The following is a 115,343-nucleotide window of genomic DNA, read 5'->3' on the forward strand; positions in this document are numbered from 1 at the left end:
CAATCTCAGCTTGTAAGCCTAGTCTGTGCCAGAATCAGCATTTATTTTTAAATCCGTATTAGTAAAAGTAACTAGGACTTATTGCTATACCCATTTAAAACTATATTTATCAATTATTTATTTTTTTTGGTATGACTAGTATGGCGTTAATTAAACTGTACTATTCAGTTAGGTCGTTAATCAACCTTGCCCCCAAAGCTGAACGTATAGCCAAAATAGGATCTTATTTTGTGATTAAAGATGATTTAAATTGATTTTTATTGTATAAGGTATAACTATCAGTAACATTTTTGCTCATAAATTTACATTTTGGCTTAATTTTAAATTGTTTAATCGTATACGACGGAATTCATCATGGTCATTACAAAACAAAACAAAAACAGACTAGCGGCATTTGGACTTTTCTCTGTACTCTCTAGTGGTTTAATTGGCTGCGGGGTTCAGTCAAATACGTCAGAAGTTTCAGTGCAAGCGACTGCTTCAGTCCAGCAATCAGCCTTGAATATAGGCAAACAAGCTGCCAATTGGCAGGTTAATCATTTAGATAATCTAGATTACATTGCGAAGCGTTATCATAACGCAACAAAAGATCCTAAAAACTGGATCCAAGCAGCATTCTATATCGGCTTGTCTGAATGGACTAAAACAGTAAATGATGGTGAATTGATTTCTCATATAGACCAAGTAGCTAAAGCTGAGAATTATGGTTTGAGAATGCATCGTAAAACACACGCAGATGATCATGCAATCGGTCAAACCTACTTATGGTTAACTGAGCAAACGGGCAACCATGAAGCATATAAGCCAATCCAGCAGTTATTTGATGATATTTTAGCAAACCCACCTCAAGTGGGACTAAAGATGGAAGAGGAAAAGAAAACTCGTTTCGCATTTGAAGGGCCATGTCAGGATCGATGGTGTTGGTCTGATGCTTTATTTATGGCGCCACGCACTTGGTTAAAACTATCGAATGTGACTGGGAACCCTAAATATTTTGAGTATGCAGACAAAGAGTTTTGGGCGACGGTAGACTACCTTTTTTCTGAGGAATACGGTTTATTTTACCGCGATAGCCGGTATTTTGAGTTGAAAAGTGACAATGGCAAGCCGGTTTTTTGGAGTAGAGGAAACGGCTGGGTTTTTGCTGCATTACCTCTGATTATTAATGATTTGCCACAGGATCACCCATCCCGTGATCGGTATATTGAATTATATAAAAAGAATGCTGCGGGTTTATTGAGAGCTCAAAATCCGAACGGTTATTGGCCTGCATCATTGCTAGATCCTAATAAAGTTAAAACACCAGAAGTTAGTGGCACTGGCTTTATTACCTATGGGTTAGCATGGGGTGTAAATAACGGGATTTTAACTGAAGCAAAATATAAATCTGCTGTTTTAAATGGTTGGCGTGCAATTGAACAAGCTATTGAGCCAGATGGCAGGGTAAACTGGGTTCAACAAGTGGGTAAGTCCCCGGATCCAGTCAAAAAATCAGATACCCAATTATATGGTGTGGGTGCTGTTTTACTTGCAGCCGCTGAAATGAGTAAATGGCAAGGATAGATTAAGTAAAACTACATCACTGTCAGATCTATACTTTAATGTATGGAACTACACGCATTGAACAGTTAACTAGTTTCCTGCTGATTTCACTTTTGTTACAGGCAAACATTTAGGTGCCAGTTAAATTTTACGATGCTGGCTTTATGTTACTACAATGTCCATCCAAGCATTTAATCAATCAGTTGAGATTAAGAGATAACTTTTTTGCTTATTTTGCCAGCTAAGTAATAGCTTATTTAGTTGGCAAAATTTGTAGCCGTATTTAGCCTCTATGAATTGAGCTTTTCTAGAATACAACACAGATGACTATATAAATGCTATTTTAATGTAAATTGTATACAATTGGTTGTTGTTTAATTTTGCGGTGTAGTTATGAAAGGCTCAATGCTCGTCTCCTCAATCATTTTGTGTTGCATAGTTTGTTTTTTGACTTTCTTCTATAGAAATGCAGCTAACACACCTGAATCGACCGAACCTCAAGCCAATGTTTTAAACACAGAACAAATATTTGAGTCGCATAGTCAACAAATCACCTTACAACAAGCTAAGCTCCAATCCTCAAATGTAGATGATTGCAAAAATGAAAGATCTAAGCTTGATAGTCCAGAGCAAATTAAAATTTGCATAGACTTATTATTAGTTGAAAGACCGCTGTTAATTGATGAACTGCTGAGACTATATAGCGCTTGGGCGGTATTCGATTTGGCAAAAGCTTTAGAACAATTAGTTTTGTTACCACCTGAGGTATCAAACTATTTAATTTATGACGTTATTCGTGGTGCAAGCGGTAACAATTTACATTTAATATTATCTTGGCTCGAATCTCAATCATTTGAATATAATGTTAAATCAGATTTAATTGTTTCTGCGTATGTTGGTGCAAGTATAGATAATCCAATATCTATATTATCCTTAGCAGAAAACGTAACCAATCCACAATTAAAGAATCAGGTAATTGACAGCATTTTAACTAATTGGGCAGAACAAGATTATGCTGCAGTATTAGCTTGGGTGGAGAGTCGAGAGCGTCCTGAAATGTATCACTATGTGAAAAAAAAATTGCTGTTAAACATGATAGAGGAGAAGCCTTCTGAGGCCTTGTACTATTTAGAATTAATGCCACAAAATCCAGATAAAACACAACTTATTGAGCGCTACGCTCATGTCAGCGCTGAAGTTGATTTAAGCTCAACTTTAGAATGGGCAAGAACATTAGAAGTTCAAACAGAACGAGTAACTGCGTTAAGCGCTATTTTAGATTTGGCTGTTTCACAATCCCAAGATTATCAATTTGCTTGGGAGCTTGCCTTAACTGAAAATAATTCAAGTGCTCAACAACAAATCTTAACGCATGTAGCTCAAAATATAGTAAACCAAGATATAGCATGGATTGTTGAAAGGTTTGATAGTATCCCTGAAAGTACTCAAGCTGATATAGCAAAGATAATTATGCAAAAGTGGCTTGAATTAGATGAAGAAGCGGCAATTGAATGGGCTAATTCATTATCCAGCCCTGAAAGTCGTAATGGAATCAAACAAAATCTTTTTTGAAACCTGTATTAGTTATTACATTGTTAACTTTCGCTAACTGGCAGAGGTATCAGGAACCCGATTTCAATGAAGCTCCAGATTAATGTATTCGGGTAGGAAGTAACAGGCCGTATATGATAGAAAAATAAGGTGTTAATTATTAAAATTTAGCATTGCCACATTTAATAGTTATTTTGAAATTTTTGATAAATAGATATAACCGCAATCAATCAACTTGATTGCGGTTAAAATGAGTCAGATTATTGGAACTTCCATTGCTGGTTGTTGCCATTGCCACAAGCCCACTGCTGCAAGTTTGCACCATTGGTGGTTGCAGAGTTGGCAATTTCTAAACATTTGCCACTGTGTTTGGCTTGTAGTTGGAACCAACCATTACCTTTATCAAGCAATTTAAACTGTTGGTTTGTACCATTGTAACAATTCCACTGTACGAGGTTTGCACCATTTGTGGTGGCTTTACCCGCAACATCAATACATTTGTTGTGTTTGGTTTTCATTTCATAATAACCACCACCTTTCGCAACAAAAGTAATATCTTGGTTAGTATTGGTTGCATTACAACCCCACTGTTGCATATTAGTACCATTGGCTGAATTGCCCGCGGATAAATCTATACATCTACTGCTATGTCTGGCTTCAAGAGATGTTGCACCTGCAGGTGGTGTTGGTGCTGAAGTACCTGAATCAGCGGGCTTGTAGACCCTGATCCAATCCACATAGAAAATGCTTTTTGCTGGATCAGCTAGCTCAGCAGAAGTTGGCTTAACATCTCGCCAATCTTGGTGCTCCATATCAATAATAATATGCAACGGCTTATTAACGCCAGTGCCGTTGGTGTAGTTGTGCGGATCAATCATTTGCTGACCTGAAACGCTTCTGACTAAGACGCCATCAATGTAATAATCAACATTCCAAGGATCTTTCCAGTGCATACCATAGTTATGATAAGCAACGCGCCATGGTTCTTCGTCATTATATACCCATGATCCAGCATCTTTGGGCTGATAATCTTGAAATGGCTCTCGAACAAACACGTGATGGCTTACATGCATTCGGCGGTCATACCATTCTTGGCCTGGCCTATCACTACCGTATGCCTCCATTGCATCTAGCTCTTGCGTTGAATCTGCACTTAACATCCACACAGCATTCGCCATAGTGTTGTTAGTTGATTTTGCACGCGCTTCAATATAAAGCGGATAAGTAAATGTTTGTTTTGAAGAAATTATACCAGCGTAAACTTTGTCCGTACCTGGTTTTTCAGCTGCTTGCAGGGCTAAGTTACCTGAGTTTGTATACGAGTGGCCTGCGCTAAACTCTGTATCTCCAGGGCCCAACCAAGCATTAATGTAACTATCGTTCCAACGGCTAGTGAAAGCGGTTGGTTTATTATTCGGTGAGGCTGTGTAGTTAAAATCATCAGAAATGGATTGTAATTGCCAGGTTTTGTTTTGGCCTGCTGGCGCTGGAATCGGTACACCATCCCAATCAGCAGCTAAAGTTGATGTACTTGTAAGTAATAAAGATGTACATAACGTGATTTTGTTTAGCATTAATTGTTTCCTTAATGTTTGTTAAGTGCTTTTATTGTATTTTCTATGTTAATTATTAACATTAATTAATAAATTGTAAACAATTAATTGTATTTATGGTGGTGTCTCCAATATTCACTTATTTGTAACAAGTTATGTTAAACCTCGTTTAATTTCGAACCATTCGATAGTGGTTTTAGTTAGCTTTAAGCTTTTTTGTTTTAATTTGTACCGCATTTGAAATAAAATGTTTAAATTTGGTTGTTTTTGTGTGTTTTTTGTTGAGTGGTTTTGATTTTTTGATAATCTTCCGTTTCAGCTGACCATAACTGGTGAAGGGACACTTATCTATTTCATTAGTGCAGTTGGGCTAGTTTGATAAACGAATTCTGAAAAATTCAAAAGCATTTTAATAAGTAGGCACAAGATGAAAATTTTAAGAAATAAAAAATTGCTGTCATTGAGAAATATATTACTCATGGGATCCTTCATGAGTATTTCAATGCAACCAGCAAGTGCGCAAGTGACTCTTGAACAGCAAGTTAAGATTACTGACTATGGTTTACACTTTGATGGTGCTGATCTTGATTATGGTAATGTTGCTAATCCCGATACAGGTGATAAATACGACTTTTTCTTTGGTCGAAATATTTCCGCTCATGGAGATGCGGTTAAGACCTACAAACATTATGTTTTCATGACTTGGTACCGAGGCGGTAAATATGATCGCCACGTCATGTTATCTCGATACAATACTCAAACTGGTAGTGTCGCAACCATTGAATTTCCTCATCAACACACGGGTTTTAGAGGCGATCCTTTAGTCGGCGAATCTCACAACACCATAGGTTTAGCTGTTAGCCCAGTTAATGGAACTATCCATATGGTTTATGACATGCATGCTTATGATGATAACAATCATGGCGGTAAGTTTAAAAATGATTATTTTAGATATAGCTTTAGTAAAGAAAATGCAGCTGAAGTATCTGATGCAGAATTTACTTTAGAGCAATTTGTAAAAGACACAAGTGCAGTAAGCCAAGGTGATGATGATTACAAACACCTCACAATGACTGGTTCTTTAGCTGATAAAGGTAATTTTTCACGCTTAACGTATCCTAAATTTTTTACCACTACTGATGGTACCTTATTATTATATATGCGTTTAGGTGGTAACAATAATGGTGCATATGTATTTAACCGCTATGACGCGGAAACTGAAACTTGGTCTCGATTCACCAATTTTAACTTGAACAACCAGAAATCACATGGCAATGAATACAATTGGGGCTTATATGGCAACATGAAGTATGTCAATGGTAAGCTTAGAGTCGGTTTCCAGCAGCGAAGTAGTGACAATAACGACAAATATAAATATCAAAACGGTGTCTACTACGCTTATTCAGATCATCCAGAAGGTTTTGGTGATTGGAAAAACCACAAAGGCGAAGCCATGACTTGGCCTTTAGTCAATTCAGATGAAATCAAAGTATTTGAGCCGGGCGACTATATTAGCCATGAAGAAGCCAACTCTGTTTATATTGTTGGTAGCTTTGATTGGACGGTAACAGAACGTGGTGATGTACATATTATTAGTAAAGTTAAATCGACTGATTCTAAGCGTCCAGATTATGAAGAAGTCTACCTTCATGCATACAAGCCGGTAGGCGCTGAAGATTTTATTGTTACTTCAGATTTTACGGGTGCCAGTGAGATATACACAGCGGGTGATAATATTTACATTGCTGGTCTTAGAAATGGACGTCCTTATGTTGAGAAAGCGAAAGGGGGCAGCAACGACTTTGTCCGCGTCTATGAAGCAACTGACGGCCCAGTCTTTGATCACGGCACTATTTACATTAAAGACGGTAAAATCTATTTCTATTTAATGGAAAAAACGTCTGGCAGTGCTATGCCGCTGTACCTTCAAATCATTGATTTAGATCTTGAAGCTGAAGCGAATGCACCGCAAGTTGCTTTTTCTTCTAGCTCAATGACTGTTGAAGAAGGTTTTGAAAAATTAGCATTAACGATTGATGCGACTAGCCCAATTGCGGATCGCTCAATTGAATCTGTTACTTTATATTTAAATGGTGAAGAGGTAAGAGTAGATACTTCAGTTCCTTATTTATTCGGGCATGGATCAAAACCACATGAAACTGGCGCTATGGGCTGGTTAGATAGTCATTCACCTAATCCTAATCCGCTTCCTGCAGGTGTGCATAATTTTACAGCCGTTGCTGTGGATAGTGAAGGCGATGCAGGTGTGGCAACTATGTCTTTAACTGTATTATCAAAAACGCCTATGGTGAGTTTTCCATCTAGCGATATGACAGTCGATGAAGGTTATGAAAAATTAGCCATTACAATTGATGCAGCAACTGAAATACCAGATCGAACAATTGAATCTGTATCACTTTACATTGATGGTGAGTTTGTTCGTACAGATGATTCAGTTCCATATTTATTCGGCCATGGATCTAAACCACATGAAACGGGTGCAATGGGCTGGTTAGATTCACACTCGCCAAACCCAGAGCCATTCACCGCTGGGACTTATATTTTTACAGCCGTCGTCACTGACACTGAGGGTGTTCAAAATGAAACCAGTATGACATTAACAGTAAAAGGCTTGCCTGAACCACCAGTTGTAAGCTTCCCAAATGAAACCCTAACTGTATATGAAGGATATGAAAAATTAGCATTTACGGTAAATGCTGAGACACCTGTTGAAGGCCGTAGCATCGAATCTGTTACTTTATATATTAATGGTGAGTTAATCCGAAAAGATACTAAACCTATTTGGAATTTTGGTCATTCATTTGCACCACACGAAACTGGCGCTATGGGCTGGTTAGATAGACACGAACCTAACCCAACGCCATTAGGCGCTGGTGTCCATACTTTTACTGCTATTGCATCGGACAACCAAGGTTTAGAAGGCGAAGCAACAATGACCTTGATTGTAAAAGAATTACCAGGGCCAACAGTAAATTTTGTTGAATCCGACATTCAATTATTAGATGGCTATCCTGCGTTATCTGTTACTGCCGATGTTCAAACAGCTGCAGAGGATATAGACGTTGTGAGTGTTGCTTTATACATAAATGATGATTTAACACGAGAAGTATTCGAAGCACCGTTTACTTGGGGCACGCCTGACTATGCTGATGAATTACTCGGTTTATCTGCTGGTACTCATGTATTTAAAGCTGTTGCGACAGATAGCAACAATAAAATGAGTGAAGCTAGCATGATAGTTGAAATTGGATTATTTGGTGATTTAGATAATGACGGGGATGTTGATAGGTTAGACATGCGTCAATTTAATTCCGCAGTGCGTGCAGGTGAAATTACTAATTCTAGATACGATTTCAACCAAGATGGTGTTGTTAATATCCGAGATATGAGTGGTATGGCACGTTTATGTTCTCGAGCACGTTGTGCAAGTAATGATTAATTTGGAGTATTGAGATGAAATTATATTCAATTTTATTAACATTGTTTTTAGCTTTTAATGCTAATGCAGGCTTGATTACAACCCAAGCGGATAAAGATAGTTACACGGCTGGGGAGACGGTAACCGTTGATTTTTTCGTTAATGATGCTAACCCTTATATAGACTTTTTGCAGTTTGATTTTGGGTTTGATGACAGTCAGCTTAGCTTTATTGATTTTAGTTGGATGGATTCAGACGAAATCTATAACTTTGGTGCATCTGGCGATGCATACTTAGCTAGTGCCGACGAGCTTTATTTGGATGTTTTATTTTTAGATGGTTTTGCTGCAGAGTTGGGGACTTCATTTAGACTTGGGCATGTTCAATTTGAAGCTTTAGTTGATTCAGCTTCGCCTGAATTTACTCTACTTGATCAGTTTGTATCGGATATAAACTTTGTTGAAATTCCAGTTGAACAACATCAGGTCTCGGTACCTGAGCCTTCAACATTAGCATTTTTTCCATTGTTGGCGGCTATGTTTTGGGTGCGAAGAAAGGTTAAATAACAAACTCTATGTCCCATCCTAGATAGTAAAAAGCCACTTCATAGTTTTGAAGTGGCTTTTTTATTTTCATTGTCCCGCCCTAGAATGTGTTTTGTGTTTACACATTTAGGACTTATCAATGACAAATTTAATAAGGATCACTTGGTTTTAATTTAATGATTTCTGCGTAATCAGTAATTTTATTATCTAACTTCCATTGTTCACACATTTTAGTCAGCTTAGCCACTAAATCTGGCATTTTCTTAACTAAATTAGTTGTTTCACCTGGATCTTTAGATAAGTCATATAGCTCAACATTGATACCTGGTTTTGCTAACGTTTGTAAATACCAACCTGGCTCAATTAACAGCTTCCAACGGCCTTGATAAATAACACTTTGCTGGCCTTTATCGTTATTAAAAATAGCCTCTGGTGGCGCCATTTTTTCGCCTTTAAGCGAAGCCAAAACACTACGACCATCTAATGGATAGATAGTTTTACCACGATAAGTCTTAGGGAAATCGACATTAGCCATCTCTAAGAAAGTCGGCATTAAATCACCCACCCAAACTACATCATCATTAATTGTGTTTTCTTTAATGACATTTGGCCAAGCTGCAATCGCGTGAGCTCTTGCCCCACCTTCCCATAACAAGGCTTTAACACCATTGAAAGGCGCGTTCATTAGGTCTCCAATATGAGACGCAGAGCCATTATCAGACATATATAAAATCAAAGTGTTGTCATACTCACCACTATCTTTAAGTCCTTGGATAAGCTTACCTATGTTTTCATCCATTTTTTCCATCATGGCCGAATGCACTGCAGACATTAGTCTGAACTCTTCTATTTTAGCTTTTGCTTGCTTTGTCCACATATAGTTGTTGTTACGTACTTTCGCATCTTTTGGATATAAGCCTTGTTCAACTAAGCCCTTATGTCTGTTATCTGCTACTTTTTGTAAGTCGCTATAACGGGCTAAATATTTTTGGACTAATTCTTCTGGCGCTTGTAAAGGTTTATGTGGAGCACGGTATGCAACATACATAAAAAATGGATCTTCTTTTTTAGCCGCATCAGCAATCATTTCAACTGCTCTATCTGTCATACCATCAGTGGCATAAAACGCATTCCCCTTTTTGCCATGGCAATCGCTGTACATCTTCTTCGCAAATGGTGTTTTAGCGTAACAGTGCATATCATAGTGGTAATCATATTTTAATTTAGCGCGTTTATTACCTTCCCAATATTCATGAGGCTTGTTAGGTAAGTAAAATAAGTTTCCTTGAGCACCATGAAACACAAAACTTTCCTGAAATCCTCTTTGAGGAGGTAAGGCTAAATAATCAAGCTCCATTTCTTCTTGGGTTAATTTCATTTGAGGCGGGTGGGTTCTACGCCAAGCATTCGCCATCTTAGGATTATCTTTAATGTAGCTGCCGCCTAAATGCCATTTACCTACCATTAAGGTTTGATAGCCGTTGTCACCTAGTAGTTCTGAAATGAGCGGTTGATCATATGGGAGACGTCCTCTATGCGCTTCAAATGGTAACTCACGCACCCAGTCACCAACTACACCGCCGCCAAAACCTACTTTTGCGGAATCAAGCCCAGTGAGTAGAGAGGCACGGGTAGGGCTGCAGCGGGCATTGCTATAAAAGGCGCTAAAGCGCATACCTTGCGCTGCTAATTTATCTAAGTTTGGTGTTTCGACTTCGCCACCAAAACTACCTAAATCGGTAAAGCCCGCATCATCGGATAAAATAACGAGAATATTGGGGCGCTTTTGTTCAGCAGACACATTAAAGGTACTGACAGTAATTAAAAAATAAATTAAAAATCGGGTTAAATTCATCTCTACTATTCGTGTATATTGTTAACAATATATAAAATTTAACCTATAAAACGAGATTTGTCATTATTTTGTTTAGATAAATGATGTTATTTGACTTTTTTGAATGCGTCTTTTAGATGCTTTGCTTACAGATTAAGCGATATAACAGATTAATTTTGTAACAAATTATGATTAATGTTATAGAATGTGCATGCGTTTTGTTAAGGGAATAGTGTTTATGAACCCTAGAGTTTATCCGTCGATTTATTATTCTTTATTTGTTGCCTTCGGTGGATTTATCTTTGGTATAGATACAGCATTAATCTCAGGTACGCTTGAGTTTATTGTCGCTGATTTTAATTTAAATGAGTTTCAATTAGGTAATGTTGTCAGCGCCCCTGCTTTAGGTGTTATTTTTGCGCTAGGCTTTATGGGATGGTTTTGTGATCAGTTTGGGCGTAAAAAAGCATTAATACTTATCGCTAGCTGTTACTTAATTTCGGCTGTTTTTTCAGCTTTAGCGCAATCTTACACTCAACTGTTTATCGCTCGGATGCTTGGTGGTATGGCCTTTACATCACTATCAATTGCGGCTATGTATATTGGTGAAATTGCACCAGCTGATAGGCGTGGCAAGCTTGTTTCGCTTAATCAAATTTTAATTGTGGCAGGGGTAGCCGTTGCGCAGTTATTTAACTATTTAGTTGTTTCGATTGATAGCTCAAATTGGAATTTACCTGAATCTTTAGTCGTTAAATCGAATGAATGGAGATGGATGTTAGGCTTTGAAATTATCCCCGCAATTATTTGGCTATTACTCGTCTCACTTGTCCCAGAAAGTCCACGTTGGTTAATTGGAAAAAATAGGTTAGCCAAAGCAAAATTAGCGCTAGCTAAATTGGTTAAAAAAGACCAAGTTGAAGCTGAGCTTATCAAGCTCGTGCCGCTGATTCATGCTGAAACACCCAAAGAAAACTTATTGACTAAAATACGTGTGATTGTAGCACCAAAGTATCGGCTTATTATATTAATTGGAATTGCATTTGCTTGCGTCCAGCCCTTAACTGGAATGAACCCAATATTATACTTTGCACCTATGATTTTTGATAAAGCGGGTGTATCAACCAGCACCGCCTATTCACATACACTGCTGATTGGTATTGTTGGTTTTTTTACTACCCTATGGACTGTGCTATATATAGAAAAATTTGGTCGGCGTTTTTTGGTTAACCTTGGTTTAGTTATGTCTATACTTGGTTTAGCTTTATGCAGTTGGGCTTTTAATGAGGCAACTTACATAGTTGAAGCGGATGCTATCAATCAATTGAAAATGAAATATGATGAATTAGAAAATATAAATTTTTCTGCATTATCAGGTGTTGTTTTTAGCAATGAATCTCAGTTCTTAGGTGCACTGAATGAAATTGATCATGGGATAAGCTCCAAACAAATTAGTAAGGACTTTTTAAACTTAGCTACCCGAGTTGATGTATGGCTTGTGTTAACTGGCATACTTATTGTTGTCGGTGCTTTTCATATTTCGATTGGACCGGTTATGTGGGTCGTTTTTTCTGAAATCGTACCAACGACACACAGGGCTATTTTGATTCCCCTATTTGCTTTAATCACTTCGCTTATGAGTTATCTAATGCAAAAATTTTTCCCTTGGATGCTGTTAAATATGGGAGCAGACGGTTTGTTCGCAAGTTACGCAGTCGCGTCACTGATCGGGTTTATGTTTTTGTACAAGTTATTGCCCGAAACAACGGGCAAGACAATTGAAGAAATCGAACAGCAGCTTGTAGATAAGAAAGATTAGATATTTTCTGGCAAGTAAATTTCTACTTTCGGCTCTACTATGCCTTTAGAAATCGAGCGTTTCTCTTTGTGGTTGATGAGTATTTCAATCGCATTAAAGGCTTCGTGGCTAACATCTTGGTTAATAATTGCGTCTAGAGTCCCATCTAATAAATGTGCTCTAGTGTTGTCAAATAATTCATGGGCAATAAATACCAAGTTATTTGTTAATTCTAGATTTTTTAGACTTTGTGCTATTCCTTCCGTACCACCGCCAATGTTATATATGCCGAGTAAATTATTTTCTTCAGCCAAAGTGCCGCTGGTTAGGTCTTGGGCTCTGTCGTCATTATCTAGCAGCTCAGGCATTTCTATAATACGTAGATTTGGAAATTGTTCTCGGATTAAGCCTCTGAAACCTGCTTCTCTTTCCTCATGCCCTAAATAAGCATGACTGCCTAAAAATAAGCCTATTTTACCTTGGCTTCCCGGGCCTAAAAACCGCCCCATTAGCAATCCTGCAGTACGGCCAGCCGCTCGATTATTGATACCAACATAAGCGGTTCTATTGGTTGAAGAAATATCAGAAACTAAAGTGACAATACCGATCTCTTTGGCAACTAACTCATCGACGGCTGTTCGTACCTTAGGGTGCTCATAAGCTGCAAAGGCAATTCCGTCGGTATCTGATCCTATCTCATTGAGTTTGTCTGCTAAAGCATTTGGATTAAAGGCCTCGACTCGGTGAAATCTTGCATTGACTAAGTGAGCATTATAACTATGTTTGATTGCGTCGATTAAACGTGAATAAAAATCTAAATAGCGAGAATGTGGGGTAGGGAATATAAAATCGAAATTATATTTTTTCTTAGGGAACTCATCTTCGTCACTTAGCCAGTAATTAGTGCTGTATAACGCTCTATGAACCCGTTCTACTGTCACTGGACTAACATTACCGCGTTCATTTAAAACGCGATCTACTGTCGCACGACTAACACCAGCCTCTTTAGCTACGTCATCTAAAGTTATTTTCATTGTATTAACCTTCGCTGAAAATTATCAAACCCATATGTCACATTTTACATCATTGTAACTTGTTGACAATAGAAAGTGTTTATTATGAGTAAGAATACTCATCTGTATTAATAATTTTTAAGGCTATTTTTGGTGCGGTCAAATTCAGCTAACACCAAGTATCATTTAGGCTATAGCTTATTTGGATGAGTTAAAATGATTTAAATATGAAATAAAATGAGTTGAATCTTGTTTTTGTTTGGTGTAGTTTTTGTTAACAGTTTGCAATATTTTGTTTATATGGATTTTAATTCCAACTTGTAATCCTTTATTGAGATTTCTGACACAGACATAGGAAACTTACACATGACTAAAGCTAGATTCAATTTACTAAACATAAGCCTTGCTATGTTATTGGCGTTATCGACTTCAGCAAAAGCTGAAGACATAGATAAATCAACTATCTGGTTCACCAATGTGCCCGATGCTACGCCAATAGCAGAAAACGCAACACGTGGTTCAGGCGTTTTCTGGGGACACATGCCTCAAAGCCAACTAAATAACGATCAAATTTTCCAACCTTGGGTTAATAGTGTTGGAGGATTTAGAAATAGAGGTTTAGATTACGTTGGTCGAGGTGAATTCGATTGGGGCTGGCGGTGGTTTTGGGATTTTGGAAATAATCCAGCGGTTGATTTTGTTCAAGATTTAGATGGCAATTACGTACAAATGGAATTTCTTGGTACGCCAACGTATAACGGTAATACGCCATCATGGCCGAGTGTTCATAGCCCTAGATTTGAGCAATTTATGCGCTGGCAAGTGGATAAAATGTTCGAAGCAGACATTACTCATGTATTCTTTGATTCACAAACATCCTCAACACGCGCTTTACACTGGTTTGGTGGCGATTTTTCACCACATTCAATTAATGGCTTCCGTGCATATTTAAACAACAAATACACAACAGCCCAATTAAGCTCTATGGGTATTGCAAATATCAATAACTTTAACTATCGCACATTCTTGAAAAACCTAGGTTACACAGCTGCTACATATCGAAACGCCGCTTCTACTATATACGGTGGCGTTCCACTGTATGCAGATTTTGTATACTTCACCAGAGAAAAATTAAATTCTGTGATGCAGTCAATATTTAACTATGTTGATCAAAAACAACCAAGTATACAAATTACCGCGACTACTTCAATTATTGAACCTAGAGGTTTTATCTTTTCTGACCGCTTAGATTTTTTCGCTGGAGAGATGGCTATTGATTCTGCAGGAAATAAAACCACAATGCCTATTCAACCAATCTTACAGTTTAAGGCTGCTGAATATTACGATAAATCCTTAGTTTTCTTTCCATTTCCTAAAGAGTGGGGGGATTTAAGAACTCGCAATCGCCCAAATACTGCAAATATGTGGATTGTACAGGCCTATGCAATGGGGTCGATCATGACAGCGCCTGATAATGTATGGGCCAACGGTAGTGCATGGAAAATTGGCGGTGAACACTATAGCCAAGTATATCAATTTATAGATAATAACTCTGAGTTATTTGACAACTATGAAGCGGTATCAAAAGTAGGTTTTGTGTGGCCAGCTTTATCAAGCCTTAATTCTACGAACTTTAATGGCAATCCAGCTGCGCTTAACAGTACTCAGTATTTGATCGAGCAAAACATTCCTTATGATATGCTTGTTTTCGGTGACCCTGCACGTCCAGCATCACCGAATGTTGATAAATTAAATGAATACGATGTTATTTTTACAGATAGCAATTCAGCTAATTATTTAAGTGGCTATCAGAAAAATCTGCTTACATGGAGTTCCACTCCAGTTATTGATTACGCGCAGCGAGGTACTGTTGCAGCAAATATTAGCGGTAAGGTAGATGTTTTCATTAATGGTAATTTAAGAAACCAACTGATTAGTGCAATGCCACGACAATCGTCAACGAATAACAATGCACCATATGTGATTCACTTACTTAATCGTCGCCATAATGCCACTACCGATACTCCAATTGTGCGGAATAATGTAAAGGTAACTATCGATGCAAACCTTTTTGATGATCGAATTACCAGCGTACGTTACCGTGCTCCAGGCGGAGTTAACAGAAATGTCCCAATAACTCGTGCACCGAATGGAGACCTTACTCTTAACGTTGGCAGAGTTGATTTGTGGGGTGTTTTAGTCGCTCAGCATTAATTGGTTATCTATTAGTCTGTCGGCTGACCAGCCGTCAGACTTTTCTGTTTGGCCTGTGAAACTGGCAAACCAGAATACTAAATCAAACCTAAAAACGTGATTTAGGATGGCTTTGTTAGCTGGGCGCCAGTGTAGAAACTGGATACAGCATTTAAACTGGAGATAGTGGTATTCGTTTAAATGAGCTTGTTTATGAGCTTAAGCTTTGATGTTTATTTTAAGTATAGCCCTATTGATAGGAGCCTAGGTGTTGCGGAGTAAAACCAAATGTTGAGTATTAAAAATAAGATATTGATTGTTGGTGGCGGTACTTCGGGTTGGATGACGGCCAGTTTACTTGCTAAAAAATGGCCAGACAGCCAAATTGAGCTTATAGAGTCAAAAAACATAGGTACAGTTGGGGTTGGTGAAGGTTCAACCCCATACATCAAACAATTTTTTAATGCGCTTGAAATTAAAGAAGCTGATTGGATGCCGTACTGTAGTGCAACCTACAAAAACGGTATTCAATTTGTTAATTGGTCTAAAACACCAGGCTATGAGCAATATTTTCATGCTTTTTTAAGCGATCTGGATGAAAAATATGCTTCTGAATTTGAACAGGCAACAATAGAAAGGCGCAATGGTCAAGCCGTTAAAGCCCATCCAGATGGTTACTTCTTCTTGCAAAGTTTAACTAAAGACTTACGGCAACCAGTCACTGATGCCAAAGTCGATCATGAAAATGTTTATGCCTACCATTTTGACTCAGGTAAACTTGCTGATTACCTTAAACAATATTGTTTAAACCTCGGTGTGAAGCACCAATATGTGGATGTGGAAACTGTTGAGCTTAATGCAAACGGAGAAATTGCTGCCGTTATTAGTCAAGAGCAGAAACGCTTTACTGCAGATTTATATATTGATTGCACAGGCTTTAAAGCTTTATTAATACAGCAGCACTTAAATGAACCATTTATTCCATTTAACAACAACCTGCTTAACGATAGGGCAGTCACAGTTGCAACTAAGGCCACGGCTCACTACCAACCGCAAACTATCTCTACCGCATTGAGTAATGGCTGGGCATGGAAAATTCCGTTAACCACGCGAACTGGTAATGGCTATGTTTATAGCTCCAAATACATAAGCGATGAAGAAGCGACACAAGAACTAATTGAATTTGTTGGTGAAGATAATCTGATTAGTGAACCCAAAATCATTCCTATGAAAGTAGGGCGAGTAAAACGTTCTTGGGTGAAAAATTGTGTTGCCATTGGTTTGTCGCAAGGTTTTATCGAGCCATTAGAAGCTACTGGCTTACATTTTATCCAGAGTACGATTGAAACTTTTATATTGTTATACGAGATGGGTGAAGGTACTGATGATTATCAAGAAGTTTATAATCGTGAAATAGAGCATTTGTTTGAAAACGTGCGTGACTATATTGTTTCTCACTACCTAACTAATACTCGAAGTGATAGCGAATATTGGCGTGCTTGCCGGGAACAAATTAAAATTTCTGATTCGTTAAAAGCCCTGATGAATGCTTGGTGTAGCGGAAAAGATTTCAGGGATACTTTAGTCAAAGCTGAAATAGCTAACATCTATCCATCTGAATCTTGGCATATGTTACTGGCTGGTATGGGATTTTTACCACCCATTGCTGGCGCGCACGAGCCCTCAATGCAAGAGCAAAAAATACTAGCGAAAATTGCTAGTGAATATCAGCATTATGTTGACTTGTATCCAAAAACACATGGGTAGAAATAAATGTTGCTGGGGTAGCGTATTTTTTTGCCATCATAACTTCTCTCGGATAGGCGATGCTCAGTAATGAAGATTGCCTATCCGACAAAAAATTGTGGGATCGTTCGATGGAAGTGACGTAAATTACACAAAACTCAATTGCTAGAAATAGCGCGAGAATTTAGTTGGCATTTGCGTTAAATTTTTAATCTTAATATCACGAAAAGAAAGTTCAGCACCTTCTGATTGCAACTGAATTTGACCTGACGTAAGTGGGTTACCTTTGGTGTCTTGCATGTCCTGAACAACCATTACCACTTCGCCATTTGCGACAAATACGGCTCGGTCGCCATAAGTAAATAATTCAAGTGTATTCCATTCGCCATGCGGCTTATCAACAACAGGAGATGCACTAGCATAACCGACATATCCTAGCTTGCCTGCTGGATCATAGACAGAGCGCTGCTGGTGTTCCGCACTGTTAGGAATTGGATCTCGTGAACGGATCTTACCTTTTAGATATCCGCTATCATTTCCTAGAGGAATATAATCACCTAGGTCAGTTTCTTGTATTTGATATTCGTGACAAAGTTTCCATGTGCGCCAAAATGCACCATGCTCGCCTTGGCAATGAAACAACAAACCGCTATCCCGTAACGCGTTTAAACGAGGCTCCCATTTTTTATCTCCCCATTTTACTTGCAAACTTAAATGGTAATTTTGATAGTGTGCTTTGGTTGATATACCTCCGTATATTTCCCCCGTTACATTTAATACTGGCTCCCCAGAATCATTATTGATAGTAAAAACATCTTTTAGATTTTTCTGCCCAATCGCGTCGGCAGGATCCCCGTGAAACCATAATTTTTCCATAGTAAATGTGTTTACTGGTAAGCCTTTGACAGAAGGGTGAGGCACTCCAAGCCAAATTTCCCAACCATCACTATTCTTATCTAATAAGGGTTGCCAAGTGTCGCCTAACGAATGTATTACAGGGGAGGTAACTAAGTTTTTAGAGGTTGAGCAACCAGTAATAATTAATATTAATCCAATGATGAAACTAAATTTAATCTTCTGTATTTTTTTCATTATTTATAAATTTCCATTCAACAATACTTATACATGTATGTCATTACTCATGATGCTGCTTAGGCAAAGTAAATATCCACGCACAAACTACGTACTTTTGTTATTTAATAAAAGGATAGTTAACCTCAATTCGGGATCACAACTTGCTTTCTTGAGGGCCTTTTTCCTGATAACTGCGTTGAATTCGCTAGTAATAGCCAGCTATTACGTACGCAAATTCGCCTTGTTCTAAGAAAAAATACCTTTCAAGAAATAAAAATTAATAATACCAATAACTTAATGGGGTTAGCTAATTTCTTATCTCGAGTTGAGGTTAGTTTATGCTTAGTCATCGAGGTGTGTTAATAATTTAATTGGCTTCTGGTTTTATCTGCCAAACTCTTACCCAGTCGTATGAGGTTGTACGCTGTTCTTTGTTGCCTGTTTTAATCATGCCTCCGCCTTGTGGCACAGGATTCCAGTCATAAGTTTCAATCGCCATATGAATAAATGCTGGTACGTCCCAACCTATAGGTGGCGTGATTGAATAAACGTACTCACCGTCTAAATAAAATCTGACTTCAGTTTCTGATTTCCACCAAGCTGCGTAAACATAATAACGCTCGTGATTTTTGGTTTTAGTCGTCACAGAATCTTCAATCTGAATATGATCAGGATTGTACTGATTAGTTCTGTGTATCGAGTTTGAATGGAAGATTTGATCCCAGCCTTTAGACCAATCAGCAGCATTATCTGAGCGTTTACCTACGCATTCCTGAATATCCAATTCTAACTTTTTAACTGTGTTTCCTTTAGTCATCAGCCAAAATGTTGAAGACATTTCAGTTGCGTTAGCTTTCATTCGAGTTTCGTAATACCAGCCTGGTTGGCCAGCTTCAAGTGAACGAACAATAGCACCTTGATACAAAAATTCTTTGTTTTCTATTGTTTTTTTATTTGGTAATACGCTAACTTCAACGTTTAAATTACCCTCGGCTTCTGTGACATTTTCTGCTTTAAATAAGCCCGGTGGACGCCCAATCCATACCCAGCCATTCGCTCTAGGTTGGAGTTGCCATTTAGTCAGGTCAATATGATTATCGTTGAACTCATCAGATAAACTTTCGACCAGCTGCCAATTTAAGGCTTCAATTTCTGGCGCTTTATTTGGCTTAGTGTAGGGGCCATTTATCTCTGTTTTCGGGCTTATTATTGTACAGCCTGATAATAAAGCGATACCGCATATTAGAGTTATTATTTTCATTGCTAACCTCGGGTGGATAATGTTCAAGTGTGTTTAGTCTGAATCCCATGTATAGATCCAGGTTATTTAGAATTAATTGATAAATCATTTGAACTCATGCTGCGTATAATTTAACATCAAAAGTCATCATTGTTTACAATTAATTGATAAATGTATAATTCTAGGCGGTTCTAACATGCGATGCAAAATAATTACTTTGGCTGTGGCTTTATGCGCACTAGCTCTACCCACAACTAGGCTTTTTGCAAAAGAGCTCTATGTTTCACCTCTAGGTAACGATAACAATAACGGCAGTGTAGATTTACCTTTTAAAACACTAGCTAAAGGTGTTTCCATATTAGCTGCCGGAGATACTTTAGTATTAAAAGAAGGGATATATAGAGAAACGTTAAAAATTACGGCAAGTGGTTCTGAAACTCAGCCTATTAGAGTAAAAGCAGCTGATAATTCGAATGTTGTTATATCAGGTACAGAGCCATTAACGGGTTGGTCGGCTCATCAAAATAGTATATCTAGGGTCAGTGTCGCTGGAGTGAATAAGGTGGCTGATGAGACTTATTTTCAGCTTTATCACAATGGTGATTTGATGGATTTAGCCAGATATCCCAATGATCAAGACCTAAATCGATTCACCATAGACACAATCGAGCTTGCACAAAAAGGTTCGGGTTTAAGCGTCAGCCATGCAGACATACCAGATGTAGACCTAACCTATGGTTATATCTGGTATTTAGGTTCCCATTCTGGCACAAGTTGGACACGGAAAATCACCTCATCCACCAATAATTCTCTTAACTTTGTTGAAGTAGACACAACTAAATGGCCGTTTAATCCCCATGCCCCAGTGCATCTACGAGAAGGCAACTACGGTCGTTTTTTTGTTTTCGGAAAATTAGAGCTATTAGATTACGAAAATGAGTGGTTTTATGACAAAAGCACAGACGAGTTATATTTACAAACAGCTAATGGACTCATACCTAAAGATAATGAAGTTGAAATTACAGCGCGCAAACACGCTATTCAATTATCGGGTGATAATATTAGAATTGAAGGAATTGAAGTATTTGGTGCAAATGTACTGATAGAGGGCGATAACAACCAATTTATTAATGGCAAAATAGTTCACGGCTTACAACGTATGGGTGAACTTAATAATACTGATGCGCAAGTTTCCGAGGGCTCAATTACCGTTTCTGGGAAAAATAGCTTAATTGAAAACAACCACATAGAGCACGGTTCGTTAAACGGTATCTATATTGTAGGTTGGGGTGGTAAGGGTAAAAATACAACAATTAAAAACAATGTTATTCGCAACTTTAATACCTTGGGCATTCACGCGAGTTTAATTCGTGCAACGGGCGAGGCGGCGTTGATTACGCAAAATGATATGTCGTATACGGGACGAGATGGCGTGTATTTAACTGGGATTAATTCAGAGTTTAGTTACAATGAAATATCACAAACCGCGCAGATAAATAATGACACCGGCATTTTTTATGTAACGGGTAATCAAGATGATAAAAATGTAGTTGTCCATCATAACTGGTTTCATTCACCAGCACGTCGTTCGTATCACGATCAAAGAGTAGCAGGTATTTATTTAGATAATAATAGTAAAGGATACACAGTCCATCACAATGTTGTCTGGAACTTGCCTTGGTCGGGTATTCAACTTAATTGGGAAAACTTTAATGATTTTATCTATCACAACACTATTTTAGATGTTAAACGTGCCATGGGCGAGTGGGTTAACGGCCATGTGCAACAAAACAACCGTGTATGGAACAATTATTCAAATACCCCAGCTTGGTTAACCAACCCAGCATATGATATCGACAGTAGCTTAATTTCAACTAATCAAGTTAAGTACGAAGCTGATAAATCAATAAATTTTATGCCAAATGATGATTCAGAATTGCTTGATAATGGCCGATTAATTGATGGTTTAGTACACCAATATACAGGTCCAGCTCCTGATATTGGTGCTTATGAATTACAAGGGACCAATTGGCGACCGGGTGTTAACGCTGTACTTGATGATTGCACGAGTTGTTTAAGTGATCCTAATGCAGATCCTGTGGTTAAACCAGCGCAAGCGCCAGCGCCTGAGCCTAGCCCAGAGCCGACTCCTAACCCTGAGCCAACACCAGAGCAGCCAAAAGAAGGGGCTACATCATCAGGTGGTTCTATGGGTTATGGCTTACTGGTTCTTTTTTTTGGATTATTTAGGAAAAACCGTTTTAGATAAATTGAAAATTTGAATTCGAAGAATTCAAATGAAAACGAATGCCGTTCATTTCAAGTGAGCGGCATTTCATCTCTAATTTATGTTTTATAGTCACATGTTCACCACATAAGTGTATTGAGGTTGTTTGAGATTGAAATAGGACAACCTCATAACATTTATCTTCATTCAACCTCCTCTTATCTTATTTTCAACTTGTTCTGACGAGTGTGACAATGAAGTTAATCTCAGTTCGCTTAATTGAACTTTAGCGTAAGCCACTAAATGTAAACAAAATATATATAGTTAATAGTGTTTTATTTTTGTTGATTGTTGACTGTGTTGTTGTTTCATTTTGCATCAAAAAATATTTTGTTAATTTTTATTTTACATTTAACTCATGGTTATATTATTTAAGTTTAATTAAAAATTTAGTTAACTTGTTATTTTTTATGTGATTTTTGGCTTTGTTTAGTTGTGGCAGTTGATGGTGTTTTGCTTTTTTGTTGAAAGCAAATGCGTCGTCCAATACGTTTATTTGATGCTATTGGTGAGTTTATTTGATGTTTATCTTGATGTTAATTGTTGACAATTATGTGTTAACTGTGCAAATATTAACTTAGTGATAACAAAGTGACTTGAAATCGCTAACTGGCAAAGAATTTACACATTAAATACAACAAACGCTGGAGGTTGCTTTATGGCGACTCAATTTAAGTACAAACCTATAGTACTGATGGTTGCATCTGTACTATCTGCAAGCCAAATGGCATATGCCGCAGAAGCTGAAAATGATAAGAAAAAGAAGCAAAATGAGACAGACCCTGAAGTAATTGAGGTGACGGGTTACCGTGGTAGTGTTCTTAAATCTATGCTCGAAAAGCGAGCTACCGCTAATGTTTCTGATTCGATCTTCGCTGAAGATATCGGTAAATCAACCGACCAAAATATCGCTGATGCACTTTCTCGTGTAACTGGTATTTCGATTCAATCAGAAGGTGGTGAAGGTACTAAAATTTCTGTTCGTGGTACTAACCCTAACCAAAACGTAATTACACTAAATGGTGTGCAGCTAACGAGTGCTGGTGATAACCAAGGTGTAGACCTTTCAGCATTTTCTTCAGATATCCTATCAAAAATCACAGTTGTGAAAACAGCAAGTGCTGATCACGACGAAGGTTCTTTAGGTGCAACTGTTAATCTTGAGACGGGTAAACCACTAAATCGTAAAAACAATGCGCGTAGCTTGACTATACAGGGTCGATACAATGGCTTGTCGGAAGAGTCTGATTATAAATTGTCAGGTTCTTTTTCTGACAAATTCTTAGATGAGACTTTTGGTTTTGCTGCAACTGTATTTAAAGAAACGCAATCGTTCCGCTCAGATCGATTCATCGTTGCTGAAAACCAATATCAAGCGGTACAAATTCCTTTAGCATCCGATCAAAATGGTGATATGTTAACCGATACGCACGCAATTTTACGTGGTGCGGCTCAATATTCAATGTTACAAAACAAGCGAGATCGTCAAGGTGGTAACTTCGTTTTTCAATGGCTACCAACAGATACGACGAATGTCTTAGTTGATTTTAACTACAGCAAACAGACTCTAGTGAACGACGATTTAGCCATTCAAACCAGAACTCGTGCTGATAGTAGTTTATTGGAGAAAGGCGTTAAGCATGACTCTTTACCAAATAATGATGATATCGCTAATTTCAGTGATCCTGCCTTAGACTGGATTCATATTAATACAGATACGCATACGGTAGATAAGTATGTTAATCGTTTTGGTGACGGTGGCTATAACCGTGCAGAAGGTATCAAAGATATCGTCAATAAATCAGGTGGTATTCGCATAGAGCAGTATGTCACTGACGATTTAAGAATGGACTTTAATGTTAGTTATTCTGAAACGGTTGAAAACCCAGGCCCATCAAGTTTTATCACAATGCAAGGTTTCCAAATTCCACAGACAAGACTAGCGCTTGCTGGTGAATACGGTACAAATGGTGGTATTCAACCTGTTGGGTATGACTGTAGAGACAAAGCTAACGGTGTCTGTGAACTTGAATTTGGTAATGGTTTAATTGTACATAATGACCCTGACACAAACTTTGATAATGACGTTATTACAGGTTTTAATCCAGATGACCGCGCCGCAACCAACATAGGTTATATGGGACGCACAGTTCGTAGTATTGAAGATACTTTTAAAAGCGCATCTTTAGATTTTGATTGGGATGTTGAATTTGGTCCTTTAGTTAAACTTGAGTTTGGTGCTAAAGCTAACCAGCGTACAAAATTTGTCGATAATCAAGTAGGTAAGTTTGATAATACTACCCAAGCGACGACAGTGCCTGTATTTGATAATGACGGCAACTATGTTACGGATAAAGTTATTAAAGCTGGCGATACAGTTACTGAAATTTTAGGTTCAGAGATAGCCAGCACGGAAGAATTTCCGCACAACAACTTTATGGAAGAATTAGGTGTAAGTCGCAACGCTGCGACAGACGGTTGGCCTATGATCGACTCTACGCTTGCATTTGAACGTGCATTAGGCTCGGCTGATGCGGCTTTAACCGTTAATAACTCGCAAACGCGTGAAATGAACATTGACACGCAAGCGGCTTACTTAAAACTGAATTTTTCAGCAATTGATGATAGGTTAACTGCAGATGTCGGTTTACGTTACGTTAAAGATGAAGTAAATACTTGGGGTTATTCGGGTACTACTTATCAAACTGATCCTGTTTTATTACACCGTATTTTTGACCCTTTCTATGCGCTGCAATTACGTAATAGCGCAAACCCTTCATGTCATGGCCAATCAACCGCGAATACAGGGCCTTACGAATTAGCCGATGGTTTCACTACTGCAGACGGCCAAACTTCAGTCGAATACGACACAACTACGCCAGGTAGAGAATACGCTTATGCACGTGTCGACGGGCTAGGTTGGTATCACAATGGAACACTTGATGACAGTAGTGATGATATTCGGCTTAAGAAGCTAATCGACACTAACGAAGCATGTTACGACCCATACACTGATATGTATCAAGGTTTTGCAGTAAATGCGCAAGGCCAACCTAATGTCGGCTGGGTAACTTTTGCACGTCATTCAGATGTCACTACCTCTACTAACTACCATATGTTTACTGATCAGCATTTAAATGCTGGCACAGATGAATTGGTTCGTGATCGCAAAGATATTCAAAACTTCAGAACAACTGGCAACAATGAATACAGCATGCTATTGCCAAGTTTGAACCTAAATTTTGCGCTTTCAGACGACTTGATAACACGTTTTGCTGTATCAAAAACTATGTCTCGTCCTAGAATTGACTCTTTAAAACCTGGTTTTAGTGTTACTGAATCGGTGTGGGGAACACGAGCGGGTAATAGGGTTACCTTGAGTAATCCAAAATTAGTGCCATTAGAGTCTAAAAATTTAGATTTATCTGTTGAATGGTACTTCAATAAGACAGGTATGGTCGGTGCTGCTTTCTTCTATAAAGATATGACAAACTTTGAAGAAACCGTTGATTATAAAGCTTACCTAGATGATCTGCGTATCGCAAATTTGGATGGTTACAATGCTGATAACTTGTTAAAAACACAAGCAGAAGTGATTGAAGACTTTAGTTCAGACGAAGATAAAATGGGCGTTTGTTTCCCTAAACGTGCGATTGCTGACCAAGTTCGTCAAGATTACTTTATCTCAGGTGATTTCGATAACGAAGGTGGTGTAACTACTCAAGAGTTACTTGACAAGTGTGCGCTATTTAATGTTGAGGAAATACGCAATGGTAAAGGCGCTGAGATTGCTGGGGTTGAGTTGCAGTACCAACAAAGTTACGACTTTTTACCAGGGCTTTGGTCTGGCTTAGGCATCAACGCTAATTATACTTATCAAGAATCACAACAAGAAGCGGATGCACAAGCTATCGCTTTAGGTTTAGCAGCGCTGCCATCTGAAAGAACACCAACTCATAGTTATAATGCGACTGTCTACTGGGAAAAATTTGGCCACCAGTTGCGTTTATCTTATCGTGGTAAGTCTGATGAATTAGTTCAGACGTCTTGGGGCGAAGGTGCCTTATGGCAAGAAGGCGACACTGGTCTAGATTTTAACGCGAGTTATAAAATCAATAACCAAATGACAGTCTCTTTCCAAGCTTTAAATATTACGGATACTGCAACCCGTCATTATTACACAAGTCGAAATATGTGGATGGGGGATTATATGTTGAATGATGATGGAAGTCAGATTCTAGAAGGCGGTCTTCCAGTAGAAGCTCCATTTGATGAAGGTAACGCATTAGTTGACGACGTATACAAAGGTCGAACTCAGATGATGTATAAAACGGGTACAAATTACCGCCTTAACTTACGTGTTAACTTTTGATAGCGAGGTAACTAGATTATGAAATTTTTTACAAAAACGATAGTAGCATCTTTTATCTCTGTTGCACTTGTTGGCTGTGGTGTTGATGTTGAAGAAAAACCAAAGAAAGGCAGTAACAACGCGCCTATAGTTTCACCTGCATTGCTTGAAGTTAATTTTATGGAATCAGATACGGGCTATGATGACCCGAATGGTGGTGCCGATAAAGTTGATTATACATTTGTCGACTTAAAGGAAGGTGTATCTGACCCTGATACTTTGGACCGAGTTGCAATCAAATCAATTCGACCGATTTGGACGGATTGGTGTTTAGACACTGAAACCCCTGATGCTGACGGTTGTATTGATGACAGACCTAAAATTTCTACAGAGGAGTTTGGCTTTGAAATTTTAAATGATAAGGTCAAAGTGACGCCAACCGCGTTTGCGCCTATGTTGACTGATGAGCTTAGAGCATTTTTGCATTTAGAAGTAATATTTACTGATGGTGAAGCTGAAGTTTCTCGTGAAGTGAAAATTACAGTACAAGGTGAAGATTATGCTCCTGTCATAGATCAAGTTAAAGTCACTGAAGCAAAAGTTGTGGTTGCTGAGCGTGATCCGCAAGTGGTTGTTAACTTACTTGAGCATGCATCAGATAAAGATATCACTGATATGGCTATGTTTATTGTCAATAACGGTGCTACAGGCTTTGAAGAACTGCAATTTCCAATTGTACAAGACCTATGGTTAAAAGAATGTACGCAATACATTTTTCCAGCGCTTACAGATGCGGAAAAGGCTGGCAAAACGGATGCTGAAATTGCAGTCATTCAAGCACAATTGGACTATGATAACCAACCATTACACGATGGCGCATTTTCTTGTAAGAAAGGATTCGGCAGTGAGTCAACTTTAACCGTTGACCCTTCGGTTTATGCTGATGAATTGTTTATTAAAGAGAAAAGGAATGTTGGTATTTCTTACACATTAACGGATGGCACGAAAGAAATTAGTGGTGTTAAAGTTGTTACTATAAGCGGTTTGCCACCAATTGGCTTCCCAGCGTTTAAAGCAGCTGAACATACAATTAATATTGAGGAATCCGGTGAAACCAATGGTGTTGTTGCGGTTGACTTGTTAGAACTAACAGAAGGCGATAATTTAGTCGCTATCAACTTAGTCCAAAAAGACAAAGCTGCACTCGAATATGGTTTAACTTGGGACGGTAGTAATACCCTTAATGTTAATACTCATGCTTTCTTTGCTGAAACGCAACCGGGTCAACCACATGAGCTAATGTTTGAATACAAGCTTCAAAATAGTGATTCTGGTGATGAAAGTGTCCAAACGCGCACATTAACAGTCGCGATTGCAGAGCGTAACTTTAACTTATTCCGTGCAGACTTAGATGCAGGATTAGATACACCAGACTCAAGTTTATTCTTGGATCCAAATGGCTTTACGCATGTTACTGACTTGGTTCAAGCGGGTGCCGGTGCTAAGCAATCTATTGCTAAGAAAACAAATGATATTCCTGCGGCTAAGTTTCCTGACTTGGTTAAAGATAAGAAATATTATATTTCTTGGTGGTTTAAAAATGACGAAGCATCCGATCTAGAAGTAATGCCTATGGTAACTTTTGCTAATGGCCGAGCGCCAGCAGCAAATCAACTGTGGTCAGCAGGTTGGTGGGGCGGCTACCGTTTACCATATAAAGCTGCTGATGTAGGTGAATGGCGTGAGTGGTGGTACACACACAATACAGGTACATCACCTGTAGCTGATCCTGATTTATTAGGTATGTATATCTTTAACAACAGTGGTGCACACGATAAGCCAAATTCTGTATGGGATTCGTTTAAAGTGGTTAACTTTAACTTTATTGATACTGCAGCAGCCGACATGATTGAAAGCGATGCAGGTCAATTCCTTGATGCAGCATTAGTTACTAATAATGGTCAAGGTACAGTCACTGTTGATACAGCTACGCAAGCGCTTCAAGTGGATACCACAGGTAAATCTGAAGCTGTAGTTGTTAGTTTACCGGTTAAAGCGGGTTCGGTAAAAACAGGTGGTCGCTATATGGTGGAATTTGAGCTACCTGTAGGTTTGAAAAACTTTGCGATTCGTTTGTCAAATGCAGGTGGTTCTGCCACGATTGCACGTGATATGACAAATCGAAATGTTGATTCAAATTCAAATGTTGCTCTAGTAATGTTAACTGAATTTGAGAAGCCTTCTGGTGTTAATTGGAAAGATGAAGATGTTACTTTAGACTTTGTCTTCTGGCAAAACGATCAATCTTTCACTATCAAAGATGTTCGCCTTTATCAGATTCCATAACCTCTGATTAGGTTTGGTCATTACTATTAGCCCTCCTTGTGAGGGCTTTTTTTATACTTAAAAATAATTTTTATTCAAACTTAACCAATATTGGACGCTGTTATGAAAAGAATCTCAGTTTATGCTGTTTTAATCAGCCTATTTTTGCTGACTGGATGTGTTAGTACACAAGATGAAAAACCTGTAATAGACACAAGTTTGGAGCAATCTCAACGTCAACCCAATCTAGTACTTATTCTAATTGATGACTTAAGCCATTATGGTTTCACAACTTATGGCGCGGACGTTATCCGGTCAAAACATGGTAAATTTGCTGACATTCAATTCTCAACACCTAATATAGACAAGCTAGCTGAACAAGGTATTAGAATTGAAAATGCTTTTACTCATCCGTTATGTGAGAACACTCGCATTGCGCTAATGAGCGGTAAACAAAACAATCGAAATTATTTAAAACCTAAATCACAGCATGCGTCTGACATTACTTTTAGTGATGTATTTAAACGAGCTGGCTACACCACAGGTATGTTTGGTAAATGGAAGCAAACCCGTGGCACCAAAGAAATTGCAGCTAAAGACTATATTAGTGAATTTGGTTGGGATGAGTATGTTGCATTCGACGTAGTTGAAGAAGGGCAACGTTTTATCAATCCAAATTTGGTGATAAATGGTGAGTTAGTTGACTATAGAAAGCGCACCGACCTAGATCCTGAAACCGGCCGCCGTTGGTATGGCCCTGATATTTATAATCGACACGTGCTTAATTTTATCGAAAAAAATCAAGATAAACCTTTCTTTTTATATTACCCAATGGCACTTGTACACGACGACCATAAACCGACGCCAGATACGAAACCTAACACTATTTTTGACCAGTTCGATGAGTGGCCAAATAATAGAAATGGTCATACGGGAGATGATCCAAAATACATAGCGGACATGATTGAATATACTGATAAGCTTATCGGCAAATTGGTGACTAAATTAGATCAACTAAAATTACGTGAAGATACCTTAATTATTGTCATGGGCGATAATGGCACCAAAGAAATTTTTGCCCACGTTAAAAAAGATGGAACAGTTTACCCGGCTCGCAAAGGTGGTAATACTGACAATGGGATCCATGTTGGTATGGTGTTAAGCCAACCGGGCACTATTGAAGCGGGTCAAAATACAGTGAGAAGTTATGATGGCTTAGTGTATTTAACCGATGTATTTCCGACTATGGCAGAAGCTGCAGGTGTCGCCATCCCAAAAGAAACTCGTTTAGATGGTATGAGTTTTTGGCCACAAATGCTCGGCGAAACAAAACAACACAGGCGGCACATTTACAGTTGGTATATAGCCAACGGTAGATACGATGACATTGAAAATAATGAACGTTTTACCCATTTTGCATTTAATAAATCGTACAAATATTATGGCTCAACCAAAGCTTATCCAGATGGACGTTTTTTTGATTTAACTACTGATCCGTTAGAACGAGCAGGAGATAGCTATATTGAGGTTCGCTGGGGCGTTCGTCGCTATAGTGGACTGGATATCAATAAGTTAACACCAGTACAGCGACAGGCTTATGTAGCGCTTAAGCAAGTGGTTGAAGACAATAAAAATGTCGATGCGCAGCGGCTGATTATTCATTCGACTAAATCGACTATAAAACTAGGTACAAAGTTAGATCTAAATGTGTCCACTTTGCCGTTTAGTGCCAATAGAGATGGCGTGATTTGGGTGTCTTCTGATCCTTCAATTGCATCTGTAAATAAATTTGGTGAAGTTACTACCCATAAAACAGGTAAGGTGAATATAGATGTTTATTCATGGAGTGATGCTAAACCCTTAGCGGACGGTAAGTCACCAAGCTTTTTAACATCCGGCATCACAGACCGAGTTCAACTCACTATTACCAAATAGCAGAGCTTAATATAAATGCTCGAATCTATATGAGTTCGAGCATTTTACCTTTAAAGATTTTGTAGAAATTAAATTTCAAGTGCAGATATCTTAATCGAGATATTTGACTTAGTTATATTGAATCATGTCATTTTTATTAACAATTATCTTGTTTTTCTTAAATTCGGGAACAAGATTAAGCTTAAGTTATGTTATTAAAGGTTTAATTTGTTTTTTTAGCGCGTTTCGTCTAAGTTGGACACTATCCTTAAAGTTGCTTTTTTAACATTAATAAAACAAAATAACTGAATTTTATTGATATTCTTTATTTGATACTTATACTGCATTTTGACTCAAGACACATTGAGCAGAAAATTTTGTCTCTTTATTGGTAGAAATGCCACCGGTAGCATTTCGATCTAGGGCAAATTTATTAAATAAAAATAGCACCTCAAAAGGATGAAAAATGAAAACTAAACAATATGTAAAACACTCTATACAGGCAGTAGCAGTACTGAGCGCATTGTACGCTAATGCCGCTGTCGCATCGGGTTATCATACTCAAAATGGTGGGACAACCGGCGGCGAAGGCGGCCAAGTGGTACGTGCAACATCTGGTACCCAAATTCATGCTGCTTTGTGTAATCGAGCCTCTAGTGATACGCCGATTATCATTGAAGTTGAGGGGACTATTAACCATGGCAACACATCTAAAGTGTCGGGCGATAGCTGTAATACTGCCGATGATAAAATTGAGTTAAAAGATATCAGTAACGTTACCTTAATTGGGGTTGGTAGCGGAGCTTTGTTCGATGAACTTGGCATTCACATCCGTAATGCATCAAACATTATCATTCGGAACGTGCATGTAAGAAACGTTAAAAAGTCAGGTTCGCCTACTTCTAATGGTGGTGATGCTATTGGTATGGAAAGTGACGTTTATAATGTTTGGGTTGATCACGCAACTTTGGAAGCAGGTGGTGGAGAAAGTGCTGGTTACGATGCACTATTTGATATGAAAGCTAATACTAAATTCGTGACACTTTCGTACAGTATTTTACGTAATTCAGGCCGTGGTGGCCTAGTTGGTTCAAGCGATAGTGATGATAATAATGGCCCGGTTACTTTCCATCATAACCTATATCAAAACATAGATTCACGAGCTCCTTTATTACGCCACGCAACTGCTCATGCCTATAATAATCACTATGTTAGTTTAAATAAATCAGGTATGAACCCAAGAATTGGTGGCCAAATCCGCGCGGATAACAATTATTTTGAAGATTCAAAAGATGTGTTAGGTACTTTCTATACAAACGATATGGGTTATTGGCAAGTTAATGGCAATATCTTTGATAATGTGAGTTGGACAAGTGAAGAAAGCAGTAATCATCCAGCGGGTCCAAATCCTACTTCAACCACTTCTATCAGTATTCCCTATAATTTTCAATTAGATGACGCAAGTTGTGTTCCTAGTATAGTGTCGTCTACCGCAGGCGCAAACAAAGGCTTAAATACTTCCGATGGTAGTTGCTCAGTTGTCGATGGTGGCGATACAGGCAATGGCGATACAGGCAACGGTGAGACAGGTAACGGTAACGGTGACACAGGTAACGGCGGCACAGGCGAGAACTTAGCACTAAGTGCAGGCGCTGATGGCAGCTCAAAAGCCAGCGGTTCGAGTTATGGTAATGTGATTGATGGGGAAACTTCAACTTATTGGTCGCCATCTGGTTCAACCGGTACAATAAATGTTAAGAACTTAAATACCAACGTTAATGCGGTTCGCATTGTTCAAGCAAATAACGTGATTACCTCGTGGTCACTGGTAAATTATGATACAGGGACTACTTTAGCGTCAGGCTCTTCTATTCCTGATGTGATTACTTTTACTACAGCGAATTTATCTAAACTTAGCTTTGTGATTCATTCAGCAAATAGCACACCTAAAATTGCGGAATTTGAGGTTTACAATGGGTATTCAGCGGACTCTAGTTCTGGTGGGTCTAGTTCTTCTGCTTCAAACGGAACCGTAAATGGCACTTATCGAATTGTTCCACTTCATAGCGGAAAAACAATTGATTTAGCCGGTTGTAATACAGGCAATGCTGCCAATATCCAACAATGGGCTTGGTTAAATAACGATTGTCAAAAATTCAATATTAGTTCTGTAGACGGTATATGGCATCGTATTTCACCTGTTGCCTCTCCAACTCGTGGTTTTGATGTCGATTCCTTATCAACCGCAGCAGGAGCAAATATTATGTTATGGGATTATTGGGGTGGGTATAACCAACAGTTTCGTTTCCAAAGTGCAGGCTCAGGTAAATGGCGCATCATTAATCGCAATAGCGAGCTCTGTTTAGATATTTCTAATAAGTCAGCTGGTGATGGGGCAAACATTTTGCAATGGACTTGTAATGCGGGCGCTGAAAACCAAATGTTTATCCTTGAACGTCAATAAGACATCAATGGAAATAGGTAACGGGGTTCTTTTATGAATCCCGCTGCTTTTAGATTAAATGATATAAATTGAATTGTTTAAAGTGGGGAGGTTTGAAGTTAAATAATATTTTTTTATGATTTATAAGGGCAGTTAAAATTTTGATGTGCTCAGTTTTCCTATTTTAGCTATTTTTATGTCTTTCTCATAAGTAAATAGCGCCTGCTAACGTTCCAAAAGGAATGTTTACTAAAATAATAATTGAAACCGGAAATGCAAATCCATGAGCTGTTTCATTTTGTTTAATGAGGCAAATATCACCGAGAAACGCCAAAAAATTAACCACAATAAAAAAATTATGAGTAAAGTTGAAGCTAGATCATGCATTCTGCACTCACCAAGTATCTCAAATCCATAAAGCGCGATGAAAGTGATTACAGATACGCCCCCGTATAAAGAAAGCGAAATTCCACAACTTTGAAAATTTTTAGCCATAAAAAACCTATGTTTAACAAGACCTAACACACCATGTTCGACAGAAACGATTGTTAATTAAAAGCTGAGTATAAAGGTTATGCCAATTCAGCATCAATTTTTGTATAGGCACTCAGAGCATAATTTTTGCTAGGTTACTTGCCCAACTTCAATCAAGCTTCGTGAAGCAGGATTTTATCGCATACTGAATTGGCTTATTATTTTATATTGAAAATCAGCCTATTAGGGGTTGCGGGATAAATCAAACAGTCCAAATCCTGTCTGCTTTAGCTAAGCTATTTTACCTCTATACTCGTTACAAACATGCGCCAAAATTGGCTGTTTAATTGAATACTGTCGTTTAGGCCTAAAATCCATAAGACTTCGACCATATCCGAGTAATCAGTACCACCTTGCTGATGCAATTTACCGTGTATGTGTGGTAGGTTTTTGATGTAGTCGTCTGCCATTGTCCAAAGTTTTTTGGCATGGGTTTTAGTATTGTTTTCTGAGCGAGCAGCATCTAACCATTTACTATCGCCTGGATTAAAATCAGTTTCAGTTTGGCGGCCTTGTAAGCGCGCCGTATGAGCGCCACGTATCGTTTTAGCGCTATGGCCTTGGCCGTAATGTTCGTTACCATCATCTATCGCTACATAAGTCGTATTTTGTTGAACGTAGCTTAATTTTTGTTTGTTCGATTCTTGCTCGTTAAACCAACTGTGTTGAACAACAATAATTCTCTCTTTACTGTCTTTGGCTGTTACGCCATTGTCTTGTTCAAGTAATAGTTTTAACCAGTCGTGAGTAAAACCATTTTGTCCTGCTTCCATTACCCAAACCTTTGCTTGGTTATTGTTTTGTTTGAGTGCAGATAACACGACTTGGTACATTTGTTTTACGGCTTTGTCGTGGTCGGCTAAGGCATCAAACCATGCACTGTTTTTTGCGCCAAATGCTTGGATCATTAATTCAGGTACTCGGTATTGTTTACCGCTTGTTCTTTCAGCTGTACCTTGTACCGCATAGGTTCTCGGCAATAAACTTTTGTAGTCTGGGTGGGCAAGTAGGCTACCTAATGCAGCTATCGCATGGACATCATCTAAATCACCCTTTATATCAAATTGGGCGAGTAGGGTGTCATGTTCTAAATCGAAATCTTGTCTTTGTTCGGCATAGCTGTTTGTTACTAAACCTATTAATAAAGCGATTGTTAGGCAGATTTTTTTCATAGTGTATCCATTTTTAAATTGGGCACTTCAAATTTCTGAGTCTTGATAGTGAGGTTTGTTGCTTGAATTTATTCTGTGTTTAAATTAAACATGTTGAATCTGATGTGCGTGAATCTTTTTTGACCTTATAAATAAAAAAACCGCCCAAACTGCAGGCGGCTGTCAACAAACTATTTAGACGTTTTATATAAGCGATTCGCTGTTAAATTTTTCAGCGTTTGGGTCTCGCCATTTCGCCAGCGTATTGTAGCCGACTTAATTTTATCTTCTTTACCTAAACCAAAGTGAACTATGTCTAAAAGGCTTTGTGCATGTACTTCACCTGCAGAGCCAATTCTTTGTTGGTATTTTTTACCAGAAGCCGTCTCAATAATGACTAATGCCGATACCGGATCTACATTATCTTTAGGGCTGTAATTTACGTCTATTAATAGGTAGTTATTGTCACCGTCTGTTTGATTGTCAAATAAGTACCAACGTCCTTCTTCTTCGCTACCACTTAATAAATCTAGTTGACCGTCTAAGTCAAAATCGAATAATTGTCCCATGTCACCGTGGCCAACATCAGTTGGCTCAATGGCACCATGACTAGTGAGAATATCGAATTTACCCTTACCAGTGTTCAATAGCATTAAATCAGCAATTCTTTCACTTAGGTGACCATATCGATAAACAAATAGGTCTTGCCAGCCATCGTTATTTACATCACCGCGGGCAACACCCCAGTTATTACCACCTAAAGGCAGATTCCACTTTTTAGTGGCATTAACAAATTTATCACCTTGGTTTACTAGTAAAACATCTTGTACGTTACGATTATTGGCTTTCCAATCGTAGCTCACATCAGATAAACCCGTTAGTGAGAAAGTCACTGTCCAATAAATATTTCGGTCACGTACCCACTCAGCTTGCCATTTACCATTGCCTAGATGACCTATATATAAACCGTTTACTTTTCTTTCTTCAGGCCAGCCTTGTGCGTCAGCTGCGCTAAACTCTATTTCGGACGGCGCTGTTTTCATTTCCTTAGGTAATTGAGTAGGTTGAAAACCTTTAGCTTTTACTATTTTTCGGGCTTTATTTTTACCTAAGAAAATTGCAAAACCGTCGTTGTATTGGCGGTAAGTTAAATTCATGTCCGACAATTTCACACTGCCATTGGCGTCAAAACTGACTAAAGTTGTGCCTTTTTCGCCGTCGTCTCGTATATCTAATCGTTTGGTTTCTGGATTAAAGTCGATAGATTTACGCGAAAGTTGATAATGCGTACGGCTGCCTGCAAAATATAAATCAACTAAACCATCATTATTAACATCAACATCGGTTGCTGCGTTATAGCCAACCTTATCAGTAAGGCCTTTAGGTAACATTTGTGCAGTTACGTCAGTAAAGGTGAAATCTCCATTGCCTTGCCATAAAGTGATTGGCGAAAAAACCACAACATCGTCAATATTGTCGTTGTTAAAGTCGGTTATTACGACGCGCTCGCCCTTAGCATGTTCAATGCCAGCAATTTGATTTTGGCTGAATGTACCGTCGCCATTATTCTTGTAAAATAATTGTCTAGGGCCATCGTATTTTGGTGTTTTTGCATTAAATAATGCAATATCTAAATCGCCATCTAAATCTAAATCAATCCAACGCGGTGAACGACCTCGAGCAGGAGTTAAAATACCTGCTTCTGGAGACGCGTTAGTAAATTTTTGGTTGTCGTTCTTTAGTAATATATAGGATGTTGGATTGGTGCCATTCGCGCCACCTTGTGCCACCATAATATCAAGATCGCCATCGTTGTCGTAATCACCAACCGCAGAGCCATGGAAGTCTAGCGAATGCTCAAATAAACGCTCTACTGTGACTGTACCGTCACCATTATTGGTTACTAATTGCGTCGGAACATGGTTATGGTTGTTTAGTACAAAGTCATAGTCGCCATCTGCATCTATGTCGCCTATAGACGGGCCACCGTATTTGTAAGTGACTTCAGTTTCAAAGTTTGCTTGTTTTGAAATGTTTGCGTATTTAGGCAACTCAACATCTGCTACATCTTCAAATCGTACTGAGTGAATTTTGATATCGGCACTACGGCGGATAAAGGTTAATTCTTTATTGCCTAAAGTTTCAAAGTCGACTAAAAAGCTGAGCTTGTGTTTACCTTTAAATGGAATGTTGGCGTTGTCTACAATCACTTTATTACCAGACAACAGGCTTAAATTTGCATAAGGTTTATCTATAGATACCTCTGCTATTAAGCGTTTAATGCTTGAACCCGTTACCGAGTAATTTGTTGTATAGTTTTCTTGATTAGTTAAGATTTTAACTTGATTAATCAATGATTGAGTTGACGCTGTGTTGGTTTTTGCAGCCACAGTAGGTGTATTTCCACAACCTGATATTAAAGCTGTGCTGCTGATACCTGCTAGCACAACGGCTAGCATGGTCGGATTTAGTTTCATTGTTATTAGCCTATTTTGTTAATGCCGATATTTTCGTCTTGCGCGATAGTGACTGGCCAACCAGCAAACTGGTTGTCTGTATTATTATCAGTTACATCAACTAGGAATTTGTAAGCGGATGTTGTGTAAGTTTTGTTTTGGGTATCAAATTCAATAAAACCAAAACCACTGCCTTTTTCATGCGCTTGGATGTAGCGATTACCTGATTTACCTACTTGCGGATTACCAACGGCATATACGTAAATTTTATTGCCGAAACTATCTAGGTATTCACCAGTTTGCTCTAAACCATGAGAAGGACGGTTTTTCATAGGTAAGCCCATTGCATCTGGTCGCCACCATCTTGGCCAACCTGCCGAAATAGCTGGAGTACAAAACGCCCAGTTACTGTCGCGTTGGTCATTTACACCATACTGAGAAAGTGTGCCTAAATGGGTATCACCACATATGTGTAGCGCTTTTGATTTACGCATGATTTCTATTGCGCGATTTCTTGCTGATGCAGGCCAACCGCTACTATCAAAATCATACTTTAAGTATCTATCTGGTAGTGGTTGATGGGTTGAAATTCCAGCAAATACGGTTTGGCTAAGCATGGCTTTAAGTGTATGACCACGCCAATCTTCAGCCCATTTTTCTAAGAAATCTTCTTGACGCTGACCTAATAAATGCAAGTTCTCTTTGTCAAATTTTGGATTGAAGAAATCAGGTGCCTCGTCATTACCTGTTACACCCACATCAATGTTTAATGTTTCAGGTCCACTTTTCCACTGTCTATCGGCGATAATGGCGAAACTGACTTTACCGTATACTAATTCAGTGTAGTAAACACTCATATTGCGTGCTGACGGAGTTGGGTCAACCGGATCCGGGTGATGTCCAGTATGCGTTTTGTGTACAACATTAACCAATTTGACTGGGCTAATGTAGCCCCCTGCGTTATCGGTGCGACCACTGCTGATTGCTTCATCACTCATAGCGATACCCGATTCACCCCATAAGTTCCCTTGGAGAATATCGTGATCATCTGGTAATACGACTGTCGGGGCGTTACGCATCGCTTCTCTAAATGCCCAACCAAATTGATAGTATTTACGTAAATAATTCAAGATAGATAGATCTGCAGGGGCGTAAATAACACCAAAACCACCGTGGTTTTCGTATATTTGGTCACCTGAAAAATACACCAAATCTGGATTCATATTTACAACATTATTTGCCACTGGCGCGTATGGAAAGCCATAGTCGTTTTGACAAGTTAATGCTGCCATACGTAAGTTACGTGTGCTTGGATTCGCTTTAATTAAGCCGCTGAAGGTATCAATCGTTGTGCTGCTGTCTTTGTGTTTTTCTTGATAAACAACGCGGTATTTGAAGTCGCTATTTTCTTGCCAGTTGTTAATGGTAAAAGTTGCAACCCAAGCATCAGTATCTAAACTGGCTTCTGCCACAGCTTGCCACTTCCCATCTTTCTCTATTTCTAACTGTAACTGTTGGTTATCTTCTTTACCAAGTGGGCCAGTCAGGGCTGACAGTTTTAAAATAAAACCTTTATCAGAGCGAGAATCGCTTAGGGTATACATACACCATAAGATAGGGCCAAATTTTTGAGCTTGGTTATCGCAAAATGCATCGCCACTAATTTGCCATTCGCTAAAGCGGAATTTACTGCCCGTGTCGGTTAATTTATCTTCCGAATTTAAACTAAAGTTGCTCACCACAGCTATATTGCCTGCAACTTCACTTGCCGGGTAGTAGTCAGTCACTGTGGCTAATAGGCTATTATTTAAATCAAAAGCTTTTGCTGTTAACGCATAAATGCCATTAGTCGGCGTACCAGATAAAACCACTTTTACTTTGCTATCTGAAGCTTTGTTTAGGTGTACACGCTTTTTACCTAAAGCGAGTTGGCCATTTACAACACCCGCATCTATACCTTCTTGTACAAAACAATTACTCTTAAATTCATTAATGTCGCTTTTCGCACCAATTCGAATACCAGCGCCACCATCAATTTGACCAGCTTGATATTTTTCTACTATGATAGAGCTCTCAAAGCTTTTGTCTAAATTAACAATTTGATGTTTTAATGCATGAATACTGCGATTGCCACCTTCAGAATCACATTCAGCCGCACCATTTTTAATGCTCCAGTTTTCCATTGGGTTTGCCCAATGTTCGCCACCAATAAAAATGCGGTCAAAACTGTTATGCCATTGGCTGCTAATCGATTCTTTCAGATAATTACTTTGGCTCTGAGATAATACTCCAGAACCTTGCTCGGAAATATTTGGAGTACAGCCAATAGCTGAAGTTGCGACACCTGCCATAGCAATTTTCAGCGCATCTCGACGTGATATTTGATAATTCATTACTTACCTCAGTGCAATTGAGTTAATTGTTTTGCTTGTTTTATTATTGATTTAAGGGTTTGCTTTGTTGCAAGCCATCTAGTTGGGCTGTAAAGTTTTCTAGCCTTTTAGATAAAACTTCTAGCGGTTCTTTATTTTGTTGTACTCTAATCGCAATTAAGTACCATAAATTTGAAAGGTCTTTTCCGGCTGCTAGTTCAATGAAAAGTTGCTGGAACTCTATCTCTGCCACTTTGTATTCACTGAGTTCTTGGTGCTTTAAGTGAAGATCCATTTGAGTCAGTAATAAGGCAAGACTTTTGTGTTGTGTACGACTGGCACTGACTTGTCCCGAAACAGCAAATTGTTCAATGCTTTGTTTGAAACTTTGCATGAGTTCTTCTACTGGCTTACTTAAAGGTTGGCAAACAAAGTTACCGCAATTACGTTTGCTTTCGATTAAGCCTTCTTTATACAAAATTAATAATACTTCTCTGATTGGACCTCTAGATACTTCAAATCTTTCAGCTAAGTCTTGCTCATTTAATTTTTCACCAGGGAGATAATCTCCAAATATTAATTCGCTTCTTAATATGTCTGCTATTTGCGACTGAATCGTACTGACTTTTCTATTTGATAGTTTCATGTTTTTCACCAAAGAGTACCAAAATTGCCAAACAATCTGATATTTTGTATTTTGTGTTAAGTATATTGTTAACAAAATAATTTGCTTTGTAAAGCGAATTGTCTAAAATGATTTGAATTATTGAGTCAAAATGATGTTTTAGTTGGGTTTTGTGAGTTTATTTGGTGTTTTCTTGGTTGTTGAGCTACGAATCCTACTCTAGTTACACCGCTAATTAACTTACAAAATCACTAAATGTGTTTGGTCTTTTATATGTGTGACAGAAATTAGGTGATCTAATGAAGATAAAAACAAAAATATTCACGACTGCTATGTCGGTTTTAGTTGGGGCTATAAGCCAAGTTGCAATCGCTGAAAAACAGCTAATAGCTTTGTCACCGGATGAATCTTTAGCGACCATGCAAATTCAAGATGGTTATAAAATGGAACTGGTTGCACATGAACCTATGGTTGAAGAACCAGTATTATTAAGTTTTGATGGCCAAGGTAGAATGTATGTAGCTGAAATGTTGACGTACATGCAGGACATTGATGGAACAGGACAAATGAAGCCTGTCAGTCGGATAAAACGTCTGGAAGATACTGATAACGATGGTGTTATGGATAAAGCCACAATATTCGCCGATGAGCTTTTATTACCCAGAATGATATTACCACTGCAAGACGGTAAGATTTTAGCGCGTGAAACCAACACTTTCGATTTGTTATTGTTGGAAGATTTAAACGGTGATGGTGTCGCGGATAAACGCACCACTGTTTATAAAGGTGGTAAACGTGGTGGTAATCTAGAGCATCAACCTAGTGGCTTAATCTGGGGAATAGACAACTGGTTGTATGTTACCTATACCAATCGCCGTTATAAAGTAGATGGTGATAAAGTTATTTCACAAAACATTCGCTATGGTGGAGGGCAGTGGGGCTTAGCGCAAGATGCAGTTGGCCGCTTTTATTATTCAGCTGCTGGTTCTGAAAAGCCAGCATTTAGTTTCCAATTTCCAAGTGTATATGGCGCAATTCCAATAGCTGGAGAAATCGCAAATGGCTTTAACGAAGTGTTTCCAATTGAAACCATACCCGATGTGCAAGGTGGAAAGCCAAGATTGCGAGATGACAATACGCTTAATCATTTTACTGGTGTCGCCGGTCAAAGCATTTATTTAGGAGATAAATTACCTGAGTTAAACGGCGATTATATTTTACCCGAGCCTGTCGGTAATTTAGTTAGGCGTGCTCAAATTCGCCGTGAAAATGGTTACTCGGTTATTTCTCACCCTTACCAAGCGCAGCAAAAAGAATTTATTGCTTCAACCGATTCGTCTTTTCGGCCGGTGTGGAGTGAAACAGGCCCTGACGGCACTTTGTATTTAGTTGATATGTATCGAGGTATCATTCAAGAAGGGAACTGGACAAAAGAAGGTTCATATTTACGATCTGTTATCGAAGAGTATGGCTTAGATAAAATTATTGGCGGTGGCCGTATTTATCGAGTAACCAAACCAGGTGTAAATTTGGGTGAAAAGCCAAATCTGTATGCTAAAACGCCTAACCAATTGGTTGAGTATTTAGCCCATGGAAATCATTGGTGGCGTATAAACGCTCAAAAATTACTGGTACTAAACAAAGAAAAATCAGCTATTCCCGCACTTAAACACATGCTGTTAGAGCATAGCAGCGCAACTGCTAGACTACATGCTTTATGGACACTTGAAGGTTTAGGTGTAGTTGAACTTGGCCTATTAACTAAAGCTTTTTCTGATAAAGATGAAAATGTACGAGCTGCAGCGGTTCGAATATCTGAACAATTGTTCTCTAATCAAGATCAAAGCATAATTAACATATGGCGAAAATTGCTTAACAGTGCCGACATTGAACTGGCTGAACAAATTCTTCTCTCTATTTATTATCTTGATGTCAGTGATTCAATTCGAGGTGAGTTTGTAACTCTTGCCAAAAATAAATTCGTAAATCACGAAGGTATCACTTCAATTGCGCAAGCAATGGATTACTTAATTAAAGGTGAGCGAGCTCAAGCTGAATTGGCTAAAGGCAATAAAGCATTTGCCGAATCTATGCAGCGCGGAAAGCAACATTTTTCCTCTTTGTGTGCTGATTGTCATGGAGAAGATGGAACAGGTACAGCGGCAGGGACTGGGTTAATTGCACCTTCTTTCGCTAACAATGCTAGGGTAAATGGTGATGTGTCTATTTTAGGCAGAATTGTATTGCAAGGCTTAGTTGGTGACATTGAAGGTAAAAACTATTTGGGGATGACTATGATGTCGCTTGCGTCAAACGACGATCAGTATATTGCAGATGTTCTCACTTATATTCGCAATAGTTTTGGCAACAAATCTGCAGCTGTAATGCCAGAACAAGTGGCAGAGATACGCAAATTAGAGAATCGAAAAACACCTTGGTCGGTCGATGAATTAAACCAAAAATTTGGACAAAAACTAACTAATAAAAAACAGTGGAAGTTTAGTTCAAGTCATAATGCAAAAAACTTTGAAGCTTTGGTCGATGGAAAAATGGATTGGCGCCGATGGACAAGTGACGCTAACCAAGCTATTGGTATGTGGCTACAAGTTGAATTACCGCAAACTTATCAAATAAGCCGCATAGATATGGATTGTCGTAAATTTAGTTGGCAGTGTGCTAAGGCGTTTGATTTAGAGCTTTCACTAGATGGTAAAAACTGGAGCAAAGTTGATAGCAGAATCAAGTTTGCTAACCATTATCAACTTCAGGCCTTAGGCCACAAAGCTAAGTTTATACGTTTTGTTTTAACCAATGGCAGCTCGCAACAACCTTGGTCGATGACAGAGTTAGATATTATTGCTAGCCCAATAAATTAGCTAACACCAGAACCCATGCAGCTAGACGCTGCCATGGGTTCTTTCGACTAAAGAAGCACTATTTATTAATCTATTTAGTTAAGGAGGGAGTAGAAATACCCATCTAATTTGCCAGCTATGAAAAATATTTTCAGGGAATGGTTCTGTGATGGTCGTATATACTTTACTGTTAACCAAACTCATGACATGCTTAAAGTCGTAGGATTCAAAAAATCGAATTAGCACTCTATGTTTAACATTAAAGACGTCGCCAAACTTGCCGGTGTTTCACCGGCCACAGTATCACGCGTACTCAATGACGCCGCAAAAGTTAGTGATAAAACACGTAAAAAAGTCGAAGATGCAGTTCAGCAACTTGGATTTGTACCGAATGCCAACGCCCGTGCTCTTGTTAAAAAATCAACTAAAACCATAGGTGTTGTGTTATCTGAATTAGCCGATCCTTTCTTTGCTATGATGGCGCACTCAATAGAGCTGGCTGCAAGTCGGAAAGGAATCAAAGTGCTGATTAGTACAGGTTCATCTGAGGCTGAAAAAGAGCGACAAGCCATTAATAATTTAAGATCAGAACGCTGTGACGCTATGATAGTGAACAGCAAAGCCTTAGATGATGAAAGTTTAATTACACTGGCAAATTCCATCTCAGGTTTTGTGTTAATTAATAAATTTATTCCAGCAATTAAATCACATTGTATTGGCTTTGATAACTTTAAAGGTGGTCAGCTTATGGCAGAATATATTGCCTCTCTGGGTCACCAAGACATTGCGGTTATTACTTCTGATAATCGTGCTCATGATGCTAATTTACGTATTTCGGGTATTAAACATGAAATGTCTAATCAGGGGTTAAGTTTGGCAGATAATGCCATTATCTGCGCCCAAAATGATTACGCAGGAGGACGTGCTGCACTTGCTCATTTACTTGATAACAAGATTCGCTTCACTGCGTTATTATGTTTTAACGATCAAATGGCATTGGGCGCAATTGCACAATTGAAAGCCTGTGGATTAAATGTACCTGATGATGTCTCGGTTATCGGATTTGATGATTTAATTTATGCCCAATATTGTTCACCTAAGCTAACTACGATTAAATACCCGATTGATATTATGGCTGAAAAAGCCACTGAAATGGCATTGGCACTCAGTCAGAAAAAAGAAACAAATTCACAAGGCTATCAATATCAACCGAGTTTAATTAGGCGGGCATCAACTCGGCCGGTTAATCCTAATAACAACAGTTAATTTACAGAGGTTTATTATGCCGACGATCAAAGAGGTTGCTCAAGCTGCTGGCGTATCTGCTGCTATTATCTCTCGTGTTATTAACAATAAACCTGGTGTGGGTGCAGATACGCGTGAAAAAGTTAAAAAAATTATTATCGATATGGGTTATTACCCAAACGCCAATGCGCAAGCAGTTAACGAAAAAGCTAAAAATGTAATTGGACTGATTATTCCTAACTTATTAAACCCATTTTTTGCTTCACTTGCGCACGGTATCGAAAAAGTGGCTAGCGAACACAAGGTACAATTAGTATTAAATTCATCTACATTCGATAAAAATAAAGAACTTGCCGCAATTGAAACCATGTTAGAACATAGGTACCAATCCATTGTTCTGCACAGTGTGGCGTTAGATGACGAAAGCTTAATTAAACTCGCCGACAAAATACCGGGTTTAGTCCTATTACATAGGTATATAAAGCCTTTAGCGCACCGATGTGTTTGGTTAAACGATGAGATGGGCGGGCAATTGATGGCCCAGCATTTAGTTGATCAAGGCCATAAACAAATCGCTGTCATATCGAGTCATTGCTGTACAGCAAGTGTTAATAATCGTATAGCCAGTGCGCTAGCGGTGTTGGAATATAATCAGATTAACCCCATCAATAGCCTGATTGAAATCAATGAGTCAACGATTGAGGGTGGGAGAGCTGCTGCTTGTAACTTACTTGCAAGTGGCCAAAAATTTACCGCTGTACTCTGTTTTAATGATGCTATGGCTTATGGTGCACAGGCGTTTATGCAAGAGCAAGGCATTACGATTCCCACAGAAATCTCCATCATAGGCTATAACAATTCTATGTTTTCGACGCTTAGTTCTCCGAATTTAACCACGATTAACTGTCCAATTGAATCAATGGCGATCAGAGCAAGTGAACTATCTTTAGCTTTGATTAAAATAGCTGAACGAGAAAATCAAGAGGTATTCAAACCTCAGCTAAATGAATTCTTTCCTGAACTCATTATACGCGATACGGTAACTAAGCTGATGTGATGGGGTATTGCTAATCAGACATAAATTTGGATCCCTGATTAGCCTTCTATATCTTACTCTTGCTTGCTTCTATTCTTGTCTGGCTGTTGTCGCGTTAATTCCCCAAAATAATATAAATTAAGCACTGAATGCATGGCTTAAGCTGAATCAATAAAAGCCAAAATAGATTCGTATAATCCCTGGATAAATGCCTCTTTAACCTTAGAAACGCTCTTTTAGAGCTAAATCAATATAACGTTTCTCCTTGTAGATTTGCCTGCCTGTATCAGCTATTTCAGATTGGACAGTTCATCATACGAGCTTTAATTTTTTAAAAAAATAAGTGAAATTAATTAAAATAAGTGTAAACCGATTTCATTTTGTATATTTAACTGTTAACAATAACTGTGGGTTTATATTTTTTTTTAAAAAAACCAAAAAATTAAGTTGTTGATATTATGTATTTTATTGGTGAAATGTTTAGTTTGATGTAAAAGGTTGATTAATTGTAAATAAATTTTACTTGATCAGTTTACTGTTTTCATTGATTATGTTGACAATTAACCAAATGGACTGGTTGTGATCCGCATAACAGCGGTGCTGTAAGAAATATGTGAATTATCCATTAGTCGTTAAGTTGATTGGCAACATTTCTTACATATCAATAAACAAAAAATATATAGGTTCAATGACATGAAAAAAAATGGAGTGAAAAACATAAACCGGATCGCCATCCTGGCGAGCTTAGGGTTTGTGACCGCAAGTGCGATATCCGCCCCAGTTAAAGTTGATATTAACTTAGACACCAAGCATGAAGTTAAAGGTGTATCGGACTTTAATCGAAAAAAACATATCACTGTTCACTCAGCCTTGACCGAGACAGATTGGCAGGGTGAAGCTGAGACCATGAATTACTTAATGAACGAACTTGATGTTTATTTTGGTCGTGATAACGGTATGGCATCTTGGATATTTAAAGCAACTGCACAAGATCCAGAAAACCCAGGAAAACCGCACATTGCCGATTTAACGAACTTTGGTCAATGGCACAAAGAAAACATGTACGATAATTTACCGGAATCGGTTCGTGCATATGAAGCGCGTAGTGACGAAATGATTATGGGTATCACGCCGCATGGCCCTTTCCCAACACAATCGTATTGGCCAAAAGATTTAGCGGGTAAAGATGATGATGCAGGTCAATATGTTTTAAGACGAATTGATCATGGCGCAGAGTGGGTTGGTGAATATATCGATCAATTCTTCCGTAAAGACGGCGAAACAAGCGGTGTGTTAATGCCAAAATATTGGGAAGTGATTAACGAACCCGATATGGATATTAACGTAGGCCGAACTTTTGTGATGTCGAGTTTTGAGCAACTCTTTGAATACCACAATTTAGTCGCTCAAGAAATTAAAGCAAAACTACCGGAAGGCCAACGCCCACTCGTCGGCGGCATGACATGGGGTTTACACGATTTAGAAAAGCCTGATTTGTCTGAGCGATTCCCAACACAAGAAAGAGCAGTTCGTAATCGATACTCCTATGAACCAGGAGAACTAGAAGACTTTTTACAAAACGTAACCAGTTCAGAATACTGGGCAACGCAAGATGATGCCTATTTCCAGTGGGATGCGATCTGGAAAGGATTTATGGATGCTTCTGGTGAAAACATGGATTTTTACTCACTGCATTTGTATGACTGGGCGCACTTAGGTGACAACCCACGTCAAGGTAGTACATTCCGTCGCGGTATGAAAACCGAAGCGATTTTAGATATGGTTGAATGGTATGACGCACAAGTTAATGGTGCTGACAATCTTAAACCTTGGGTGATTTCAGAATATGGCGCGATTGCATCTAAACATGGCAAACTAGAATTTTTAGCTAACGATTATCGCTATTCAGATTGGTTACACTTAAGAACGTTTAACCAAATGTTTATGCAAATATTAAGACGTCCAGCTCAAGTCGTAAAATCAATGCCATTTGCACCAATTAAAGGTAAATGGGGACTGTTGACGGGGCCTGATGGCGAAGCTATCCGCTATGAAGCGGCATTAATGCATACTGACGAAGCATTATCTGAAGATTATGATGACGCCGAGTGGTATGTAACGGATAAAATTCAATGGTATGAATTATGGTCTGACGTAAAAGGTACGCGTGTTGATACGCATTCGAGCGATCCAGATGTGCAAGTAGACGCTTATGTAGACGGTAATCACACCTATCTGATTCTAAATAACTTGGAATGGTACGATATTCCAGTTGATTTAGCATTTATGGGCGCCAATGGTAACACAGTTAAAAGTGTTAAAATTAAGCACTCATACTTAGCCGAAGGCTTAAGCCCGACTAACTTAGGTCGTCCAATTTTAGCGCAGGCGACACTGACTCATTTACCAGAATCTGTGACGTTAGAGCCAGGCTCGACCATCATCTTAGATGTTGAATATAATGACGATGTCTCAATCACTTCAACCATGCAAGAGAAAAAATACTATGGTGAGAGTTTATCCGGTGCTGGTAAAGGCTTAGCCGCAAAAGGCCAAGTACACAGAATTACGGGTAATACCATGACAGGTAATATTAATGGGGTTGTTGTGCCGACTAATGGTGAAGCCACATTAAGAATTGCAGCTGAATTTTATCCTTTCCATGCAGCCAAACCTAACAATAATACCTTTACAATTAACGGTCATACCTTAGCAGTACCAACTCAAGTTAACCCAAATGCGAGTGGTGTTATGACAGAGCACTACGATTATATGGGACCAGAAGTGGATGAGGGCAGTGTTTCATTAAACTTAATTGAAATTCCGGTACCGTTAGACTACTTACAAGAAAACAATGTGATCACAGCGTCGGTTGCCTCTGCTCGTACATTTACGGCGATTAGTTTATCGACTTGGGAAACAGAGCAAGCGATCCCAAGAAGCCAAGTTCAAGCATGTGACCCTTGTATTACGGCAAGTGATTTAACTATCTCTGGTGAAAGTGAAGTTTTATATAAAAATACCATTGCATTAACGGCGACAGTTTTACCTGCCAACACCAGCAATAAATCCGTACATTGGACAAGCTCAAATGTCTTAGTTGCAGCTGTTGACCAAAATGGTTTAGTTACCGGTACAGGACCGGGCACAGCGACGATTACAGCAAGTACAGAAGAAGGCGTGTTAATCACAGACCATGTTGTTAACGTAACAACGGTACAGCCAACCCATGTTGAACTTGACATTAGTAGTGCAACCTTAGCGTTAAACGAAACACTGGCGTTAAGTGTTCAAATTGAACCGTTAAACGCGACGATTAAAAAAGTAATTTGGTCATCATCAAATGAAGCGGTTGCAACCGTAGATAGTAAAGGGGTTGTGACTGCAGTGGGTGCGGGCTTAGCAGACATTACCGTTAAGACAGTAGATGGTGATGTCAGCGATGTTGCTAGCATAGAAGTAACGACTATTGCTGTTTCTTCGATTGAAATGACCTCAAACGCGGTAATTGTTTTACCAGGCAGCTACCAAGCACAAGCTAACCTTATCCCTGCGAATGCAACGGATAGCAAAATTACCTGGAAAACAGACAACTACACAATTGCCACAGTGGATGTGAATGGTTTAATTACGGGTGCATCTCCAGGTGCGACGACTATCACAGCGACGACAAACGATGGTGGTTTTCAAGCCAGTATTATCGTTAACGTGATGGAATCTGAATCGGTTCCAACATCAGGTTTTGTTATTGAAGCTGAGACATTAACTGACACAGGCGGCGCATTTGCTGGTTTCGATAGCAGTGCGGTTGGTATCAACAATAACCAAACGGGTGATTGGGCTGAATATCAAGTGAATTTCGCGCAAGCGGGTGTTTATCGCTTAGTATTAGATGCAGGTACACCAACTGCCGCAGTCAATGGTGCTGAAGTCTTTGTAAACGGTGAATCAGCAGGCAGTGGCGACGTTGCCACGACAGGCGATTGGGACCTAATGCAAAGTAACGTGATTAGTAATAACTTAGTGATTGCGACAGCGGGTACGCATACGATTCGAATTGAAAGTATTGGTGCAGATGCTAAATGGCAGTGGAATGCAGATAAAATGACTTTCATTTTAATTAGCACTTTATCACCAGATCTTGCACCAAGTATTGAACAGCCGGCAGAGCCAGAAGTGCCTGAAGGACCAGCAACGGGTTCATTAGCGTTAGATGATAATAGTAAATATTTAACGACGGAATATGTAGTTGGTGAAAGTCTAACCGTAACTGCTAACTATGATGCGGGTGTTAATCAAACGGTTAGTTCAGGACAAGGTGGTGTTAAGTTTTTCTTACGAGAAATGACGTCAACTTGGGGCTTGGTAAATGATGTATTAGCTTATGACGCAAGCGCAATCGGTGAAGTATCAGGCACAGCAACAGCTACACTGTCGCTGGTTGATTTAACTCCGTCAGCAGATTTACCAGCAGGTAATTTTTACTTCTTATTTGCGGCATTCGATTCAACGGATGGCGAAACTTATAAAATTGCCGGTGTTAGCCCAATTAAGGTTGTTACCGAATTAACACCAGAAGAGCCAACAGATCCAGAAGAACCGACAGAGCCAGAAGTCCCATCAGAGCCGTCAATAAGTTTAGATAACGTTAGTAAACATTTAAACACAGTGTATGGCAAAGGGAGTTCAATGGACCTAAGCATTGGATTTAATGCGGGTACAGGAAATACGGTAGTAGAAAGTTCATTTGGTGGCGTGACGAGTGGTTTAATCGTTATCTTACAAGAGTTACGTGCGGATGGTTCGCAAGTTAAACGTGTCGTTTCAGGTGAATCCAGTGTGATAAATCAGCAAAATGGCATGGTTAATCTGAGTATGCCTTTAGTGCATCCGACTCAAGGTGCGTTACCAACCTCAGCCGAATTAAACGAAGGCCATTATTATAACTTAACGGCTCGTTTTAAATCATCAGATGGCAGTACGCAAATCTTAGCCAGTGTTTCTCCAATTATGATTGGTGAAACGACGATTGAGCCAGAAGAGCCTGAGCAACCGACTGAGCCAGAAGAGCCAGCTACACCAGAAGAACCTGTTGATTCTAATGATCTAGTTGATGGCGCTTCATTTACTATTCAAGCTGAAGCATTTGATGAAACAGGTGGCCGAGTTGCTGGTGTAACAGTGGGTGAAAGAGGTACACCTACAGACCGTCGTACTGTTACCGACAGTAATCAAAATGGTGATTGGGTAGATTATTACATCGACTTTCCAACAAGTGGTTTCTACCGTATAGAAATGGTCGCTTCAAGTTCGAATGCTAATTCACAAGCTGCGTTATATATTGATGCTGAACGTATAAAAGAAGTTCCAGTATTCACTGGTAACCAGGGCGTATTTGACAGTTTTGAATTAACTGATGCGACTTATATCACTGCTGGTACTCACACCGTTAGAATTGAAGCAACAACGGCTGGCGGTAATGGTTGGATGTGGTTTGGTGATACAGTGACATTTACTGAGTTAGTGGAAGAGCAAGCTGAAATAACGGTTGAACCTTCAATTAGTCTTGATGATGCAAGTTTGTATACATCAACTAATTACATTGTTGGTGGTCAATTAAATGTAACAACTTACTTTGAAGCGGGTTCAGATAATTTAGTCACAGATCAATTCTCAGGTATGCAATATCAACTTGTTGAAATGACTTCAGGTAACCAGATCGTTAATGAAGTAACTGTCACTGATACTAGCATTATTGAAATGCAAAATGGTATTTCGACAGCGAGTATCTCATTAACTGGTTTAACTGCATCAGACAAACTGGCTGCTGGTAACTATTACGTACTGACTGCACGCTTTGGTACGACAGCTAATGGTGTACAAAGTCTACAAACAAATTCGCCAATAACGATTGAAGGTGATTTCGATTTAGATGGAATTGCCGACTCATCAGACCCTGATGACGACAACGATGGTGTTGATGACGCGATTGACGACTTTCCAAATGATCCTGTTTACGGCGTATTAGGTGATTTCGATGGTGATAATGACGTTGACCGTAAAGATATTGCTTATTTTGTTCGTGCTATGCGTAACCCTGAAATGCACAGACCAGAATTTGACTTTAATGGTGACGGCAGAGTTCACAGAAGTGATGTCAGTAAATTAAGAAGCTTATGTACACGTAGTCGTTGTGCTGAATAATAGATTAGGAATAGTAAAATGAAAAAATTATATATGTTGTCAATGTTAAGCCTGTTTAGTTTCCAAAGTAACGCAGGGTTAATGCTAGATTCCGATGCCAGTACTTACGAGATTGGTGACACCATTAATATTAATTTAAGTTATGATGCTGGTGTACCTTTGGGTGGCTTGCTAGATATGAACTTTGATGCCTTAACTTATTTTACCTTCTCAGAAGATACAGCAAGTTTTGATATTGAGTCACTTCCTGCACAATACGCAAATGCTGACCCATTTGCCTTTACTGACTATGATGCGATTTTTGATGAGTGGACTTATAGTTTAAGTACTTATGGCTTAGAAGCCCCTTTTGCTGCGACAGACACTGTTCTTGATTTAGGCACATTAAGTTTTATTGCTAATGATCTTGGCAGTTTTAGTTTTAATGTTTCTGAGTTCGGTTTATATGACTGGTATGGCTTTGAGGAGACAGAGTTTAGCCTTAGTCATTCAGTTAACATTGTCGCAAGTGAAGTGCCTGAGCCATCAACGCTCGCTATATTTGGTCTTGCTTTAGCAGGCTTAGCTAGGTCTCGCCAAAAAGCTTAAGCGACTTTTATTATGTGATGACAAATGAGCTAAAAATCGATATGAGCCTGAAATAAAGTTCAATTCGATTTGCTAAATCACTTTTTTGACTAAAAAATAAAAATCCGATGGATATTATTCATCGGATTTTTTTATAGCAAGTTACCAGTCTAAATTCTACTGGGTAATCTGTCTGTAATTTAATATTAACTCATATCTTTGCTAACCCGTAAAAATATGAATAGCTAAAAACCACCTTGCGCTTCATTTAAATCACAATTGCCTGTGTTAAAACTATTGTTTGGATCTTGCTCCCACTGACGGACAGTAAATGGCGAATCTTCTTGGCGAACAATACATTTCCATGAAACTTGAGTGTTTTTCGGTAAACTAATTACCCCTCGCCAATTAGGGTAGTTAGTTGAATTCAACTTAACTGCATCGGTTGTATTCCAGCTACCGATTTGGCTGATACTGCCTACAACATAAACACTGTCACCAATGTTGGTATTACCGCTTTGACAACTGAATTCAACAGGGCATGTGCCACCAGATACGACTTCTTCTTTCACAGACAAGCCTTCACAGTTAGCAACGTCTGGATCAAAAGTAATGGTATAAGTTGTATTTGCATTCACAGTGAAATCTGCAGTTGGACAGTTGTTGTCCCAGCTAGTGTTTGAATCACGAACTTTAAAGCGAGGCCCACCATTCGCATCTCCTGCATCGAAAGATTTAGTGATCTTATAGACGCTTCCTTCTTGAGTCATTTCATCTGCACCCCAGTTATTAGCAGTGCCGCTAAAATACCAAGTCGATGGAGGTGGAGGAGTACCGCCGCCTAACCACATACGAGCTGAGCGTGCAGGAATAGTGATACTTTGACTTGAGCCATTAATAGTTAAATTACTACCAGAAATTTGGTCTGTATAGCTACCAATATTTAACCCTGTTGTGCTAATAGAGTGGCTTACTGCATTGCCACATTTATTGATACCCACTAAGCCTGCATTACCGCGGCGGAAGTAAATGGCGCATGCATCAGACGACAAAATTTCCATTGTTGTGCCTTGCACTGTGTTGTGGAAATTAACCATGCTAGTTAAGTCGTTATTTTTGTATGCATCTACCCAGCGAGCATTAAATTTGGTGGTTTCGTTATTATCTGTATAAACCAATGGAACCCCGCCATCACGCCCCAGAATGTAAGCATAGGCTAACTTTTCATCAGTTTCGGAGAACAAAAAACCATTGAATCCATCATTTTGTGGCATGTCGTGTGTAATAACAAAAGTTACAGCTCTGTCGTTTGGTAATGTATTGGGTTGAGATAAAGCGTTAAAGCTGCCGCCCGGATCTAACGCGTGGTCAATTTCATTGAATAAACGGAAATCGTATGCTCCCATGCGCACATCTGTATTATCTAAATAGGGTTGTAAATAAGTGCTGTCGTCTGCGTTACTGTGCGAAATAATTTCAGAGAATACATGGATTCCATCTAATACATCTGAATTAAATACCCAGTTTAAATGTTCCCATTTCATATGTTTAACTGCATCAATACGGAAGCCATCAACTCCCAAAGCTTTTAATGCTTCTAAGTAAGCAATTTGATTGGTGCGTATCCAATCGCCAGTACCATCAGTTGCTTCTCCGCGTAAATCGGGTAGGCCAACATCGGGTGCAGCGCCGCATAATCGATTCCAAGTTGAATCCCACCAGTTTCCCCAATCTGAAATGCAATTTGCATTGGCACCATCGTGAAAATCACCCGGCCCAAACAAGCCGCTGGATAAATCGCCGTATAACTTATTAGCGTTATACTCTGAGGTGTTTACATTAAATCCTGGGTATTCCTCTTGTCCTTTAGCCATACCCATATTGGCCATATGGTTAAAAATCACATCAACATATAAGTTAACGCCTCGCGCTTCTAATGCGTTGCTCATGTCTATAAAATCTTGCTTATTACCTAATGGGCCTAATAAAATTCGATAGTCTAGTGGCTGGTAACGTGCCCACCAAGCACTATTCGGGTTGGATAAATAGGGAGGCGATACTAAAACTGATTTATAACCCAAGCTAGCAATTTCATCTGCTCGCTCAGTAACAGAGTCGTACTGCCAGTTAAAGGCATGTAGCATTACATCAGCTTGCGCTGTGTTTGAATAAGTAGTTGATAAAACGGCTGCGGCAAGTGCCCCCTTAGTCGCAAGTTTAATTTTTTTGTTCATTTTTTTTCCCTTTTTTTATTATGTATTAGTGTATTCTTAAAGTTAATTAAAACATTTTTGTAACATTTAAGTTGCATTTATTAATACCGAATTAACGGATGGATTGGCAACTTGAATACGTATGCAAAGTGAACATAAATTCATCTATTTAGATTAAAAAGCTTGTTATTTGGTATTTGTTTTGATTTTAAGTGGTTGAAATTAATAGTTTATTTATTGTGAATGGCTAGATGAAATTTATTTGTAGAATTAAATTCTGTCAGTAGCTCTGCTTGAGTAGGCATATGCCGAGCATGATTATGAATAAACCTGAAGGGATAGCTCGCTCTTAGAGTTAGGCAAAATGTTGAGATTAAAAACTAGTTAATCTTTCCCGACCCCAAATCATTCTAATACCTGACATTTTTAGATGATATTTAAGGGATATCTCTAACTCTAACCCCATTTATTAAACTGTTTAATGTAAACAATAATTAATTTGTTGTAATCAATTTTATAATTTTATTGTTTCAAATCAGCACTTTATATTTATGTTTACTTGTAGTTAACCAGATGTTGTTGTTATTTTGATCAAATTATTCTAGTCTAATTGTGCAAAGTATCAGATCAATAGATTCACAATATTGATCGGAGACAGGGTCGATATTGGGTAAATAAATATCGCCCTGTTTTTTTGTTTTATTGAATATTGTTATCAATTAACAAAGTGTTTTGCTGCGCGATTGTTGACAAGCTGCTGCTTGTTTTAAACAAGGTTAATCGCGTGTAAGAAAAACTTACATCACATAATAAAAAATTGGAGAATAAAATGTTTAAAACTAAACGCTCTCTGTTGAACTCAAGTATTGCAATTTCATTTGCGCTACTTGGCGTGCACGCACAAGCAGAGACACTAGTGTTACAAGCAGAATCGTTTGCCAACTCAGGCGGCACATATAGTGATGGGCAACCAAACCCTGTCACTATTTATAATGTAAACGGTCAAGGCGCGATTAATTTCGTTAATGCTGGCGACTATGTTGATTACAATATCAATGCCCTGGGGGGGGAATACGATATTGAATATTTTGTTGGGACCAGTGTTTCATCTGGACCCAATATAGAAGTGCTTGTTAATGTAAATGGTACATGGCAAAGTCAAGGCTCGGTTGCTGTTCCTTATGGTAGCTGGGATGACTTTCAATCACTCACGCCATCTCATACAGTGTCATTACCAGTGGGTACTTCGACTGTTCGCTTGTTGGCGGTAGGCTCAACTTGGCAATGGAACTTAGAATCATTTAGGTTAACTCAAGTTTCATCCGTTGAACCTGTTGGTGATGCAGATAATGACGGCGTCTATGATAATCAAGATTTATGCCCTAATACCCCATCAGGTGTCACAGTTGACAATAATGGTTGTCAAATTAATGGAGGCACAGATCCGGTTGGAGAATCCTTTGTCATCCAGATGGAAGCTTTTGATTCAACTGGTAGTGATGATTCAAGAGCACAAGGTGTGGTTATTGGTGAGCGTGGCTACCCACAAGACAAGCATACGGTTGTTGATAGTGTCCAAACTACTGATTGGGTGGATTATAGTATTAATTTCCCATCTTCTGGCAACTACAGCATATCTATGTTGGCATCAGGGCAAACCTCGCATGCAACCGCCGTATTATTTATTGATGGCACTGAAATTAATGAAGTACCAGTTCATACAGGTAATCAAGCCGATTTTGAAGATTTTCAACTAACTAGTTCTGTATATGTTGCAGCTGGCACCCATACTGTACGAGTTCAGGCGCAAAGCTCTACTGGCGAGTTTAGTTGGTTATGGTTTGGTGATACATTAACTTTCACTAACTTAGACGGTGACGATGGTAGTGATGGGGGCAATGGCTCGCCTACACAAGATGCGGATAACGATGGTGTGTTGGATAGCTCAGATTCTTGTCCAAATACGCCTATAGGTGAACCTGCAGATGTGACTGGCTGTAGTGCATCGCAATTAGATGATGACAATGATGGTGTTTCAAATAATGTCGATCAATGTCCTAATACAGTTGCTGGTACAGAGGTAGGCGCTGATGGCTGTGAAGTTATTATTGATAACGACACAGATAATGATGGTGTTTTAAATAATGTCGACCAGTGCCCAAATACGCCACCAGGCGCAACTGTAGACTCAAATGGATGTGAAGTAACATTTGCTGATACAGATAATGACGGCATAGAAGATTCGCAAGATTTTTGCCCGAACACACCAGCAGGTGAAGCGGTCAATAATTCAGGTTGTGGTGAGTCGCAATTAGATGCCGATAATGATGGCGTTACAAACAATATAGACCAATGTCCAAATACACCAGCGGGTACACAAGTTGATGCGTCAGGTTGTGAGATCGACAATGGTGGTGAGCCAGGTGATAGTTATTATCACAATGGTCAAGGTTTATTGTTTGGTCGTGTAGATGGCGCAACTAACTTTGTAGGTGAAGAAGGCTATGTTGCCAACCCTGATAACTATGATGTGACAACCGATTTACTCGAGACCGATGATGACATTAGAGGAAACTCTACTGAAGTATTCCGTGGTGAGATTTATGACGCAGATGGTCATATTTCTTTCTATGAACATATAGATGATAGCGTTCGTCTATATATCGACGGTCAACTCGTGCTTTCAAATGATAGCTGGGAAAACTCGTCTCAAACTCCAGATTTAAGCCTCACACCTGGTTGGCATAATTTTGAGTTAAGACTTGGTAACGCCGACGGTGGCAGTGGTGCTGTGAGTGGCATCGGTTTTGGTATAGATGTTGACGGTGGCACAAACTTTGTTCACCCAAGTAATTTAAGCCCTAGTATGTTTAGATCGAGCGGCCAAGTTGTGGTTGATCCAATTTTACCACCACCAGGCGGAATTTATATTCAGCTAGAAGACTTTGACGAAACAGGTACTGTTGGCCGAGTCGCGAGCGATCCAAACGATGGCTTTGTTAAAGGTGATTCAAACGTTGGTTGGGTTACCAATGGAGATTGGGGTAAATACCACAATGTATTTTTAGAAGCTGGTACATATAGAGCATTCATTACTGTATCAACACCTGCGGGTGGTAGTTATGGTGCACGTGTTGATATAGACGGCGAACCTTTTGCTTGGGGATATTTTGATAGCACAGGTGGCTGGGATATCGCAGCAGAATATGAGTTGTATGGTGGTGATTTAGTCGTAGAAAGCACTGGTAACCATACGCTGCATATTGAAGCTGTTGGTGGGTCAGATTGGCAGTGGAGTGGCGACTTAGTGCGTTTAGCTAAAGTGAACGACAGTACAGTCAAACAACCTCGTGTCTACAATCCAAACGAACATCTTGTTGCTGAAATCGAAGGGCCTGCAACTGGTTTACAATATTTAAAAACACCAGTGGAAATTCCATTAGCCAATAAGGTATTAAAATCTGACGTTTGGTATACCTACCCGCAAAACCGAAACCTAGTCGTTGACGGTGACACACCATACGCTGACTTTGGCGCAACGGGTGCCTTCTGGGGACATCCACCTGAACACGATTTCTACGATGATACTGTGATCATGGATTGGGCGGTTAATGTCGTTGATGATTTCCAAAGTGAAGGGTTTGAATATACTGCACGCGGTGAATTCGACTGGGGTTATGGCTGGTTTACTGAGTTTACGACTAATCCGCAGCCACATTATGTTCAAACCTTGGATGGCCGTAATGTACGTATGACATTCATGGGCTATTTAAGCCATGACGGTTATAACAACAATTGGTTAAGTAATCACAGCCCAGCGTTTGTACCTTTCATGAAGTCACAGGTTGATCAAATCTTAAAAGCGAACCCGGATAAGTTGATGTTTGATACACAAACTAACTCAACACGTTCAACTGATATGCGTGACTTTGGTGGGGATTTCTCTCCTTATGCGATGGAAAATTTCCGAGTTTGGTTGTCGAAGAAATACAGCTATGCAGAACTAAGCGCTATGGGTATTAACGATATTACTACCTTTGACTATAAGCAGCACTTACTGGATGCAGGTGTAACTCATACATCATGGTCAAATGCAGGAGATAGACTCGAAGGCAATATTCCAATGCTTGAAGATTTTATCTACTTTAATCGTGACGTTTGGAACCAAAAATTTGCTGAAGTATTAGATTACATTCGCCAGCAAAGACCTAATATTGAAATCGGTGCCAGTACACACCTATTTGAATCACGTGGCTATGTATTTAATGAGAATATTACCTTCTTATCGGGAGAGCTTAATTTAGGTGCAAGAACCAGTATTTCAGAATTACCAACTAATATTCTTGTACACTTAAAAGGTGCGCAAGCAGTTGATAAAACCTTGGCTTACTTCCCATATCCGTGGGAGTTTGATGAATTACGTCTACAAAATGCGCCTAGATTTGGTCGTGGTTGGGTTGCTCAAGCTTATGCTTATGGTGGCTTATTCTCTATTCCTGCTAATGTGTGGGTAGGTGGTGAAGTATTTACTTGGTCACCTGGTGCTGATAACTATCGCGATATCTATCAATTTGTCCGTGCACAAGCTAACTTATTCGATGGTTATACCTCATACGCGAAAGCTGGTTATGTTCACGCTATGTTCTCATCAATGAAAGCTGGTTTTATTGATGGTGGCAACCAAGTTCAATCAAGCGTGAAAATTTTAACTGAAGATAATATCAATTTTGACATGTTAGTGTTTGGTGATGCGGGATATCCTGTTGTACCACGCCAGGCTGATTTTGATAAATTTGAGCATATTTTCTACGACGGTGATCTAAACTACTTAACGACTGAGCAAAAAGCAGTATTGGATGCACAAGGTAGTAAGGTTCGTCACATTGGTCAACGCGGTTCTTTAGCTGGTTTACAGATTAATGTAAGCATTAATGGTAGTGTATCTAACGAAACTGTGTCTGCTGTATCTCGTATTCATGAAACAGACTCAACGGCACCTTATGTAGTACACCTGATTAATCGTCCGTTTGCGGGTGGGGTAACACCAATACTGAACAATGTTGAAGTGGCAATTCCTGCAAGCTATTTTCCTGAAGGAGTAACCTCAGCGAAATTACACTTACCAGATGGAACAAGTTCAACCGTCGCGGTTTCGACCAATGCGAATGGCGATGCTGTTGTATCTGTTAGTAATCTTGAAGTTTGGGGTATTTTAGAATTAGCTCACTAATTCTTTAAGATTCCATTTAATCTAAGGGCTTACGCTATAGCCGTAAGCCTTTTTCTCAACTAAAGAGCAACCCCCCGCTAGATTCAAGCCAAAAAATAAGTTTATTTATAGGTTAAAATAAAAATTTAAACTAGCCTGTAATAAATTGACTTGTCCAACCACTAACTAGTCATAACATAATTTAGGATATTACTTTTTTATGGGAAGTGACTTTTATCTACAATTCATTTTACCTTTTGCTGGCATTATCATAAAAATTTGTCGGGCCTATACTAACAGCCAAGAAGATTTTGAAGATTATTATCAAGAGGTGTGTTTACAAATATGGCGTAGCAAAGACAATTTTAATCAGCAGTGTCAATGGTCTACTTGGATTTATCGAATATCGCTAAATGTTTGTTTAACTTATCTAAAGCAAAGTAATAAGGGTGATAAGCATATTGTTTCGGACAGCTTGCCTGATGAAGTTATCGACGACAGCAAAGCATTTGTTAGCGATGAAATTAATGTGCTGTACAACGCGATTAAACATCTTTCGGAAACCGACAGAGCGGTTATTTTGCTTTATTTGGAAGAAAAAACCTACACCGAAATTGCCGATATTATTGGTAGTAATAGCAACAATATAGGTGTTCGCATTACTCGAATTAAAAGTCGATTACATCAGTTTATAAATCAAGCGGGTTAAGTGAGAGAGAAAATAATGAGTAAGTCTATTGAAGCTATGTGGAAAGATGGGTTTATTAAGGAGACACAACTAGTTGCCCCTAAAATAAACGACTTGTATAACCGTAAATCACAAAATATTGTTGATAAGCTACAACATATGTTTGCGTTAAACATTAAAGCGATTATTGTGGGTAGTCTGTTGATGTTGCTGATGTTTAGTTTAATCGGCGCGCCTTGGTTAGGTGTTTATATATGCGTTTTATTGATACCTTTAGTGATAATTGCCAAAAAAGAACTGAGAAAATCGCTGCAATTGTCTAAGGGGCTGAGTAGCTACGATTACATAATGAGTTTTAACACTTGGTTACAAGATTCAATTGCCGTGTATGGCCGTTATTATCGTGTATTTTACCCTATGTTGTTTATCGGCATGGCGGTGCAGGGTATTGTGAGTGAGGCGGGCAGAAAAATGATTGGTCTTCTGGTTTCAGCTTGGCCAACCGATTTCCTAATTTTGGGGGTACCTTATTATTTACTTTTAACTATAGCGTTGATAATCCTAGTTGTTGCTCGGAGTGCAGATGCGTTATACAAGCTTGATTTAAATATTGTATATGGTCGCCAGTTTAAGAAGTTGGACGAATTGATTGCCGACATGCAGTCGCTACGTAAAACTTAACTAACTTCATTGAATTAGCTAATTTCTTATCCAGAGTTAAGATTAAGTAATAATGGTACAGGGTAAAATCATACTTGAATGTTTTTTATTCAATTTAGTATGTCGAGTAATAATTTCAGTAAAAACGCAGCGAGTATATCCATATATGCTTGGATATCCGTCCTGAAAAATACATTTAGATATAAAATTTCACTCGAACTTAAATACTAGAGCTATAAGAATAAGTATGAATTTGCCCTGAATAATGACAAAACATCAACTTAGAAAATTTACCTGATGTTAAACAAACAGGTGATCACCCGTTGTTATTGCCTGCTAAAGCATCGAGTGGTCGATGGACAACAGATATCTGGTCCAGAAATGACGGCTTTATTGCAAACGTTGGCATAAGAATTAATTTCTCTGACGGCTCGGATTAAAGTTAGCTTTATCTTAAATTACACCAGATTTACATTTTCAGGTAACAGGCCTCGCAATGTGGCTTGTTATATAAGCTTGTAGGCGCCAGTGCTTAAACTGTTATCTAGGTGTAGATTAAATCATAATGCACTAAAAAACGTATATGAGACCAATCCCTACCTCTGTTTCATAATTACTTCTGGAAATTGGACTGTTTCTGACTGGACCACTGAAATATTCAAACAGGGCTTCGCCAAATATCTGCCAATTTTTGTTAATCTTGTGTCTGTAATTATAGTCAATACCAAATGAACGTAATCCCCCACTTAAATGAGTCTCAACCAAACTTGATGCAGCAGACTGCTTAGGGTTTATGCCAAAACCTTTGTTGGCATATTCGCTATCATGAAAAACCGCAACTAAATTAATTTCTGATCCTGTACCATCTGATTGTGATCCAAAGCGACGACCAATCCCAAATAGCCCTAAATTTCCTTCATCTCCTATGACCAATCGACTAACTAGCCAATATCGCCAATCGGAAGTAAAAGAGCGACGTGCTTGTAACACTAGTTCAAAGCCTTCTTCTTGATCACCCAAACCATCAAGTCGCCCATCGTCTGAATCGGTTTCAGCTCTACCTTCCTCAAAGCCGACCAAAGCATCTAATAACCAGCTATCAGCACGCAGACCTCGCCAGCCAAATGCTTCTCCTGCAAAGTAATATATATTGTCACCATCGCGCCATTGCACCGCGCCTGCAGGTTGGATTTCTAATCCAAATTCGTCAGAGCCTTCGTAAGCCGACTCATATTCAACACCTAATCCTAAGCCGAATGCCCATCCGTTTTTCCCATCAGTAAAATCATCTACTGATGGTAAAGGTACTAAAACTGATTTGTTAACCTGTGCTGCAGCTGTATTTAACAAGCAAAACTGTATGCTCAATACGAAATATAAGCTTGCAATTATTTTCATTGGTTTTCCTTAAAAAACAAAAATGTTGAATGTGTTAGTAATTAATACAAATGTAGTATACGAATAAGTGAAGTCAAAGGATCAAGCGTTTGTCAGCCAAAAACTAAACCGTTAGAAGCCGTTCAGTGGTTCGAGTTGTTCCTTTTTCCATGATGATTCAATAATATTTTATTGTCATTCAACATTAAGTTAGATTTTTATAAGCCCCATTGTTTTTCAACTCGGTTTAACATTTTACTAATTACTTGTTTTTTCATGTGGAGCTGGGTCATCCCATCGTTTACCGTTTGAAAATAATTAGTTCCACTTGAGATTGAAGATGTTTCCTGGTTTGTTAGATTAGAATCGATAAAGCCCCAGATAGAAGAAGACAAGATATCTTCAATAGTTTCTGCATTATCAATTTTCTCACGAGCTATTTTTATTAATGAATGTTTATATTCGATTTGTTTTCGCTTTTTTTCAATTCGCCAATTTACCCATGGGGCAACTAAAGAGCCTACAGCTCCTGATATTAGACCAACTACAGCTGGTACGACAATTTTTGCAAATTCAACTTCTTCCATTACATAGCCCTCAAGAATCATAACTAATGTGTTATTTTCAGCTAAACCTTAGCTTTAACGTCAAACTATTATCAATACTTAATTTCTAAATTTTGTATTGCGACCATTTGATCTACATTGTTATATTACTCTTTTGGCAACAAGCTTCACGCCTACTAAACGGAGCAAGCTGACTGGGTAAAGCAAGCGGTTATGTTTGAGTCGTTTTATTTTTAAATAACATGAAAAAATAAATACCTATCACAATAAGACCTGCATAAATCTCAGTAAGAATTTTATTCAGCATTCAAAGTGATAGCTTGATTAATTTAAATGTGGCCTGTTGTAATACTTTGTAGGCTTCAAGCTTGCTGGCGCGAGAACTTAGACGCTATTTAAAGTAAATTGAAACCATTGTGCTAGATTTAAAAACGCGCGTTCAAGCTTAGCGCCTAATAGATTTAGCCAAGACTAGATAGAGTAAAGCAAGCGGTTATGTTTGAGTCGTTTTATTTTGAAATAACAAGAAAAATAAATACTTATCGCAATGAGACTTGCATTATTCTCAGTAAGAATTTTATTCAGCATTCAAAGTGATAGCTTGATTAATTTAAATCTGACCTGTTGTAACACTTTATAGGCGTCAAGCTTGCTGGCGCGAGAACTTAGACGCTATTTAAAGTAAATATAAACCATTTTGCTAGATTTAAAAACGCGCGTTCAAGCTACACGTCTAGTAAACGGAGCAAGCTGACTGGGTAAAGCAAGCGGTTATGTTTGAGTCGTTTTATTTTTAAATAACATGAAAAAATAAATACCTATCACAATAAGACCTGCATAAATCTCAGTAAGAATTTTATTCAGCATTCAAAGTGATAGCTTGATTAATTTAAATGTGACCTGTTGTAATACTTTGTAGGCGTCAAGCTTGCTGGCGCGAGTACTTAGACGCTATTTAAAGCAAATTGAAACCCTTGTGCTAGATTTAAAAACGCGCGAGCAAGCTTCGCGCCTACTAGATTTAGTCAAGATTAGGCAGAGTAAGCGGTTAAAAATAATGATAAAAACTAGCCGGCTAAATAGGGGGGCGAACCCAGCTAAATAAACCCCAACCATCCGAAATAACATGTAATCTTTTTGGGATTCGGCTAGTTTAATACTCAAACTAATCTTATTAACCTGAGCTTCGGATAAGAAAGTATTAATTTTAAGGAACTTAAAGCTCGTTCCATGATCCGATCATTCGACCAAGAGTGATTAGAACAAAAAAGGAACGAGCATGGATAAGTTAATTGAAACCTATTGTGATGTTGATGATTTCTGCGAATTGTTTATTGAAAAATGGCAAACAATATTGATTTCAAATGGTGAAATGAAACGGCGCAGAGCCTGTCGTTTAAGCCCTGCTGAAGTTATGACCATCATTATCCATTTCCATCAATCTCACTATCGCGATTTTAAAAATTACTACTTGCATTATGTTTGCCGACAACTCAAAAGTTACTTTCCCGAATTATTGAGCTATACAAGGTTTTTAGCCGTCATGCCAAGCGTTGTTATTCCTATGTGTAGCTATTTGACTTCCAAGCTTGGTAAGCCAACAGGGATTCAATTCGTTGATTCAACCAAAATCGAGGTTTGTCATATTATCAGGGCCAAAAGAAATAAAGTATTCGAGGGACTGGCTGAGCATGGGAAAGGTACAATGGGCTGGTCATTTGGATTTAAACTACATTTAATTATCAATCATTTAGGTGAAATTGTTGCGTTAAAATTAACAAAAGGCAATGTTGATGATCGTAAGCCTGTTGCGGAAATGGCTGACTCTATATTCGGTAAACTCTATGGAGACAAAGGCTATATCAGTAAAGCTTTGTCTGGCGAACTGCTGGATAAAGGGGTTGAGCTGCTCACAACGATTCGTAAAAATATGAAGAAAAAATTTATCTCTCTATGGGATAGGGCCATATTAAAGAAGCGTTTTATCATAGAGACTGTGAATGACCAATTGAAGAATATTTCTTATATTGAACATTCTAGACACCGCAGTATGCATGGCTTTATGTTAAATTTATTAGGTGGGTTAATTGCTTATTGCATGAAGGAAGATAAGCCTTCACTGTCTCTAACACCCCAAGAGTTTGAATTGTTAGAGACTACAAATTTGGTATTAGCTTAACCAGATCTCAGGTTTATTAGCATACCAAATTAAATAGATTATTCTGTAATACTAACGCGACCGGTTGTGAGTGTAGCGAGTAAATCTTCCCATTCACTGACATCCCAGTTAGCTCGGTTTGCGATTCTGATAGCGGTTTCTAAATTTTCGACCACGAGTTTAAAATCTCTTTGTTTTCTGTCTTTATAACTGAGCGCCAGTAAATGGAAATACTCAGGGTTTGCTGTTTGCGAGTCTTTAACTTGTGCTAGGTATTCGATAGCGCCATTTACATCGCGCAGAGATAGATCTTTTGAAGTCAGTTTTATCTCGGTAGCTCTAAGGGTGGATGCCGCGTGGCCTTTTTCCATCGCCGACTCGTACCAAAATAATGCTTTGCTATCATCGGCCATTACCCAAGGACTCGTCTGTAAAATCTTGGCTAATCTGTATTCAGCTCTGGCCAATCCAAATTTACTGGCTTCTGAAATCCAATGAATGGCTTGAGGTATGTTTTTTTGTTCGCGGTAGAGTTTCAAGCCATATTCGTACATAGCACTAGGGTGGCCCTTTTCTGATAATTTTTTCAATGCTAACTCAGCTTGGTCTGGCTCTGTCGCTAACCAAGGAAAGTTTAGTAGCGCCATCGCATAATTGTATTGCTCAGCTAATGTATTATCATCTGTTCCTTTTTTTAGCAACATTCTAAGCTCGCGATGTAAAGCTGGATATTCCTCGCGAATATCGAATCCATCATAAACCGCTGCGCCAATATAAGCACGGTGGATAAACTCTACAGGCATACCTTTAAACTCTGGTTTAGCGAGTGGGAAGAGTTTATAGGCTTCGCGGTATTTAATTGTTGCACCACGTTTTTGAATATCGAGTATGTTACGGATTGAGCCATCAGAACCGACATCATGTTCAACAATTAGGATAGGTCTCTTTGAACTGATAATAGAAGTTGTACTGTCTTCTTCTTCATCATCAAAACCACCGCTACTGATATCAAACTCATCAAAGGTTGAATCGGTTTGTAGATCTTCCGAATAGACTTTGTGTTCGAGTGCAGCTTTGCCGTTAAATGTTACCTTAAAAGCCAAATTATTTTGATTGATAACGGGAAAATATTTCTCCTGAATCTCTGCTTGCTGAGATTCATAATTTTTTAGTAGGGCTTTAATACTTTGTTGTTGCTCAGTGTCTAAATTTGACAGCATCTTATACAAGAGTGAGGCTGAGTTGTGGTAGTTTTGTTGCGCAGCTAAGTAAAAATAAATTAGCGCATTAACTGGATCTTTAGGTGTACCTAGCCCCATTGAGTGTATAACACCTAATTGATAGTAAGCATGAGCGCTGCCTAGCTCAGCACCTTCAAGATAAGCTGTAGTTGCTTGCGCATAATCTTTGTTTTTAAAATCTGTATTAGCTTTGAGTAGATCGGCTGAAAATGCTTGTAAAGGTATAGCAAGCATAAGTGCCGTGACTAGTTTTATCTTTTTTAGCTTAAGTGTCATGTTAGTAACTCATTGTGGCTAGGATTAGCGAAATAGTAGGGGCGATCTACCCCTTCATATTAGTCCAAATATAATTGGTCTTCGGTTAGACCTATGAACTGGTTATTGCTGGCATTATACTCTGTTGTTTTGCGGCCATCGTAAGCGCGTGAAACAATACCGTATGTTTTTGTACCCGAACGGTCAGCTGTAGAAATTTGATTGTTCGTAATTTTAATTTTCCCTTGGGTGCCATCTAAACCAATCGCCTCATAATGTTTACCTCTGGCATTGATTGGGTTTGTGCTATTTGCAAAGATGGCCCCTAAATCTGTAATTATGTTGTCTGTAATGCTGGCATTAGTTACACGTTCAATAGAAATGGCACGCACCGCATTTTTTATTGTATTGTGGCTAATAACGGCATCATGTGAAGTTCGGCCAGAAAACAAATGTTTGATACTCAAACCCACAGCGACATCCTTAATTGTATTATGCTGCATGGTGATTTTATCCGCACCACGTTTACTGGTAATCCCATCGTACGCTCTTTCTATAATATTGTGCGTCATGACAAAATTGTCACCTATTTCGCCTTCTTTACCAGCCGCAGTAACATAAATAGCGGCGTCTCTAATACCATAGAATTTATTTTTTGTGATTTTGGCACTTCTGGTTCCTGCCATTAAAATCCCGCTATCTCCGCCAGCAAGAAAAAACGGGTCAGTATCATTTTTAGTGCCTGTGACGCTTATGCCTTCAATATGGACATGTCTTAATTTTTGGTAGCCGTTATGATTACCTCTAATGGATAATGCATCGGCCGTCTTTTTCGTACCAGTTCTGCCCTCGGGTGTCATTTTTACAATAGGTACTACTTGCGACACCTTGGCGTCAGCCATATCCATTAGACCACCATGCCAATGTATTTCTATCTCATTTTCATGGCCACATTTTTTAGAGTTTTTGTTATGTGCATCTAAGCCGAATAAGTCGCCATCCAGCGCTTCAGTTGCAATAAAAGTAGCTGCTCTTGCATCGACTAATAGATGATTTCTTAGTGTGACTTTAATTTCTTTATCTATGTAATAGGTACCAGAAATTTGCACCTGCTTACCTGTGTTAGTTGCATTTTGTAATGCTTTTTGCAATTTACTGGCGTCGCCTTTGGGATCAAAAGGTAGCGCTTCGCAACCTTTTGCTAAAGTTGTCTTGGCTTTTTCTTTTGGATTTGTCGTTTTGTTAGAGCTTGTGTTGTTTGTCGAAGAGCAAGCCGTCAAGACGAGCGATGAACAAATTAAGGCAAGTAAAGATAAGCGTTTGTTAGCTAAAAACATAAGTCCACCATATAAGTAAACAATTTAAATTGTTAATACATTTGCTAATGAAATTTAAAATATAATAAGTCATATTTTGTCATTTACAATCAAAATAATTAACAAAAATGATTTACATGGCGTGTTTGTGAAATATAATGGGGTAATTTGTTAATTTACAGTCGTCAGAAATTGAGCTAATAGCATCTCAGATATGGCTTTAAATTATTTTTAAAATACTTACATACTTAGAGTAGGAAGGTTAAATGCTTCATTCTTTTATAAAAAAAGCGACAGTGATATTAGCTGCAATTACTGTGTCTGCGTGTAGCAACACTTCAATGCTAGCTGAACCTGAAACTGAAAATTCATCAGCGAATACTTCATCAGCGAACAACCCGCCTAACATACTGATGATTTTGTCAGATGACCACGCGTGGAATGATTATAGCTTTATGGGGCATGAAATTGTTAAAACGCCTTCACTCGATAAGTTAGCCAGCCAAGGGGCTACTTTTAAACGAGGTTATGTGCCGACTTCGTTATGTCGCCCGTCATTGGCAACGGTTGCGACGGGTTTGTATGCTTATCAACACGGTATCACGGGTAATGATCCTGCTCGGACTTTACCGGGTGGGAAAAAGGGTGAGCTCTATGCGCAGCAAAGAGCGGAGATTATTGCCAAAATAGACAAGGTTGAAACGATTGCGAATCTGCTTAAGCCTAAAGGTTATGTTTCTTTGCAAACAGGTAAATGGTGGGAAGGTAGCTTTAGTCGAGGTGGCTTTGATCAAGGTATGACAAGAGGATTTCCTGATAAAGGTGGCCGTCATGGCGATGATGGCCTAAAAATTGGTAGACAAGGCGTATCAATAATCACTAATTTTATGGACAAAACAGCTCAGCAAGGTAAACCTTTTTTCGTTTGGTATGCTCCATTTATGCCGCACACACCGCATACGCCGCCAAGTCGAATTCTTGAAAAGTATAGTGATAAAGGCTTAGCACCTTCAATCGCTAAATATTACGCTATGATTGAGTGGTTTGATGAAACCAATGGCCAATTGCTTGATCATCTAGAAAAAACGGGTTTAAAAGATAATACATTAATTGTTTATGTATCAGATAATGGTTGGGTGACGAATCCTAAACAAACCGATCGTTTTTTACCTAAGTCTAAACAGAGCCCTAATGAAAGCGGTGTAAGAACGCCAATTATGTATTCTTTACCGAGTAAAATCCCTGCTCAGATGCGTCCAGAGTTAACCTCGAGCATTGATATTGTACCTACTGTATTAGGCGCTGCAGGTATTGATGTGCCAGCACACTTACCGGGTAAAAACTTATTTCCAGAATTAACACAGCAAACGCCTATTGAACGCGACACTATATTTGGTGAAGGTTTTGCACATGATATGGATGATATAAATAACCCTGAATCCAGCTTGTTGTATCGCTGGGTGATTAAAGATAATTGGAAATTAATTGTTAGTTATGATGGGAAAAATGTCAGCTACCAGAAATACCATGATGCACTGACTCAAGGTCCAAGGTTGTTTAATTTGGCGAATGATGAATATGAAAAAGTGAATCTAGCAAAGCAATATCCAGAAATGGTTGAAAAGCTAAAGCAAGAACTTGTTGACTGGTATCCGCTAAAACAACGAAAAATGGTGAATTAAGCGAAAATTGTCACTTCTTATAAAACCTTTGGATTTTGATTCAAAGGTTTTTTTATTAATAACATAAGGCGATATTATGTTTAGGTACCTAATTTTTATTATTTGTTTTACAGCTTTATCCGCTTGCGTTAGCACAAGTCAGAACCAAGTTAATTTAGCGGCGAACTCTATTCAACTTGATTTAGCCCCTTTAAACTTGCGAGTGGAGTTACTTAAAGGTGATAAGGTTAATCATATCCAAGATTCTAATCCCGAGTTTTCGTGGCAATTACCAAGTAATGCTAATTTTTCTGAGCAACTTGCTTATCAAATTGAAATTATAAATTCAAAGCAATCATTTGAGTTGCCACTTAATGCTGAAGATTATGTGCTAAATACGGGTAAGGTATTAGGCTCTAAATCAATCGCAGTTAGCCTAGATAACTTGGATTTAATGCCAGCTAGCAGTTATTTATGGCGCGTGCGAACTTGGTCTAGAGCGACAGCCGGCGACGTAAAAAGCTTTGTAAGTGCTTGGTCTGTACCACAAAGATTTACTCTAGCTAACAAGTTAACTGAGCTAGCAAGCCGATATAAATTAGTGACATCTGAAATTGAATCCAAGCAGATAACTAAATTGCCATCTGGCCGATATTTAATAGACTTTGGTAAGGTTGGCTTTGGTTACTTACAACTAGGGTTAAAAAGTGACAAAGCAGGGGAGATAATGGTCCATTTTGGCGAAAGAGGGAACTCAACAGGGGCTGAAGCCGGCATTATTTCTAATTTAAACAAAAGATCGAGCGTTCGTTATTATCAAGTGCCGCTGCAGATAAATGCTAACCTCGATACTTATTCTGTCCACCCACCCCGAGATACAAGAAATACTTTAGCCGATAAAGCAATTGCTATTCCTGGTCAATTTGGTCGCATTGCCCCATTTAGATTTATTGAGATAGACGCCCAAGACCTAGATTTATCAGAAATTAATGCTTCCATGATAATGCTTCATTATCCATTTGATGAGCTTCAATCTAACTTTAGCTCTTCTGATAAAACGTTAGATGCCATTTGGCAGTTATGTAAATACAGTATGAAAGCGACTAGCTTTGCTGGTGTTTATGTAGATGGCGATAGAGAAAGGATCCCATACGAAGCCGATGCATATATCAATCAACTATCACATTATTATGTTGATGATGAGTTCAGTTTAGCTAGGCATTCTCATGAGTACTTAATGCAAAATCCAACTTGGCCAACTGAGTGGAAACAGCATTCTATTATGATGGCTTGGGCCGACTGGATGCATACTGGCGATACCGAGTCATTAGCGGTTTTTTATCAACAACTCAAAACTGAAAAAACATTAGAAATTTATGAAGCACAGCATGGTTTGTTAGAGACTTTTCCGAAAAGAAACAAAGCTAAGCAAATGGGGGATATTGTTGATTGGCCACCTAAAGAGCGAGATAACTATCAAATGTTGCCGGTCAATACTGTGGTTAATGCGTTCTATTATTTAAACTTAAAGCAAATGGCTCAAATTGCGAAAGTGCTGGGTAAAACGCAGGACTCTAATTTTTATCAAGCGAAGGCTGAAAACCTCTACCATATTTTTAATCAAAAGTTATTTGATCCTGCTAGCGGTTTATATTTAGACGGATTAGGTGCAACTCATAGTGCTGTTCATGCCAACATACTGCCGCTGGCTGTTGGTTTAGTACCAGAAAATAGGCGCAGTAATGTCATCTCTTTTATTAAGCAAAAAGGTATGGCTGTGAGTGTTTATTTTGCACAGTATTTAATGGAAGCGCTTTATATGCATGGAGAAGATGAGTATGCGCTATCTTTAATTACCTCAAAAGCTGAGCGCAGTTGGTACAATATGATCCGGGCAGGATCGACTATCACAATGGAAGCTTGGGATGACAAATTTAAACCGAATCAAGATTGGAATCACGCTTGGGGCGCTGTTCCGGGCAATATTGTTGGACGATACATTTTAGGCGTTCAGCCAATAACAGCAGGGTTTGAATCTGTACTTATTGCGCCTCAGCCTGCTAATTTAACTTATGTGTCGGGTAAAGTGCCAACAATCAGAGGACCTATTGCCGTTGAGTTAACTCAAGAAGTCGGGCAGTCTTTAACACTGGAGTTTAATATTCCTGGCAATACGACTGCAGAGGTAAGGCTACCTGTAGCGACAAAAAAACAACTGAGCTACGTTAAATTAAATGGTGAAGTTGTGAGCGTTAAGCAAGTTAATCATTCGCTTGTGATAACTTCAATTGGCGCGGGCCAACATAAAATTGAAATGAGTTACCAATAAACCAAGATTTAAAGTTTAGCGCTAAAATCTCAATTTTATGAGCTTTGTCGCGACTAAAAACGATGGCCAGAAGCGTCAACACGCCCTAGTTTTATGAAAAATAGCCTCAAACCTTGGGGCTTTTCGTATTCGCTACTAATCTTAAGTATAGAGTTAACAACAGGCTGGCTAAACTCACCTTTTAAGTTGAATTAAATTAAGTTAAATATGAAATATTTTCTCATTTTATTATTTATAACCCCTATTTATGTTTTAGCTAAACCGCTAAATGTTTGGTATTTGTCTGCCGGTAGTACAGGGTATTGGGGTAAAACATTAATTCCTATGCCAGGTGTCGCTAAACAGCTAGATATAAATTTATCTATATTTACCAATAATGAATACCAACAGGACTATCATAGAAACCTAGAAACTCTGCTGACTAAGTATGAGAAACCTGATTGGATAATCTGGACTCAACGTCGGATTAAACCTACATTAATTTTAGACACTTTAGAAAAGCATAAGATTAATTCTATTGATGTGACATCTGGTTTTAAAGACTTTCAACTTAATGAAGTCGGACATCCGCAGCAACGCTACAAGCATTGGAAAGCTCAAGTTTTAACGGATGAATTTGATGGTGGTAAGCGGGTGGCTGTGGAATTGATGAAGTTAGTTAAATCAGAGCGCTCAATTCAAGATGTAAAACTCGCGGCAATAGCTGGTACACGTACTACTGATGCGGCAGTGAAAACTGTTAATGGTTTAACTTCAGAGTTTCAAGTGATACGAAAAGAGCGATTATTACAAATTGTGTTTGCAACTTGGAATAGAAATACTGCTAATCGATTAACTGAAAAATTATACAAACGTTATCCAAGGATTGACGCTTTCTGGTCCGCTAGCCCATTGATCGCTTTAGGTGTAAATGATCATTTGGACACTATGAATTTTAGCGATAAGGAACGCCCTTTTGTCGGTAATGTGGGTTGGGCAGATGAATCCGCCAAAGCAATTGAAGAAGGTAAAATTGCTTTTAGCTTAATAGGTAATAATCTAAACCCTGTTTGGGCGCTGATATTAATCAAAGATATGTCACAAGGGATTCAGATTCCAGCTCCACATCGAAATAATAAATTTAGTCTGCCATACTTACTGGTTAACAAAGCTAATCTAGAAAAAATAAAACCCTTGATGGCAAAAGAATTTTGGTACACAGCTAATATTAAGCAGTACTCAAGATTTTATAACTCAGAGTTAAAAACATATAACTTTGATCCAGCTTTGCTGATAGCGGATTGACTTTAAATTAAGGCTCTGTGCGCTTTAGATATTTTGTTCTTAAAGATCAAAATATGACTATCTTTATTTTATAAAAACAAACTCAATACATTTTGCTTAATTGCCAGCAAATAATATAAAAATTAATTTTATGGTTGGATTATGAATTTTATAAACCAAATAAGTATCAAAACTAGAATTATTATTCTTGTGTTAATTCCGTTAGTTGTCACCCTAGTCCTTGCCTACGAGCGCTATAACAACGCCAGTGATGAAGTCAAAAACATACAAGAACTAGAAATATTACAACAATATATTAGTCATGTTTCGCCACTGATAACTGCGTTGCAGCAAGAAAGGTTATATTCGAAGTTATATATGGGGCCCGGAAAACCAGATGATCCCATTGGCATGGAATATAAGCCGCAGGTCTTGAATAGCCGAGGCCCTGTCGATAAAGCTTTAGTGAGTTATAAAAATTTTATTGCAGATAAAGAAAAAATAGAACGATTTCCAACTCTTTCTAAAGACATTGAGCTTGTGACAAATGTGATAGATAGATTGGAATTATGTCGTTCGCTAGTTGACCAAAGACTAAAGAATGCCCTTGATCCTGAAAGCGATAATGGGAGTAAATTTTGGACTTACGCCTATCTTAATAATTTAATTGCAAGGTTAAATAACAGCACTAATCAAGTCGTGCTTTTGGCGAGCAGTAATAAAGAGTTATCTTTATTAGCTAACTCATATCAAAATGCAATTTTTGCTCAAGATGTTGTTATGAAACAGATATTAGCGATTTATGCTGCGATAACTCGAGGTATGGTGAATAACACTTTTGGCGATATAATGCAGTATCGCACAATGGAACAAGCTTTTATTGCCAATTTAAATAATTTTTCTTCACCTGAATCTAAAGGTTTCATCAAAGATAACTTACTAACCATAGAGTCTTACAAATTCGCACAAGAAGAATATGCGGCCATTCGAAAACATATCAATAAAAGAATGGATAAGCTTTACCCGCTTGATCGAATAGATTGGTTAAAGAAAGGAAAAGACATGAGTGAAGGCTATACCAAGGTCATTACTCATGTGCTAGATAATTTGAGTCATACTAAAGATAAGTTGATGGAAGATGCTCAAACAGCTGTGAACAATACAATTATTTCTTTGGTGGTATTGCTGGTGATACTTGTTTTAGTCTCTTCCAAAATTATTCTTAGTATCAATATGCCGTTAAAACAGTTAATCGATGACTTGACTAAATTAGCCTCGACAAAAGACATGACTATAAGGAATCAAATCAAAGGAAAGAATGAACTGAGTTTAGTAGGTGATGCATTTAATACATTGATTGAAGACTTTGAACAAACTTTGTCTAAAGTTCGGCAGCAAATTCTATCTATGGACAATACAACGAATAGTGTTGCCGATTCTATGAATAAATCTATGAGTTTGATCGAGAACCAAAAAAGTGCCACGGATAATATTTCGGTTGGCATAAATGAAATGACAGCCACTATTTATGAAGTTTCAAAAATGTCGTCTTCTACGTCTGAAACAGTCAGATTAGCCCATGACCTTTCTAAAAACAGTGAAATAGATGCTAAAGCGAGCAAGTTAAGCATGGATGAATTATTTCAAGAGCTAGGAGATACTGGTACTTTGGTCTCAAATTTAAACGAAGAAGCTAGCCGTATTAGCAACATTGTCCAAGTCATCAAAGGGATTTCGGAGCAAACTAATTTACTTGCACTTAATGCTGCTATTGAAGCCGCTAGAGCGGGAGAAATGGGACGAGGTTTCGCTGTAGTAGCCGACGAGGTGAGAGAGCTATCTAAACGGACGCATGACTCAACAGACCAGATTCAATCACAAATTGAAAACTTAATATCGGGTGCAGCCGAGGCATCGGAAAAAATGCAGAAACTTCAAAATAAAGGGCTAGCTGCTTCTGAAAAAGTTAAAAGCAGTACAGATGCTTTTATTACAATTAATAGTGAATTAGATAAAATCTTAGATATGGCAAACCAAATAGCGGTTGCGGCAGACGAGCAAACGAATGTTGCAGACGAAATTAATGAGCGTATCCATAACATAAAAGATGAGTCGGATCAGATGTCAGATCAGGGTAGGGAAACACTTTCTTCTACTCAAATCTTACTTAAAAATGGCTCTGACCTAAAAGATGATATTGAAGTATTCCATTTTTAGCTTTAACCCCCGGGAACAGCTAGATTTAGTTGAACCTTTTCAATTGATCTTTAAAGCTCAAGTTTGAGCTAATAAAAGTTAAGACCTAATGTACCAAGGAGAATTAATTGGCAAGCTTAGTATTTATTAATATCTATTTTTCCAATTAATTGCCAAAACGGCTCGGTATCTATGATTTCAACCATAGCAATTATGTTGTTGGCAAACATAGCAATTTTGTCTGCTTGGTGTTTATTGTATCTAGCTATGTATTTTAGCTCTTCTTCAATTGCCTCTGTGCCATTATTTTTTACTGGCATCATAGCCATGTTTAATACACTCAAACTATTTGTGCTAAGCGCTTTTCTCATAAATTGAAGCTGCATTCTTTCATTTGTGCCTGCTCTAGCTTGTTTGGGCATATCGACTCTATTAGGCAATAAATGAAAAGCAAGTTCATCAAAGGTTACCTGTTTTGAAGTCAAAAATTTCTGAATAGAACGCAGATAAGCCGGAGTTCTTTTTTCATCATGGATTAACTGAAAAATGGAAATTTTATTCCGAATAATTGGGCTTTGTAGATTTTTTAAAAGTTCTATCTCTGGCGCCTTGGTATCCGAAACCAGTAACCGACAAAACTTAAATTGATGCTTTCTATCTTTAAGCATACCTAAAGCACATCCGGGATACAAAGTGACATAAGCAATACATAGTGCTTTTTGTAAAATTAAAAATTTATCATACTGATCATTGATAGACAGTTTTGCCCGGTTATTTTTGATTAAACTCAGCATGAATTGTTTAACTGAGGTTAATTGCTCTGTAACTGCTAACTCTAGATGTAAGGTTAAAGCATTAGGATTTATTCCTACAATTTTATAAAGCGCATTTTGCAGTGCGTTTCGGTCGCCAAATTGACTGAATTTTGGCGCTGTTACCTTAACCGTATCGCCAACCGCGAGTGATGAATAAATTTGATCTAATTTAATACATAAACCATTAACTGATAGGTCAAGTAATTGAGTGTTGATAACTGAATTATTAGCTGCTGTTAACATGATATCGGTTTGATAAAAAAATCTTTGTTCTTTTCTGTCACATTTAGGTTGGATACCAAACTGATTAATACTGTGATTATTTATTTTTAAGCATAAGTAATCGTTCAATTTTGTCAGCTTTGTCTTTTCAATTGTCAGATTTTCGTTAAGCGTTAGCCCTATTTCTTGTTGCTCAAGCGGATATAGACTAATTAATAAGTTTAAATTGAGTAAGGGTGACATAGCTTCATCAGCTGATTTAGCTTCTTTAAACCAATTTAACTTTATTTGCTTAATTTGCTCAGTGGAAAAGCTTTTTAGTCTTATTTGGAAAGTTTGTAATACGCCATTTTTTTGCACAAAGTGGATAAATGCCGCTAATAATTTTTGCTTAATGAGCGTTTCTATTGTCGCAGCAATAAAATGGAATTTACCTTGCTTTTCTATTCTGCCAACGACGAAAGCTGTATTTGTCTCAGGTGAAATATCTGGCCATATCTTATGAATAACGCTATTCAATCGACTCACATTTTTTTCATCCTGAAAAAAATCAAAATATTCATGTGTCGCATTGTTGGTTAACAGGTGACTAATTCTATGTAACTTATTTGCTTTTTGGCTGGCAAAAATAGGTAGCCACAAACTAGTATTAATTAATTTATCTTCTAATAACCTTGATTCAGCTAAGTCACTAGCATTAGTTATATCGACTTTGTAATTAGAGCGGTTGCTGAGGACATATTTATCTAAAAACATCATCCATTCATGGTTAATATCCGTAAGTTGTACACCGACTTTTTGGCTACCATCTCTATCAGGTGTTTTTGCTAAGAAAACGACTTTATAATGGCAAATTGGCTTGTCTGTAAACGCATATTGCTCAGTTAACGCTGAAAAATCGATTGAAATTATCTCGGAATGGGCAATAGCCGCATAAGGTTTTACTCTTAGCAAACATCCGCTGCGGGATATATTTGACGTGACTGCTTCAATGACTTTGCCATTATTTAAAGTTATTTGGACTGGTTTTGCACAGTAGAGTCTTTCTTCTAATCGTCGAGTTGTTCGACCCAGCTCTGTAATGGGGACTTCAAAGCTTTTTATTTTTTGCTCGTACTGATATTGTTTTTCGTATCTTTGGTATGTGTCGCTGTTATTAACCGCTTCAAATACACCTGCCGTGTATTGATTATTGAACCTTTCTATTTCAATTAAAAAAATTCTTTTGGATATGTCGTCAAAAAAGAACCTTTTGCCATTCCAACTAAATTCAAACACTTCATAGTTAGAGTTTCTGGAAACGTCTATGGTGCGATCAAAGGGTTTAAATAGTCTTGCAAGTTCTTGCTTAATCGCAAATTTAGTTTGGGTAGGTAAATTGACAGTCAGTAAATCAAATTCAGATTTAAAAGTATCCTTAGTATAAAAACTAATTAAGTTTTCAACTACTTGCTGAATTTTAATATCTAATTTGGTTGGCTTATTTGGCATTTTTAGCTCTTGTTTTTAGACTCCCCTGTCAAATTAACATATGTCTAACTTTGCACACTTTCAATTATAGTGCAAGCTGCTAGGGTCTGTTGACGTTTGCTGTACACATTTTGTTCTAATTAAACACTTTTTGATCGCGGCGCGAGGTATACAGCATAGTTATTCTATATAAATATGGAGTAATAAAGCGCAAAAAGTGTTTAAGACGAATCCGAAGGACAGATTTTGTTTGAAATTTATACTGCATTATAGCTCATTCAAGTAGCTCACTACATTTCAATCGCTATGCTTTGTCTAAATCTCAAACAAACTGCTGCAAAATTGTACTCAAAACATCAACACACCCTAGACATAGTGCCAAATTTATTATCCAGAATTCAGGTTTATTAGCGCTTTTTGTCTCTAGCTAATTAAACTAAGCGTTTTTGAAAGCGTTAAGCCGTTTGAAGATACTTGACCAGCTAGCTCTGCTGGATTCATTTGACTAAAAGACATGGCGATAGCTTTGGCTTGGTCGGCTGAAATGCTCGGTGTACTGTTTGAATTTGTAGCGCTAGGGTTAGTATTTACTTGAGTATTTTCGTTCTGATAAAAACTAGGGTTGATTGAGTTATTATTAATTTGCATGTTTAGCTCCACAATTTTTTGACGCTATGTTTAATATTTATGAGTACAAGTAGCGGGTTGCAAATAGTGAGCCAAGTGACAATTTGAGATGATATATATCTAAACGTAATTAAAAACTTTCTGTTTATTCTGCTACATTAGGGGTACAAAATAAAAAAGGTCAGTTTGTATGTCGATTAATGAAGTTGCAATTGTTTGTGGTACGCATGGTAATGAAATAACGGGTTATTATTTAATGCAAAAGTGGCATCAAGACAGTTCAATTATTGAGCGTGATAGCTTTAATGTTAAAACTTTGCATGGTAACCCAAGCGCTTATGAGCTTAATCGACGATATGTGGATAACGATTTAAACCGAAGATTTAAAACGGCTGATTTAAACAACCCCAAATTAGCAAGTTATGAAGAGAATCGAGCTAAAGTTATTAATCAACTTTTAGGGCCAAAAGAAAATCCGAAAACCGACCTCGTTATCGATTTACACACGACTACCAGTAACATGGGGCCCACCATGTTAATGCCGCAGCGTGGAGACTTCTATAATTCGCTAGCGGCTTACGTTAAAACTAAAATGCCAGAAGTGACCATCTTTTGTGATGAAGATCATAAAGACAGAAACGATCATCATTTGGTTTGTACGGTTGGTAAATATGGTGTGATTGTTGAGGTTGGGCCTGTGCCACAGTCAGTATTAAGGCATGATGTGTTTGAGCAGAGTGAGCAACTAACTCAAACAATTTTAGATTTTGCTGATTTATACAATCGCGATGCCTTACCTGAATTACCGAAAACTATTGAAGCATTTCGTTTTCTAAAAAGCTTAACTTTACCTGTGAACGAAGCAGGGGAGAGAATCGGAATGTTACATAAAAATGTACAAGATTCTGATTTTACAGCACTAAACCCAGGTGACCCATTATTTATGACTTTTGACGGTGAAGTGATTAATTATCAAGGTGATAAAACAGTTTACACTGCATTTGTGAATGAAGCGGCTTATTACGATAATAATTTAGCAACTTCATTAATGGAAAAGATAGAATTAAAGCTAGGTTAACATTAACCCAAGGTAAGAAATTAGCTAATTCTTATTCAAAATTGGCAGGGCAATAGTAACTCACCTGCTTATTGGTAGTTGGGTGAGTAAAACTTAGCGACATTGCATGTAAGCAAAGTCGACTTCGCATATTTAATACTCTGTCATTGGCATAAAAATTATCGCCTAAGATAGTGTGACCGATAGATAATAGATGAACTCTGAGTTGATGTGTTCGTCCTGTTACCGGTTTTAACTCTATCAGTGAAGATGTAGATGAGGTTTGCAGCACTCTATAATGCGTTACTGCTTCTTTACCAAACTCTTGATCTACCTTTTGTAAGGGAACATTCTGTTTATCTGCTATTAAAGCTAACTTTATACTGCCTTCTAATTGTTTAGGTGTACCATCTACTTCGGCTAGGTAAACTTTACGGGTTTGCCTTGCTTCAAATTGTTTTTTTAAGTGACTCTCTGCTTGCTTATTTTTTGCAAAAACCATCACCCCAGACGTTTCACAATCTAATCTATGAACTAATATTGCTTGGCCAAATTCCTGTTGTAATCGACTTACTGCGCAGTCTTTGGTTTCTGGCGCTATACCAGGGTTCGACAGTAATCCAGAAGGTTTATTGATGACGATGATATCGTCATCTTGATGGAGTATCTGAATTGGGCTGAGAGGCGGGTGGTAGTTAAATTTTTTCACAAATATATAGGCTTAATGAGCAGGTTAAAATCATTGTATCAAGTTATCGGACTCGACTAAAACCTAATTTGGAACCAAGCCTAATATGCGGTGCAGTTAATCAAGGTACCTAATCTGCTAGGTACCTTGAATGCATCCTTTGTATCTCGGGCACTAGCTTCTAATTTTTAACTAACTGTTGATGATGTTTAGAAAGAGAAACTGTGACCCGACGTTGAAAAAAATTGCTTTCCAAATCATCGCTCACTTGTGACATTTCACCATAAGATTGTATTTTAATCCGTTTTTCAGCTATACCTAAATCGGTCAGCAATTTGCCTACCGCTAGAGTTCTCTCATGCGATAATTGTTGGTTGTATTTAGCACCACCTCTTTGATCTGAATAGCCAGCTAAATCTACTTTCAAGTCGGGTATCGCATGCAAAAGCCTACTGATACCGACGAGTTGCTGGCGATATTCAGTATTTATGTCTTTTGAGCCTGTTTTAAATTGAATTTGAAAGTCGAGACTTTTACCATTTGAAAACGGTGCTTCGAGCAAGTCGATTTGTTGTGAGACTTGTCTTAATTCAATTTGTTGTTGTCTTTGCTGCTTGTTTAATGAATCACTTAAATTTTTATTATCCAGCTGTAAACTTAAAATTTGGTTTGACTGGTATTTGTTATTATTCGTTAGCAATTCTATAGTGTCTTGATTGCGCTCACTGGTGCCAATTAAGCCACCAAATAATGCGCCAACAATTGCACCGGCAGGGCCTGCTACCACAGCGCCAACCCCCGCTCCCGATGCTAAGCCTACATTTTGTGGGTCTTCAAATTTCTGTTCCAGTTTTTCTAAAAAGCTGGTTTCGGCACTTACTTGGGTGTTAATACTTGTTACTAATAAAGTCGCTAAAACTGTTTTTGAAATAATTTTCATTTTATTCACCTTAATGTTGTTTGGTTGAAACTATTAAAGCGAAACAATTTGGCTATTTGCGGGTTGAATAATGGCAATTCAAAACTCAATTGTGGCAGAAATCTAGCAATTTACCTTGTGAGCTTGTTTGGCAAATTTTGTCGGGTATATTGTTAGTTAAGTTAATAAGTTATGTATTTTGAAAGTGAACAATGTATGAATAGACATATTGCGATAATCGAAGATGAAGTTGCCATTCGTGAAAACTATACGGATGTGTTTAAAAGACAAGGTTATCGTGTCGATGCTTATTCTAATCGTCCGCTAGCTGAGATCGGCCTAGCAAAAAATTTACCTCAACTCGCCATAATTGATATAGGTTTAGAAGACGAATATGACGGTGGTTTAACCCTTTGCCAATGGTTAAGACAGCTGTCGCCAGAAATCGCAATTATCTTTTTAACGGCAAGAGATTCAGATATTGATATTGTGACTGGTCTAAGGTTAGGCGCGGACGATTACTTGAGTAAAACGATTAGTTTACCTCACTTATCAGCTCGAATTGCGGCACTATTCAGACGGTTAGAAGCCAATCAGCAACCAGATCATAAGCAGCAAGTTATTAATTTAAATGAACTTCAAATCGATTTGAATCGAATGTTAGTCACATGGCAGCAGCAAATGGTGGAAATCACGGTTACTGAATTTTGGATGTTACATTGTTTAGTACAGAACCCTGGTCATGTGAAAAGTCGTGATGCATTAATGGAAGATTCTAATATGGTGGTAGATGATGCCACTATCACATCTCATATCAAAAGAATCCGTAAAAAATTTCAGCAAATAGACGCAAATTTTAATCAGATAGAAACCGTATACGGTATGGGTTACAGATGGAAAGCCCAAGCATAATGGCAAAGGTTAGATTATCTATTCGGCTAAAACTGTTGGCACTTAGTTTATTTTTAATGAGTGTACCTTGGTTGGGTTACCAATACGTTTGGGAAATGGAATCCTTTTTGCGATTAGGCCAAGAGAAAACGTTAGTTGGCACGGCAAAAGCTGTCGCAACTGCTCTACATGAAAGACCCTTACTGTTTGATCAACATGCAAGCTATCAACAAAGGGTAGAGCAAGGCAAAGACTTATACGCATATCCAGCTAATGGCCCAATACGGTTGGATGGTAAATTATCGGACTGGCTCAATTTTCAACAAAGGGCTGTATTTTATGATGCTAGTTATAAACTTGAAAAATTTGAGGTTAGATCGAATAGTGATTTAAGTTTTGAACACAGCGTCAATCAATTTCAAGATTTTTTATATTTGTCGTTTAAAGTGACAGATGACGCAGTGATTTTTAGGAATCATCAAAGCCTATCGATTGATAAAAATGATTACTTAGAAATTGCGATTAAAACTAAAGATGATGCATTAAAACGCTATATCTTCGCTGCGACTAAGACCGGGTGGGTCAATGGTTATGAAGTCGATTCTAATAACCGAGCCGGTACACCGGAAAAGCGGATACAAGGTTATTGGTTAGTTACCCCAACAGGCTATAACTTAGAACTTAGGTTACCCATAGAGTGGGTAGGCGCGAAAGTCGGTTTTGCAATTTATGACACGGATCATCATGCTTCGCTGCCGGATTATGCGATTGGAACTGCAGATACACGCTTAGTAGATAACTTAGGTACAGTGTTAGTACCTTCGCCGGAAATAGATGCCATTATTAAAGCGCTTAGTTATTCAAATTCGAGAATATGGGTGGTTGATAAACATGGCAGAATGCTAGCGAAAGCAGGGGAGCTTATCTCAGTAATACCGGATAACTCAGTGATAAAAATTGATCTGTTTGAAAGCCCATTTAAATGGCTAACGACTCAGGTCTTAAAGCCTTTGTATTATCAGATATTAACCAAACCACCAAGCGCATTTGTTGATCAATTAAAAGACTCATTTTTTATTAAAAACAAAGTACTAGATATAGCGCTACAAGGTCAGTCTGGTACTCAATGGCAACTTACCCCTGACAATAAAGCAGTCATTTTATCTGCATCTCATCCCATTTTTATTGACGGTGAAGTCTTAGGCGCTGTGATTGTTGAAGAAACGACCAATGGTATTCGTACTTTAAGAAATCAAGCACTAGAAAGCTTGTTTAACCAAATGCTGCTAATTTTATCTATAGGCACTTTGGTATTTGCTTTGTTCGCGAGCAGAATTTCTAGTCGTATCACGACACTTAAGAAGCAACTTGAATCAGCAGTAGATGAACAAGGTAAAATACTTAATAGTGTTGAACCTAGTACAACCAATGATGAAATAGGGGACTTGTCTCATAGTTTTAACCGCTTAATTAGCAGGCTAAGTCAATATAATCGATATTTAGAAGGTATGTCTTCTCGTATATCCCATGAGTTTAAAACCCCAGTCGCTATTATTCGATCGTCACTTGAGAACCTTAAAAATGAGCAAGATAGAGGTGAGCAAAATGTTTACTTTAGCCGAGCTATGGATGGTGTACATCGACTTGATTTTATGATGAATGCTATGTCTGAGGCAACACGCGTAGAACAAACGGTAAATACGGATGATAAAGAAGAGTTCGATCTTGCTGAAGTTGTCAGTGGCTGCGTCTCTGGTCATCGCATTGCATTTAATCAGGTGGAATTTGTTTGTCATGTTGAAACCGCTGAATACCCAATTTTTGGTAATCCAGATTTAATTGTACAAATGCTAGAAAAGCTACTTTCGAATGCGATTGACTTTAGCGATGAAGCTAAAAAAGTAGAAGTTAGCTTAGCTAAAAAACAAACCAAATTTGAATTAAAAGTATCTAATATTGGGACAGAGTTACCTCAAGTGATGCAAGAAGACTTGTTTGATTCTATGGTTTCCATTCGACATACTGATTCTGCAAAACCACATTTGGGTTTAGGTTTGTATATAGCGAGATTAATTGCTCAATACCATAAAGCGCATATATCAATAAAAAATCGAAACGATGGATATAAAGGGGTCTGTGTCACTTGTTTATTCGAGGGTGATTAAGTGGAATTTCTTTTGGGATTTCGCTTGAAGCTATTGCTGAGCATTCTATACTGAAAACAGTGATATAGGGACTCTGATACTGTGGACTTTGTAGAAAATTTAGATACTTTAGTTAAAGTTTTAACCCCGTTGAGGTTTGATCCTGCTTTTAATCAAATCTTTTCGGATAAAACTCAACCTTTGTCGAACTCTGAAAAATTTCTACTTAAGATGGAAGTTAATCGACTCTGTAAACCTTGTCGTCGTTCGATTGACTTGAGATCTTACTCAAAGGATTGTGAGTTGTTTGAGTTTGAAGGTATTAAGCATTACCTTCCGGAAAGTGCACAATCTGCATTTACCCAATTAACTTCTGCCTTCAATCATCAATATACTTTTTACGTCTACGAACAGCTATTAGCCAGTTATAAGATCAAACCTAAACAGGCGGAGTTTGATACTAAATCACAGCGATCTGAAGTTGAAAAAACATTACATTCTCATGTTGAATTTGGTCAGCGGGTGGTTCGATGTGAAGAGAGGATGAACTATGTCACACCGGTCGAAATCTTCGCGGACAATCTCAGCTTGTCTGGAAAGACAAGCGATATTTCTATTACAGGGATTAAAGTTAAATTACTAGGAAAATCTAATTTACAAAAGTTACAAAAAATTAAAGTGCGATTCGCGCGTTGGCAGGAGAAATTTGATAGACCACAAGATTGTATAGCTGAATATCAAGTCTGTTGGCTTGATCAGACTACACATGGAGATAGCCTTGGTTTAGTGATTGTTGAAGAAAGTAAATCAGAACTGACGGAGTTTATTAAAAAGTATATACGTAGTTACAAACGAAAGTATAGGTTAGATGTTTCTAATACATTGCATTCGGTTAGAAATATATTGTTTGAACAATTATATTTTTACGGTTGTGAGTCTATTCCTCTCTTTTTGCAATACGACGGTTTTGATGATTTACATATACCTTATTTGTTATCTCAATCAGCCAATCAAACGGCTATCTCGTATTGGAAAGATGAGAATAATATCTGTCAGCTTAGGCAATTATTTAAGCCTAGCCGAGTAAAAGAAATGCTGACGCAATTAACGCCAGTAAAGCATGAATACGTATTTTGTTTTACTTTTAAACAGAACGGTAAAAAATACTTTTTCAGTGCAACTCAAAATGAACTCGAAGATAGGCAATTATTAGAACAATTTTGGACTTATGGTGCACAAAATAAAGGGTGGCGGGTATTTAAAATTCAGCTCCATCAAGCTGATATTTCTAGTGCCTGGCGTCCAGTAGCTATACCAGATTCAGCTGGTAGCGAAATTAAGACTCGAAACTTGCCACTTAATCATAAAATCAAAGCCTGTGTTGAATCTTGCTCGCATTTTGCCCTATTGATCGACGTGACTAATGAATCTGCAAAAAACAGTTATGCAAAACATAAAGTGGATGCTAAATCATTGACTGAGTTAATCGCATTTAAACTGGATAAATTAGAAGATACTCAAACTAGAATCATTCGATATGAAGCCTTAGGCAAGCGCAGGGAAGTCAGAATAGCTTTTAAAACGAACGTTAAATTAACCGTAAACGATATAGTGTGCGAAGCGATTACAGTCAATATATCAGTACATGGCTTGCAGTTAAAATTAAAAACTGAAGTGAACATACAAGAAGGGCAAGTATTACTCCTTGATTTACCAGACTTAAACTATGGTGAAATCTACGGTTTAAAATCACTTAAATATCAAGCTGTGATTGTAAAACCTGAGCATAAAGTACTCAGTTTAAAAGCGGTAGGTGCCGACAACCTTGGTGTGAAAGTATTTAAAAATGTTTTAAGCAAGCATAATGCTGAGCAACAAGGTTTAGAAAAAGCGATTGATGGGCTAGAGCTCGCTTTTAGGAATCTATTTATTTATTCCACCTCTCAATCATGTTGCTTTGTCAGTTTTAACGATAAACAAACTTATTGCCAATTAGTTGAATCCTCGACGCCGACACGACTCAATGCCCTGATTGAAAGATTTAAAGGCCATAGCCAAAATTCGCTTGAGCAAATATTGATAAGTCATTTGCGCAGGTTAGATTCTGTATCGTCAAATTTAAAAGATGAATTGGTTTTGTACTGCGATAAAGGCAGTGTTAAACCTATTGCTTGGTTAAGTGGTTTAAATAGTGAAAATATCCGCTTAGAGACGATTAAACCTTTACTTAACACTGGCGCAGTTTGGGTGATCCAGTTTAACGCGTTTCAACTGTCCGAAGCCGACTATAAAACAGTAGAATTAGAACTGAGTTATTTGTCTGTTTATCATCCAGCAGCAGAAGTAAAGCTTAAACAATACCTGGAAGGCTTCAATTTGGCATTTACTCTAGTCGATATCACTAAAGAAGTTTTGCTTAGATATAGAATGAATTCGGAGCATATTGCAGCCAATCATCAAAAGCAAAATGAGTTTGTATTTGATGTTATTGACTAGCTCTGTTGAGTTCTATTTAGACAATCTAACTCTTTTTATAATTATTAATCAAAGAGTTAGATTGCATTTTAGACTATTTTACATCTAACTATCTTATTTCAGATGCTTTTTGTCTGTTGGCTTTAATAATAAAGCGTCAGTTTTAGTTCGTTGAATTGGGCCATTGTCACCGACTAGGTAAACTTTACGCCAGTTGGTACCTCGAGGTTTTTCAGCGACTATCATTCTAGCATCTGGGTGTGCATCTTTAATAAGCGCAGTTAAGCCCCAACCTGCTTTTGGACGTCTGAGTAATTCTTTGCCCTTAGTAAAGCTTTCTCCACCGTCTACACTATTGAAATAACTAATCACGCCTTCATTATTTTCTTGGTAGCCTAAGATGAAGCTAACTTCTGTTGGTGATTTAATAATAAAGTCACCACGTGTATCTGTGTTATCAAGTCTCGCTTGCGTATTAACCGGTTTGCCGCCAACCCACTCAGTACCAGTCCAACGGAAGTAACTAGTTTGTTTTGGTCCACCTGTTTTTTTGCCCAGATCTTTACCTATGTTAGTTGCTATGTGAGGATAACCTTTTTCATCTAAGTGAGCTGAACCGTTAAAAGTCCAGTAACCCGATCCACCTGTTCTAGCAACTAGGGTTTTTTCATCCGCAACTTCACGTGTTACAGGCACGTTTAATTTTTCATTATGAATATTGCGCCAAGTATTATTTTTGGTATCGAAAACCATATAGTATGCATCATGACGTTCTGTTGTGTGACCTCGACCGTTCACGCCAGCGCCACCATTCCAGCAAATGTGATAATCATATGAAACGATAATGTCATCGCCTTGGCCTTTACTGACAAATGCATACCAGCTGTCATTGGCTTTTATGTCTTTACGTTTTTTATGTTTTAAGAAAGAAACTGCTGGGCCAAATGTACGCCCGTGGTCTGTTGATTTATGATAAACCCAGTTACTTCTATGCGCACCATGACGATAGAAAATATATATATCGCCATTATCCATTTTAATCGCTTGGTTATAGGTGCCAAAAGGTGGCAATGAATCTAGTTCTTCCCATTCAGTAATATCCCCAGGGCGTTTAGATACTGTATGCTTGTTACCACCGAAATGCACATCACCTAATGGATTTTTTCCGTGCCTTGCATCACCACCATGACCACCAAAAAATATGTGGATATAGCCTAAATCATCAATCAACATGGTTGGTTTACCATGGTTATCAATTTTTTTCTTGCGAGTTGGATCTTTACCTAATTCGCTGACACCTGCTTTGAAAGGGCCTTTCCACTCTTTTGTTTCATGGTTGTAAGATGCGACATAAGGGTCTTCTAAAGGCCCTTGATAAGAAACATAAGTAATACCATCTTGGTGAATGCCTGCAGGATGTTGAACTACAGCTAAAGGATTACCTAGGGCATTATCTGCAAAAAAATCAGCTTTCTCTACTTTTGAATCAAGTTGGGTACTTGAGCAACCTGCTAATAACGAACCAATTGAGATGGCTGAAATAAGCGAAAGTCTAGTCATTAAATTTTTCATTATTAAAACTCTATTAATCAAATGATGTCATATCCAGTCAATTGTAGCACATGATATGTTTGTTATTAGTAATTGTTAAAAAATTATTTTAACTGTTGCGGTTAATTTAATATTGCTAACTTGGCAGAAAATTTGTTGAGGTTTTGATTGAGGAAATTTAGCTGTGTGGGTTTCTAGCCCTCATTGCTGAGGGCCTGATACAGCTAAACTTAATAGTTATTAAAAGCGCATTACCCACTTATCTAATTTAGAAAACGTATTATTTGTAATCGTGTCTCCTGTCGTTGCGCGGCCATCTTCATCTCGCGTAACGACACCATAAGTTGTGGTTGAACCTTCACGGCTGCCAGTGATCCCTAATATTGTATTATCCCTAATATAATTTGTACCTTGCACGCCGTTTAGCGAAATACCTTCATAGTGTTTGCCATACTTGTTTCTAGGGGTTGATTCGCCAGCAACTATATCTCCTAAGTTAGTTATTTCGTTGTTTTCTATTGTTACGTTATTAGCTCTTTCTACACTAATTGGTCTTGTGCTCGATTCAACTGTGTTACCTGAGATGGTTACATTAGTTGAAGTCCAACCAGAGTAAACGCGCTTAATGCTTAAGCCCACAACGGCATCTATGATTTGATTATTTAACATTTTGATGTTGTCAGCACCACGCTTACTAGTAATGCCATCATAAACTCTTTCTATATAATTGTTCGATAAAGTGAAGTGGTCGCCATAAACACCGTTATCACCGCCAGCTGATACATAGATAGCGGCATCTCGGATACCATAAAACGAATTGTTTTTAATGGTCGCTTTAAGCGCGCCTGTCATTAATATTCCGCTATCACCGCCAGCAAGGTAAAAAGGATCAGATGATGAGTGAGTACCGGTAACCGTAATATTTTCAATTGTCAGCTGGTTTAACTTGCTTGCTCCATTATTTGTGACGCCTCTAATTGAAAGCGCATCTGCTGTGGCTTTTGTGCCTTGTTTTGAAGCTGGCGTTAAACTGGTATAAGGCACAACTGTTGAAACTTTTGCATTTGCTATATTAAAGTCGCCACCATCCCAATGTACATTGGCTAATATACCTGAACTGTTACAACCAGAAGAAAGACTGTCGTGAGAATCTAAACTAAACATGTCGCCATCTAGGCTTGATGTTGCGATGAAAGTTGCACCTGTGGCATCAACAATTAAATCTTTTTTTAAGTAAACCTTAGTGTCTGAACTTATATAGTAGGTGCCGGTTAAGCGTAAGGGAATACCAGTATTGGTTGCTTGCTGAAGGGCATTTTGTAATTTATCTTCGTTGCCATTTGGGTTAATTGGTGTACTGCTGCAGTCAGCTGCGAGTAAGTTTGTCGACACAGCTGTTAAACAAATTGCGCTATAACTAATTAATTTTTGGATTTTATTAAACATTACTACTACCTATTATTATGTATATAAATCTTCCCTAGGCTTGGTTATCAATAGAAATATATTGATTTGTTTTGATCCTAAAATTCTGGTTTGGACCGAATTTGATTGTTATAATATATTGAGTTTACAAAGTTGCAACAATTATTTTAATTTTGTTGCTTTGTTATGTTTTTTGTTGTTTTTATGTTTGGTGCTTGGTTTTAGTCTAAATCAGGCGTTTATTGAACTTAAACCTCATTTTTATTATCGATAAATCCAAAAGGTGGAATATGAATAAGATCGGCTTAACTATGTCAATTTACAAAGACAAAGCGGATGAGTATGAAAAGCGTCATGATGAAATTTGGCCTGAATTAGTAGATGTACTTAAAGCGGCAGGGGTAGAGGATTATTCAATATTCCTAGAAAGTGAAACTGGTAAATTATTTGCCGTTTTAAAATGTGAATCGACTGACAAAGTAGATGAATTGGCTTTAAATGCTGTGGTACAAAAATGGTGGGCATATATGGCTGATATAATGGACACTAATGAAGATAACTCTCCTGTAGCAAAACCGCTAAAACAAGTTTTTCATTTAAATTAACTTCAACTCGGAGTGCCAGCATGCTTTATTGAGGGCACTTTTCTTGGCAACTGCGTTGAATCCGCTAATTTCTTATCCAGAGTAAAGGTTAAATTAGACAATTACTTAGCTTGAATTTTGGTGTAGAACTTATTGGACGTAAGTTGTTATCTAAATTGAAGTTATTTTGCTCGCATTTTTCTAAGGCAGTTACAAATTATAAATTATTGTTAACATGTTAATTTTGATTATAACTGCCATTAATGACAAAATTCTTTTAAATTGATGGATTTTTTGCTTTTTTAATTTTCTTTTCTATTCTTATGAAAAACATTAAGTTGCTGTTTTAACACAAAATTAGTTTTTTTTAGTTCATATCTGGTATTAATATCATCAATCATCTACACTCACAATTAGTCAAAATATGTCTTTTAATTTTGTTCTAATAATGTAATATACGTTAAATTGTAGTTTGAATATGAACTGTAACTAGTGTTTTGCTTGCTCTATATGGGCCAACATCTAGCTAGTAACTATAGTGACCAATGAGGTAAATGAATGAAAATGTTTAAAGGCAAGCGTGGTATTTCTGCTGTATGGGCAGGATTACTATTAACTGCGTCTTTTATTGCAAGTGCTGCGTCATCTGAAAAGCCCAATATTATTTTTATTTTGACGGATGATTTAGGTTTTAATCAAGTCGGGGCATATGGCAATACACCAATCAAAACTCCTAATTTAGACAAAATGGCTGCGAACGGCATTCGTTTTGATCAAGCTTATGCTGGTAACACAGTTTGTTCACCATCTCGTGTTTCGCTATTCACTGGTCGTGATGGTCGTTATATGACTAATAATTCAAATACAGTTGAATTAAGTCATAAAGATATTACCTTGGCTCATATCTTAAAATATGCAGATTATGATACGACTTTAATCGGTAAGTATTCTATTGGTCAACAAATGGGCGTGACTGATCCATTAGCTATGGGTTTTGACACTTGGTTTGGTATGTATTCTATTCTTGAGGGTCATAGACAGTACCCTCAAATCCTGTGGCGTGATGGTCAAAAAATTCGCGTTAAAGAAAATGAAGGTGGCCGAAAAGGTGCATACGCGCAGCGCATTTTCACTGACGAAGCAATTAAGTACATAGAAGAAAAACGTGAAAATCCATTTTTCATGATGTTAACTTATTCATCTCCTCATGCTGAATTAGGCGTACCAAGCGAATTCAGTGACCCATACAAATTTAAAGAAAAGCGTTATTCAGGTATGGAAGGCGGAAACCCTTCTGATAAGTACGCAGCTTATTATCCAGAATCTGTTGATAAGCCGAATGCTGTTTTAGCGGGAATGGTATCAGCACTAGATCATTATATCGGCGAGTTATTAGACACACTTGAGAAGCAAGGCAAGTTAGAAAATACCATTATTTTCTTCACTTCGGATAACGGTCCTCATGATGAAGGTGGTGCTTCACCTGAATTCTTTAAAGCGTCAGCACCTTATAAAGGTCAAAAACGTGATTTATATGACGGTGGTATTCATGTACCTATGATTCTGCAATGGCCAGCTCAAATAAAGAAAGGTCGTGTTGATCAAACACCATGGTTATTTGCTGACGTTTTACCTACTTTTGCAGACATTGCTGGTGTTGACTTAAACATAGTGCCGCGTGTTCATACTAATGGTGTTTCAATCAAAGGTTTACTAAATGATACGCCAGTGAAAATGGCAGAAAGAACGCTTTATTGGGAATTTTCTAAACAGGTTGGAGATCCTAATTCAGGTGTTATCGGTGATACATACCAAGCAGCACGTCGCGGCAAATGGAAAGCGGTTCGATATGGTTTTGATTCATCGGTTGAGCTTTATGACATTACACGTGACCCATCAGAGTCATATAACTTAGCGACAACTCATAAAAACATCGCTAAAGCTTTTTATGAGTTGTTTGAAGAATATAAGTAAATCTAGTTAAAAGCTTAAGCCGGAAAATACTTAAGCTAAATATAGATAAGTACATTTACAAGGAAGCAAGCTAGTTACTGGCGCTTCCTTTTTTCTCAACTGGAGAAAAGTTTAAGACGATAAACAGCAGGTTGATTTATTGGTATCGATAAATGTAGTGAATCTGGTTTGTTCGTTTTTTACTGAGCATTTTGCTAGCGCAAAATAACATTTTAACGTTTAAGGTGTGATATGTTGAAAATTAATTTTAAAAAGTCATTAATTGCGACTGCTACTTCAATTTTATTAATGGGTTGTGGCGGTTCAAATGAGCCTAGCTCAACAAATGTAACTGAAGCTAAAGTTTCAGCAAGTACAGATTCTGTTTCAGCTGCAGGCATTAGAGCTTCAGCTTATGATGTGGCTAACCGCGCTGCTCATTGGCAAATGGCTCAACTCGACAATTTAGAGTACATCCCAGAGTCACATAAAGCTAAATCAGAAAATGCTAAGTTTTGGATCCAAGCCTCTTATTTTATTGGATTAATGCGCTGGATTGACACAGCAAACGATCAAACTTTGTTAAAACAAGTTGAAGCTATTGCTGAAAGAGAAAAATATGAATTGTTGTTAGATCGTCCTTATCACGCTGATGATCACACAATTGGTCAAACGTACATCTGGTTAGCTGAAAAAACTGGCAATAAAGAAGCCTACGCTGCAACGCAAAAATTATTCGATTGGATTTTAGAGAATAAACCTACCGTTGGTTTAGAAATGTTAGATTCAACTGCATCTGGCCACGGAAATGTGCATTTAGAAGGCAACTGTCAAACACGTTGGTGTTGGGCTGATGCTTTATATATGGCACCCCGTACTTGGATTATGTTAAGTAACATCACTGGTGATCCTAAATATTTAGAATATGCTGACCAAGAGTACTGGGCAGCAGCTGATTATTTATTCTCGGACAAATATGGCATGTTCTTCCGTGATAGTCGTTATTTTGACATGAAGAGTGACAATGGTCAGCCTGTGTTCTGGGGCCGTGGTAATGGTTGGGTTTTTGCTGCTTTACCATTAATCATCGAAGCTTTACCAAAAGACCATCCATCACGTGATCGTTATATCGAGTTATACAAAAAGAATGCTGCAGGTTTAGTTAAGTTGCAAACTGAAGAGGGCTACTGGCCTGCGTCTTTACTTGACCCAGATAAAGTAAAAACGCCAGAAATCAGCGGAACTGGATTCATTGCATTCGGCTTAGCTTGGGGCGTTAATAATGGTATTTTAACAGACGAAAATACTAAGCAAGTCGTTGAAAAAGCTTGGGTTGCGATTGAAAAAGCTGTAGAGCCTAATGGTCGAGTAAACTGGGTTCAGCATGTGGGTAAATCACCAGATCCAGTTAAAAAGACCGACTCACAATTATATGGTGTAGGGGCTGTGTTACTTGTGGCTTCAGAAATGACCAAATGGTCTAACTAGACTGGAAAGGGATATTAGATGTTAAGCTTGTTTAATTTTTTCAAATTAAAAAAAAAATTTGGAATTACATTTTTAGTTAGTTGTTTATTAGGTGCTTGTTCTTCAAGCTCTGGGCAACTAGATAATGAAGTTGCACCAGTCGAACTTAAAGTGGGTGAGGGGCAAAACAACCTCATCGGTTATTATGAGTCGGCTCCACGTTTTTCTTGGAAAGTAGATAAACAAGCTTCATCTAAATTTCAATCCGCATATCAAATTCAAGTTTCATCAAATTTTGATGAAACTGCTGAATTTACAGCAGACCTTTGGGATAGTGGCAAAGTTACATCAGCCACTAATGCCTGGGTTCGTTACCAAGGTAAAGAATTAGTTTCTCGACAAAAAGTATATTGGCGAGTAAAAACTTGGGACGAAAGCGACAAAAATTCAAATTGGAGTGAGGTTAATCACTTTGAACTTGGTTTATTAAACCAAGCCCAATGGCAAGGAAAATGGATTAATCATCCTGATACGAGTCTTGACAATAATCCTAGCCAAGCGGTGATAGCGACGCCTCAATATCTAAGAAAAGAATTCAAATCAGATAAATCTGTTCAACAAGCTAGACTCTATATCACGGCTAAAGGCTTGTTTAAGGCGTATATTAATGGCGCTATGATCGCACCTGAAGATGCAATGACACCAGGTTGGACTCCTTATTCTAAAAGAATCGAAACACTCACTTACGATGTCACTGACTTAGTTAATTCAGGCCAAAATGTGCTAGCAGCTAATTTAGCTGGCGGTTGGTATTCAGGCCGAGTCTATAAATTCACTGAAAGAGAGCACAAACTTACACCTCAATTACTCGCTCAACTTGAGATCAGCTATGCTGATGGTACGACTAAACGGATTGTTACTGATGAAACTTGGTTAAGTACCCAGCAGGGACCTATTCGTTTCGCCAGTATTTATGATGGTGAAAAATATGACCAAAACTATGAAATACCTAATTGGCATACTACTAATTTTAATGCCTCAAACTGGACTAGAGTCGATACAGCAAAATTAGATCAAAAGCTGAAGTTAACGCCTAAAAGACATAAACCAATTAGAAATATTCAAGCATTAAAGCCAGTTAGTATTGTTAAGCATACAGGCGATACTGTGATTTTTGATTTTGGTCAAAACATGGTTGGCGTACCTAAAATTAATTTACCTGCAGTAGCGGGCAAACAAATCAAAATAAGATTCGCAGAAGCTTTACATAAAGGTGAATTTTATACTGACAATTATCGTAGTGCGGTTTCAACTAATTATTATTTACCAAGCACAACAGGTGTTATCGAATATCAACCAACATTTACTTACCATGGCTATCGCTACATTGAAATTTCAGGTTTTGACCCAGCGGCACAACCTAGAACAGATTGGGCACAAGCTTTAGTTCAGCACACTGATTTTAAAGTATCGAACAACTTTAAATCATCAGCGCCTAAATTGAATCAACTTGCTTCCAATGTTAAATGGGGCCTCAAAAGTAACTTCTACGATATTCCATTAGATTGTCCACAACGTGATGAACGATTAGGTTGGACGGGTGATGCTCAAGTCTTTGCCAGCTCATCAATGCATGTTGCTGATGTTTACGCATTTTGGGCTGCTTGGTTAGAAAGTGTTCGAGATGACCAAATGACTTCTGGTGGTATCCCACTTTATGTCCCTTTTGTCGATTGGATTAACTGGCCTTCTTCAGGTTGGGGTGACGCAGCAACTATCATTCCGTGGGAGCTTTACATGCTTACGGGTGACTCAGCAATCTTAGCAGACAACTATGAAATGATGCAGGGCTGGGTTAAATACCACCAAAGCCAAAGTAAAGACTATGTATCTTCGATGAAAACATTTGGCGATTGGTTACAACCTTACCCTGACGAGACTGCAAAAAATCCAAATCGTGGTGATACAGATTTTAATTTGATTTCGACAGCCTATTTTGCTCGTTCAGTAGAGCTGACTTTAAAAACCGCTAAGGTTTTAGCTAAAGAGCAAGATATCGAGGCGTTGGAAGCTTTATATCAGAATGTGAAAAAAGCATTCCGGAATAATTTCTTTAATGCTGATTTATCAGTTAAATCTGGACATGCCACACAGACTAGCTATTTGTTGGCGTTAGCTTTTGATTTATTTGATGCCAAAGATAAAAAGAATGCACAGACTCGATTATTAGGTTTAATTAAAGATGCTGATAATCATTTACGTACTGGCTTTTTAGGTACGCCTTTACTAGCGGATGTTTTACAAGAGGCTGGTCGAAGTGACTTGGTGTATGAACTATTATTCAAAGAAAGCTATCCATCTTGGTTTTACTCAATCAATAATGGCGCAACGACCACTTGGGAACGTTGGAACTCTTATTCATTAGAAGACGGTTTTAATCCTCAAGGTATGAACTCTCTAAATCACTACGCCTATGGCAGTATAGCAGAATGGTTCTATCAAGGTATCCTAGGGATTAAACCTTTAACTCCAGGCTTTAGTTCAGTGTTAATTGAGCCTCAAATTGGTACTAAGTTAACAACTGCTTCTGGCTTTTATGATACGCCTCAAGGGCAAATTTATGTGAGCTGGGAAACCAAAGGGAAATTTTTGAAATTAGTTGTAAAGATTCCTAAAAACACACAAGCTCAGTTAGTGCTGCCTAAGCATGAAGCATCATCATTGACTTTAATGGATACCGCTCATACCAAATTTGAACTTGATAATCTCCAAGCTGGGGAATACAAGTTTAGTATGAAACTAACGAGTACAGCTAAATAACGCTGTACTCACTTTTATTAATCTAGTTAACGCTTTTAGTGTGTCATAGACATAAATTTATTCACCTAAACTTGGGAGAAGCAATCGCCAATCCCATTAAGTTATTTGTCTCACTTTGCTTTGTACACGAAGTACTAATATGGAAAAGTTAAGCTCGAAAATGAAATTAAAATTTCAGACTTAGCTTAACGATTCCATTTTGGTCTCAGTTGAAAATCGATGATTAACGTACCAATAATTTTAAGCGCATATATGAAGCTAATAGTAAGAGAAGGTTTCGACACGGTACTGTTTATATTGCTGACGGAAAATTATTTTACTATCTCATGGAAAACGCAGAAGGCAGCGCGCAGCCAATTTATCTGCAAATTATCAATCTTGGTATAAAATAAAGGATATCAATCGAGGGAAGTAAATGAATGGCTAATTATCTGCTGGATAATTATAAAATTATAATCATTGTTTTATCCTTATATACATTTAGCCAGAGTCTGTTAGCCAAAGATATCGCTATCGTTAATATTAGTCGCGATAAAACAGATGATAGGTTTAAATACAACTATCAGGTTCTGGATACGGCACTTAAAATAACACAGCCGGATTTTGGCGAGTACGAGCTTAAGTTAGCTGAACAATACATACCCAAACAACGCCTTATACCGATCATTTCCAAAGGAAAAGTGGTTAATGCCACTATCGCAGTAACGAATGTTGAGTGGGAAGATAATACAATAGCGATTAAAATACCTGTCCGTAGAGGGATTTTAAACTACCGAGTAATTATGACTAATAAGCAGAGTCTCGGGAGCTTCAAAAATATTTCACACATAGATCAGTTGAAGCAATTACGCGTTTGCTTAGATAGACAATCCTCTACTTGGCAAACATTTAACCATCTGGGCTTTAATCTAGTTAATGCCTATAACGACCGTTCTTTATTTACCATGCTAAACAAAAATAGATGTGATTACATTCCTAGAGGAGTTCACGAAGTATTTTTAGAGCTGGAAAATTATAAATCCCTTACTAACTTAGTACTTGAACCAAGCTTATTGCTTTATATACCGGCGCCATTTTATATTTTTGTATCACCTAACACGCCTAAACTTGCTGAACGATTTAAAGTCGGAATGGAACGTATGGCATCACAGGGTATCTTAACGGCTTTGGTTGAAGATAGTGAAGGTGAATACATAAAAAGGGTAAAACAGACGAGTAGGAGCGTGCTGAAGGTGGGTAATCCGTTGTTACCGGATGGTGCGCCATTTAACCGAGCAGAATTATGGTTAAAATGGTAACAGTATTACAACTTCATGTGCCTTAATGTAAACACTGAGCTTGGCTCAATAAACGTTTGATACAAAAAGGCTCGTCGAATATTAAATAAGAATTAGCTGCAGTTTAATCTACAGCTTCAACAATAATGACTTCGATTCCATTATCTTCAAATTGTTTGATAATATCAGGATCAGCGTTTGAATCAGTAATTAAGATGTCTACTTCATTTAGTGGACAGAAAATAAAATTACTACGTTTACCTAATTTGGTACTGTCAGCCAAAATTACTAACTTTTCAGTTTGCTTACGCAACCTTTGTTCTGACATGATTAATAGAGGATCTGATTCCATCACACCAAAAGGGCCAACACCAGGCGATCCCATAAACATCATACTGCTATGGTAGTACTCGGTATTATCTTTTTCATAAGAACTTAAAATGATGCCTTGTTCACGGTAAATTTCACCGCCAGGTAAAGTGACTTGGATATCACTATTTTCTGTGATGTAACTAGCAAGCACAAAAGAATTGGTTAAAATATTTAACTGCTTATCTTGTAAGTATTCACCCATCATGTAAGTTGAACTACCACCATTTATAATAATAGAGTCGCCATCTTTACATAATTCAACTGCTCGCTTTGCAATCAGTTTTTTTGTTTTTGTTTGTTTTTCTTTATCGACAAAAAATACAGAACTAGAAATGTGCTTTTTGCTTGGTGCAGTATTAAGTGACTGAGCACCACCTCTAATTTTTTGAATCTCGCCACGCTTTGACATTTTTAAAATATCTCTACGTATTGTCGCTTCAGAGGCATTTAACTTCTCAGTCAAATTTCTAACGCTTGCAAATTGTTCTTTGTCTAGAATATCTTTTATTAATTGTTGCCTATGTCTTTCTAACATTGGTAACCCCTTCCCGGAAATCGTATCGTGAGTGTTTTCGAATTGTTTTGCCATATTCTATTCGCAAAGTCCATAAATTTACAATGTATTCGTTATTATACCTGCTTATGACTGAAAAAGAAATTTTTAGATTAAATGTGAAGAAAATGTTTTAATTGTTTTGTTACATTTCTTTACAAAATGGCTATCAATCGCTATTTTTTATTCATATACGAACTAATTTCAATCATTACACTATGAAATCACCGTGAATGTTGTCATAATTTGTCAAAAGTGTATATTAGATATTCATATATGGTCATTTTCACTAATAAACACTTTTTTACAAAGATTTAGTGATTTGAGCGCTAAATTTTGAGTTTTAGTGGCTTAAATAACATTTGTCGCAAACAAATGTGTAATAGACAGCAAATATATTTAGCAACCTTTACTCGTTACATTGAGTTGCATCATCGCAGTAGAAACGAATTTCATTATCGATTCTACTGTAGTTAATTTCGTTACAAAGGGGGGAGGCGATGAGCCATTTCTCTAAATTTATTTTAGCCTTAAGTGCTCTAATTATTATTGCACAATTTAGTTTTGACTCAGATCTGGGTAATGAAGCTGTCAGCATTCGTATTGCTCATGGCTTAGATGTCCAGCATCCAGTTCATAAATCATTAGAGTTTATGGATGAGCGGCTCAAAACGATTTCTGATGGGAAAATGTCATTGACTATATTTCCATCCGGTCAATTGGGATCTGAACGAGAAATTATAGAGTTGATTCAAATCGGTACTTTAGGGATGACTAAAGTCTCTGCAAGCTCATTAGAAGCATTTGTACCCGAGATGAAAATATTCAGCCTACCTTATTTGTTCAATGACCATCAACACTATTGGGATGTACTAACAAGCCCGATAGGCCAAAGTTTATTAGATTCAGGCGTTGAATATAGAGTCAAAGGGCTAGGGTATTTTGATGCTGGCAGTCGTAGCTTTTACACAACTCATAAAAAGGTGGAAGCGCCCAGTGATTTGAATGGCTTAAAAATCCGCGTTATGAATAGCCAATCAGCTGTAGATATGGTTAACACTATTGGTGGTGCAGCTACGCCAGTAAGTTGGGGTGAACTATATACAGCGCTTCAACAAGGGATAGTACAAGGTGCAGAGAATAACCCGCCGAGTTTTTATTATTCAAAACATTATGAAGTGAGCAAATATTATTTATTAGACGAACACACCTCGATTCCAGACGTGATTGTTGTCGGCACCCACCTTTGGGATAGTTTATCCGCTCAAGAACAAGTTTGGCTTAAACAAGCGATGGATGAAGCCACTGACTATCAACGCAAGGTTTGGATGGAGTCGACAGAAATGTCACTTGCTAAAGTTAAAGAAGCTGGCGTCACTGTGATGAAAGCCGACAAAGCTATATTCCAAGACAGTGTAACTTCATTGTATGACTCTATAACGAGTGAATCGATTAAACGCCTTGTCGCTGATATTAAACAAATGGGAGAGCGCTAGTCATGTGTTTAGATGCTTGTATTGAAAAATTAGATAAATTCCTAAGAGTTTTCTTAGCAGTCATGATGGCGTTACTTGTTGTCGATGTGACATGGCAAGTTTTAACTCGCTTTATTTTACCTCAGCCGAGTTCTTTCACCGAAGAAGTTGCACGTTTTTTATTAATTTGGGTCAGTTTGATCGGTGCTGCATATGCTTATCGCCTTAACAGCCATCTTGGTTTTGATTTATTAGTGAAAAAACTACCAGTCAGTGAAGCTTTATTCTACTACCGATTATGTTGTCTGCTTGTTGTCATATTTGCAATTTCAGTACTTATTATTGGTGGTTGCAATTTAGTTTATTTGACTTGGTCGTTAGGTCAATCATCTCCGGTTCTAAATATACCTATGGCATTTATATATAGTGTTGTTCCATTCAGTGGATGTTTATTTACTTTATATAGCGGCATCTTTTTTAAACAAGCCAGTAATGCAATTGCTGAGTAAAAACTAGCAGATAAACAAGGTTAATAAGATATGACAAGTTTAATTCTATTTGGTGTTTTTGCGATTTTATTATTAATAAATTTGCCAATTGCACTCGCTATTATTTTTGCGACTTTAGTCAGTATGCTGATGACAGTCGACACATTACCAGCATTAACGACAATTGCTCAGCGATTGACTGCTGGTATAGACAGTTTTGCTTTACTTGCTATCCCGTATTTTATCCTTTCAGGTTATTTGATGGGGCAAGGTGGTATTGCACATAGATTGATTTCTTTCTCTAAAGTGTTAGTTGGACGTTTACCTGGCGGCCTAGCTATTGTTAACGTTATTTCTTGTGCGTTATTTGGTTCAATATCTGGTTCGGCCGTTGCTGCAACTTCAGCCATTGGCGGTTTTATGATCCCAGCGATGGAAAAAGAAGGTTATAAAAAGCCTTTTGGTACAGCTGTAACTGTCACAGCTGCTACAACTGGTATGCTGATTCCACCGAGCAACATTTTGATTATCTACTCACTTGCTAGTGGTGGTGTTTCAATAGCCGCTTTATTTATTGCGGGTTATTTACCAGGTATATTGGTGACTGTGTCGTTAATTTTGGCGGCTGTATTATATGTTAAACGTAATAATATTCAGACACTTTCGAAAGAATCAATAGAACCATTTTTCCCAGCATTCTTTGGTGCTATACCAAGCCTATTTTTAATCTTCTTAATTATTGGTGGCATCATAGGTGGGATATTCACACCGACTGAAGCAGGTGCAATTGCGGTATTGTATTCACTCATATTGTCATTGGTGTTTTATCGCCAAATTACAGTTAAAGACTTATATCCAATCTTATTAAAAACAGTTAATACAACCGCAATTGTTATGTTGTTGATTGGCGCTTCTTCAGCTATGTCATGGTTGATGTCTTATGCATCTATCCCGCAAACGATTAGCCATATGCTGCTAACTTTATCGGAAAATCCATTACTTATCCTATTGATCATCAACATTACTTTGTTAGTGGTTGGTACCTTTATGGATATGACACCTGCGGTATTAATTTTCACACCTATATTCTTACCTGTCGCTGAGTCACTTGGTATTTCGCCACTACATTTCGGCATTATGATGATATTAAACTTATCTATTGGCCTATGTACTCCACCTGTGGGCAGTGTACTTTTTGTTGGCTGTAGTATTGGCAAGGTCAGTATTAGTGAAGTGATAAAACCTATTTTACCTTTGTACGCTGCAATGTTTATTGCGCTCGTGTTGGTGACTATGTTCCCAGCGATTAGTGAATTTTTGCCAAGAGCATTTGGCTTAATTTAAGCGTTAAATTTATTAACTTGAACTCGGGATAAGAAATTTGCTAACAATTTGAAATACATAAGCTTTTAATATTTCATCTATTCTAGCCCGATGTTTTTTCTTAGTACAAGGCGAATTTGAGCGCCAATAGCGAGCCTATTGCAATCAAATTTAACGCAGTAATAAGGAAAAACAGCAGCTAGAAAGCAAGTTGTTATCCAGAGTTCAGGTTTATTAGTTAATCAATTTATAGGAATCTATTATGCAAGCATATTTAACTCAACAATTTGGCCTTGAAAATAAAGTTGCCATAGTAACTGGTGCAAGCCGAGGTTTAGGTCAAGCAATGGCGATTGGTTTAGGTGAAGCTGGTGCAACTGTTGTTGCTGTTGGCTCTAAGCCTGAAAATGTAGCTAACACAATCGCTATCTTAGAAGAGAAAGGCGTTAAATGTTTAGCTTTAGGTTGTGATCAAAGCGATGGTGAGCAAATTAAAGCTGTTGTTGAAGACACAATTGCTAAATTCGGTCGAATTGACGTACTAGTTAATAACGCGGGTACTATCAAGCGTTCACCTGCTCATGAATTTTCAGATGAAGACTGGAATGAAGTTATCAATGTTAATTTAAACGGTGTATTTAAATTTTGTCGTGAAGCCGGTAAGCAAATGCTTAAACAAGGTTCAGGTAAAATTATCAATATTGCTTCTTTACTGAGTTTTTCTGGTGGTATTACGGTACCAGCTTATGCTGCAAGTAAAGGTGGTGTTGCACAAATTACTAAAGCACTAGCGAATGAGTGGGCAAGTTCAAATATTCAAGTTAATGCTATCGCACCAGGTTATTTTGAAACAGATAATACTTACAACCTAAGACAAGACGAAGAAAGATATAACAGTATCACTGCACGTATTCCAAGTGGTGTATGGGGTAAACCAGAAGATCTAGCTGGCGCAACTGTGTTTTTATCAAGCAACGCTGCTAACTATATGAATGGTCATGTCATGTTAGTCGACGGCGGCTGGATGGCTCGCTAATTAATCTGTCATGCTAATCTGAAAACTCCAAACTAGTTAAAGCGTTTGAAGTTTTCGGGTTAACGCAAACGAACTCAATTTATTTAATTTTTATTTTATAGGAACCACTATGGATTTTTTATTTGCAGCTGATATCCGCAGCTATAAAGACATGCGTAACCAAGAATTACGTGACGCATTTGTGACTCAACAATTATTTGTACCAGGTGAATTTAAGTTAACTTACACTGATGTTGATCGTGGTGTAGTTGGCGGTTTTACTCCTACTACTGAAGCTTTAGAGCTTCCGACTCATAAAGAGCTTGCATCTGACTATTTTTGTCAGCGTCGTGAAGCGGGTGTGATCAATATTGGTGGCAAAGGAACAATCACAGCAGACGGTGTTGCTTATGCAATGGATAAAAAAGACAGCTTGTATCTTGCTAAAGAAACTAAATCAGTAAAATTTGAGTCGGATGATTCAAATAACCCTGCTAAATTTTATTTAGTTTCGTACCCTGCACACCGTGTAACAAAAACGGTTCATGTACCAAAAAGTGCCGCACAAACTGTGCATTTAGGTGCGTCTGATACATCAAATGAGCGTACAATTTTCCAATCAATTCGTCCAGGTATCGTTGATAGCTGTCAATTGGTAATGGGTATTACCGAACTAAAAACGGGTAGTGTTTGGAATACTAAACCACCACACACTCACTTCCGTCGTACTGAAATCTATATGTACTTTGACTTGCCAGAAGAAGAGCGTGTATTCCATTTAATGGGTGAACCTGCGGAGGTGCGTTCACTTTCATTAGAAAATGGTGTTGCCATTGCTTCTCCAAGCTGGTCTATCCATAGCGGTGTAGGTACAACTAACTATACTTTTGTCTGGGCTATGGGTGGTGAAAACCAAGAGTTTGACGATATGGATCACTTAAAAGTTTCAGATTTAAAATAAGCTATTACTGAAACAGTCCCTGTGTGTGCCGGTTGAGTTTGTTGTCAGGATGATAACTTTCTCAACCGGTTTTTTTGACTTTCGTTCAGATTTAAATGACCAAAGATAATCACTCTGATTATTTATTTTGATTATATTCGACATTCCACTCCTTGTTTATTTCATTTTTGTTAATTTATTTGTTGATTTTTATTAATTTATTTTGCCTGTTTGCTTATAGGATTAATTGGTATTAACATTCTGGATTAAATTTAAGTATATGAATAGTAAGTATTTTAATTAACTTTTCTTCTTTTTTTCTAATATTTGACATGTTTTTTTAATGTTATTTTTTGATGATTGAATGTGATTGTTTGTGCTTGACTATGTTTGTCTTTGGTGTAAAATCAATTTAATTATTTACATTTGTGTATTCATGATATTTAGGAGCATAGTTGATGCCTATTAACAAAGATGAGTTTCGACACGTTGATTACAATTGGGACGATAGTGTCGCAGATAAGTTATCAGAGTTAGAGAGTTTGGTTTACCGTTCTAATGTATTAGGCGCGGACCAAAGAATCACAAACACTGGTGGTGGTAACACTTCTGCAAAATTAATGGAAACGGACCCATTAACTGGAGAGCAAGTTGAAGTTCTTTGGGTTAAAGGATCTGGTGGTGATTTACGTACAGCTAAAGTTGAAAACTTTTCTTCTTTATATCAAGGTAAATTAAACGCTTTAGACGGTACATACCAAGCGCGTGACGATAAAGGTTACAAGCAAGCTGGTGAAGATGCGATGATTGGCATGTACAAGCATTGTAACTTTTGTTTGAATCCTCGTGCTTCTTCAATCGATACACCTTTACATTCAATGATTGCTGACAAGCATGTTGATCACTTACACCCAAATGCTGTAATTTCAATTGCATCATGTAAAGATCAAGAAGCTCTTACTGAAAAAGTATGGGGCGGTAAAATGGCTTATGTTCCTTGGATGCGTCCTGGTTGGGAAGCGGCTAAGGTTTGTGAAGAAGCTTATGCAGCAAAACCTGATAGCATTGGTATCTTACTTGGTCAACACGGCCACACTAACTGGGAATCAGAAAGCAAGAGCTGTTACGAAACTTCTTTATGGGTAATCGAAACTGCTGCGCGTTATATCGAAGAGCACGACAAAGGTGAAATGACTTTTGGCGGTGCTAAAGTTGAAAGCTTATCAGATGAAGCTCGTACTGAATTACTTGCTAAATTCTTGCCTGTTGCTCGTGGTATCTTATCAAATAAAGTTAAATTTATTGCGACAGTTCAATCTGATGAAACAGCTTTACGTTTCGTAAACAGTGTTGATGCACCACGTTTAGCTAAATTAGGTACTTCATGTCCTGATCACTTCTTACGTACTAAAATTCAGCCTTTATATGTTGATTTCAACCCAGCAACAGACGATTTCGATGCATTAGTTGAAAAATTAAATGCAGGTATCGAGCAATATCGTGTTGAATACAAAGCATACTATGATGCATGCAAGCGTGACGATTCACCTGCAATGCGTGACCCAAGCCCAACAGTAATCTTAATCCCAGGTGTTGGTATTATTGGCTGGGGTAAAAATAAATCAGAATCACGTGTAACAACTGAATTCTACAACTGTGCAATTGAAGTAATGCGCGGCGCTGAAGCAGTTAGTGAATACACAGCTTTACCACAACAAGAAGCATTCGACATTGAATACTGGGCTTTAGAAGAAGCTAAGTTACAGCGTATGCCTAAAGAAGCGCCTTTAGCGCGTGATATCGTAGTTGTTGTTGGTGCTGGTGATGGTATTGGTAAAGAAACTGCTTTTCGCGTAGCGAAAGAAGGTGCTCACGTTGTATGTGCTGATTTACGTTTTGAAGCAGCGCAAAAAACTGCTGACGAATTAACAGCTATCTACGGTCAAGGTATCGGTGTTGCAGGTACTGGTATTTCAGGTTGTGGTCCAGCTATCGCACAAGAAGTTAATATTACAGACCGTGAAAGCGTTCAAAAAATGTTTGAGCAGGTGACTCTTGCTTACGGTGGTATTGATAAAGTTATCGTGACTGCTGGTGTTTTCTTAGCACCAGGTCAAGCAGGCATGAGCAATGACCAACAATTTGATGTTAGCTTTGCGGTTAACGTTAAAGGTGGCTACATTGTTGGTACTGAAGCAAACGAAATCTGGAAAGCTCAAGGCTTAAAAGGTGCATTAGTATTAACGACAAGTGTTAACGCTGCTGTATCTAAGAAAGGTTCATTAGCTTACGACACATCTAAAGCGGCTGCGAATCACCTAGTTCGTGAATTAGCGGTTGAACTTTCTCCATTAGTTAATGTAAATGGTTTAGCACCTGCTACAGTTGTTAAAGGTAGCACTATGTTCCCTCGTGACCGTGTTATTGCTTCATTAACGAAATACAATGTTGAGTTTACTGAGTCAGACTCTGATGATGAATTACGTGACAAGTTAGCTAATTTCTACGCTCAGCGTACATTAACTAAGTCGCCTATCACGCCAGCAGATCAGGCTGAAGCAGCTTACTTAATGGTTTCTGGCCAACTAAGCAAAACAACTGGTCAAATCATTAGTGTTGATGGTGGTTTACACGAAGCGTTCTTACGCTAATTTATTAGGAGACATTATTTCAGAATAATGTCTCCGTTTATTTAATCTACTACGTTGAATAGGATGTCAAGTTTAACGAAGTGATAATCATATTAACAAACTACGATTTAGTTGGAATTAATTATGAACAAAGATCAAGTACTGGCAGCTTATGAGCAAGCAAAAGAAGTATTTAAACAACAAGGCGTTGATACTGAGCAAGCCCTAGCACAATTAGCTAAAACACCTATTTCAATGCATTGCTGGCAGGGCGATGATGTTAAAGGTTTTGAAATCGCACAACGTGAATTAAGCGGTGGTATTCAAGCAACTGGTAACTACCCAGGTAAAGCTCGCACTGCAGTTGAACTTCGTGCTGACATGGAAAAAGCATTTAGCTTAATTCCTGGTGCAAAGCGCGTAAACTTACACGCTATCTACATTGATTCAGAAGAAGATGTAGATCGTGACAAAATTGAACCACGCCACTTTGAGCGTTGGGTAACTTGGGCAAAAGAGCAAGGTATTGGCTTAGACTTTAACCCGTCTCTTTTCTCTCATGAAAAATCAGATGATGGTTTTACTTTATCTCACCCAGATGCTGAAATTCGTCAATTCTGGATTGACCACGTAAAAGCAAGCCGTAAAGTTTCTGAATACTTCGGTAGAGAATTAGGCACACCTTCTTACATGAACATCTGGATCCCAGATGGTATGAAAGATCAGCCAGCTGACCGTTTATCTCCTCGTAAACGTTTACAAGAGTCTTTAGATGAAGCGATCTCTGAAAAAATTGACACTAAATACCACATCGATGCGGTTGAGTGTAAATTATTCGGTATAGGCGCTGAAGCTTACACTGTTGGTAGTAACGAGTTCTATTTAAGCTACGCAGCTACTCGTGGTACAGCATTATGTTTAGATGCGGGTCACTTCCACCCAACAGAAGTTATTTCTGACAAGATCAGTACTTGTTCACTTTACATCGAAAACATGCAGTTGCACGTAACTCGTCCAATGCGTTGGGATTCCGATCACATCGTATCTTTCGACGACGAAACACAAGCAATTATGCGTGAAATCGTTCGTAACGAATTATTAGACCGTATGTCAATTGGTCTTGATTTCTTCGATGCGTCAGTAAACCGTATCGCTGCATGGGTTATTGGTACTCGTAACGCACAAAAAGCTCTTCTTAAAGCACTTCTTGAGCCAGTTGCGAAAATCAAAGCTGCAGAGCAAGAATTTGATTACACATCTCGTTTGGCATTAATGGAAGAAGCGCATTCACAGCCATGGGCTGCTGTTTGGGACTACTTCTGCCTACAGCAAAACACGCCAGTGGGTCCAGATTGGTTAGAAGATGTTAAAGCTTATGAAAAAGAAGTTTTAGCACAACGCTAAGTTCTGTACGAAACGTTATTACCTTAATTCTGGATACCGCGCACAAGCGGTTATAGAAGGTTTGAATATCGCTGGTAATCACAGGGTATAGTTTAGTCCCTTAATGAGGTAACTGGATTACCTCGACTTAATTTGTGTCAGTGGCATGGATGCCATTTTTTTAGATTTATGTTTTTAATCTTAAATTTAGACAGTTTTTTTTTAAATTGTCTAAATTTAAGGTTAAAAACATTATTAATTTATAGCTTATCTTCATACATAAATAACGATAGAAGAGAGCTCGGAGGTCTATATGGCAAGTGCCGAAGAATTTGAAACTCAAGCTGTTTCTCCTAATAAACTGCAAGGTGCTAAAACTTTTGCCGCTAGTTACGCGGGTGAGCACGTTGCAGGAACAGAATTTGTTATTGGTGCATTATTTGTATCTTGGGGTGTTGGTGCAGTCGATGTCATCACAGGTTTATTATTTGGTAATTTGTTAGCCGTTTTAACTTGGGGCTTAATTACAGCGCCAATTGCAACAGATACTCGTTTAACCCTTTACGCTTATTTAGAAAAAATCGCCGGACCAGGCACTATAAAATTATATAGTGTGGTTAATGGCATATTATTCTGTGTTCTCGCCGGTGCTATGATCACTGTATCCGCATCCGCCGTTCGAATTCCATTCGGTATTCCTGATCAAGTTGGTTATTTCCCTACTGATTTACGATTTGTTTTAGTTGTCCTAGGTGTTGGTGCTGTTGTGGTTTACATGGCGGTTAAAGGCTTTAAAAAGCTTGCAGCCTTTGCTGAAATTTGTGCTCCTTGGATGATCTTAATGTTTTTTGTTGGCGCACTTGTCATGATGCCAACGACTGTTGGTGCGACTGCCGGTGTCGATAGCATCAATAGTTTCAGTGACTTTTTAACCGTTGCAAGTGAATCGATTTGGAAAGACTCTGACGGCGATATAGGTATTTGGCATGTTATTGCGTTTGCTTGGATTGCTAACTTAGCTATGCACGGTAGTTTAGGCGATATGACTTTATTACGCTTTGCAAGAAAAGCTAAATATGGTTATTTTTCAGCACTAGGTATGTTTATCGGCCATTACATGGCTTGGATTTGTGCAGGTATCATGGGGGCAGGTGCAGCTATTTTATTACAAACGAGCATCACTGCGATTGACCCTGGTTCGGTTGCTTACACAGCGCTAGGTGCTTCAGGTATTATTGCCGTAATCATTGCTGGTTGGACTACTTCTAACCCAACAATCTATCGTGCTGGTCTTGCGTTCAGCTCATTAAATCATGCTTGGGGCCGTACTAAAGTAACTATCGTTGTTGGTATTATTACAACTATTATTGCTTGTTCACCATTTGTTTTCTCAGGTTTACTTGGTTTTGTTGGCTACATGGGACTTTTACTTGCTCCAGTAGGTGCAATTATTGTGACTGAGCATTGGTTATTCCCTAAATTAGGTTTAACCCGTTATTGGTCTGCTTATAAAGGCAATACGACTAACATGGCTGCTTTTATCACTTGGATTCTGTCTATGGTTGCGGGTATCGCAGTTGAGCAAGCTGGTTTATTGCACTTGTTCTTTATCCTAGTGCCATTATGGATATTTGCGACTGTCACTTACATAGTTTTAGCCTCTGCTATGGGTGCTAAAGAAACTTACCCAGAAGCTGCAAAAGCAGAAAAAATTGAAAGTGATAGAAAAGCGGAAGAAGCTGCTTATTTAGCTTCTGTTGAGTCTAACGAAGAAGCTGCAAATATTAAGGTTTCTGGTTTGGCGCTAGCGGCTAAATATATTTCTTGGGGTGCACTAGTTGCATGTTTATATATGGGAATTTCTTCATATGTTAACCAAGATATAGCGACTATTACGAGCTGGTTAATTGTTCCAACATTGATCTATTTTATCACAGCTACTTATGCTTACATTGCCACTCAAGCTGCTACTAATGTATCAGAGAACCTTGAAAGCGCGACTAAGCCTATAGAAGCAAATTAATATTCTTTAAATCACAAATCTGTCGTTTTGGGCCCAGTTTTCTGGGCCCCTTTTTTTATCTTCGAATACATAGAGACCATAATGACTGAGTTAAATGTAAGGTTTTATCCTAGTCAGCCAAAACAAGTTTATTTGTTTGGTACTTGCTTAGCTGATGTCCTTTTCCCTGATTCTGGTATAGATGCAATTGAATTTTTAGAACGTCAAGGAATAGAAGTTATATACCCTGATGGCCAAACTTGTTGCGGTCAACCAGCCTATAACTCTGGGTATCAAGATGAAGCTAAACAAGTCGCATTAAAACAAATCGAGCAATTTCCTTTAGATATTCCAATCGTGGTTATCTCTGGCTCTTGTGGTGGCATGATGCGCCATCATTATCTTTCTTTGTTAAAAGAAGAACCTCAGATTCAAGGTTTTTGTGATCGTATTTTCGAATTCACAGAATTCTTAGTTCATGTTTTAAAAATTGAATTAAAAGATCAAGGTCCAAAAGAGCAGGTTGCTCTTCACACTTCATGTGCGGCAAGACGTGAAATGGGTGTTCACCTAACGGGTCGAAAATTAATAGAACAACTCGATAACGTCGAACTTATTGTGCACAACAAAGAATCAGAATGCTGCGGCTTTGGTGGTACTTTTGCAGTTAAGCATGACGATATTTCTGCCGCTATGGTTGCGGATAAAACGGCGAATTTACTTGATACAGGTGTGAAACAATTTATCAGTGCCGACTGGGGTTGCATGATGAATATTAATGGTTCGCTTGAATATCAGAACAAGCCATTAGCTGGTAAACATATCGCGAGTTATTTATTAGAAAGAACAAGCGAATCTAATCCTTCTAACAAAGGAAATTAAGATGAGCGTGAATCAATACACACCTGATAGAACTGAAAGTAAATATACTAAATCAGCCAGTACATTTAGACAAAATGTTCAACGTGATTTAGCTAATGAAGAATTACGTAGCAACTTTGCTGGGGCTATGGATTATTTGATGGATAAACGTAAAGCCTCGTTTCCTTCAAATGATGAACTCGAAACTTTGCGCGACCAATGTAAATTAATAAAGCAACGTGCATTAGTTAAGCTACCACATTTATTAGAGCAGTTAGAGACTAAGCTGAATGAAAATGGGATTAAAGTTCATTGGGCTGAAACTATTAACGATGCTAACGAAATTATTGCTCAGTTAATTGAATCTAAAGGTGGCAAAAATATCGTAAAAGGTAAATCTATGGTGTCTGAAGAGACAGCATTAAATGACTTTTTACAAGCAAGAGATATGGAAATATTAGAATCCGATATGGGTGAATATATTGTCCAACTTGCTAATGAACATCCTTCTCACATTATCATGCCCGCGATTCACCAAAATAAAAAACAAGTCGCGGATATTTTTGCTGAACATATTGATGATTTTGAATACACAACAGACGTAGATACCTTGATTGGTGAAGGTCGCCGTATTTTGCGCGACAAATTCTCAAAAGCGGATGTTGGTATAACAGGTGTTAACTTTGCGGTCGCTGAAACGGGTACCTTATGTTTAGTTGAAAACGAAGGTAATGGCCAAATGTCGAGTGCCGTACCAGACATGCACATAGCGATTACCGGCATAGAAAAAGTCGTTGAGTATCTTGATGATATTCCACCTTTATTAAGCTTATTAACACGCAGTGCGACAGGTCAGGCGATTACCACTTACTTCAACATGATTAGTAAGCCAAGGCAGCCGGGTGAAAAAGATGGCCCTGAAGAAGTTCATCTTGTATTACTAGATAATGGCCGTAGCCAAGCGTTTGCTGATGAAGAACTGAGACAAACTTTACAATGTATTCGTTGTGGCGCTTGTATGAATCATTGTCCGGTTTATACCCGTGTTGGTGGTCATGCATACGGTACAGTTTACCCTGGCCCAATTGGTAAAATTATTTCTCCTCATCAACTCGGGCTCGAATCAACTAAAGATTTACCGACAGCTTCGTCTTTATGTGGCGCATGCGGTGAAGTTTGCCCAGTAAAAATTCCAATCCCCAACATTTTGTTGAGACTACGCAAAGAGAGCGTAAAAGACACTAAAGGTGGTGAAGGCGAATTGAAAGGGGCAGGCAGTAACCGAAAAGCAACAGAAGCTGCAATTTGGAAAGCTTGGTCTTTACTGCACAGAGTACCAGCAATGTATAAAGTTTCTATGTGGTTTGCGACACGCTTTAGAGGCCTAATGCCAAGTAAATTAGGTGCGTGGACTTCGGTTAGAACTGCGCCTAAGTTAGCACCAAAAACGCTTCATGAAAGAGTTAAAGCCCGTCGAAAATAGGTGGTTAATATGAGTTATAAATTTACACAGCAATCCAATTCGGCGAGAAGTGTGATTTTGCAAAAACTAAAGAAACAAGTTGAAGGCGCTGACTACGATAAGCTGCCAGCAGAAACTGGTTTCACGTATCCTGAGATTAGTTTTGAAGATCAATTTACCCATTTTGTGCAATTGCTACGCAATAACCAAGCAAAAGTTATTTCAACATCTGAAACCGAATTAATGGATCAGGTTATTTCTGAGCTTAAAGCGCGTGATATCTCAAGTTTGCTTTATGGCGCAGATAGCCCATATTCTCAGTTAATTGAGCAGGGCATTAACCAGTCTGGAGAACAAGTTGAATTACAAGATTATGATTATCAATTAACAGATAATAAAGACAAGTTGTTCAACCATACTCCAGCAAGTATCACTAGTTCAAATTGGGCAATTGCCGAAACAGGTACCATAGTTAGATGGCCATCTCAAAATGAGCCACGTACTATGTCATTAGTGCCGCCTGTTCACATGATCATAGTAGATGCCAACAAGCTTTACTGTAACTTTTCAAGTTTAGTTAAAGATCAGAATTGGAAAGATAATATGCCGACTAATGCATTACTGATTTCTGGTCCTTCAAAAACGGCTGACATCCAACAAACATTAGCTTTTGGTGCGCACGGCCCAAAAGAGCTGATCGTATTTGTAATGAATAGCCCAACAGACATTAACCTTTAACGGCTTTAAAGAAAATCTTATGCAAAATCATAACGAACAATACAACTTAATTATCGATATTGGTAAAACACATGTAAAAATTCATGTGTTAGATTCTACTCAAACCTCTATTTTTTCTAAGCATATCAGTAATACGGTTGTAGATAACGAATACTATCCAAGTGCTGACATCCAAGGCATTTGGCAATTTTTTAAAAGCTCAATTAAAGAAGCTGCGCAAGCTTATAAAATTGAAAATATTAGCATTACCACTCATGGTGCGACTGCTGCATTAATTGATAGAAACTCTGACTCTGAAGACGGTTTAGTCTTACCTGTTTTAGATTATGAATTCGAAACCATCTTTGAAGACAGTTTAGATTACGATTCAGTCAGACCTGATTTTAATCATACATATTCACCTAGTTTACCTGCTGGTTTAAACTTAGGTCGTCAATTATTTTGGCAGAAAAAACGCTTTACTGAAGCCTTTGATAAAGCAAGTGATATTCTAATGTATCCACAATACTGGATATGGCGCTTTACTGGGCATTTATCATCGGAAATAACCTCGCTTGGTTGCCACACAGATTTATGGGATTTAAACCAAGATGGTTTATCGAGTTTAGTTGATCAGCTAGGTTGCCGAGATAAGTTTCCTGAACTTAAACCAGCTTGGCATTTTTGCGGTGAAGTTAAAGCCGATTTAGCGCAAGACTTAGGACTAAGAACCGATTGTAAGGTGTTTAATGGCCTACACGACAGTAATGCGAGTTTCTTACGTTACAGATTGTCTCAGGGTGATAAGCCTTTCACGGTAATCTCAACAGGTACTTGGACTATTTGTATGGCATCTCAAGTTTCGCTTGAAAACTTAAATGCTGAAAAAGATATGCTTGCCAATATAGATGCACTTGCTCAACCAATTGCTTGTGCTCGATTTATGGGCGGGCGCGAATTTGGCGCAATTTGTGATGCAACTAATGCCAAAGTCACAGATAGTTTTAGCCAAGCTGATTTACAAGCGATTATTGATAACCAAGTTTTCGCACTGCCAAATTTTGCAAGTGGTAGTGGTCCATTTGGCCAACAAGCTGCCAGCTTCAAGGGTGATTACAAAAATGTGAGTGGCGTAGGTATCGCAACTTTATACACTGCTTTATTAGTTGATTACCAATTGACTCAACTCGCTGCTAAAGGCGATATTTATATTGAAGGTGCTTTCCTTAAAAACCCGTTACTTTGTGGCTTAATTAAACAATTACGTCAGGTTCAACCTGTCCATATGTCATCTGATGACACAGGCACAGTTGCTGGCACTGCCGCTTTGGTTAATTGGGGTAAACTAGATATTCAAGTTAGTACGACAGAATCTGATGCGACTCAACTGCAAGGTTTAGAGAGCTATAAACAGCAGTGGTTGGATTTAGTGACTGCTTAACTTTTCGTTATCTGTGTTTAATTTGCTAGCTGAAATTCAGCTAGCAAATTTAGATATTTTCAGTAAAGCAATTAATCTTTACGCCAATACTTAGGTGTATGAATTGGCATATCTTCCGGCAATAATGGATTGCCAATATTAATTACTCTTCTATTCTTGATGTCAGCCTGACGGATATATTCGCCATAAAAATCTTCTAAAATTCTATCTATGGTACCGTTATCTAAAATCCTTTTAATCCCTAATTCTAATCTGGCCGCAAGCCGTTGATTTTTAGGTGAAACAAAGAAAAATTCTGGCAATGGCATATAGATAGCTAAATTAGGTTCTATCACTAAATTCTTATACTCATCTTTACGCAAATACAATTCATTATAGATCTCATGCACGCCACGAGGTATGTAATCAAATCGATTCTTATTCAACATGCCAAATAAGGATTCATAGGTATGCGCAGCCGTTTTCTTAAATTTAAAGTGTTCCATGACATCGTAAGTAGACCATCCTACTCTTAAACCTGCATTTAATTTATGTAGATCTTCAGTCGTGTTTACTTGCTTAAATTTTTCTAAATTGTGTTTGTTTGTCAGCAGCAACCTGTAATTGAAAAGGCCTTGGCGAATCGGCGAAGATACTTTGATTAGCGCTTGATCCCACTTTTGGTTGTATAACATAGCCGCTACGTTTAACTGACGGCCCATTTTTAATTCGTTTAAGCGTCTTTCATTAGGAATTGCACCGTTAACAATTTTTATTCGATAGTCGCCATATTCAGGTTGAGTGATTTTGAGTGCGCTTTTAAGTAAGGTTAAATTGTATAAATAACGTGTGTCTTTATAAGATTGGCCTGTAGCTATTTTTACTAAATCTTCTGCTTGGCTGTGCCCAGATACTAATATTAATAATATAAAAAAGAGTTTTTGCAGCATGGATAACACCTAAAGCATAAGATGTATTTAAGTATATCTCACTTTAGTTTTTGTTTATTAATTAAACACGATTTTAATCTGGTTTTGTTGCTAATCTCCATATTTGAAGACAATCATAAGAATTTTTTTAACCCAATATGGAGTAGGTAACACAGCCTATTTTAATTATATATAATAGGATTTATGACTTTTAACTACTGAGCTCTCGACAAGCATAATAGTTAAAATATGGGCTGAGTCTTTGGTAGTTATATTTCCTGCCTTTCGTTAAATCTTTTGGGTGATTAGGCGCTGTGGTTAGTGCTTTTCTAACCAGATCAATTTGTTTTGACGGACTATATA

69 protein-coding genes (1 of these 69 cut by a window edge) are annotated in these 115,343 nt (G+C 38.1%); 46 read left to right on the forward strand and 23 right to left on the reverse strand.

What is annotated here, in order from left to right; translation table 11 throughout:
- Nucleotides 1–354: 354 nt before the first annotated feature.
- Together XM47_RS01715 and XM47_RS01720 are read left to right on the forward strand one after the other, a co-directional pair.
- Entirely contained in the window at nt 355–1,563 is a 1,209-nt protein-coding gene (locus XM47_RS01715; RefSeq protein WP_149865425.1) for a glycoside hydrolase family 88/105 protein, read from the forward strand.
- A 372-nt stretch (nt 1,564–1,935) separates the two neighbouring features.
- Nucleotides 1,936–3,114: a hypothetical protein gene (locus XM47_RS01720; protein WP_149865426.1), complete on the forward strand. Its 1,179-nt coding sequence runs from the start codon at nt 1,936–1,938 to the stop codon at nt 3,112–3,114.
- A 239-nt stretch (nt 3,115–3,353) separates the two neighbouring features.
- On the opposite strand, the gene XM47_RS01725 is transcribed toward XM47_RS01720, so the two are convergent.
- Nucleotides 3,354–4,667: an RICIN domain-containing protein gene (locus XM47_RS01725; RefSeq protein WP_048688681.1), complete on the reverse strand. Its 1,314-nt coding sequence runs from the start codon at nt 4,665–4,667 to the stop codon at nt 3,354–3,356.
- A gap of 469 nt (nt 4,668–5,136) precedes the next feature.
- Between XM47_RS01725 and XM47_RS01730 the strand changes: the two genes are divergently transcribed.
- Entirely contained in the window at nt 5,137–8,106 is a 2,970-nt protein-coding gene (locus tag XM47_RS01730) for a BNR-4 repeat-containing protein (RefSeq protein WP_245623398.1), read from the forward strand.
- A 14-nt stretch (nt 8,107–8,120) separates the two neighbouring features.
- Nucleotides 8,121–8,651, forward strand: coding sequence for a PEP-CTERM sorting domain-containing protein (locus tag XM47_RS01735; protein ID WP_048688685.1), 531 nt, complete (start codon nt 8,121–8,123; stop codon nt 8,649–8,651).
- Nucleotides 8,652–8,778: 127 nt separating this feature from the next.
- Here XM47_RS01735 and XM47_RS01740 read toward each other — a convergent pair whose 3' ends face one another.
- A complete protein-coding gene (locus XM47_RS01740; protein ID WP_048688687.1) occupies nt 8,779–10,485 on the reverse strand; it encodes a sulfatase-like hydrolase/transferase in 1,707 nt (568 codons plus the stop codon).
- Nucleotides 10,486–10,702: 217 nt separating this feature from the next.
- Between XM47_RS01740 and XM47_RS01745 the strand changes: the two genes are divergently transcribed.
- A complete protein-coding gene (locus XM47_RS01745; protein WP_048688691.1) occupies nt 10,703–12,283 on the forward strand; it encodes an MFS transporter in 1,581 nt (526 codons plus the stop codon).
- Here the strand turns inward: XM47_RS01745 and XM47_RS01750 are convergent.
- Entirely contained in the window at nt 12,280–13,296 is a 1,017-nt protein-coding gene (locus XM47_RS01750) for a LacI family DNA-binding transcriptional regulator (RefSeq protein ID WP_048688694.1), read from the reverse strand. The genes XM47_RS01745 and XM47_RS01750 overlap by 4 nt on opposite strands.
- A 345-nt stretch (nt 13,297–13,641) precedes the next feature.
- On the opposite strand from XM47_RS01750, the gene XM47_RS01755 reads away from it, so the two are divergent.
- A complete protein-coding gene (locus XM47_RS01755) occupies nt 13,642–15,489 on the forward strand; it encodes a hypothetical protein (RefSeq protein WP_048688697.1) in 1,848 nt (615 codons plus the stop codon).
- A gap of 267 nt (nt 15,490–15,756) precedes the next feature.
- Complete coding sequence (locus XM47_RS01760) at nt 15,757–17,235, forward strand: tryptophan halogenase family protein (RefSeq protein ID WP_048688700.1); 1,479 nt, start codon at nt 15,757–15,759, stop codon at nt 17,233–17,235.
- Nucleotides 17,236–17,379: 144 nt separating this feature from the next.
- Here XM47_RS01760 and XM47_RS01765 read toward each other — a convergent pair whose 3' ends face one another.
- Nucleotides 17,380–18,306 carry a 3-keto-disaccharide hydrolase gene (locus XM47_RS01765; RefSeq protein ID WP_078061804.1) on the reverse strand — a complete coding sequence of 309 codons (927 nt, stop codon included), beginning with the start codon at nt 18,304–18,306 and terminating at the stop codon, nt 17,380–17,382.
- 349 nt (nt 18,307–18,655) lie between these two features.
- Complete coding sequence (locus XM47_RS01770; protein ID WP_053084492.1) at nt 18,656–19,549, reverse strand: LamG domain-containing protein; 894 nt, start codon at nt 19,547–19,549, stop codon at nt 18,656–18,658.
- Nucleotides 19,550–19,724: 175 nt separating this feature from the next.
- On the opposite strand from XM47_RS01770, the gene XM47_RS01775 reads away from it, so the two are divergent.
- The 5 genes from XM47_RS01775 (at nt 19,725) to XM47_RS01795 (ending at nt 32,869) form a co-directional block, all read left to right on the forward strand.
- A complete protein-coding gene (locus XM47_RS01775) occupies nt 19,725–21,797 on the forward strand; it encodes a right-handed parallel beta-helix repeat-containing protein (protein WP_048688702.1) in 2,073 nt (690 codons plus the stop codon).
- Between the two features lie 676 nt (nt 21,798–22,473).
- Entirely contained in the window at nt 22,474–26,187 is a 3,714-nt protein-coding gene (locus tag XM47_RS01780; RefSeq protein WP_048688705.1) for a TonB-dependent receptor, read from the forward strand.
- 18 nt (nt 26,188–26,205) lie between these two features.
- Entirely contained in the window at nt 26,206–28,512 is a 2,307-nt protein-coding gene (locus XM47_RS01785) for a hypothetical protein (protein WP_048688707.1), read from the forward strand.
- A gap of 102 nt (nt 28,513–28,614) precedes the next feature.
- Nucleotides 28,615–30,426, forward strand: a complete 1,812-nt coding sequence (locus tag XM47_RS01790; RefSeq protein WP_048688710.1) for a sulfatase-like hydrolase/transferase — start codon at nt 28,615–28,617, stop codon at nt 30,424–30,426.
- A gap of 445 nt (nt 30,427–30,871) precedes the next feature.
- A complete protein-coding gene (locus XM47_RS01795; protein ID WP_048688719.1) occupies nt 30,872–32,869 on the forward strand; it encodes a pectate lyase family protein in 1,998 nt (665 codons plus the stop codon).
- A gap of 749 nt (nt 32,870–33,618) precedes the next feature.
- On the opposite strand, the gene XM47_RS01805 is transcribed toward XM47_RS01795, so the two are convergent.
- From XM47_RS01805 to XM47_RS01820, 4 genes are all read right to left on the reverse strand, one after another.
- On the reverse strand, nt 33,619–34,554 hold the full coding sequence (locus XM47_RS01805; RefSeq protein WP_048688725.1) for a hypothetical protein: 936 nt from the start codon (nt 34,552–34,554) through the stop codon (nt 33,619–33,621).
- A gap of 170 nt (nt 34,555–34,724) precedes the next feature.
- The gene (locus XM47_RS01810) at nt 34,725–37,010 is read right to left on the reverse strand and encodes a CRTAC1 family protein (protein WP_048688728.1); all 2,286 of its coding nucleotides are present in this window, start codon (nt 37,008–37,010) and stop codon (nt 34,725–34,727) included.
- A 5-nt stretch (nt 37,011–37,015) separates the two neighbouring features.
- On the reverse strand, nt 37,016–39,382 hold the full coding sequence (locus tag XM47_RS01815; protein WP_048688731.1) for an alkaline phosphatase D family protein: 2,367 nt from the start codon (nt 39,380–39,382) through the stop codon (nt 37,016–37,018).
- A 43-nt stretch (nt 39,383–39,425) separates the two neighbouring features.
- The gene (locus XM47_RS01820; protein ID WP_048688733.1) at nt 39,426–40,007 is read right to left on the reverse strand and encodes a GntR family transcriptional regulator; all 582 of its coding nucleotides are present in this window, start codon (nt 40,005–40,007) and stop codon (nt 39,426–39,428) included.
- A gap of 278 nt (nt 40,008–40,285) precedes the next feature.
- Between XM47_RS01820 and XM47_RS01825 the strand changes: the two genes are divergently transcribed.
- From XM47_RS01825 to XM47_RS01845, 5 genes are all read left to right on the forward strand, one after another.
- Entirely contained in the window at nt 40,286–42,862 is a 2,577-nt protein-coding gene (locus XM47_RS01825; protein ID WP_053084493.1) for a DUF7133 domain-containing protein, read from the forward strand.
- A gap of 228 nt (nt 42,863–43,090) precedes the next feature.
- Nucleotides 43,091–44,107 (forward strand): LacI family DNA-binding transcriptional regulator, encoded by a 1,017-nt coding sequence (locus XM47_RS01830; RefSeq protein ID WP_048688736.1) that lies wholly within the window; start codon nt 43,091–43,093, stop codon nt 44,105–44,107.
- Between the two features lie 16 nt (nt 44,108–44,123).
- Nucleotides 44,124–45,143 carry a LacI family DNA-binding transcriptional regulator gene (locus XM47_RS01835; RefSeq protein WP_048688738.1) on the forward strand — a complete coding sequence of 340 codons (1,020 nt, stop codon included), beginning with the start codon at nt 44,124–44,126 and terminating at the stop codon, nt 45,141–45,143.
- A 672-nt stretch (nt 45,144–45,815) separates the two neighbouring features.
- Nucleotides 45,816–51,326 (forward strand): Ig-like domain-containing protein, encoded by a 5,511-nt coding sequence (locus tag XM47_RS01840; RefSeq protein ID WP_048688741.1) that lies wholly within the window; start codon nt 45,816–45,818, stop codon nt 51,324–51,326.
- 18 nt (nt 51,327–51,344) lie between these two features.
- On the forward strand, nt 51,345–51,914 hold the full coding sequence (locus XM47_RS01845; RefSeq protein ID WP_048688744.1) for a PEP-CTERM sorting domain-containing protein: 570 nt from the start codon (nt 51,345–51,347) through the stop codon (nt 51,912–51,914).
- Nucleotides 51,915–52,138: 224 nt separating this feature from the next.
- On the opposite strand, the gene XM47_RS01850 is transcribed toward XM47_RS01845, so the two are convergent.
- Complete coding sequence (locus XM47_RS01850; RefSeq protein ID WP_048688747.1) at nt 52,139–54,127, reverse strand: carbohydrate-binding module family 20 domain-containing protein; 1,989 nt, start codon at nt 54,125–54,127, stop codon at nt 52,139–52,141.
- Nucleotides 54,128–54,935: 808 nt separating this feature from the next.
- Here XM47_RS01850 and XM47_RS19240 point away from each other — a divergent pair.
- The 3 genes from XM47_RS19240 (at nt 54,936) to XM47_RS01865 (ending at nt 60,684) form a co-directional block, all read left to right on the forward strand.
- Nucleotides 54,936–59,336 carry a carbohydrate-binding protein gene (locus XM47_RS19240; RefSeq protein ID WP_048688751.1) on the forward strand — a complete coding sequence of 1,467 codons (4,401 nt, stop codon included), beginning with the start codon at nt 54,936–54,938 and terminating at the stop codon, nt 59,334–59,336.
- A 199-nt stretch (nt 59,337–59,535) separates the two neighbouring features.
- A complete protein-coding gene (locus XM47_RS01860; RefSeq protein ID WP_048688754.1) occupies nt 59,536–60,024 on the forward strand; it encodes a sigma-70 family RNA polymerase sigma factor in 489 nt (162 codons plus the stop codon).
- 15 nt (nt 60,025–60,039) lie between these two features.
- Entirely contained in the window at nt 60,040–60,684 is a 645-nt protein-coding gene (locus XM47_RS01865) for a hypothetical protein (protein ID WP_048689213.1), read from the forward strand.
- Nucleotides 60,685–61,233: 549 nt separating this feature from the next.
- Here XM47_RS01865 and XM47_RS01870 read toward each other — a convergent pair.
- Together XM47_RS01870 and XM47_RS01875 are read right to left on the reverse strand one after the other, a co-directional pair.
- Entirely contained in the window at nt 61,234–62,061 is an 828-nt protein-coding gene (locus tag XM47_RS01870; protein ID WP_048688756.1) for a MipA/OmpV family protein, read from the reverse strand.
- 197 nt (nt 62,062–62,258) lie between these two features.
- Complete coding sequence (locus XM47_RS01875; protein ID WP_048688757.1) at nt 62,259–62,627, reverse strand: hypothetical protein; 369 nt, start codon at nt 62,625–62,627, stop codon at nt 62,259–62,261.
- Between the two features lie 1,258 nt (nt 62,628–63,885).
- Here XM47_RS01875 and XM47_RS01880 point away from each other — a divergent pair.
- Complete coding sequence (locus tag XM47_RS01880) at nt 63,886–64,785, forward strand: IS982 family transposase (protein WP_048688760.1); 900 nt, start codon at nt 63,886–63,888, stop codon at nt 64,783–64,785.
- A 38-nt stretch (nt 64,786–64,823) separates the two neighbouring features.
- On the opposite strand, the gene XM47_RS01885 is transcribed toward XM47_RS01880, so the two are convergent.
- Both XM47_RS01885 and XM47_RS01890 read right to left on the reverse strand, forming a co-directional pair.
- Nucleotides 64,824–66,281 carry a tetratricopeptide repeat protein gene (locus XM47_RS01885; RefSeq protein ID WP_077066431.1) on the reverse strand — a complete coding sequence of 486 codons (1,458 nt, stop codon included), beginning with the start codon at nt 66,279–66,281 and terminating at the stop codon, nt 64,824–64,826.
- 59 nt (nt 66,282–66,340) lie between these two features.
- The gene (locus XM47_RS01890; protein WP_048688766.1) at nt 66,341–67,597 is read right to left on the reverse strand and encodes a right-handed parallel beta-helix repeat-containing protein; all 1,257 of its coding nucleotides are present in this window, start codon (nt 67,595–67,597) and stop codon (nt 66,341–66,343) included.
- Between the two features lie 245 nt (nt 67,598–67,842).
- Here XM47_RS01890 and XM47_RS01895 point away from each other — a divergent pair, with 245 nt between their 5' ends.
- From XM47_RS01895 to XM47_RS01910, 4 genes are all read left to right on the forward strand, one after another.
- Nucleotides 67,843–69,258, forward strand: coding sequence for a sulfatase family protein (locus tag XM47_RS01895; RefSeq protein WP_078061805.1), 1,416 nt, complete (start codon nt 67,843–67,845; stop codon nt 69,256–69,258).
- A gap of 76 nt (nt 69,259–69,334) precedes the next feature.
- A complete protein-coding gene (locus tag XM47_RS01900) occupies nt 69,335–71,566 on the forward strand; it encodes an alpha-L-rhamnosidase-related protein (RefSeq protein ID WP_048688769.1) in 2,232 nt (743 codons plus the stop codon).
- A 207-nt stretch (nt 71,567–71,773) separates the two neighbouring features.
- Nucleotides 71,774–72,850: a type 1 periplasmic-binding domain-containing protein gene (locus tag XM47_RS01905; protein ID WP_048688772.1), complete on the forward strand. Its 1,077-nt coding sequence runs from the start codon at nt 71,774–71,776 to the stop codon at nt 72,848–72,850.
- Between the two features lie 141 nt (nt 72,851–72,991).
- Nucleotides 72,992–75,046, forward strand: a complete 2,055-nt coding sequence (locus tag XM47_RS01910) for a methyl-accepting chemotaxis protein (protein ID WP_048688774.1) — start codon at nt 72,992–72,994, stop codon at nt 75,044–75,046.
- A 116-nt stretch (nt 75,047–75,162) separates the two neighbouring features.
- Here the strand turns inward: XM47_RS01910 and XM47_RS01915 are convergent, their stop codons facing one another.
- A complete protein-coding gene (locus XM47_RS01915) occupies nt 75,163–77,553 on the reverse strand; it encodes a PilZ domain-containing protein (RefSeq protein ID WP_048688777.1) in 2,391 nt (796 codons plus the stop codon).
- A 402-nt stretch (nt 77,554–77,955) separates the two neighbouring features.
- The gene (locus XM47_RS01920; RefSeq protein ID WP_048688780.1) at nt 77,956–78,180 is read right to left on the reverse strand and encodes a hypothetical protein; all 225 of its coding nucleotides are present in this window, start codon (nt 78,178–78,180) and stop codon (nt 77,956–77,958) included.
- A 169-nt stretch (nt 78,181–78,349) separates the two neighbouring features.
- On the opposite strand from XM47_RS01920, the gene XM47_RS01925 reads away from it, so the two are divergent.
- A complete protein-coding gene (locus tag XM47_RS01925; RefSeq protein WP_048688783.1) occupies nt 78,350–79,237 on the forward strand; it encodes an aspartoacylase in 888 nt (295 codons plus the stop codon).
- 31 nt (nt 79,238–79,268) lie between these two features.
- Here the strand turns inward: XM47_RS01925 and XM47_RS01930 are convergent, their stop codons facing one another.
- Both XM47_RS01930 and pdsO read right to left on the reverse strand, forming a co-directional pair.
- On the reverse strand, nt 79,269–79,925 hold the full coding sequence (locus tag XM47_RS01930) for an RluA family pseudouridine synthase (protein ID WP_048688784.1): 657 nt from the start codon (nt 79,923–79,925) through the stop codon (nt 79,269–79,271).
- Nucleotides 79,926–80,085: 160 nt separating this feature from the next.
- Nucleotides 80,086–80,844 carry a sortase-associated OmpA-like protein PdsO gene (pdsO, locus tag XM47_RS01935; protein ID WP_048688787.1) on the reverse strand — a complete coding sequence of 253 codons (759 nt, stop codon included), beginning with the start codon at nt 80,842–80,844 and terminating at the stop codon, nt 80,086–80,088.
- Between the two features lie 195 nt (nt 80,845–81,039).
- On the opposite strand from pdsO, the gene pdsR reads away from it, so the two are divergent.
- The 3 genes from pdsR (at nt 81,040) to XM47_RS01950 (ending at nt 86,354) form a co-directional block, all read left to right on the forward strand.
- Nucleotides 81,040–81,735 carry a proteobacterial dedicated sortase system response regulator gene (pdsR, locus tag XM47_RS01940; RefSeq protein ID WP_048688790.1) on the forward strand — a complete coding sequence of 232 codons (696 nt, stop codon included), beginning with the start codon at nt 81,040–81,042 and terminating at the stop codon, nt 81,733–81,735.
- Entirely contained in the window at nt 81,717–83,879 is a 2,163-nt protein-coding gene (pdsS, locus tag XM47_RS01945) for a proteobacterial dedicated sortase system histidine kinase (protein ID WP_048688792.1), read from the forward strand. The genes pdsR and pdsS overlap by 19 nt, the downstream gene beginning before the upstream one ends.
- A gap of 81 nt (nt 83,880–83,960) precedes the next feature.
- Entirely contained in the window at nt 83,961–86,354 is a 2,394-nt protein-coding gene (locus XM47_RS01950; RefSeq protein ID WP_048688798.1) for a PilZ domain-containing protein, read from the forward strand.
- A 93-nt stretch (nt 86,355–86,447) separates the two neighbouring features.
- On the opposite strand, the gene XM47_RS01955 is transcribed toward XM47_RS01950, so the two are convergent.
- Nucleotides 86,448–87,893 carry a BNR-4 repeat-containing protein gene (locus tag XM47_RS01955; protein ID WP_048689217.1) on the reverse strand — a complete coding sequence of 482 codons (1,446 nt, stop codon included), beginning with the start codon at nt 87,891–87,893 and terminating at the stop codon, nt 86,448–86,450.
- A gap of 231 nt (nt 87,894–88,124) precedes the next feature.
- The gene (locus XM47_RS01960) at nt 88,125–89,330 is read right to left on the reverse strand and encodes a right-handed parallel beta-helix repeat-containing protein (RefSeq protein ID WP_048688801.1); all 1,206 of its coding nucleotides are present in this window, start codon (nt 89,328–89,330) and stop codon (nt 88,125–88,127) included.
- A 269-nt stretch (nt 89,331–89,599) separates the two neighbouring features.
- On the opposite strand from XM47_RS01960, the gene rhaM reads away from it, so the two are divergent.
- The 5 genes from rhaM (at nt 89,600) to XM47_RS01985 (ending at nt 97,431) form a co-directional block, all read left to right on the forward strand.
- Entirely contained in the window at nt 89,600–89,914 is a 315-nt protein-coding gene (gene rhaM, locus XM47_RS01965; protein ID WP_048688803.1) for an L-rhamnose mutarotase, read from the forward strand.
- Between the two features lie 537 nt (nt 89,915–90,451).
- The gene (locus tag XM47_RS01970; protein WP_048688806.1) at nt 90,452–91,867 is read left to right on the forward strand and encodes a sulfatase-like hydrolase/transferase; all 1,416 of its coding nucleotides are present in this window, start codon (nt 90,452–90,454) and stop codon (nt 91,865–91,867) included.
- Nucleotides 91,868–92,098: 231 nt separating this feature from the next.
- Nucleotides 92,099–93,334 (forward strand): glycoside hydrolase family 88/105 protein, encoded by a 1,236-nt coding sequence (locus XM47_RS01975; protein WP_048688810.1) that lies wholly within the window; start codon nt 92,099–92,101, stop codon nt 93,332–93,334.
- Nucleotides 93,335–93,352: 18 nt separating this feature from the next.
- The gene (locus XM47_RS01980; protein WP_048688813.1) at nt 93,353–96,133 is read left to right on the forward strand and encodes an alpha-L-rhamnosidase; all 2,781 of its coding nucleotides are present in this window, start codon (nt 93,353–93,355) and stop codon (nt 96,131–96,133) included.
- A gap of 419 nt (nt 96,134–96,552) precedes the next feature.
- Complete coding sequence (locus XM47_RS01985; RefSeq protein WP_048688816.1) at nt 96,553–97,431, forward strand: hypothetical protein; 879 nt, start codon at nt 96,553–96,555, stop codon at nt 97,429–97,431.
- Nucleotides 97,432–97,534: 103 nt separating this feature from the next.
- Here XM47_RS01985 and XM47_RS01990 read toward each other — a convergent pair whose 3' ends face one another.
- Entirely contained in the window at nt 97,535–98,317 is a 783-nt protein-coding gene (locus XM47_RS01990) for a DeoR/GlpR family DNA-binding transcription regulator (RefSeq protein WP_048688819.1), read from the reverse strand.
- Nucleotides 98,318–98,835: 518 nt separating this feature from the next.
- Between XM47_RS01990 and XM47_RS01995 the strand changes: the two genes are divergently transcribed.
- From XM47_RS01995 to XM47_RS02050, 12 genes are all read left to right on the forward strand, one after another.
- Nucleotides 98,836–99,831, forward strand: a complete 996-nt coding sequence (locus tag XM47_RS01995) for a TRAP transporter substrate-binding protein (RefSeq protein WP_048688821.1) — start codon at nt 98,836–98,838, stop codon at nt 99,829–99,831.
- A 2-nt stretch (nt 99,832–99,833) separates the two neighbouring features.
- A complete protein-coding gene (locus XM47_RS02000; protein ID WP_048688823.1) occupies nt 99,834–100,319 on the forward strand; it encodes a TRAP transporter small permease in 486 nt (161 codons plus the stop codon).
- Between the two features lie 30 nt (nt 100,320–100,349).
- The gene (locus tag XM47_RS02005; protein ID WP_048688826.1) at nt 100,350–101,642 is read left to right on the forward strand and encodes a TRAP transporter large permease; all 1,293 of its coding nucleotides are present in this window, start codon (nt 100,350–100,352) and stop codon (nt 101,640–101,642) included.
- A 241-nt stretch (nt 101,643–101,883) separates the two neighbouring features.
- Complete coding sequence (kduD, locus tag XM47_RS02010) at nt 101,884–102,657, forward strand: 2-dehydro-3-deoxy-D-gluconate 5-dehydrogenase KduD (RefSeq protein WP_048688828.1); 774 nt, start codon at nt 101,884–101,886, stop codon at nt 102,655–102,657.
- Nucleotides 102,658–102,766: 109 nt separating this feature from the next.
- Nucleotides 102,767–103,597 carry a 5-dehydro-4-deoxy-D-glucuronate isomerase gene (gene kduI / locus XM47_RS02015; RefSeq protein WP_048688830.1) on the forward strand — a complete coding sequence of 277 codons (831 nt, stop codon included), beginning with the start codon at nt 102,767–102,769 and terminating at the stop codon, nt 103,595–103,597.
- A gap of 437 nt (nt 103,598–104,034) precedes the next feature.
- Nucleotides 104,035–106,227: a bifunctional rhamnulose-1-phosphate aldolase/short-chain dehydrogenase gene (locus tag XM47_RS02020; RefSeq protein ID WP_048688832.1), complete on the forward strand. Its 2,193-nt coding sequence runs from the start codon at nt 104,035–104,037 to the stop codon at nt 106,225–106,227.
- A 123-nt stretch (nt 106,228–106,350) separates the two neighbouring features.
- Nucleotides 106,351–107,610, forward strand: coding sequence for an L-rhamnose isomerase (gene rhaA, locus XM47_RS02025; protein WP_048688834.1), 1,260 nt, complete (start codon nt 106,351–106,353; stop codon nt 107,608–107,610).
- Nucleotides 107,611–107,902: 292 nt separating this feature from the next.
- Entirely contained in the window at nt 107,903–109,612 is a 1,710-nt protein-coding gene (locus XM47_RS02030) for a purine-cytosine permease family protein (protein ID WP_048688837.1), read from the forward strand.
- Nucleotides 109,613–109,693: 81 nt separating this feature from the next.
- Nucleotides 109,694–110,473, forward strand: coding sequence for a (Fe-S)-binding protein (locus tag XM47_RS02035; protein ID WP_048688840.1), 780 nt, complete (start codon nt 109,694–109,696; stop codon nt 110,471–110,473).
- Nucleotide 110,474: 1 nt separating this feature from the next.
- A complete protein-coding gene (locus tag XM47_RS02040) occupies nt 110,475–111,935 on the forward strand; it encodes a LutB/LldF family L-lactate oxidation iron-sulfur protein (RefSeq protein WP_048688842.1) in 1,461 nt (486 codons plus the stop codon).
- A 9-nt stretch (nt 111,936–111,944) separates the two neighbouring features.
- A complete protein-coding gene (locus XM47_RS02045) occupies nt 111,945–112,652 on the forward strand; it encodes a LutC/YkgG family protein (RefSeq protein ID WP_048688844.1) in 708 nt (235 codons plus the stop codon).
- Between the two features lie 19 nt (nt 112,653–112,671).
- Nucleotides 112,672–114,072 carry an FGGY-family carbohydrate kinase gene (locus XM47_RS02050; RefSeq protein ID WP_048688846.1) on the forward strand — a complete coding sequence of 467 codons (1,401 nt, stop codon included), beginning with the start codon at nt 112,672–112,674 and terminating at the stop codon, nt 114,070–114,072.
- A gap of 71 nt (nt 114,073–114,143) precedes the next feature.
- Here the strand turns inward: XM47_RS02050 and XM47_RS02055 are convergent, their stop codons facing one another.
- A complete protein-coding gene (locus tag XM47_RS02055; RefSeq protein WP_048688848.1) occupies nt 114,144–115,001 on the reverse strand; it encodes a type 2 periplasmic-binding domain-containing protein in 858 nt (285 codons plus the stop codon).
- 190 nt (nt 115,002–115,191) lie between these two features.
- On the reverse strand, nt 115,192–115,343 hold the 3' end of the coding sequence (locus tag XM47_RS02060) for a DNA replication terminus site-binding protein (RefSeq protein WP_048688851.1). It continues 754 nt past the right edge of the window; only the last 152 of its 906 coding nucleotides appear in the window; its start codon lies off the right edge, out of view; the stop codon is at nt 115,192–115,194.

It is taken from the genome of Catenovulum maritimum (genome assembly GCF_001050375.1).
GTDB classification, from domain to species: domain Bacteria; phylum Pseudomonadota; class Gammaproteobacteria; order Enterobacterales; family Alteromonadaceae; genus Catenovulum; species Catenovulum maritimum.

What these genes read in the sequence shown, in the direction of transcription:
- XM47_RS01955 (WP_048689217.1), bottom strand. Translation starts at nt 87,893, where the DNA reads ATGACTAGACTTTCGCTTATTTCAGCCATCTCAATTGGTTCGTTATTA.
- XM47_RS01925 (WP_048688783.1), top strand. Translation starts at nt 78,350, where the DNA reads ATGTCGATTAATGAAGTTGCAATTGTTTGTGGTACGCATGGTAATGAA.
- XM47_RS01905 (WP_048688772.1), top strand. Translation starts at nt 71,774, where the DNA reads ATGAAATATTTTCTCATTTTATTATTTATAACCCCTATTTATGTTTTA.
- XM47_RS01745 (WP_048688691.1), top strand. Translation starts at nt 10,703, where the DNA reads ATGAACCCTAGAGTTTATCCGTCGATTTATTATTCTTTATTTGTTGCC.
- XM47_RS01830 (WP_048688736.1), top strand. Translation starts at nt 43,091, where the DNA reads ATGTTTAACATTAAAGACGTCGCCAAACTTGCCGGTGTTTCACCGGCC.
- XM47_RS02045 (WP_048688844.1), top strand. Translation starts at nt 111,945, where the DNA reads ATGAGTTATAAATTTACACAGCAATCCAATTCGGCGAGAAGTGTGATT.
- pdsR (WP_048688790.1), top strand. Translation starts at nt 81,040, where the DNA reads ATGAATAGACATATTGCGATAATCGAAGATGAAGTTGCCATTCGTGAA.
- XM47_RS01895 (WP_078061805.1), top strand. Translation starts at nt 67,843, where the DNA reads ATGCTTCATTCTTTTATAAAAAAAGCGACAGTGATATTAGCTGCAATT.
- XM47_RS01840 (WP_048688741.1), top strand. Translation starts at nt 45,816, where the DNA reads ATGAAAAAAAATGGAGTGAAAAACATAAACCGGATCGCCATCCTGGCG.
- XM47_RS01750 (WP_048688694.1), bottom strand. Translation starts at nt 13,296, where the DNA reads ATGAAAATAACTTTAGATGACGTAGCTAAAGAGGCTGGTGTTAGTCGT.
- XM47_RS01985 (WP_048688816.1), top strand. Translation starts at nt 96,553, where the DNA reads ATGGCTAATTATCTGCTGGATAATTATAAAATTATAATCATTGTTTTA.
- XM47_RS01770 (WP_053084492.1), bottom strand. Translation starts at nt 19,549, where the DNA reads ATGAAAATAATAACTCTAATATGCGGTATCGCTTTATTATCAGGCTGT.
- XM47_RS01785 (WP_048688707.1), top strand. Translation starts at nt 26,206, where the DNA reads ATGAAATTTTTTACAAAAACGATAGTAGCATCTTTTATCTCTGTTGCA.
- XM47_RS01915 (WP_048688777.1), bottom strand. Translation starts at nt 77,553, where the DNA reads ATGCCAAATAAGCCAACCAAATTAGATATTAAAATTCAGCAAGTAGTT.
- kduI (WP_048688830.1), top strand. Translation starts at nt 102,767, where the DNA reads ATGGATTTTTTATTTGCAGCTGATATCCGCAGCTATAAAGACATGCGT.
- XM47_RS01865 (WP_048689213.1), top strand. Translation starts at nt 60,040, where the DNA reads ATGAGTAAGTCTATTGAAGCTATGTGGAAAGATGGGTTTATTAAGGAG.
- XM47_RS01795 (WP_048688719.1), top strand. Translation starts at nt 30,872, where the DNA reads ATGAAAACTAAACAATATGTAAAACACTCTATACAGGCAGTAGCAGTA.
- XM47_RS01825 (WP_053084493.1), top strand. Translation starts at nt 40,286, where the DNA reads ATGAAGATAAAAACAAAAATATTCACGACTGCTATGTCGGTTTTAGTT.
- XM47_RS19240 (WP_048688751.1), top strand. Translation starts at nt 54,936, where the DNA reads ATGTTTAAAACTAAACGCTCTCTGTTGAACTCAAGTATTGCAATTTCA.
- XM47_RS01900 (WP_048688769.1), top strand. Translation starts at nt 69,335, where the DNA reads ATGTTTAGGTACCTAATTTTTATTATTTGTTTTACAGCTTTATCCGCT.
- XM47_RS02040 (WP_048688842.1), top strand. Translation starts at nt 110,475, where the DNA reads ATGAGCGTGAATCAATACACACCTGATAGAACTGAAAGTAAATATACT.
- XM47_RS01740 (WP_048688687.1), bottom strand. Translation starts at nt 10,485, where the DNA reads ATGAATTTAACCCGATTTTTAATTTATTTTTTAATTACTGTCAGTACC.
- XM47_RS01920 (WP_048688780.1), bottom strand. Translation starts at nt 78,180, where the DNA reads ATGCAAATTAATAATAACTCAATCAACCCTAGTTTTTATCAGAACGAA.
- XM47_RS01880 (WP_048688760.1), top strand. Translation starts at nt 63,886, where the DNA reads ATGGATAAGTTAATTGAAACCTATTGTGATGTTGATGATTTCTGCGAA.
- XM47_RS01885 (WP_077066431.1), bottom strand. Translation starts at nt 66,281, where the DNA reads ATGACACTTAAGCTAAAAAAGATAAAACTAGTCACGGCACTTATGCTT.
- XM47_RS01715 (WP_149865425.1), top strand. Translation starts at nt 355, where the DNA reads ATGGTCATTACAAAACAAAACAAAAACAGACTAGCGGCATTTGGACTT.
- XM47_RS01910 (WP_048688774.1), top strand. Translation starts at nt 72,992, where the DNA reads ATGAATTTTATAAACCAAATAAGTATCAAAACTAGAATTATTATTCTT.
- XM47_RS01970 (WP_048688806.1), top strand. Translation starts at nt 90,452, where the DNA reads ATGAAAATGTTTAAAGGCAAGCGTGGTATTTCTGCTGTATGGGCAGGA.
- XM47_RS01975 (WP_048688810.1), top strand. Translation starts at nt 92,099, where the DNA reads ATGTTGAAAATTAATTTTAAAAAGTCATTAATTGCGACTGCTACTTCA.
- XM47_RS02005 (WP_048688826.1), top strand. Translation starts at nt 100,350, where the DNA reads ATGACAAGTTTAATTCTATTTGGTGTTTTTGCGATTTTATTATTAATA.
- XM47_RS01810 (WP_048688728.1), bottom strand. Translation starts at nt 37,010, where the DNA reads ATGAAACTAAATCCGACCATGCTAGCCGTTGTGCTAGCAGGTATCAGC.
- XM47_RS01820 (WP_048688733.1), bottom strand. Translation starts at nt 40,007, where the DNA reads ATGAAACTATCAAATAGAAAAGTCAGTACGATTCAGTCGCAAATAGCA.
- XM47_RS01960 (WP_048688801.1), bottom strand. Translation starts at nt 89,330, where the DNA reads ATGTTTAATAAAATCCAAAAATTAATTAGTTATAGCGCAATTTGTTTA.
- XM47_RS01995 (WP_048688821.1), top strand. Translation starts at nt 98,836, where the DNA reads ATGAGCCATTTCTCTAAATTTATTTTAGCCTTAAGTGCTCTAATTATT.
- XM47_RS01890 (WP_048688766.1), bottom strand. Translation starts at nt 67,597, where the DNA reads ATGTTTTTAGCTAACAAACGCTTATCTTTACTTGCCTTAATTTGTTCA.
- XM47_RS01845 (WP_048688744.1), top strand. Translation starts at nt 51,345, where the DNA reads ATGAAAAAATTATATATGTTGTCAATGTTAAGCCTGTTTAGTTTCCAA.
- XM47_RS01815 (WP_048688731.1), bottom strand. Translation starts at nt 39,382, where the DNA reads ATGAATTATCAAATATCACGTCGAGATGCGCTGAAAATTGCTATGGCA.
- pdsS (WP_048688792.1), top strand. Translation starts at nt 81,717, where the DNA reads ATGGAAAGCCCAAGCATAATGGCAAAGGTTAGATTATCTATTCGGCTA.
- XM47_RS01850 (WP_048688747.1), bottom strand. Translation starts at nt 54,127, where the DNA reads ATGAACAAAAAAATTAAACTTGCGACTAAGGGGGCACTTGCCGCAGCC.
- XM47_RS01805 (WP_048688725.1), bottom strand. Translation starts at nt 34,554, where the DNA reads ATGAAAAAAATCTGCCTAACAATCGCTTTATTAATAGGTTTAGTAACA.
- pdsO (WP_048688787.1), bottom strand. Translation starts at nt 80,844, where the DNA reads ATGAAAATTATTTCAAAAACAGTTTTAGCGACTTTATTAGTAACAAGT.
- rhaA (WP_048688834.1), top strand. Translation starts at nt 106,351, where the DNA reads ATGAACAAAGATCAAGTACTGGCAGCTTATGAGCAAGCAAAAGAAGTA.
- XM47_RS02055 (WP_048688848.1), bottom strand. Translation starts at nt 115,001, where the DNA reads ATGCTGCAAAAACTCTTTTTTATATTATTAATATTAGTATCTGGGCAC.
- XM47_RS01780 (WP_048688705.1), top strand. Translation starts at nt 22,474, where the DNA reads ATGGCGACTCAATTTAAGTACAAACCTATAGTACTGATGGTTGCATCT.
- XM47_RS02000 (WP_048688823.1), top strand. Translation starts at nt 99,834, where the DNA reads ATGTGTTTAGATGCTTGTATTGAAAAATTAGATAAATTCCTAAGAGTT.
- XM47_RS01755 (WP_048688697.1), top strand. Translation starts at nt 13,642, where the DNA reads ATGACTAAAGCTAGATTCAATTTACTAAACATAAGCCTTGCTATGTTA.
- XM47_RS01735 (WP_048688685.1), top strand. Translation starts at nt 8,121, where the DNA reads ATGAAATTATATTCAATTTTATTAACATTGTTTTTAGCTTTTAATGCT.
- XM47_RS01860 (WP_048688754.1), top strand. Translation starts at nt 59,536, where the DNA reads ATGGGAAGTGACTTTTATCTACAATTCATTTTACCTTTTGCTGGCATT.
- XM47_RS01720 (WP_149865426.1), top strand. Translation starts at nt 1,936, where the DNA reads ATGAAAGGCTCAATGCTCGTCTCCTCAATCATTTTGTGTTGCATAGTT.
- XM47_RS01730 (WP_245623398.1), top strand. Translation starts at nt 5,137, where the DNA reads ATGAGTATTTCAATGCAACCAGCAAGTGCGCAAGTGACTCTTGAACAG.
- XM47_RS01875 (WP_048688757.1), bottom strand. Translation starts at nt 62,627, where the DNA reads ATGGAAGAAGTTGAATTTGCAAAAATTGTCGTACCAGCTGTAGTTGGT.
- XM47_RS01870 (WP_048688756.1), bottom strand. Translation starts at nt 62,061, where the DNA reads ATGAAAATAATTGCAAGCTTATATTTCGTATTGAGCATACAGTTTTGC.
- XM47_RS02035 (WP_048688840.1), top strand. Translation starts at nt 109,694, where the DNA reads ATGACTGAGTTAAATGTAAGGTTTTATCCTAGTCAGCCAAAACAAGTT.
- XM47_RS02020 (WP_048688832.1), top strand. Translation starts at nt 104,035, where the DNA reads ATGCCTATTAACAAAGATGAGTTTCGACACGTTGATTACAATTGGGAC.
- XM47_RS01760 (WP_048688700.1), top strand. Translation starts at nt 15,757, where the DNA reads ATGTTGAGTATTAAAAATAAGATATTGATTGTTGGTGGCGGTACTTCG.
- XM47_RS01725 (WP_048688681.1), bottom strand. Translation starts at nt 4,667, where the DNA reads ATGCTAAACAAAATCACGTTATGTACATCTTTATTACTTACAAGTACA.
- XM47_RS01790 (WP_048688710.1), top strand. Translation starts at nt 28,615, where the DNA reads ATGAAAAGAATCTCAGTTTATGCTGTTTTAATCAGCCTATTTTTGCTG.
- XM47_RS02050 (WP_048688846.1), top strand. Translation starts at nt 112,672, where the DNA reads ATGCAAAATCATAACGAACAATACAACTTAATTATCGATATTGGTAAA.
- kduD (WP_048688828.1), top strand. Translation starts at nt 101,884, where the DNA reads ATGCAAGCATATTTAACTCAACAATTTGGCCTTGAAAATAAAGTTGCC.
- XM47_RS01775 (WP_048688702.1), top strand. Translation starts at nt 19,725, where the DNA reads ATGCGATGCAAAATAATTACTTTGGCTGTGGCTTTATGCGCACTAGCT.
- XM47_RS01835 (WP_048688738.1), top strand. Translation starts at nt 44,124, where the DNA reads ATGCCGACGATCAAAGAGGTTGCTCAAGCTGCTGGCGTATCTGCTGCT.
- rhaM (WP_048688803.1), top strand. Translation starts at nt 89,600, where the DNA reads ATGAATAAGATCGGCTTAACTATGTCAATTTACAAAGACAAAGCGGAT.
- XM47_RS02030 (WP_048688837.1), top strand. Translation starts at nt 107,903, where the DNA reads ATGGCAAGTGCCGAAGAATTTGAAACTCAAGCTGTTTCTCCTAATAAA.
- XM47_RS01980 (WP_048688813.1), top strand. Translation starts at nt 93,353, where the DNA reads ATGTTAAGCTTGTTTAATTTTTTCAAATTAAAAAAAAAATTTGGAATT.
- XM47_RS01765 (WP_078061804.1), bottom strand. Translation starts at nt 18,306, where the DNA reads ATGAAAAAAATACAGAAGATTAAATTTAGTTTCATCATTGGATTAATA.
- XM47_RS01990 (WP_048688819.1), bottom strand. Translation starts at nt 98,317, where the DNA reads ATGTTAGAAAGACATAGGCAACAATTAATAAAAGATATTCTAGACAAA.